The organism is Mycobacterium sp. AMU20-3851 (genome assembly GCF_043974665.1).
In the GTDB taxonomy this organism is placed as follows: Bacteria; Actinomycetota; Actinomycetes; order Mycobacteriales; family Mycobacteriaceae; genus Mycobacterium.
In genome coordinates this window covers 3,414,403-3,525,818 of sequence record NZ_CP146371.1, presented here as the reverse complement: position 1 = coordinate 3,525,818, position 111,416 = coordinate 3,414,403, and the positions used below count along the sequence as shown (strand labels likewise).

The 111,416-nt window shown below is 68.9% G+C and carries 122 protein-coding genes (2 of these 122 only partly in view); 71 read left to right on the top strand and 51 right to left on the bottom strand.

The window, feature by feature from the left end:
• From map to V4U86_RS16875, 15 genes are all read left to right on the top strand, one after another.
• On the top strand, window positions 1-473 hold the 3' portion of the coding sequence (map, locus tag V4U86_RS16945; RefSeq protein ID WP_395307117.1) for a type I methionyl aminopeptidase. Its footprint begins 385 nt before the window's first position; the window shows 473 of its 858 coding nt (coding positions 386-858); the start codon falls outside the window, past its left edge; its stop codon occupies window positions 471-473.
• Between the two features lie 44 nt (window positions 474-517).
• Entirely contained in the window at window positions 518-1,960 is a 1,443-nt protein-coding gene (locus V4U86_RS16940) for a cobyric acid synthase (protein ID WP_395312088.1), read from the top strand.
• Window positions 1,957-2,616 (top strand): hypothetical protein, encoded by a 660-nt coding sequence (locus tag V4U86_RS16935; protein ID WP_395307116.1) that lies wholly within the window; start codon window positions 1,957-1,959, stop codon window positions 2,614-2,616. Before V4U86_RS16940 ends, V4U86_RS16935 begins: the two co-directional genes overlap by 4 nt.
• Before the next feature lie 64 nt (window positions 2,617-2,680).
• A complete protein-coding gene (locus tag V4U86_RS16930) occupies window positions 2,681-3,244 on the top strand; it encodes an alpha/beta hydrolase (protein ID WP_395307115.1) in 564 nt (187 codons plus the stop codon).
• Between the two features lie 81 nt (window positions 3,245-3,325).
• The gene (locus V4U86_RS16925; RefSeq protein ID WP_395307114.1) at window positions 3,326-4,690 is read left to right on the top strand and encodes a glutamine synthetase family protein; all 1,365 of its coding nucleotides are present in this window, start codon (window positions 3,326-3,328) and stop codon (window positions 4,688-4,690) included.
• Window positions 4,677-5,426 carry a gamma-glutamyl-gamma-aminobutyrate hydrolase family protein gene (locus V4U86_RS16920; RefSeq protein WP_395307113.1) on the top strand — a complete coding sequence of 250 codons (750 nt, stop codon included), beginning with the start codon at window positions 4,677-4,679 and terminating at the stop codon, window positions 5,424-5,426. The genes V4U86_RS16925 and V4U86_RS16920 overlap by 14 nt, the downstream gene beginning before the upstream one ends.
• Window positions 5,423-6,790 (top strand): aldehyde dehydrogenase family protein, encoded by a 1,368-nt coding sequence (locus V4U86_RS16915; RefSeq protein WP_395307112.1) that lies wholly within the window; start codon window positions 5,423-5,425, stop codon window positions 6,788-6,790. Before V4U86_RS16920 ends, V4U86_RS16915 begins: the two co-directional genes overlap by 4 nt.
• 12 nt (window positions 6,791-6,802) lie before the next feature.
• Window positions 6,803-7,576 carry a 3-oxoacyl-ACP reductase gene (locus tag V4U86_RS16910; RefSeq protein WP_395307111.1) on the top strand — a complete coding sequence of 258 codons (774 nt, stop codon included), beginning with the start codon at window positions 6,803-6,805 and terminating at the stop codon, window positions 7,574-7,576.
• Window positions 7,577-7,580: 4 nt separating this feature from the next.
• Complete coding sequence (locus V4U86_RS16905) at window positions 7,581-8,306, top strand: FadR/GntR family transcriptional regulator (protein WP_395307110.1); 726 nt, start codon at window positions 7,581-7,583, stop codon at window positions 8,304-8,306.
• Between the two features lie 16 nt (window positions 8,307-8,322).
• Window positions 8,323-8,643, top strand: coding sequence for an ArsR/SmtB family transcription factor (locus V4U86_RS16900; RefSeq protein WP_395307109.1), 321 nt, complete (start codon window positions 8,323-8,325; stop codon window positions 8,641-8,643).
• 56 nt (window positions 8,644-8,699) lie between these two features.
• The gene (locus V4U86_RS16895) at window positions 8,700-9,533 is read left to right on the top strand and encodes a class I SAM-dependent methyltransferase (protein ID WP_395307108.1); all 834 of its coding nucleotides are present in this window, start codon (window positions 8,700-8,702) and stop codon (window positions 9,531-9,533) included.
• 55 nt (window positions 9,534-9,588) lie between these two features.
• Window positions 9,589-10,263, top strand: a complete 675-nt coding sequence (locus tag V4U86_RS16890) for an energy-coupling factor ABC transporter permease (protein WP_395307107.1) — start codon at window positions 9,589-9,591, stop codon at window positions 10,261-10,263.
• Window positions 10,260-10,568 carry a PDGLE domain-containing protein gene (locus V4U86_RS16885; protein WP_395307106.1) on the top strand — a complete coding sequence of 103 codons (309 nt, stop codon included), beginning with the start codon at window positions 10,260-10,262 and terminating at the stop codon, window positions 10,566-10,568. Before V4U86_RS16890 ends, V4U86_RS16885 begins: the two co-directional genes overlap by 4 nt.
• The gene (gene cbiQ / locus V4U86_RS16880; RefSeq protein ID WP_395307105.1) at window positions 10,565-11,335 is read left to right on the top strand and encodes a cobalt ECF transporter T component CbiQ; all 771 of its coding nucleotides are present in this window, start codon (window positions 10,565-10,567) and stop codon (window positions 11,333-11,335) included. Before V4U86_RS16885 ends, cbiQ begins: the two co-directional genes overlap by 4 nt.
• Complete coding sequence (locus tag V4U86_RS16875; RefSeq protein WP_395307104.1) at window positions 11,332-12,069, top strand: energy-coupling factor ABC transporter ATP-binding protein; 738 nt, start codon at window positions 11,332-11,334, stop codon at window positions 12,067-12,069. The genes cbiQ and V4U86_RS16875 overlap by 4 nt, the downstream gene beginning before the upstream one ends.
• Here the strand turns inward: V4U86_RS16875 and mtr are convergent.
• Together mtr and V4U86_RS16865 are read right to left on the bottom strand one after the other, a co-directional pair.
• On the bottom strand, window positions 12,053-13,453 hold the full coding sequence (mtr, locus tag V4U86_RS16870; RefSeq protein ID WP_395307103.1) for a mycothione reductase: 1,401 nt from the start codon (window positions 13,451-13,453) through the stop codon (window positions 12,053-12,055). The two genes, V4U86_RS16875 and mtr, sit on opposite strands and share 17 nt — an antisense overlap.
• A gap of 11 nt (window positions 13,454-13,464) precedes the next feature.
• Entirely contained in the window at window positions 13,465-14,472 is a 1,008-nt protein-coding gene (locus tag V4U86_RS16865) for an alpha/beta hydrolase (RefSeq protein ID WP_395307102.1), read from the bottom strand.
• A 121-nt stretch (window positions 14,473-14,593) separates the two neighbouring features.
• Here V4U86_RS16865 and mqo point away from each other — a divergent pair, with 121 nt between their 5' ends.
• The 7 genes from mqo to V4U86_RS16830 all read left to right on the top strand — a co-directional run bounded on the left by mqo (window position 14,594) and on the right by V4U86_RS16830 (window position 23,391).
• Entirely contained in the window at window positions 14,594-16,033 is a 1,440-nt protein-coding gene (gene mqo / locus V4U86_RS16860; protein WP_395307101.1) for a malate dehydrogenase (quinone), read from the top strand.
• A gap of 13 nt (window positions 16,034-16,046) precedes the next feature.
• Window positions 16,047-16,508: a GNAT family N-acetyltransferase gene (locus tag V4U86_RS16855; protein ID WP_395307100.1), complete on the top strand. Its 462-nt coding sequence runs from the start codon at window positions 16,047-16,049 to the stop codon at window positions 16,506-16,508.
• Between the two features lie 5 nt (window positions 16,509-16,513).
• Window positions 16,514-18,361 carry a magnesium chelatase subunit D family protein gene (locus V4U86_RS16850; protein ID WP_395312087.1) on the top strand — a complete coding sequence of 616 codons (1,848 nt, stop codon included), beginning with the start codon at window positions 16,514-16,516 and terminating at the stop codon, window positions 18,359-18,361.
• 8 nt (window positions 18,362-18,369) lie between these two features.
• Entirely contained in the window at window positions 18,370-18,996 is a 627-nt protein-coding gene (cobO, locus tag V4U86_RS16845) for a cob(I)yrinic acid a,c-diamide adenosyltransferase (RefSeq protein WP_395307099.1), read from the top strand.
• Window positions 18,997-19,207: 211 nt separating this feature from the next.
• Window positions 19,208-20,572 (top strand): cobyrinate a,c-diamide synthase, encoded by a 1,365-nt coding sequence (locus tag V4U86_RS16840; RefSeq protein ID WP_395312086.1) that lies wholly within the window; start codon window positions 19,208-19,210, stop codon window positions 20,570-20,572.
• Window positions 20,569-21,771, top strand: a complete 1,203-nt coding sequence (gene cobA, locus V4U86_RS16835; protein ID WP_395307098.1) for a uroporphyrinogen-III C-methyltransferase — start codon at window positions 20,569-20,571, stop codon at window positions 21,769-21,771. The genes V4U86_RS16840 and cobA overlap by 4 nt, the downstream gene beginning before the upstream one ends.
• Before the next feature lie 129 nt (window positions 21,772-21,900).
• A complete protein-coding gene (locus tag V4U86_RS16830) occupies window positions 21,901-23,391 on the top strand; it encodes an MFS transporter (protein ID WP_395312085.1) in 1,491 nt (496 codons plus the stop codon).
• Here V4U86_RS16830 and V4U86_RS16825 read toward each other — a convergent pair.
• Complete coding sequence (locus V4U86_RS16825) at window positions 23,354-24,256, bottom strand: alpha/beta fold hydrolase (protein ID WP_395307097.1); 903 nt, start codon at window positions 24,254-24,256, stop codon at window positions 23,354-23,356. The genes V4U86_RS16830 and V4U86_RS16825 overlap by 38 nt on opposite strands.
• A gap of 252 nt (window positions 24,257-24,508) precedes the next feature.
• On the opposite strand from V4U86_RS16825, the gene V4U86_RS16820 reads away from it, so the two are divergent.
• Genes V4U86_RS16820 through V4U86_RS16810 form a run of 3 tightly spaced genes read left to right on the top strand, consistent with a single transcriptional unit; the run spans window position 24,509 to window position 27,101 of the window.
• The gene (locus V4U86_RS16820) at window positions 24,509-24,655 is read left to right on the top strand and encodes a hypothetical protein (RefSeq protein WP_395307096.1); all 147 of its coding nucleotides are present in this window, start codon (window positions 24,509-24,511) and stop codon (window positions 24,653-24,655) included.
• 26 nt (window positions 24,656-24,681) lie between these two features.
• A complete protein-coding gene (locus V4U86_RS16815) occupies window positions 24,682-25,332 on the top strand; it encodes a VOC family protein (protein ID WP_395307095.1) in 651 nt (216 codons plus the stop codon).
• An 11-nt stretch (window positions 25,333-25,343) separates the two neighbouring features.
• Entirely contained in the window at window positions 25,344-27,101 is a 1,758-nt protein-coding gene (locus V4U86_RS16810; protein ID WP_395307094.1) for a proline--tRNA ligase, read from the top strand.
• Here the strand turns inward: V4U86_RS16810 and V4U86_RS16805 are convergent.
• Together V4U86_RS16805 and V4U86_RS16800 are read right to left on the bottom strand one after the other, a co-directional pair.
• Complete coding sequence (locus V4U86_RS16805; protein ID WP_395307093.1) at window positions 27,098-27,580, bottom strand: ferritin-like domain-containing protein; 483 nt, start codon at window positions 27,578-27,580, stop codon at window positions 27,098-27,100. The genes V4U86_RS16810 and V4U86_RS16805 overlap by 4 nt on opposite strands.
• The gene (locus tag V4U86_RS16800; protein ID WP_395307092.1) at window positions 27,577-28,110 is read right to left on the bottom strand and encodes a hypothetical protein; all 534 of its coding nucleotides are present in this window, start codon (window positions 28,108-28,110) and stop codon (window positions 27,577-27,579) included. Before V4U86_RS16800 ends, V4U86_RS16805 begins: the two co-directional genes overlap by 4 nt.
• Window positions 28,111-28,265: 155 nt before the next feature.
• Here V4U86_RS16800 and rimP point away from each other — a divergent pair, with 155 nt between their 5' ends.
• From rimP to V4U86_RS16765, 7 genes are all read left to right on the top strand, one after another.
• Window positions 28,266-28,808, top strand: coding sequence for a ribosome maturation factor RimP (rimP, locus tag V4U86_RS16795; RefSeq protein ID WP_395307091.1), 543 nt, complete (start codon window positions 28,266-28,268; stop codon window positions 28,806-28,808).
• Complete coding sequence (nusA, locus tag V4U86_RS16790; protein ID WP_395307090.1) at window positions 28,805-29,809, top strand: transcription termination factor NusA; 1,005 nt, start codon at window positions 28,805-28,807, stop codon at window positions 29,807-29,809. Before rimP ends, nusA begins: the two co-directional genes overlap by 4 nt.
• A gap of 52 nt (window positions 29,810-29,861) precedes the next feature.
• Entirely contained in the window at window positions 29,862-30,239 is a 378-nt protein-coding gene (locus tag V4U86_RS16785) for a YlxR family protein (protein ID WP_395307089.1), read from the top strand.
• Window positions 30,240-30,317: 78 nt separating this feature from the next.
• Window positions 30,318-33,107, top strand: a complete 2,790-nt coding sequence (gene infB, locus V4U86_RS16780; RefSeq protein ID WP_395307088.1) for a translation initiation factor IF-2 — start codon at window positions 30,318-30,320, stop codon at window positions 33,105-33,107.
• Complete coding sequence (gene rbfA, locus V4U86_RS16775) at window positions 33,107-33,601, top strand: 30S ribosome-binding factor RbfA (protein ID WP_395307087.1); 495 nt, start codon at window positions 33,107-33,109, stop codon at window positions 33,599-33,601. Before infB ends, rbfA begins: the two co-directional genes overlap by 1 nt.
• Window positions 33,576-34,586 (top strand): DHH family phosphoesterase, encoded by a 1,011-nt coding sequence (locus V4U86_RS16770; RefSeq protein WP_395307086.1) that lies wholly within the window; start codon window positions 33,576-33,578, stop codon window positions 34,584-34,586. The genes rbfA and V4U86_RS16770 overlap by 26 nt, the downstream gene beginning before the upstream one ends.
• Complete coding sequence (locus V4U86_RS16765) at window positions 34,579-35,892, top strand: MATE family efflux transporter (protein WP_395307085.1); 1,314 nt, start codon at window positions 34,579-34,581, stop codon at window positions 35,890-35,892. The genes V4U86_RS16770 and V4U86_RS16765 overlap by 8 nt, the downstream gene beginning before the upstream one ends.
• 24 nt (window positions 35,893-35,916) lie before the next feature.
• Here the strand turns inward: V4U86_RS16765 and V4U86_RS16760 are convergent, their stop codons facing one another.
• The 6 genes from V4U86_RS16760 to V4U86_RS16735 form a co-directional block, all read right to left on the bottom strand.
• Entirely contained in the window at window positions 35,917-36,888 is a 972-nt protein-coding gene (locus V4U86_RS16760) for an IS481 family transposase (protein ID WP_395307084.1), read from the bottom strand.
• A gap of 100 nt (window positions 36,889-36,988) precedes the next feature.
• Window positions 36,989-37,933, bottom strand: coding sequence for an alpha/beta hydrolase (locus tag V4U86_RS16755; RefSeq protein WP_395307083.1), 945 nt, complete (start codon window positions 37,931-37,933; stop codon window positions 36,989-36,991).
• A 102-nt stretch (window positions 37,934-38,035) separates the two neighbouring features.
• Window positions 38,036-38,848 carry an ABC transporter ATP-binding protein gene (locus V4U86_RS16750; protein WP_395307082.1) on the bottom strand — a complete coding sequence of 271 codons (813 nt, stop codon included), beginning with the start codon at window positions 38,846-38,848 and terminating at the stop codon, window positions 38,036-38,038.
• A 13-nt stretch (window positions 38,849-38,861) separates the two neighbouring features.
• On the bottom strand, window positions 38,862-39,905 hold the full coding sequence (locus V4U86_RS16745) for an ABC transporter substrate-binding protein (RefSeq protein WP_395307081.1): 1,044 nt from the start codon (window positions 39,903-39,905) through the stop codon (window positions 38,862-38,864).
• A gap of 29 nt (window positions 39,906-39,934) precedes the next feature.
• Window positions 39,935-40,822 carry an ABC transporter permease gene (locus tag V4U86_RS16740; protein WP_395307080.1) on the bottom strand — a complete coding sequence of 296 codons (888 nt, stop codon included), beginning with the start codon at window positions 40,820-40,822 and terminating at the stop codon, window positions 39,935-39,937.
• A gap of 133 nt (window positions 40,823-40,955) precedes the next feature.
• Window positions 40,956-41,987: a LacI family DNA-binding transcriptional regulator gene (locus V4U86_RS16735; protein WP_395307079.1), complete on the bottom strand. Its 1,032-nt coding sequence runs from the start codon at window positions 41,985-41,987 to the stop codon at window positions 40,956-40,958.
• A 168-nt stretch (window positions 41,988-42,155) separates the two neighbouring features.
• On the opposite strand from V4U86_RS16735, the gene V4U86_RS16730 reads away from it, so the two are divergent.
• From V4U86_RS16730 to V4U86_RS16715, 4 genes are read left to right on the top strand one after another with little or no spacing between them, the layout of a single operon-like run.
• On the top strand, window positions 42,156-43,322 hold the full coding sequence (locus V4U86_RS16730; protein ID WP_395307078.1) for a Gfo/Idh/MocA family protein: 1,167 nt from the start codon (window positions 42,156-42,158) through the stop codon (window positions 43,320-43,322).
• Window positions 43,323-43,324: 2 nt separating this feature from the next.
• Window positions 43,325-44,506 carry a dihydrodipicolinate synthase family protein gene (locus V4U86_RS16725; protein WP_395312084.1) on the top strand — a complete coding sequence of 394 codons (1,182 nt, stop codon included), beginning with the start codon at window positions 43,325-43,327 and terminating at the stop codon, window positions 44,504-44,506.
• Window positions 44,503-45,333 carry a sugar phosphate isomerase/epimerase family protein gene (locus V4U86_RS16720; RefSeq protein WP_395307077.1) on the top strand — a complete coding sequence of 277 codons (831 nt, stop codon included), beginning with the start codon at window positions 44,503-44,505 and terminating at the stop codon, window positions 45,331-45,333. Before V4U86_RS16725 ends, V4U86_RS16720 begins: the two co-directional genes overlap by 4 nt.
• Window positions 45,330-46,427 carry a glycerate kinase gene (locus tag V4U86_RS16715; protein ID WP_395307076.1) on the top strand — a complete coding sequence of 366 codons (1,098 nt, stop codon included), beginning with the start codon at window positions 45,330-45,332 and terminating at the stop codon, window positions 46,425-46,427. Before V4U86_RS16720 ends, V4U86_RS16715 begins: the two co-directional genes overlap by 4 nt.
• On the opposite strand, the gene deoC is transcribed toward V4U86_RS16715, so the two are convergent.
• From deoC to V4U86_RS16670, 9 genes are all read right to left on the bottom strand, one after another.
• Window positions 46,416-47,108, bottom strand: a complete 693-nt coding sequence (gene deoC, locus V4U86_RS16710) for a deoxyribose-phosphate aldolase (RefSeq protein WP_395307075.1) — start codon at window positions 47,106-47,108, stop codon at window positions 46,416-46,418. The genes V4U86_RS16715 and deoC overlap by 12 nt on opposite strands.
• 27 nt (window positions 47,109-47,135) lie before the next feature.
• Window positions 47,136-48,134 carry an ABC transporter permease gene (locus V4U86_RS16705; protein ID WP_395307074.1) on the bottom strand — a complete coding sequence of 333 codons (999 nt, stop codon included), beginning with the start codon at window positions 48,132-48,134 and terminating at the stop codon, window positions 47,136-47,138.
• Entirely contained in the window at window positions 48,127-49,677 is a 1,551-nt protein-coding gene (locus V4U86_RS16700; RefSeq protein ID WP_395307073.1) for a sugar ABC transporter ATP-binding protein, read from the bottom strand. Before V4U86_RS16700 ends, V4U86_RS16705 begins: the two co-directional genes overlap by 8 nt.
• Window positions 49,674-50,645: a sugar-binding transcriptional regulator gene (locus V4U86_RS16695; RefSeq protein WP_395307072.1), complete on the bottom strand. Its 972-nt coding sequence runs from the start codon at window positions 50,643-50,645 to the stop codon at window positions 49,674-49,676. The genes V4U86_RS16700 and V4U86_RS16695 overlap by 4 nt, the downstream gene beginning before the upstream one ends.
• Entirely contained in the window at window positions 50,645-52,198 is a 1,554-nt protein-coding gene (locus V4U86_RS16690; protein ID WP_395307071.1) for an FGGY-family carbohydrate kinase, read from the bottom strand. The genes V4U86_RS16695 and V4U86_RS16690 overlap by 1 nt, the downstream gene beginning before the upstream one ends.
• Window positions 52,199-52,200: 2 nt before the next feature.
• Entirely contained in the window at window positions 52,201-53,289 is a 1,089-nt protein-coding gene (locus tag V4U86_RS16685; RefSeq protein ID WP_395307070.1) for a galactitol-1-phosphate 5-dehydrogenase, read from the bottom strand.
• 44 nt (window positions 53,290-53,333) lie between these two features.
• Window positions 53,334-54,332: a substrate-binding domain-containing protein gene (locus tag V4U86_RS16680; RefSeq protein ID WP_395307069.1), complete on the bottom strand. Its 999-nt coding sequence runs from the start codon at window positions 54,330-54,332 to the stop codon at window positions 53,334-53,336.
• A 128-nt stretch (window positions 54,333-54,460) separates the two neighbouring features.
• Complete coding sequence (locus tag V4U86_RS16675) at window positions 54,461-55,075, bottom strand: class I SAM-dependent methyltransferase (RefSeq protein ID WP_395307068.1); 615 nt, start codon at window positions 55,073-55,075, stop codon at window positions 54,461-54,463.
• A gap of 30 nt (window positions 55,076-55,105) precedes the next feature.
• Entirely contained in the window at window positions 55,106-55,858 is a 753-nt protein-coding gene (locus V4U86_RS16670) for an enoyl-CoA hydratase (RefSeq protein ID WP_395307067.1), read from the bottom strand.
• Window positions 55,859-55,903: 45 nt separating this feature from the next.
• Here V4U86_RS16670 and V4U86_RS16665 point away from each other — a divergent pair, with 45 nt between their 5' ends.
• A complete protein-coding gene (locus V4U86_RS16665; RefSeq protein WP_395307066.1) occupies window positions 55,904-56,167 on the top strand; it encodes a DUF2277 domain-containing protein in 264 nt (87 codons plus the stop codon).
• On the top strand, window positions 56,164-56,724 hold the full coding sequence (locus tag V4U86_RS16660) for a DUF1802 family protein (RefSeq protein WP_395307065.1): 561 nt from the start codon (window positions 56,164-56,166) through the stop codon (window positions 56,722-56,724). Before V4U86_RS16665 ends, V4U86_RS16660 begins: the two co-directional genes overlap by 4 nt.
• Here the strand turns inward: V4U86_RS16660 and V4U86_RS16655 are convergent.
• Entirely contained in the window at window positions 56,713-58,356 is a 1,644-nt protein-coding gene (locus V4U86_RS16655) for a CocE/NonD family hydrolase (protein WP_395307064.1), read from the bottom strand. The genes V4U86_RS16660 and V4U86_RS16655 overlap by 12 nt on opposite strands.
• 10 nt (window positions 58,357-58,366) lie before the next feature.
• Window positions 58,367-58,939, bottom strand: a complete 573-nt coding sequence (locus V4U86_RS16650) for a DUF3558 domain-containing protein (protein ID WP_395307063.1) — start codon at window positions 58,937-58,939, stop codon at window positions 58,367-58,369.
• 124 nt (window positions 58,940-59,063) lie between these two features.
• Here V4U86_RS16650 and V4U86_RS16645 point away from each other — a divergent pair, with 124 nt between their 5' ends.
• The 4 genes from V4U86_RS16645 (at window position 59,064) to V4U86_RS16630 (ending at window position 62,421) form a co-directional block, all read left to right on the top strand.
• Window positions 59,064-60,023 carry a metallophosphoesterase family protein gene (locus V4U86_RS16645; protein WP_395307062.1) on the top strand — a complete coding sequence of 320 codons (960 nt, stop codon included), beginning with the start codon at window positions 59,064-59,066 and terminating at the stop codon, window positions 60,021-60,023.
• A gap of 34 nt (window positions 60,024-60,057) precedes the next feature.
• On the top strand, window positions 60,058-60,726 hold the full coding sequence (locus V4U86_RS16640) for a 4'-phosphopantetheinyl transferase PptT (protein ID WP_395312083.1): 669 nt from the start codon (window positions 60,058-60,060) through the stop codon (window positions 60,724-60,726).
• 59 nt (window positions 60,727-60,785) lie between these two features.
• A complete protein-coding gene (gene truB, locus V4U86_RS16635; RefSeq protein ID WP_395312082.1) occupies window positions 60,786-61,628 on the top strand; it encodes a tRNA pseudouridine(55) synthase TruB in 843 nt (280 codons plus the stop codon).
• A gap of 166 nt (window positions 61,629-61,794) precedes the next feature.
• Window positions 61,795-62,421, top strand: a complete 627-nt coding sequence (locus V4U86_RS16630; RefSeq protein ID WP_395307061.1) for a type II toxin-antitoxin system Rv0910 family toxin — start codon at window positions 61,795-61,797, stop codon at window positions 62,419-62,421.
• Here V4U86_RS16630 and mntR read toward each other — a convergent pair.
• Window positions 62,418-63,122 (bottom strand): manganese-binding transcriptional regulator MntR, encoded by a 705-nt coding sequence (gene mntR / locus V4U86_RS16625; protein WP_395307060.1) that lies wholly within the window; start codon window positions 63,120-63,122, stop codon window positions 62,418-62,420. The genes V4U86_RS16630 and mntR overlap by 4 nt on opposite strands.
• A gap of 81 nt (window positions 63,123-63,203) precedes the next feature.
• Between mntR and V4U86_RS16620 the strand changes: the two genes are divergently transcribed.
• The 7 genes from V4U86_RS16620 to V4U86_RS16590 all read left to right on the top strand — a co-directional run bounded on the left by V4U86_RS16620 (window position 63,204) and on the right by V4U86_RS16590 (window position 70,652).
• Entirely contained in the window at window positions 63,204-64,175 is a 972-nt protein-coding gene (locus tag V4U86_RS16620) for a bifunctional riboflavin kinase/FAD synthetase (protein WP_395307059.1), read from the top strand.
• Window positions 64,176-64,275: 100 nt separating this feature from the next.
• Entirely contained in the window at window positions 64,276-64,545 is a 270-nt protein-coding gene (rpsO, locus tag V4U86_RS16615; protein WP_011779575.1) for a 30S ribosomal protein S15, read from the top strand.
• Window positions 64,542-65,033, top strand: coding sequence for an LppU family putative lipoprotein (gene lppU / locus V4U86_RS16610; RefSeq protein ID WP_395312081.1), 492 nt, complete (start codon window positions 64,542-64,544; stop codon window positions 65,031-65,033). The genes rpsO and lppU overlap by 4 nt, the downstream gene beginning before the upstream one ends.
• Window positions 65,034-65,287: 254 nt before the next feature.
• On the top strand, window positions 65,288-67,531 hold the full coding sequence (locus V4U86_RS16605; RefSeq protein ID WP_395307058.1) for a polyribonucleotide nucleotidyltransferase: 2,244 nt from the start codon (window positions 65,288-65,290) through the stop codon (window positions 67,529-67,531).
• Entirely contained in the window at window positions 67,509-68,852 is a 1,344-nt protein-coding gene (locus V4U86_RS16600; RefSeq protein WP_395307057.1) for a M16 family metallopeptidase, read from the top strand. The genes V4U86_RS16605 and V4U86_RS16600 overlap by 23 nt, the downstream gene beginning before the upstream one ends.
• 18 nt (window positions 68,853-68,870) lie before the next feature.
• Window positions 68,871-69,770: a class A beta-lactamase gene (gene bla, locus V4U86_RS16595; protein ID WP_395307056.1), complete on the top strand. Its 900-nt coding sequence runs from the start codon at window positions 68,871-68,873 to the stop codon at window positions 69,768-69,770.
• Between the two features lie 72 nt (window positions 69,771-69,842).
• Window positions 69,843-70,652, top strand: a complete 810-nt coding sequence (locus V4U86_RS16590) for a VOC family protein (RefSeq protein WP_395307055.1) — start codon at window positions 69,843-69,845, stop codon at window positions 70,650-70,652.
• Here the strand turns inward: V4U86_RS16590 and ald are convergent.
• Complete coding sequence (gene ald / locus V4U86_RS16585) at window positions 70,641-71,756, bottom strand: alanine dehydrogenase (protein WP_395307054.1); 1,116 nt, start codon at window positions 71,754-71,756, stop codon at window positions 70,641-70,643. The genes V4U86_RS16590 and ald overlap by 12 nt on opposite strands.
• Before the next feature lie 93 nt (window positions 71,757-71,849).
• Here ald and V4U86_RS16580 point away from each other — a divergent pair, with 93 nt between their 5' ends.
• Together V4U86_RS16580 and V4U86_RS16575 are read left to right on the top strand one after the other, a co-directional pair.
• Complete coding sequence (locus tag V4U86_RS16580) at window positions 71,850-72,365, top strand: Lrp/AsnC family transcriptional regulator (protein ID WP_395307053.1); 516 nt, start codon at window positions 71,850-71,852, stop codon at window positions 72,363-72,365.
• Window positions 72,362-73,219, top strand: a complete 858-nt coding sequence (locus V4U86_RS16575) for a hypothetical protein (protein WP_395307052.1) — start codon at window positions 72,362-72,364, stop codon at window positions 73,217-73,219. Before V4U86_RS16580 ends, V4U86_RS16575 begins: the two co-directional genes overlap by 4 nt.
• Here the strand turns inward: V4U86_RS16575 and V4U86_RS16570 are convergent.
• Window positions 73,216-73,995 (bottom strand): META domain-containing protein, encoded by a 780-nt coding sequence (locus V4U86_RS16570; protein WP_395307051.1) that lies wholly within the window; start codon window positions 73,993-73,995, stop codon window positions 73,216-73,218. The genes V4U86_RS16575 and V4U86_RS16570 overlap by 4 nt on opposite strands.
• Window positions 73,996-74,028: 33 nt before the next feature.
• Here V4U86_RS16570 and dapB point away from each other — a divergent pair, with 33 nt between their 5' ends.
• Genes dapB through V4U86_RS16550 form a run of 4 tightly spaced genes read left to right on the top strand, consistent with a single transcriptional unit; the run spans window position 74,029 to window position 76,143 of the window.
• Window positions 74,029-74,766 (top strand): 4-hydroxy-tetrahydrodipicolinate reductase, encoded by a 738-nt coding sequence (dapB, locus tag V4U86_RS16565; protein WP_395307050.1) that lies wholly within the window; start codon window positions 74,029-74,031, stop codon window positions 74,764-74,766.
• Window positions 74,763-75,233, top strand: a complete 471-nt coding sequence (locus tag V4U86_RS16560) for a hypothetical protein (RefSeq protein WP_395307049.1) — start codon at window positions 74,763-74,765, stop codon at window positions 75,231-75,233. The genes dapB and V4U86_RS16560 overlap by 4 nt, the downstream gene beginning before the upstream one ends.
• Window positions 75,230-75,679, top strand: coding sequence for a flavodoxin family protein (locus V4U86_RS16555; protein ID WP_395307048.1), 450 nt, complete (start codon window positions 75,230-75,232; stop codon window positions 75,677-75,679). The genes V4U86_RS16560 and V4U86_RS16555 overlap by 4 nt, the downstream gene beginning before the upstream one ends.
• Window positions 75,680-75,687: 8 nt before the next feature.
• A complete protein-coding gene (locus V4U86_RS16550) occupies window positions 75,688-76,143 on the top strand; it encodes a hypothetical protein (RefSeq protein WP_395307047.1) in 456 nt (151 codons plus the stop codon).
• A 1-nt stretch (window position 76,144) separates the two neighbouring features.
• Here the strand turns inward: V4U86_RS16550 and V4U86_RS16545 are convergent, their stop codons facing one another.
• On the bottom strand, window positions 76,145-76,882 hold the full coding sequence (locus V4U86_RS16545) for a dienelactone hydrolase family protein (protein WP_395307046.1): 738 nt from the start codon (window positions 76,880-76,882) through the stop codon (window positions 76,145-76,147).
• Between the two features lie 70 nt (window positions 76,883-76,952).
• On the opposite strand from V4U86_RS16545, the gene V4U86_RS16540 reads away from it, so the two are divergent.
• The 5 genes from V4U86_RS16540 (at window position 76,953) to V4U86_RS16520 (ending at window position 81,426) form a co-directional block, all read left to right on the top strand.
• A complete protein-coding gene (locus tag V4U86_RS16540) occupies window positions 76,953-77,753 on the top strand; it encodes a thymidylate synthase (protein ID WP_395307045.1) in 801 nt (266 codons plus the stop codon).
• On the top strand, window positions 77,750-78,223 hold the full coding sequence (locus V4U86_RS16535; protein WP_395307044.1) for a dihydrofolate reductase: 474 nt from the start codon (window positions 77,750-77,752) through the stop codon (window positions 78,221-78,223). The genes V4U86_RS16540 and V4U86_RS16535 overlap by 4 nt, the downstream gene beginning before the upstream one ends.
• Window positions 78,224-78,231: 8 nt before the next feature.
• A complete protein-coding gene (locus V4U86_RS16530) occupies window positions 78,232-79,446 on the top strand; it encodes a winged helix-turn-helix domain-containing protein (protein WP_395307043.1) in 1,215 nt (404 codons plus the stop codon).
• Between the two features lie 87 nt (window positions 79,447-79,533).
• A complete protein-coding gene (locus V4U86_RS16525) occupies window positions 79,534-80,634 on the top strand; it encodes a GGDEF domain-containing protein (protein ID WP_395307042.1) in 1,101 nt (366 codons plus the stop codon).
• Between the two features lie 69 nt (window positions 80,635-80,703).
• Entirely contained in the window at window positions 80,704-81,426 is a 723-nt protein-coding gene (locus V4U86_RS16520) for an SDR family oxidoreductase (protein WP_395307041.1), read from the top strand.
• Here the strand turns inward: V4U86_RS16520 and V4U86_RS16515 are convergent.
• Window positions 81,367-82,671, bottom strand: a complete 1,305-nt coding sequence (locus V4U86_RS16515; RefSeq protein ID WP_395307040.1) for an MFS transporter — start codon at window positions 82,669-82,671, stop codon at window positions 81,367-81,369. The genes V4U86_RS16520 and V4U86_RS16515 overlap by 60 nt on opposite strands.
• Window positions 82,672-82,847: 176 nt before the next feature.
• Here V4U86_RS16515 and dapA point away from each other — a divergent pair, with 176 nt between their 5' ends.
• Both dapA and V4U86_RS16505 read left to right on the top strand, forming a co-directional pair.
• Window positions 82,848-83,750 (top strand): 4-hydroxy-tetrahydrodipicolinate synthase, encoded by a 903-nt coding sequence (gene dapA, locus V4U86_RS16510; protein WP_395307039.1) that lies wholly within the window; start codon window positions 82,848-82,850, stop codon window positions 83,748-83,750.
• Window positions 83,747-85,483: a ribonuclease J gene (locus tag V4U86_RS16505; RefSeq protein ID WP_395307038.1), complete on the top strand. Its 1,737-nt coding sequence runs from the start codon at window positions 83,747-83,749 to the stop codon at window positions 85,481-85,483. The genes dapA and V4U86_RS16505 overlap by 4 nt, the downstream gene beginning before the upstream one ends.
• Here V4U86_RS16505 and V4U86_RS16500 read toward each other — a convergent pair.
• The 4 genes from V4U86_RS16500 to V4U86_RS16485 are packed head-to-tail and all read right to left on the bottom strand — an operon-like array spanning window position 85,480 to window position 87,831.
• Window positions 85,480-86,355: an SAM-dependent methyltransferase gene (locus V4U86_RS16500; RefSeq protein WP_395307037.1), complete on the bottom strand. Its 876-nt coding sequence runs from the start codon at window positions 86,353-86,355 to the stop codon at window positions 85,480-85,482. The genes V4U86_RS16505 and V4U86_RS16500 overlap by 4 nt on opposite strands.
• Entirely contained in the window at window positions 86,355-87,173 is an 819-nt protein-coding gene (locus tag V4U86_RS16495) for a mycofactocin-coupled SDR family oxidoreductase (RefSeq protein WP_395307036.1), read from the bottom strand. Before V4U86_RS16495 ends, V4U86_RS16500 begins: the two co-directional genes overlap by 1 nt.
• 8 nt (window positions 87,174-87,181) lie before the next feature.
• Complete coding sequence (locus V4U86_RS16490) at window positions 87,182-87,496, bottom strand: putative quinol monooxygenase (RefSeq protein WP_395307035.1); 315 nt, start codon at window positions 87,494-87,496, stop codon at window positions 87,182-87,184.
• Between the two features lie 56 nt (window positions 87,497-87,552).
• Window positions 87,553-87,831, bottom strand: a complete 279-nt coding sequence (locus V4U86_RS16485) for a DUF2834 domain-containing protein (protein WP_395307034.1) — start codon at window positions 87,829-87,831, stop codon at window positions 87,553-87,555.
• A gap of 96 nt (window positions 87,832-87,927) precedes the next feature.
• Between V4U86_RS16485 and V4U86_RS16480 the strand changes: the two genes are divergently transcribed.
• Window positions 87,928-90,516: an FtsK/SpoIIIE family DNA translocase gene (locus V4U86_RS16480; RefSeq protein ID WP_395307033.1), complete on the top strand. Its 2,589-nt coding sequence runs from the start codon at window positions 87,928-87,930 to the stop codon at window positions 90,514-90,516.
• A gap of 13 nt (window positions 90,517-90,529) precedes the next feature.
• Here V4U86_RS16480 and V4U86_RS16475 read toward each other — a convergent pair whose 3' ends face one another.
• Together V4U86_RS16475 and V4U86_RS16470 are read right to left on the bottom strand one after the other, a co-directional pair.
• Window positions 90,530-91,489, bottom strand: a complete 960-nt coding sequence (locus tag V4U86_RS16475; RefSeq protein ID WP_395307032.1) for an IS481 family transposase — start codon at window positions 91,487-91,489, stop codon at window positions 90,530-90,532.
• Between the two features lie 106 nt (window positions 91,490-91,595).
• Window positions 91,596-92,105: an amino-acid N-acetyltransferase gene (locus V4U86_RS16470; protein WP_395307031.1), complete on the bottom strand. Its 510-nt coding sequence runs from the start codon at window positions 92,103-92,105 to the stop codon at window positions 91,596-91,598.
• Between the two features lie 42 nt (window positions 92,106-92,147).
• On the opposite strand from V4U86_RS16470, the gene pgsA reads away from it, so the two are divergent.
• The 4 genes from pgsA (at window position 92,148) to pspM (ending at window position 94,831) form a co-directional block, all read left to right on the top strand.
• Complete coding sequence (gene pgsA, locus V4U86_RS16465) at window positions 92,148-92,750, top strand: CDP-diacylglycerol--glycerol-3-phosphate 3-phosphatidyltransferase (protein WP_395307030.1); 603 nt, start codon at window positions 92,148-92,150, stop codon at window positions 92,748-92,750.
• A 43-nt stretch (window positions 92,751-92,793) separates the two neighbouring features.
• Window positions 92,794-93,102: a transcriptional regulator ClgR gene (gene clgR / locus V4U86_RS16460; RefSeq protein ID WP_395307029.1), complete on the top strand. Its 309-nt coding sequence runs from the start codon at window positions 92,794-92,796 to the stop codon at window positions 93,100-93,102.
• A gap of 86 nt (window positions 93,103-93,188) precedes the next feature.
• The gene (pspA, locus tag V4U86_RS16455; protein ID WP_395307028.1) at window positions 93,189-93,995 is read left to right on the top strand and encodes a phage shock protein PspA; all 807 of its coding nucleotides are present in this window, start codon (window positions 93,189-93,191) and stop codon (window positions 93,993-93,995) included.
• 11 nt (window positions 93,996-94,006) lie between these two features.
• The gene (gene pspM, locus V4U86_RS16450) at window positions 94,007-94,831 is read left to right on the top strand and encodes a phage shock envelope stress response protein PspM (RefSeq protein WP_395307027.1); all 825 of its coding nucleotides are present in this window, start codon (window positions 94,007-94,009) and stop codon (window positions 94,829-94,831) included.
• On the opposite strand, the gene V4U86_RS16445 is transcribed toward pspM, so the two are convergent.
• Together V4U86_RS16445 and V4U86_RS16440 are read right to left on the bottom strand one after the other, a co-directional pair.
• Window positions 94,828-95,238: a DUF5313 domain-containing protein gene (locus tag V4U86_RS16445; RefSeq protein ID WP_395307026.1), complete on the bottom strand. Its 411-nt coding sequence runs from the start codon at window positions 95,236-95,238 to the stop codon at window positions 94,828-94,830. The two genes, pspM and V4U86_RS16445, sit on opposite strands and share 4 nt — an antisense overlap.
• Before the next feature lie 5 nt (window positions 95,239-95,243).
• A complete protein-coding gene (locus tag V4U86_RS16440; protein ID WP_395307025.1) occupies window positions 95,244-95,687 on the bottom strand; it encodes a limonene-1,2-epoxide hydrolase family protein in 444 nt (147 codons plus the stop codon).
• A 42-nt stretch (window positions 95,688-95,729) separates the two neighbouring features.
• Here V4U86_RS16440 and V4U86_RS16435 point away from each other — a divergent pair, with 42 nt between their 5' ends.
• The 3 genes from V4U86_RS16435 to V4U86_RS16425 all read left to right on the top strand — a co-directional run bounded on the left by V4U86_RS16435 (window position 95,730) and on the right by V4U86_RS16425 (window position 97,356).
• A complete protein-coding gene (locus V4U86_RS16435) occupies window positions 95,730-96,902 on the top strand; it encodes a glycosyltransferase (RefSeq protein ID WP_395307024.1) in 1,173 nt (390 codons plus the stop codon).
• A 9-nt stretch (window positions 96,903-96,911) separates the two neighbouring features.
• Entirely contained in the window at window positions 96,912-97,106 is a 195-nt protein-coding gene (locus V4U86_RS16430) for a DUF3046 domain-containing protein (RefSeq protein ID WP_395307023.1), read from the top strand.
• A 67-nt stretch (window positions 97,107-97,173) separates the two neighbouring features.
• On the top strand, window positions 97,174-97,356 hold the full coding sequence (locus tag V4U86_RS16425) for a hypothetical protein (RefSeq protein ID WP_395307022.1): 183 nt from the start codon (window positions 97,174-97,176) through the stop codon (window positions 97,354-97,356).
• On the opposite strand, the gene V4U86_RS16420 is transcribed toward V4U86_RS16425, so the two are convergent.
• The 16 genes from V4U86_RS16420 to V4U86_RS16345 all read right to left on the bottom strand — a co-directional run bounded on the left by V4U86_RS16420 (window position 97,310) and on the right by V4U86_RS16345 (window position 111,127).
• On the bottom strand, window positions 97,310-98,062 hold the full coding sequence (locus tag V4U86_RS16420; protein WP_395307021.1) for a DUF6390 family protein: 753 nt from the start codon (window positions 98,060-98,062) through the stop codon (window positions 97,310-97,312). The genes V4U86_RS16425 and V4U86_RS16420 overlap by 47 nt on opposite strands.
• On the bottom strand, window positions 98,063-99,121 hold the full coding sequence (hypE, locus tag V4U86_RS16415) for a hydrogenase expression/formation protein HypE (RefSeq protein ID WP_395307020.1): 1,059 nt from the start codon (window positions 99,119-99,121) through the stop codon (window positions 98,063-98,065).
• Window positions 99,114-100,214: a hydrogenase formation protein HypD gene (hypD, locus tag V4U86_RS16410; RefSeq protein WP_395307019.1), complete on the bottom strand. Its 1,101-nt coding sequence runs from the start codon at window positions 100,212-100,214 to the stop codon at window positions 99,114-99,116. The genes hypE and hypD overlap by 8 nt, the downstream gene beginning before the upstream one ends.
• Window positions 100,211-100,477, bottom strand: a complete 267-nt coding sequence (locus tag V4U86_RS16405) for a HypC/HybG/HupF family hydrogenase formation chaperone (RefSeq protein WP_395307018.1) — start codon at window positions 100,475-100,477, stop codon at window positions 100,211-100,213. Before V4U86_RS16405 ends, hypD begins: the two co-directional genes overlap by 4 nt.
• 13 nt (window positions 100,478-100,490) lie before the next feature.
• Window positions 100,491-102,773 (bottom strand): carbamoyltransferase HypF, encoded by a 2,283-nt coding sequence (gene hypF, locus V4U86_RS16400; RefSeq protein WP_395307017.1) that lies wholly within the window; start codon window positions 102,771-102,773, stop codon window positions 100,491-100,493.
• A complete protein-coding gene (locus V4U86_RS16395; protein WP_395307016.1) occupies window positions 102,770-103,006 on the bottom strand; it encodes a HypC/HybG/HupF family hydrogenase formation chaperone in 237 nt (78 codons plus the stop codon). Before V4U86_RS16395 ends, hypF begins: the two co-directional genes overlap by 4 nt.
• Before the next feature lie 4 nt (window positions 103,007-103,010).
• A complete protein-coding gene (locus V4U86_RS16390) occupies window positions 103,011-103,508 on the bottom strand; it encodes a hydrogenase maturation protease (RefSeq protein ID WP_395307015.1) in 498 nt (165 codons plus the stop codon).
• Window positions 103,505-103,624, bottom strand: a complete 120-nt coding sequence (locus V4U86_RS16385) for a DUF6893 family small protein (protein WP_395307014.1) — start codon at window positions 103,622-103,624, stop codon at window positions 103,505-103,507. Before V4U86_RS16385 ends, V4U86_RS16390 begins: the two co-directional genes overlap by 4 nt.
• Window position 103,625: 1 nt before the next feature.
• Window positions 103,626-104,885: a hypothetical protein gene (locus V4U86_RS16380; protein ID WP_395307013.1), complete on the bottom strand. Its 1,260-nt coding sequence runs from the start codon at window positions 104,883-104,885 to the stop codon at window positions 103,626-103,628.
• Complete coding sequence (locus tag V4U86_RS16375; protein ID WP_395307012.1) at window positions 104,882-105,508, bottom strand: DUF6084 family protein; 627 nt, start codon at window positions 105,506-105,508, stop codon at window positions 104,882-104,884. Before V4U86_RS16375 ends, V4U86_RS16380 begins: the two co-directional genes overlap by 4 nt.
• Entirely contained in the window at window positions 105,505-106,131 is a 627-nt protein-coding gene (locus tag V4U86_RS16370) for a DUF5947 family protein (RefSeq protein ID WP_395307011.1), read from the bottom strand. The genes V4U86_RS16375 and V4U86_RS16370 overlap by 4 nt, the downstream gene beginning before the upstream one ends.
• Window positions 106,128-107,054, bottom strand: coding sequence for a NifU family protein (locus V4U86_RS16365; protein WP_395307010.1), 927 nt, complete (start codon window positions 107,052-107,054; stop codon window positions 106,128-106,130). The genes V4U86_RS16370 and V4U86_RS16365 overlap by 4 nt, the downstream gene beginning before the upstream one ends.
• A gap of 3 nt (window positions 107,055-107,057) precedes the next feature.
• The gene (locus tag V4U86_RS16360) at window positions 107,058-108,866 is read right to left on the bottom strand and encodes a nickel-dependent hydrogenase large subunit (protein WP_395307009.1); all 1,809 of its coding nucleotides are present in this window, start codon (window positions 108,864-108,866) and stop codon (window positions 107,058-107,060) included.
• Between the two features lie 63 nt (window positions 108,867-108,929).
• A complete protein-coding gene (locus tag V4U86_RS16355) occupies window positions 108,930-109,985 on the bottom strand; it encodes a hydrogenase expression protein HypE (RefSeq protein WP_395307008.1) in 1,056 nt (351 codons plus the stop codon).
• Window positions 109,986-110,061: 76 nt separating this feature from the next.
• Window positions 110,062-110,796, bottom strand: a complete 735-nt coding sequence (gene hypB, locus V4U86_RS16350) for a hydrogenase nickel incorporation protein HypB (RefSeq protein WP_395307007.1) — start codon at window positions 110,794-110,796, stop codon at window positions 110,062-110,064.
• Between the two features lies 1 nt (window position 110,797).
• Window positions 110,798-111,127: a hydrogenase maturation nickel metallochaperone HypA gene (locus V4U86_RS16345; RefSeq protein WP_395312080.1), complete on the bottom strand. Its 330-nt coding sequence runs from the start codon at window positions 111,125-111,127 to the stop codon at window positions 110,798-110,800.
• Between the two features lie 198 nt (window positions 111,128-111,325).
• Between V4U86_RS16345 and recA the strand changes: the two genes are divergently transcribed.
• On the top strand, window positions 111,326-111,416 hold the 5' end (the start) of the coding sequence (gene recA, locus V4U86_RS16340; RefSeq protein WP_395307006.1) for a recombinase RecA. Its footprint extends 953 nt past the window's final position; the window shows 91 of its 1,044 coding nt (coding positions 1-91); it begins with the start codon at window positions 111,326-111,328; its stop codon lies beyond the right edge, outside the window.

The window sequence follows — 111,416 nt, the reverse complement described above, 5'->3', positions numbered from 1 at the left end:
ATATCGACGTCACCGCCTACAAGGACGGCGTGCACGGCGACACGAATGCCACCTTCCTGGCCGGCGATGTCTCCGAGGAACACCGACTGCTGGTGGAGCGCACCCACGAAGCCACCATGCGGGCCATCAAGGCCGTCAAACCGGGCCGGCAGCTGTCCATCGTCGGGCGGGTCATCGAGGCGTACGCGAACCGCTTCGGCTACAACGTGGTCCGTGACTTCACCGGTCACGGGATCGGTGAGACCTTCCACAACGGCCTGGTGGTGCTGCACTACGACCGGCCGGAGGTGCAGACCGTGCTGGAGCCGGGGATGACGTTCACCATCGAGCCGATGATCAACCTCGGATCGCTGGACTACGAGATCTGGGATGACGGCTGGACGGTGGCCACCAAGGACCTCAAGTGGACCGCGCAGTTCGAGCACACCCTGGTGGTGACCGAGGACGGTGCCGACATCCTGACCCTGGTGTGAGCGCGCTGCTGATCGCCGGCACCACCTCCGATGCCGGCAAGTCCATGGTGGTCGCCGGACTGTGCCGGCTGTTCGCGCGCAAGGGAATTCGGGTCGCGCCGTTCAAGGCGCAGAACATGAGCAACAACTCCGCGGTCACCACCGAGGGTGGCGAGATCGGCCGGGCGCAGGCCATGCAGGCCCGCGCCGCCGGGCTGGCGCCCAGCGTGCGTTTCAACCCGGTACTGCTCAAACCGGGTAGTGACCGGACCTCACAGCTGGTGGTGCGCGGGCAGGTGGCCGGCACCATGGCGGCCAGGGACTACCTGACCCGGCGCACCCAACTGGCCGAGGTCGTCAACGCCGAACTGCAGGCGTTGCGCGCCGACTTCGACGTGGTCATCTGCGAGGGCGCCGGCTCGCCGGCGGAGATCAATCTGCGCGCCACCGACCTGGCCAACATGGGGCTGGCCCGGGCGAGCGGCCTGCCGGTGGTGGTGGTCGGTGACATCGACCGCGGCGGCCTGCTGGCCCACCTGTTCGGCACCGTCGCCGTGCTCGAACCCGAGGACCAGAAACTCATCAGCGGATTCCTGGTCAACAAGTTCCGCGGGGACCCGGCGCTGCTGGAGCCCGGACTGCGCCAACTGCAGGAACTGTCCGGCCGGCCCACCTATGGTGTGATCCCGTACCTGGACGGGCTGTGGCTGGACACCGAGGACTCGCTGTCGGTGCAGGCCGGGCAGACGCTGGGCCGGCCGATCGAACCGCGCGGGACGGACTGGCTGACGGTCGCGGCGGTGCGGTTACCCCGCATCTCGAACTCCACCGACGTCGAGGCGCTGGCCTGCGAACCCGGGGTTGCGGTGCGCTGGGTTGCCGACCCGGCCGAGATCGCCGAGGCCGACGTGGTGGTGCTGCCGGGCAGCAAGGCCACGGTGTCCGACCTCGGCTGGCTGCGCGAGCGCGGACTGGCCGACGCGGTGCGCGCGCACGCGGCCGCGGGCCGCCCGGTACTGGGCGTGTGCGGCGGATTCCAGATGCTGTGCCGCCGCATCGACGATGTCGTCGAGTCGGGCTCCGGCCGGGTTCAGGGCCTCGGTCTGCTCGACGCAGACATCGTCTTCGAGCGCGAGAAGACGTTGCGGCACTGGGAGACTCCGTTGCACGGATACGAGATCCACCACGGTCAGGTGGCCCGCAGCGCCGAGGACGACTGGCTCGGGGTGGGCATTCGCCGGGGTGCGGTCTACGGCACGCACTGGCACGGCCTGCTCGACAATGACCAGGTGCGGCGCGGCTGGCTCGCCGAGGCGGCCGGCGCGGCCGGCCGGACCGGCTTCGAGGTGGCCCCCGACGTCAGCGTCAGCGCCCGCCGGGACGCCCAACTGGACCTGATGGCCGATGCGCTGGCCGAACATGTGGACCTCGACGCGTTGCTCGGCCTGCTCGACGGGGTCCCGGCGCGACCGGTGATCACCAGCGCACTCGGTAACGTGGACCCATGATGCGCGGGCTGCCGGTGCTGTTCGCCGCGGTGGTGCTGCTGACTGGTTGCACGAGCGCGGTGCAGGGCGCCGCGACCTGGCCCGGGGAACGTCTGGAGCGGGTTCTGCTGACCGCCGCGGATTTCCCGGACGGGGTGCAGTTCGACCGGGTCATCGAGAATCCCGGCGAGCCCGACGGCGCCGGTGCGCCGCCGGCCATGCTGTCCGACCCGCCGGGTTGCAGTGAGGGATTCACCAAGGTGATCACCGCGACGGCGGAGCGCGGGCCGGGCAGTGCGGCCAAGTACACCGTCGGCTACGACGGAGCCCGCATGCTGATCACCGTGCTGAGCTGGCCGCTGGACACCGATGCGCTGGAAGCCACCGCCCAGCGGTGCGCGCGCTTCTCGACCTTCTTCGATCGGGGTTCGCCGCCCATCCCGATGACCACCACGCGGCTGGAGACCGCGCGCCCGGACGCCCTGGTGTACGAGCAGACCATGGACCTGTCCGGCGCCCGCAGCAGCGTGTACTTCTCCTTCGAGAACGTGGACTCGATGGCGGTGTTCGCCGTCGCTTTTCCCACCCCGAACCCCGCGATCGGGGTCAAAGCGACGCTGCCGCAGACGTTTCTGGAGGCAACCGGCAAACAGGCGCAGCGTCTGGAGGCGCCGTGACGGCCGGTGGGCAAGAGCAGACAAACCGCTGCGCCGAACCCGAGGATGTCCTAGCGTGACCCAGATGCCCGCCACCACCGTCACCGTGGACGATGCCCCCTTCACGGTCGAGGTCGCAGGCCCGGAGAACGCCGGCGTGGTGGTGTTGCTCGGCTCGGTCAAGCAGGCGCCCGCCGCCTACGACGCGGTGTGCCACCGACTGCACACCGCCACGCTGCGCACCGTCGTCATCCCGCCGTCCCCGCAGCTGACGGCCTCCGCGGTGACCGGCATCATGGATGCCCTCGATGTGCGCTGGGGGACGCTGGTCGGCGACCGGGTCGGGGCCGAACTGGCCTGGGAACTCGCGGCCACCAGGCTCGACCGGTTCACCGGGCTGGTGGTGGTCGACCGCGGGCACCCCCGGGTCCCCGACGAGGCCGGGGCGGTCCGCAACGAGAACTGCCCGCCGGTCGAGGTGGCCACCACCGCACTGGTGAGCACGGTGGCAGCGGCGAAAGTCGTTCGCGCCAGCCAGCAATACGTCTACGGGGACTTCCGGGTGGTGGAGCTGCTCGGCCGGCGCAACGCCGGCGAGTCCACCGCGCAACTGGCCGCCGAGATCGTGATGCGCACCAGCACCTGGTGACTCCATTGGTCTGATGGCCTACCTTTAGAGCTGGCGCCGGTCACCGCCGACCCGCGTCGAACCGACGAGGGGATTCGCCCGATGGTTGGAACCGGAATGCTGTCGCAGGCCGCGCTGGAACAGCTCGTCGCGGCCCACGAGGTCGACACCGTCATCGTCGCGTTCCCGGACATGCAGGGCCGGCTCACCGGCAAACGGGTCTCGGCGCGGCTGTTCGTCGAGGAGGTGGCCGCCCACGGCGCGGAGTGCTGCAACTACCTGCTGGCTGTCGACGTCGACATGAACACCGTCGGCGGATATGCCATGTCGAGCTGGGAGACCGGCTACGGCGACATGGTGATGACCCCGGACTTCAGCACGCTGCGCTGGTTGCCGTGGCTGCCGGGCACCGCGCTGGTGATGGCCGACCTGTCCTTCACCGACCGGCGCCCGGTGGCGGTCGCCCCGCGCAGCATCCTGCGCGCCCAACTGGACCGGCTGGCCGAGCGCGGCCTGCAGGCATTCGTCGGCACCGAGCTGGAATTCATGGTGTTCGACGACACCTACCGCGACGCATGGCATGCCGGATACCGCGACCTGACACCGGCCAGTGACTACAACGTGGACTACGCCATGCTCGCCTCCACCCGGATGGAGCCGCTGCTGCGCGACATCCGCCTCGGGATGGACGGCGCCGGAATGTACTGCGAGGGCGTGAAGGGGGAATGCAACCTCGGCCAGCAGGAGATCGCGTTCCGCTATGACGAGGCGCTGATCACCTGCGACAACCACACCATCTACAAGAACGGAGCCAAGGAGATCGCCGACCAGCACGGGAAATCGATCACCTTCATGGCGAAATTCGACGAGCGCGAAGGCAACAGCTGCCACATCCACATATCCTTCCGCGGCACCGACGGTTCGGCCGTCTTCGCCGACGACACCGACCCGGACGGTATGTCGGCGATGTTCCGCAGTTTCGTGGCCGGCCAACTCGCCACCCTGCGCGAGATGACGCTGTTCTACGCGCCGAACATCAACTCCTACAAGCGGTTCGCCGACGGCAGCTTCGCGCCCACCGCGGTGGCCTGGGGGATGGACAACCGGACCTGCGCGCTGCGGGTTGTCGGCCACGGCGAAGGTCTGCGGATGGAATGCCGGGCGCCCGGCGGTGACGTGAACCAGTACCTGGCCGTCTCGGCGCTGATCGCCGGTGGGCTGCACGGCATCGACGCGGGACTGACGCTGGAGGAGGCCTGCACGGGCAACGCGTACGCCGGCGGTGCGCAGCGACTGCCGCACACCCTGGCCGAGGCCGCCGAGCTGTTCGAGGGCTCGGCGGTCGCCCGGAGCGCGTTCGGCGAGGAGGTCGTCGCGCACTACCTGAACAATGCGCAGGTCGAGCTGGCCGCGTTCAACGCCGCGGTGACCGACTGGGAGAGGGTGCGCGGATTTGAACGCCTCTGACCCGATCAGACCGGTATTGGGCCTGACCACCTATTTGCAGCGCGCCCAGACCGGCGTCTGGGATCTCGACGCCTCCTTCCTGCCCGCCATCTACATCGAGGGCGTCAACCGCGGCGGGGCCACCGCGGTACTGCTCCCGCCGCAGCCCGGCGGGACCGAGGTGGCCGACCGGGTACTGGACGGACTCGACGGACTGATCATCACGGGCGGGCGCGATGTGAACCCGGAAAGCTATGGCCGGCAACGTCACCCGACCACCGACGAGCCGATGGGCGAACGCGACGCCTGGGAGTTCGCCCTGCTGGGCGCGGCGCTGCGGCGCGGCATGCCGGTGCTGGGCATCTGCCGGGGCGCCCAGGTGCTCAACGTGGCCCTCGGCGGCACCCTGCACCAGCACCTGCCCGATGTGCTCGGGCACACCCGGCACCAGCGCGGCAACGCGGTCTTCTCCACCTCCTCGGTGCACACCGTGCCCGGCACCCGGCTGGCCGCGCTGATCGGTGACGCCTCGGACGCACAGTGCTACCACCACCAGGCCATCGACCGGCTCGGCGACGGGTTGATCGTCAGTGCCCGCGACACCGCCGACGGGGTCATCGAAGCGGTCGAACTGGACGGGCCGCAGTTCGTGCTCGCCGTCCAGTGGCACCCCGAAGAGCGGCTCGACGATGTCCGGTTGTTCACCGCGGTCGCCGAGGCCGCCGCCGACTACGCGAAAGGCAGGGTCGCCACATGAGCATCTGCACGGTGATCAACCCCGCCACCGAGGAAGCGTTGTGCGAGGTCGAACTGCTCGACGAAGCCGCGGTCGATGATGCGGTGGCGCGTGCCGGGGCCGCCCAGCGTCGCTGGGCCCGGCTGGCGCCGGCCGACCGCGCCGGCGCGCTGCGGGCCTTCGCCGCGGTCGTGGACACCCACATCGGCGAGCTCGCCGCCCTCGAGGTGGCCAACTCCGGGCACCCCGTCGGACAGGCCGAATGGGAGGCCGGGCACGTCCGTGATGTGCTCACCTACTACGCGGCCAGCCCCGAACGGCTTGTCGGCCAGCAGATCCCGGTGGCCGGTGGTCTCGACGTCACCTTCAACGAACCGCTCGGCGTGGTCGGGGTGATCACCCCGTGGAACTTCCCGATGACCATCGCCTCGTGGGGTTTCGCCCCGGCGCTGGCCGCCGGGAACGCGGTCGTGCTCAAACCCGCCGAGTGGACCCCGTTGACCACGATGCGGCTGGCCGAATTGGCGGTGACCGCGGGCCTGGATCCCGACCTGTTCCAGGTGCTGCCCGGTGCCGGGACGGTGGTCGGCGAACGCTTCGTCAGCCACCCGGGGATACGCAAGATCGTGTTCACCGGGTCGACCGCGGTGGGTACCCGGGTGATGGCCGGCGCCGCCGCACAGGTCAAGCGGGTCACCCTCGAGCTCGGCGGCAAGAGCGCCAACATCGTGTTCGACGACTGCGACCTGGAACGGGCGGCCGCCACCGCGCCGTCCGGTGTCTTCGACAATGCCGGACAGGACTGCTGCGCGCGCAGCCGGATCCTGGTGCAGCGCAGCGTCTACGACCGTTTCATGGAGTTGCTCGAACCGGCCGTCGCCGCCGTGGTGGTCGGCGACCCCGCCGCCCGGGACACCGAGATGGGACCGCTGGTATCCCGACCGCACTGGGAATCGGTGCGCGGTTACGTGCCCGACGACGCGCCGGTGGCGTTCCGGGGCAGCGCCCCCAGCGGACCCGGGTTCTGGTTCCCGCCAACGGTGTTGACCCCGCCGCGCACCGACCGCACCGTCACCGAGGAGATCTTCGGGCCGGTGGTGACGGTGCTGCCGTTCGAGGACGAGGCCGACGCGGTCGCACTGGCCAACGACACCAGCTACGGGCTGTCCGGGTCGATCTGGACCGACAACATATCCCGCGCCCTGCGGGTCAGCCGGGCGATCGAGGCCGGCAACCTGAGCGTCAACTCGCACTCCTCGGTGCGGTACAACACCCCGTTCGGTGGTTTCAAGCAGTCGGGCCTGGGCCGCGAGCTCGGGCCGGCCGCACCGCTGTCGTTCACCGAGACCAAGAACGTCTTCATCGCCGTCCGCGACGAGCAGTAAGGAGTCACGACCATGGACCTGACGCAGCGACTCAAGGACAAGGTCGCCGTCATCACCGGCGGCGCCAGCGGCATCGGATTGGCGGCCGCCAGACGGATGCAGGCCGAAGGCGCGGTCGTCGTCATCGGAGACGTCGACGCGACCACCGGGCGCTCGGTCGCAGACGACCTCAACGTCACCTTCGTGCCCGTCGACGTGTCCGATCAGGTGGCGGTGGACAATCTTTTCGACACGGCCTTCGAGGTGCACGGGGGTGTGGACATCGCGTTCAACAATGCCGGTATCAGCCCACCCGAGGACGATCTGATCGAGAACACCGGCATCGATGCGTGGCAGCGGGTCCAGGACATCAACCTCAAATCCGTGTTCTTCTGCTGCAAGGCGGCGCTGCGGCACATGGTTCCGGCGCAGAAGGGGTCGATCATCAACACCGCATCCTTCGTCGCGGTGATGGGGTCGGCGACCTCGCAGATCTCCTACACCGCCTCCAAGGGTGGCGTGCTGGCCATGTCACGCGAACTCGGGGTCCAGTACGCCCGGCAGGGCATCCGGGTCAACGCGTTGTGCCCGGGCCCGGTGAACACCCCGCTGCTGCGGGAACTGTTCGCCAAGGATCCCGAACGGGCGGCGCGGCGGCTGGTGCACGTCCCGGTCGGCCGATTCGCCGAACCCGAGGAACTCGCCGCCGCCGTCGCGTTCCTGGCCAGCGACGACGCCTCCTTCATCACCGCGTCCAGCTTCCTCGTCGACGGCGGCATCAGCGGCCACTACGTCACGCCGCTGTGAACCGATGACGGATTCCGCACCCGAACCCGCGCCGGCCGCCGGCACCCTGCTGCGGCCGGTCCGGCTCGGCAACGCCTTCGAGGACACCGTGGCCCGGCTGCTGGAGACGATCCGGCTGGGCGTGTTGGCACCGGGGGAGTCGCTGCCCCCGGAACGTGAACTGGCGGCGCGGCTCGGTGTCAGCCGCGACACCGTGCGCGAGGCGATCAAATCGCTGGCCGACGCCGGATACCTGCGGTCCCGCCGCGGGCGCTACGGCGGCACCTTCCTGGCCGAGCAGCTACCCACGCCGCGCGCCGACGGGGTGCGGCCCGACCGCGCCGACATCGACGACGCGCTGCGGCTGCGGGAGATCCTGGAGGTCGGCGCCGCCCGGATGGCCGCCGGCCGCAGCCTAGGGGAGGTGGAGGCCCAGACGCTGCGCAGCCGGCTCGCCGACGTCCGCGGGGCCGCCTCCGAGGATTACCGCCGGCTGGACTCGCGGCTGCACCTGGCCATTGCCGAGGCTGCCGGGTCGCCGTCACTGGTGCCGCTGGTGGCCGAGAACCGGATGCGGGTCAATGCCCTGCTCGACCAGATCCCGTTGCTGCAGCGCAACATCGCGCACTCCGACGAGCAGCACGAGGCCATCGTGGCGGCCATTCTGGCCGGCGAGGAGCAGTCGGCCGCCGAGGCGATGTGCGCGCATCTGGCGGGTTCGGCGGCGCTGCTGCACGGATTCCTGGACTGAGGCTAGATTTGCAGCCATGACCGATCCCTCGGTGGTGCACCGGGCCTCGTCTGCGCTGGCTGACGTCGACACCGCCGGCTGGGCACAGCGGTTCGATCTGCTCTCCGATCCGCACCGCCTCGAGATCCTGCTCAGCCTGCACCGGGCACCGGGCATCTGCGTGGGCGACCTGGCCGCGGCGCTGGGCCGGTCCGAGAACGCGGTGTCCCAGGCCCTGCGCATCCTGCGCCAGCAGGGCTGGGTGAGCAGCGTCCGGGTCGGCCGTTCGGTCAGCTACCGGCTCGACGACGAGGTCGTGCACGACCTGCTGCACTGGATCGGCGCCGGGCACAGCTGAGGCGGCAATTCGGTCAATCCGGCATGTGTGCTGCCGGCGGGGATCACCATCGAGGTATGAGCGCCGAAGCCGAATCCAGCCCCGCCGACGCCGATCGTGCGGTGAAGGCCAAACACCGCGCGCTGTGGGCCTCCGGTGACTACGTCGCGGTGGCCGAGGAACTCATCGGAGAACTCGGTCCCGAACTGGTGCGCGCATGCCGTGTCCGGGCCGGGGACCGGGTGCTCGATGTCGCCGCGGGTGCGGGCAATGCCGCGATTCCGGCAGCCCTGGTCGGGGCGTCGGTGACCGCTGGCGACCTCACCCCGGAACTGTTCGAGGCGGGCCGCGCGCACGCGGCGGCGCGCGGCGCGGAACTGGAGTGGGTGGAGGCCGATGCCGAGTCGATGCCGTTCGCGGACAACGCCTTCGACATCGTGATGTCCTGTGTCGGGGTGATGTTCGCGCCCCGGCATCAGGTCGCCGCCGACGAGCTGCTGCGGGTCTGTCGCCCCGGCGGCACCATCGGCCTGATCAATTGGACACCAACGGGTTTCATCGGGCGACTGTTCGCCACCATGAAGCCGTACGCGCCGCCGCCACCACCCGGAGCCAGTCCGGCACCGCTGTGGGGCGATGAGGCCCATGTGCGCGAGTTGTTCGGCGACCGGGTCACCGATGTCACCTTCCGGCACCAGACCGTGGCGTTCGATCACTGCACCGACCCGTTGGAGTTCCGCGAATACTGGAAGCGCAACTACGGGCCCACCATCGCGGTCTACGGTTTCAACGCCGACAAGCCCGAACAGCTCGCGGCACTGGACGAGGCATTCCTGGACTTTCTGGCCGAGACGCAGCGTGACGGGCATTGGGACGCGGAGTACCTCCTGGTGACCGGGACCAAGCGCTGACAGGTGCTGGTCTGTTCACCTGGACAGATGTCGGTGCGGGTCTTAGGCTCGATGGATGACTCAGCAGCTCGTCGCCATGCACATGAGCGACGGCATCATCAATGCGCCTGTCTCGCTGATGTTCGCCGCGATTGCCGTTGCCGCCCTTGGCTTCTGTGGCAGCCGTGCCCGACGCGAACTCGACGAGCGCACCGTCCCGCTGGCCGGCCTGGTGGCCGCGTTCATCTTCGCGGTGCAGATGGTGAACTTTCCGATCCTGCCCGGCGTCAGCGGTCACCTGCTCGGGGGTGCGCTGGCGGCGATCCTGGTCGGCCCCTACACCGGTGCGCTGTGCGTGGCGATCGTGCTGGTGGTGCAGAGCCTGCTGTTCGCCGACGGCGGCGTCAGCGCGCTGGGCACCAACATCGCCAACATGTCACTGATCGGGGTTGCGGCCGGCTACGGCACCGCAGTGCTGGTCTACCGGCTCACCCACCGGCTGGGACCGTCGGCGTTCATCGCGGCCGTCATCGGGACGGTCTGCGCGGCAATGGGGTTCGTCGTCGAGTACGCGATCGGCGGTGCCGCCCCGGCCTCGCTGGGAACCGTCGCCGGTTACCTGTTCGGCACCCACCTGCTGATCGGGATCGGAGAGGGGGCGATCACCGCGCTGACGGTGGTGGCGGTGGCCCGCGCGCGCCCCGATCTGGTGTATCTGCTGCGCCGCGCCCGGCACGAGGTGCCGGCATGAGGTTCTGGGCTGCAGCGTTGATCCTCACCCTGCTGATCGCCGGCGGCGTCTCCTATCTGGCCAGTGCCAACCCGGACGGGCTGGATTCGGCGACGCTGCGCGGCTGCGAGGTGACCGAGATCGACGGCGCCGAGGAACTCACCGGCAACTGCATCGCCCAGCATGCCGACGAGCACGCCCTGGCCGGCTCGCCGCTGGCCGACTACGCGGTGGACGGACGCGAACACACCGGCGGCCTGGCCGGGGTGATCGGCGTGCTCGTCACCCTCGCGGCCGCCGGCGGGTTGTTCCGGATCCTGACTTGAGCGCCGGGCACTCGCACCCGCTGTACCGGGACGGGGATTCGCCGGTGCACCGGGCTCCGGCCGAGGTGAAGATCGTCTGCCTGGTGCTGGTGGTGCTGGCCGTGGTCGCCACACCACGGGACATGTTCTGGCCGTACGCGATCTACGCGCTGCTGATCCTGGCGGTCTGGCGGTGGGCGGGCATCCCGCTGGGCTGGGTGTTGCCGCGGATGGTGATCGAGGCACCGTTCGTGGTGCTGGCGGTGCTGTTGCCGTTCGCCGAGGGCGGTGAACGGATCAGCGTCGCCGGAGCCCAGCTGTCGGTCAGCGGCCTGTGGGCGGCGTGGGGGATCGTGGTGAAGGGAACCCTGGGTGTGGCCGCCTCGCTGACGGTGGCGGCCACCACCTCGGCCCGCGAGCTCCCGGTCGCCCTGAGCCGACTCGGGGTGCCCGCGCTGGTGACCTCGATGCTGGTGCTGATGATCCGCTACGTCGATGTGCTCGGCGCCGAAGCCGCCCGGATGCGGATGGCGCGACTGTCCCGTGGTGACTCCCCGCGGCTGCTGCACCAGGCCGGCGCCCTCGCCCGCGGTATCGGTGTGCTGTTCCTGCGGTCCTACGAGCGCGGTGAACGGGTGTATCTGGCCATGTTGTCGCGTGGATTCGACGGTCGGGTACCCGAACTCGCCATCGGTACCGCCCCGGCTCGCGCCGTCGACTGGTCGCTGGCGCTGCTTCCCGCCGCGTGCGCCGTCGCGGTGTCCGCGTCGGCCTGGGTGCTGCGATGAGTGCCCCGGCCATCCGGGTGAGCGGGCTCGAGCATGTCTACCCGGACGGGCACCGGGCGCTGGACGGCGTCGATCTGGCTGTGGCCGAAGGGGAACGGGTCGCCGTCCTGGGGCCGAACGGGGCCGGCAAGACCACGCTCATGCTCGCGCTCAACGGTGTGCTGACCGCGACCCGGGGCAGCGTCGTGATCGGCGCGACCATCTTGTCGCGCAAGACTGTCCGGGAGATCCGCCGCCGGGTCGGGCTGGTCTTCCAGGACCCCGACGACCAGTTGTTCATGCCGACCGTCGCGCAGGACGTCGCGTTCGGGCCGGCCAACTTCGGGGTCGTCGGCGCGGAATTGACCCGCCGGGTCGCCGAGGCACTGGCCGCGGTCTCGATGACCGAGCACGCCGACCGCAGTCCCGCCCATCTGTCCCTGGGCCAGCGCCGCCGCGCCGCCCTGGCGACCGTGCTGGCCTGTCACCCCGACATCCTGGTGCTCGATGAACCGTCGGCCAACCTCGACCCGCAGGCCCGCCGGGAACTCGCCGAGACGCTGTCCGGGTTGGCGGCCACCATGCTCGTGGTCACCCACGATCTGCCGTACGCGGCCCAATTGTGCACCCGCGCAGTGATCCTGGACGGCGGCCGGGTGGTCGCCGACGGTGCGATGGCCGATATTCTCGGCGACGCCGAGCTGCTTGCCGCGCACCGCCTCGAATTGCCGTGGGGCTTCACCGTGGGTCGGTGAGGCCCAGCAATGCGTTCTCGACCACCTCGGGCAGCGCCGGGTGGATCCAATATTGGCCGGTGGCAACCTCTTTGGCGGTCTGGCCGAAGCTCATCGCCTGGATCAGCGGCTGGATGATCGACGAGGCCTGATAGCCCATGATGTGGGCGCCGAGCAGCTTGCCGGTGGCACGGTCGGCGATCAGCTTGGCGATGCTGGTCTCGTCCTCCATCGCCCACCCGTAGGCGGTGGCGCTGTAGTCCTGCACCTTCACCACCACGTCGTGACCGGCCTCGCGGGCCTCCGCCTCGGTGAGCCCGACGGTCGCCAGCTGCGGATCGGTGAACACCGCCGAGGGTACGAACCGGTGATCGGCGGCCACCATCGCCGCGGTGTCGTCCCAGTCGCGCAACAGGTTGTGCCGAACCACCCGCATCTCGTGATTGGCCACGTGTTTGAGCTGATATGCCGAGGAGACATCGCCCAGCGCGAACACCCCGCGGGCAGTGGTGCGCTGGAACTCGTCGACCACCACCCGGCCGTCCTGTACCCGTACCCCGGCGAGGTCGGCGTCCAGCAGGTCGCCGTTGGGTCGGCGCCCGGTGGCCACCAGCAGCGTGTCGGCGGCCAGCGCGGTGCCGTCGTCGAGCCGCAACAGCACCCCGTCGCCTTCACACGGGCTCGACCCGATCACGTTGACGTGGGTGCGCAGATCCCATTTGGCCGCGGCCAGTTCGGTGAACCGGTGGCAGAGCGTCTCATCGCAGTGCGTCAACAGGCCGGGGCCGCGCACCACGATGGTCACCTTCACCCCCAGGGAGGAGAACACGTGCGCGAACTCGGCGGCCACGAAACCGCCGCCGACGATCACCAGGTGATCGGGCAGCGCGCCGATGCGCATGATGTTGTCGCTGGTGTAGTACGTGACCCCGCACTCGGTGATGGCCGGCGGCACCACCGCGCGGGCGCCGGCGGCGATGACCACCCGGTCGGTGCTGAACTCTGCGCCGTCCTCGGTACGCAGCGTGTACCGGCCGTCGGCGGCGCCGGTGAACCGGGTGTGACTGCCGTACACGTCGATGTTGGGCAGGCTGCGCTTATAGGCCTCGCCACCCTCGGCAATCGGGTCGATCCGACCGAACACCCGGGAGACGATGTCGGGCCAGCGCACCTTGTCGATGTGCGCGTCGATGCCGTAGCGGGAACTCTCCCGCACATTCTGGGCCACCTCGGCCGCGTAGACGAACATCTTGGTCGGGATGCAGCCGACGTTCAGGCAGGTGCCGCCGAAGGTGCCCTGCTCGCAGATCGCGATCCGCATATCGCCATAGCGCGGATCGAAACCCGGGTCCGGGATGCTGTTGCCCGAACCGGTTCCGATGATCGTCAGGTCGTAATGCTCCACGCGGGCCGTCCTTATCCGGTTTGGGGTCTCGTCATTGTGCCGGTCGGCAACCGGCCGTCCAACCAGGCGTCGAGTTCGCGGTAGGCCGCCGCCCGCGGCCCCGCGAGCGACAGGAAGACATCGTGTTTGGCATCGGGGATCGGCACCACGGTGAGCCGGTTGCCGACACACCCGGCCCAGCGGGCGATCTGGGTGACGTCGAGCACTGCGTCACCGCGCTGGATCAGATCGGGGTCCCCGTTCTCGGTGACGCTGTGATCCGAGCGCAGGATCAGGCTGGGCACCCCGACATCCAGGCCGCGGTGCAGCCGCTTCTGGGCGCGCCGGATCGCGTTGATCCAGCCGAAGGTGACCGGGAACCCGCCGACCGGCTTCCACTCCAGGTTGTACTCGAATTCCCCGTGGTAGTCGCGGTGCAGGCTGGTGCCGTACCCGCCCGGGGTCGGCTTGCGCACCACCTGGGTACGTCGCACCCGGGCCAGTGCCATCAACGCGGCCGAGGTCGGCGGTGTGCGCAGGATGGCCGGCCCGTGCAGATCGAAGAACGGGCTGTTGAGCACCAGGCCGCTGATCGGTCCGGTGGCGTTGCGCCGGCGCAGCCGGTCCAGCCACAGCGTCACGATCAGCCCACCTGCCGAATGCCCGTAGACCAGTGTGTCGGGGGAGTCGATCACCTCGAGTGCGGCCTGCAGTGCCGCGTCGTAGTGCGCCAGATCGGAGGTGAAGTGCGGGGTCTGGCCGTCGCGCCGGGACCGGCCGCATTTGGGCAGGTCCAGTGCGTAGACGACGAATCCCCGGCCGGCCAGGTGATCGGCCAGTTCGGTATGGAAGAAGTAGTCGGTGTAGCCGTGCACCAGAAGGACGCTTCGCTCGCCCTGCCTGGACGGCTCGCCCCGGGCGGGGGGCTCGCCCCGGCACACCAGGGTGGCGACCAGCTCGCCCTCCCCGTCGGGATCGGTGCCCAGGGCCAGCGACCGCTGTCGATAGCCAGGTAAGACGTCGGGGTCCCAGCCGGTCACGTCAGCCACTCTAGTGACCCGCACAGCCCGGCCGCTTGCCAAGTCAGCGGCGGGATAACCTTAGTGCGTGTCTGACACGAAAGTAGCTAAGACAGACGTGGTGCTCGTCGGCGCGGGGATCATGAGCGCCACCCTGGGCGCCCTGCTGCGTCTGGTGGAACCCACCTGGTCGATCACGTTGATCGAGCGCCTCGACGGTGCCGCCGCCGAGAGCAGCGATCCGTGGAACAACGCCGGTACCGGGCACTCCGCGCTGTGCGAACTGAACTACACGCCGCAGAAGTCCGACGGCACGATCGACACCGCCAAGGCCATCACCGTCAACGAGCAGTTCCAGGTCTCCCGGCAATTCTGGGCCTATGCCGTGGAAAACGGTGTGCTGCCCGACGTGCGCAACTTCCTCAACCCGATCCCGCACGTGAGCTTCGTGCAGGGCGCGGCCAACGTGGAGTACCTGCGGGCGCGTTACGACGCGCTGGTGAGCAACCCGCTGTTCGCGACGATGGAGTTCATCGACGACCGTGACGAGTTCAGCCGCCGGCTGCCGTTCATGGCGGCCAAGCGGGACTTCAGCGAGCCGGTCGGCTTGAACTGGACCCAGGCCGGCACCGACGTGGATTTCGGCTCGCTGTCGCGCCAGCTGCTCGGCTACTCCGCCAACAACGGGATGACCACGCTTTTCGGCCACGACGTACGCGATCTGCGTCAGGGATCCGACGGCAGCTGGACGGTCAAGATCACCAACCGGCGCACCCGGGCCAAGAGCACCATCAACGCCAAGTTCGTCTTCGTCGGCGCCGGCGGTGGCGCGCTGCCGCTGCTGCAGAAGGCGGGCATCAAGGAGGCCAAGGGCTTCGGCGGCTTCCCGGTCGGCGGTGCGTTCCTGCGCACCGGCAACCAGGAACTGACCGCCGGCCACCAGGCCAAGGTGTACGGCCTGCCGCCGCTGGGCGCCCCGCCGATGTCGGTGCCGCACCTGGACACCCGGGTGATCAACGGGAAGTCCTGGCTGCTGTTCGGCCCGTTCGCCGGCTGGTCGCCGAAGTTCCTCAAGCAGGGCAAGGTCACCGACCTGCCGCTGTCGGTCAAACCCGACAACCTGGCCTCGATGCTGGGCGTGGGCCTCACCGAAACCGGCCTGCTGAAGTACCTGATCGGGCAGCTGCTGCTCAGCGAGGGCGCACGGGTCGACACCCTGCGCGAATTCGCGCCCAGCGCAGTCGATTCCGACTGGGAGCTGGATGTGGCCGGGCAGCGGGTGCAGGTCATCCGGCGCAAGGGCGCCGGCGGGGTGCTGGAGTTCGGCACCACCGTGCTGTCCGCCGCCGACGGCAGCATCGCCGGTCTGCTGGGCGCCTCCCCGGGTGCCTCGACCGCGGTGCCGGCCATGCTCGAGGTGATGGAGCGCTGCTTCGCCGACCAGTACCAGGGCTGGGTGCCCAAGCTCAAGGAGATGATCCCGTCGCTGGGCACCAAGCTGTCCGGCGAACCCGCCCTGTTCCGCGAGGTCTGGGACTGGGGCACCAAGGTGCTCAAGCTGGACGAACCCGCGTCCGTGTGACGGGGGCCGCGCCATGACGGTCGCGTTGCGCCGCAGCTGGGCCAAGGACCTGGACGCCGCCACCCTCTACCAGCTGCTCAGGCTGCGGGTCGAGGTGTTCGTGGTCGAGCAGGCCTGCCCATACCCCGAGCTCGACGGTCGTGACCTGCTGGCCGAAACCCGGCACTTCTGGTTGGAAGGTGATGACGGCCAAGTGATCTCGACCCTGCGGTTGATGGAGGAACACCCCGGCGGGGAGAAGGTCTTCCGGATCGGCCGGGTGTGCACCAAACGCGCCGACCGTGGCCACGGGCACACCACCCGGCTCATGCAGGCCGCCGTCGCCGAGGTGGGCAACCACCCGTGCCGGATCGATGCGCAGACCTATCTGCAGGACATGTACGCCGCGCACGGCTTCATCGCCGACGGCGACGAATACACCGAGGACGGCATCCCGCACGTCCCGATGATCAGGCCGGGAGCGGTGAACCTGTGACCGTGGTGCACTATCCGTTCAGCGCGCTGGTCGGGCACGAGCGGCTGCGGCTGGCGCTGGTGCTGTGCGCGATACGCCCCGATATCGGCGGCGTGCTGATCCGCGGCGAGAAGGGGACCGCCAAGTCCACCGCGGTCCGGGCGCTGGCCGCGGTGCTGGCCCAGGTCGACGACGATGCGCGGCTGGTCGAGTTGCCCATCGGTGCGACCGAGGACCGGGTGGTCGGCTCGCTGGATCTGCAGAAGGTGTTGCGCGACGGCGAGCACGCGTTCTCCCCGGGGTTGCTGGCCCGCGCGCACGGCGGGGTGCTCTACGTCGACGAGGTCAACCTGCTGCACGACCACCTGGTCGACGTGCTGCTCGACGCGGCGGCGATGGGCCGGGTGCACATCGAACGTGACGGCGTATCGCATTCCCACGACGCCCGTTTCGTGCTGATCGGCACCATGAATCCCGAGGAGGGCGAACTGCGCCCGCAGTTGCTCGACCGGTTCGGGCTGACCGTGGACGTGGCCGCCTCCCGCGACGTGGACGTCCGCGTCGAGGTGATCCGGTCCCGGATGGCGTTCGAGGCCGACCCGGCGGGATTCGCCGCCCGCTACGCCGACAGTGACGCCGAGCTTGCAGGCCGCATCACCGCGGCCCGCGCCGCTGTCGGCGATGTGGTGTTGGGCGACAACGAGTTACGCCGCATCGCTGCGCTGTGCGCGGCCTTCGACGTGGACGGGATGCGGGCCGACCTGGTGGTGGCGCGCACCGCGGTCGCGCACGCGGCCTGGCGGGGCGGGCCGGTCGTCGAGGAACAGGACATCCGGGTGGCCGCCGAACTGGCGCTGCCACACCGGCGCCGGCGCGACCCGTTCGACGACCCCGGCCTGGATCCCGAGCGTCTCGACGAGGCGCTGGCCCAGACCGAAGACGGGCCCGAGGATCCCGACCCCGATCCGGAACCGCCCGGCGGGGGATCCGACGCTCCCGGCGAGCTGCAGACCGACGGTCAACCCGGGGAATCGGCACCCAGCAAGAAACCGGCCGGCGCGCCGCAGACCCGTTCCAGCGCACCGCCGTCGGCGACCTTCCGGACCAGGGCGCTGGTGGTGCCCGGTGTCGGCGAGGGCGCGCCCGGGCGGCGCTCCCGGGCCCGCAACCGCACCGGCAGCACCGTCGGATCCACCGATGTGCCCGGCGAGGGTCACGGCACCCACTTGTTCGCGACCGTGCTCGCGGCGGTCCACAACCAACGCCAGGCCGGCCGGCCACAGGTACGGCCCGACGACGTCCGGCGCGCCGTGCGGGAAGGGCGGGAAGGCAACTTGGTGATCTTCGTGGTCGACGCCTCCGGGTCGATGGCCGCGCGGGACCGGATGGCCGCGGTCGGCGGTGCCGCACTGTCGCTGCTGCGGGATGCCTATCAGCGTCGCGACAAGGTCGCGGTGATCACCTTCCGCGGTCAGCGCGCCGATCTGCTGCTGCCACCGACCTCCTCGGTGTACATCGCCGGGCGGCGGCTGGCCCGCTTCGACACCGGCGGCAAAACCCCACTGGCCCAAGGTCTGCTGGCCGCACGCGATGTGGTGTTGCGGGAGAAGGCGCGCGACCGGGCGCGGCGACCGCTGGTGGTGGTGCTGACCGACGGCCGCGCCACCGGCGGGCCGGACCCGCTCGGCCGGACCCGCGCCGCGGCCCGGCTGCTGGTCGCCGAGGGGGCCGCCGCCGTGGTGGTGGACTGCGAAACCTCTTTTGTGCGTTTGGGTTTGGCCGATGAACTGGCCCGGCAGCTGCACGCTCCCGCGGTGCGGCTGGCCCATCTGCAGGCCGGCGAGCTGACCTCGCTGGTTAAGACCGCTGCGTAGGAGGCACCATGCCACAGGGACAACCACTGACCGTGCCGGACGACGGGCTGACCACCAAGGCCCGCCGCAACGCGCCGCTGCTGGCGGTGCACACCGGGCCAGGCAAGGGGAAATCGACCGCCGCGTTCGGGATGGCGCTGCGCGCCTGGAACCAAGGTTTCGACGTCGCGGTGTTCCAGTTCGTCAAGAGCGCGAAGTGGAAGGTCGGCGAGGAGAGCGCCTTTCGCGAACTCGGCAAGCTGCACGAGGAACACGGTGTCGGCGGCCCGGTGCAGTGGCACAAGATGGGCTCGGGCTGGTCGTGGACTAGGCCGAATAAGGCGCCAGATGGCTCAGCGGTCGACCACGCCGAGACCGCGCGCGACGGGTGGGCCGAGATCAGCCGCCGGATCGCCGAGCAGCGCCACGACTTCTACGTGCTCGATGAGTTCACCTATCCGCTCAAGTGGGGCTGGATCTCCACCGAGGAAGTCATCGCCACCCTGGCCGACCGGCCGGGTTCCCAGCACGTGGTGATCACCGGCCGCGATGCCCCGCAGGCGCTCATCGACGCCGCCGATCTGGTGACCGAGATGACCAAGGTCAAGCATCCGATGGACGCCGGTCGCAAGGGCCAGCGCGGCATCGAATGGTGAGCACACACCCCCCGCGAGCGTGCGTGTCTGGGCACGACACGCGGGGGATCAGCCGGAGCTTGCGCACACTCGCGCCGACCCGGGTGGCCGGGGCCCATCCCGGTGGGGTGACGTGCCTGGCCGACGAGACCCGGCCGAGCGTGCGTGAACTCGCTTTCTCGGGCGGCGTGTCGTCTGCAGACACGCACGCTCGCGGGGAGTGGGCATGGGTGTGAGCACGCCGGCGGTCGTCATCGCCGCGCCCGCGTCGGGCAGCGGGAAGACCACGGTCGCAACGGGTTTGATGGGCGCCCTGCGCCGTGCAGGGCACCGGGTCGCGCCGTTCAAGGTCGGTCCCGACTTCATCGACCCCGGTTACCACGCACTGGCCTCCGGTCGGCCGGGCCGCAACCTGGACCCGGTGCTGGTCGGCGAACCGCTGATCGGGCCGCTGTACCGGCACGGCGCCGCGCACGCCGACATCGCCGTCGTGGAAGGGGTGATGGGCCTGTTCGACGGCCGGATCTCCCCGGACGGGGTCGGGCCGGCGCAGGGGTCGACCGCGCACGTCGCCGGCCTGCTCGGTGCCCCGGTGCTGCTGGTGGTCGACGCGCGTGGCCAAAGTCACAGCATCGCCGCTCTGCTGCACGGGTTTTCGACGTTCGACACCTCGACCCGGATGGCCGGGGTGATCCTGAACCGGGTCGGGACCCCGCGTCACGAGGCGGTGCTGCGGCAGGCCTGTGAACAGGTCGGTGTCCCGGTGCTCGGCGCCATCCCGCGGGCCGCCGAGTTGGAGGTGCCGTCCCGGCACCTGGGCTTGGTGACCGCCGTCGAGTACGGAGCGCTCGCCGAACGCGCGGTGGCCGCCATGACCGATCTGGTGGCCGCTCACGTCGATGTCGCAGCCGTCGCGGCAGTGGCCGCCGCCTCGGTGTCCGCGCCGCCCTGGTCCCCGCCGACGGGTACCGCCGACTCGAAGGTGACCGTCGCGCTGGCCGCGGGCCGGGCCTTCAGCTTCGGTTACGCCGAACACCGGGAACTGCTGGCCGCCGCCGGGGCGGACGTCGTGGACTTCGACCCGCTGATCGACCCGCTGCCCGAGGACACCGCAGCGCTGGTCATTCCGGGCGGATTCCCCGAACAGTTCACCGCCGAACTGTCGGCGAACGAGACGGTGCGCACCCAGATCCGGGCACTGGCCGCGGCGGGCGCCCCGGTGCACGCCGAATGCGCCGGGCTCACCTACCTGGTCGACGACCTCGACGGGGTGCCGATGTGTGGGGTGCTGTCGGGCTCGGCGCGGTTCACCGAACGACTCACCCTCGGCTACCGGGACGCGGTGGCGGTCACCGACTCGGCACTGCACACCACCGGCGAGCGGGTCAGCGGGCACGAGTTCCACCGCACCGCAGTGGCTTTCGGACAGGACTATCCGAGCGCCTGGGTGTTCGGCTCGGCCGCCGGGCACCGCGTCGGCGACGGTGCCGTGCACCGCGGCGTGCACGCCGGCTACCTGCATACACATCCGGCGGCGCACCCACAGGCCAGCTCCCGCTTCGTCGCCGCGGGCGCAACCTTTAAGCTCGGCGGGTGACAGAGAACGCCTACCTGGTCGGCCTGCGTCTGGAGGGCCGCAAGGTCGTCGTGGTGGGCGGCGGCACCGTGGCCCAACGACGGTTGCCCCTGCTGATCGCCGCCGGCGCCGACGTGCACGTCATCGCCCGCGCAGCGACCCCCGCGGTGGAGGCGTTCGCGCCGATCACCTTGGCTCTGCGTGATTTCCGCGACGAGGATCTCGACGGCGCCTGGTATGTGCTGGCCGCCACCGACGATCCGGACGTCAACGCCGCGATCGTGGCGGGCGCCGAGCGGCGGCGCATCTTCTGTGTGCGCGCCGATGTGGCCCGCGAGGGCACCGCCGTCACCCCGGCCACCTTCGACTACGAGGGGCTATCGGTCGGCGTGCTGGCCGGCGGGGAGCACCGCCGCTCGGCCGCCATCCGGTCGGCCATCCACGAGGCCCTGCAGCGCGGCGTGATCACCGACCGGGGCGGCGACGGCGATGTGGTGCGCGAGGGCGTGGCACTGGTCGGTGGGGGACCCGGGGACCCCGAGCTGATCACGGTGCGTGGCCGACGCCTGCTGGCGCACGCCGACGTGGTTGTCGCCGACCGGCTCGCCCCGCCGGAACTGCTGGCCGAGCTGCCGCCGCACGTCGAGGTGATCGACGCGGCGAAGATCCCGTACGGACGGGCGATGGCGCAGGAGGCGATCAACGAAGTCCTGATCGACCGGGCCAGGCAGGGCAAGTTCGTGGTGCGGCTCAAGGGCGGGGACCCGTTCGTGTTCGCCCGCGGCTACGAGGAGGTGATCGCGTGTGCCGAGGCCGGCGTGCCGGTGACCGTCGTGCCGGGTGTGACCAGCGCCATAGCGGTACCCGCGCTGGCCGGCATCCCGGTCACGCATCGCCACGTCACGCACGAGTTCGTGGTGGTCAGCGGGCATGTTGCGCCCGACCATCCCGAATCGTTAGTGAATTGGGATGCACTGGCCGCGATGTCGGGCACGATCGTGTTGCTAATGGCCGTCGAACGGATCGAGCTGTTCGCCCAGGCGCTGCTGGCGGGCGGTAGACCAGCGGATACGCCGGTGATGGTGGTGCAGCACGGCACCACGGCCGCGCAACGGACGTTGCGCGCGACGCTCTCCGACGTCGGTGAGCGGGTCCGTGCGGAGGGCATCCGACCGCCCGCGATCATCGTGATCGGGCCCGTGGCAGGCTTCGGTAACTAAAGGATTTCTAAGATTACTGTAAAGTAGCCCGGTATGACTGCTCTCAACGACGCCGGACGCAAATCCGGCCGCCGGGACGACGCAGACGGCAGCAACCGGGCTCTACCGGTACCAGTCGGCCGGGGGGATATGCGACAAAACAGCAGGTTACCCGCGTGGTTGCCGCCCTGGAACTTCATCGCCGCCGTCATCGCCATCGGTGGTATGCAGTTGCTCGCGACCATGGACAGCACGGTCGCGATCGTCGCGCTTCCTAAGATTCAGGATGAGCTGGGGCTTTCCGACGCCGGCCGCAGTTGGGTGATCACCGCCTATGTGCTGACCTTCGGTGGCCTGATGCTGCTGGGCGGTCGCCTCGGCGACACCATCGGCCGCAAGCGCACCTTCATCGTCGGCGTCGCGCTGTTCACCATCGCCTCGGTGCTGTGCGGTGTGGCCTGGGACGAGGCCACCCTCGTCATCGCCCGCCTGCTGCAGGGCGTCGGCGCGGCCATCGCGTCGCCGACCGGCCTGGCATTGATCGCCACCACCTTCCCCAAGGGTCCCGCCCGCAACTCGGCCACCGCCGTGTTCGCCGCCATGACCGGCATCGGTTCGGTGATGGGGCTGGTCGTCGGCGGCGCGCTCACCGAGGTCTCCTGGCGTTGGGCGTTCCTGGTCAACGTGCCGATCGGCCTGCTCATGCTGTACCTGGCCCGCACCCACCTCACCGAGACCAGCAAGGCCCGGATGAAGCTGGATGCCGCGGGCGCGATCCTGGCCACCCTGACCTGCACCGCCGCGGTGTTCGGCTTCTCGATGGGCCCGGAGAAGGGCTGGATCTCCCCGCTGACGCTCGGCTCGCTGGCCGCGGCCGGAATCTTCGGGCTGGCGTTCCTCTACGCCGAACGCGCCGCGGAGAACCCGGTGGTGCCGTTCTCGCTGTTCCGCGACCGCAACCGGGTGGCCACCTTCGCGGCGGTCTTCCTGGCCGGTGGCGTGATGTTCACCCTGACCGTGCTGATCGGCCTGTACGTGCAGGACATCATGGGCTACAGCGCCCTGCGCGCCGGTATCGGCTTCATCCCGTTCGTGATCGCGCTCGGCATCGGCCTGGGCGTGTCCTCACAATTGGTGTCCCGGTTCGCGCCACGCTGGCTGGTGATCGCCGGCGGTGTCCTGGTGCTGTCCGCGATGATCTACGGCTCGACACTGCACGGCGACATCCCGTACTTCCCGAACCTGGTGCTGCCCATCACCGTCGGCGGCTTCGGCATCGGCATGATCGTGGTGCCGCTGACCGTCTCGGCGATCGCCGGGGTGGGCTTCGACGAGATCGGCCCGGTGTCCGCGATCGCGTTGATGCTGCAGAACCTGGGCGGCCCGGTGGTGCTGGCGGTCATCCAGGCCGTCATCACCTCGCGCACGCTCTACCTCGGTGGCACCACCGGCCCGGTGAAGAACATGAACCCGGACCAGTTGCACGCCCTGGACCAGGGTTACACCTACGGCCTGCTGTGGGTGGCTGCGGTCGCCGTCGTGGTCGGTGCGGTGGCGCTGTTCATCCGGTACACGGCCGAGGAGGTCGCGCACGCCCAAGAGGTCAAGGATGCGATCGACGCGGGAGAGCTCGAGCACTGAGGAAGTCCCGCACCAGCGGCACCACCTCACCCAGATGCGTCTCCAGCAGCCAGTGGCCCCCGTCGAAGGTGTGCAGCGCGGCGTCGGGCAGGTCCCGAAGATAGGCCCGCGCTGACGCCTCGGGCATGTACCCGTCGTTGACGCCCCACACGATCAGGGCGGGCGGCGTGTGCTCCCGCAGGTAGGCCTGCTCGGCCGGGAAGTTCCGCAGCGTGCGGGGCTGGTCCTCCAGCAACCGGATCAGATTCGCGATGCGCTCCGGCGTGTTCATCAGGTCCCAGTGCAGCCGCCACAGATCCGGGCTGATCCGATCGGCGAGATGGTCGGGCAGTTCCCCGACGAACTCGCTGCGGAACCCGGACTCGGTCACGTGCTCGGCGATGCTGCGCCGGGCGTCGGGCCCGGGGTTGTCCCAGGCCTTCTTGAGAAAGTCGTACTTCGGCCCGAAGGCTTCCGGGTAGATGTCCCCGTTCTGGATGATCAGCCCGGTGACCCGTTCCGGCGCGGACATGGCCAGCTGCAGCCCGAACTGCGAGCCGTAGTCGTGCAGCCAGAGGGCGTACCTCTGCAGGCCCATTTCGTCGGCGAAGCTGCGGAGGAAGCGCCCGTAGGCGTCGAAGGTGTACCCGAATTCGTGCACCGGCGGCGTCGCGCTGTAGCCGAAGCCGGGCAGATCGGGCGCCAGCAGGCGCCAGCGGTCACCCAGGGCGGGTAGCAGGTTGCGGAAGGCGTAGGACGAACACGGATAGCCGTGGGGGAGCAGCAGCACCTCGGCCCCGGGCGGACCGGCTTCCCGGTAGAACGTGTCGACGCCGTCGATGACGGCGCGTCGGTGTCGGACTGGGGCGGATACCGGTGCGCTCACCTCCTCGGGCTTGCCCGTCCGAGCTCCGGCCAAACAAAAGTGTGGAATGCAGGTTTGGAATCCGATGTTGGTGGGTAAAGGCTGGTCAATGCGATTTAGGCTCGGCGCGCGCCCACGTTTGTGCGCCCCTGACCGCCGTGCCCGAAAAATCACAACGATGTAATTTCTCCACACCTGTGGATGAATCCTGTGGATGAATCCGGTGCTCTGCACGGCTCCGGCCGCCCGCTGTCCTCGGTAGGGTGGTAAGCCATGTCCGGATCCGAGCTGGCGGGTACGCGACTGTCCGACAGTGTGCTCGGGCCGGTGTCGGCGGTGACGCCGATGGTCTACAACCTGGCCGGCCAGATCGCCACCGCCACGCACACCAGGGAAGCCGTCGAAGCGGGACAGCTGTGAGTCCCTCTCGGCAACGGTGTTCCGAGGTGGTCGACCCGATCGGCTGGCGGCTGGTGCTGGGCACGCTGATCACGCACGTGGCGGTCGGCTCGCTCGGTGAGGCGGTGCGCGCCGCAGCCGCCGCCGTCGATGCCGCGGGTGCCGACGGCGCCGGGCACCTGAGCATCGACCTGGCCGACCAGCGCGCGGTGCTGCGCCTGCACGACCGCGCCACCGGCACCGTGACGGAACTGGACCTGGCGCTGGCCCGGCGGATCAGCGCGGCGCTGGCCACCGCGGATCTGGTCACCGAGCCCGGCGACGCCACCGCGACCCCGCAGGCGGTGGAGATCGCGATCGACGCGCTGGACATCACCGCGGTGCGGCCGTTCTGGCGGGCGGTCACCGGGTACGTCGACGGCCCACATCCACCGGATCTACCGCCCGGCGCCCTCGTCGACCCGCTCGGCCGCGGGCCGGTGATCTGGTTCCAGCAGATGGACCGGCCGCGCCATGCGCACCGGAACCGGATCCACCTCGACGTCGACGTGCCGCCCGAATACGCCCAGGCCCGCATCGACGCGGCGCTCGCCGCGGGTGGACGGCTGGTGTCCGCGGATGCGGCGCCGGCGTTCTGGGTTCTCGCCGACGTCGAAGGCAACGAGGTGTGCGTCTGCACCTGGCAGGGGCGCGACTAGGCTGATCGCTCGTGATCACCCGTATGTCCGAGCTGTTCCTGCGAACCCTGCGTGACGACCCCGCAGACGCCGAAGTCCCCAGCCACAAGCTGCTGATCCGCGCGGGCTACGTGCGCGCCGTCGGCCCGGGGATCTACAGCTGGTTGCCGCTCGGCCTGCGGGTGCTGCGCAAGATCGAGAACATCGTCCGCCAGGAGATGAACGCCATCGGTGGCCAGGAGATCCTGCTGCCCGCGCTGCTGCCGCGCGCCCCGTACGAGACCACCAACCGCTGGACGGAGTACGGCGACACCCTGTTCCGGCTGCAGGACCGGCGCAACAACGACTACCTGCTGGGGCCCACCCACGAGGAACTGTTCACCCTGACCGTGAAGGGCGAGTACTCCTCCTACAAGGATCTGCCGGTCCTGCTGTACCAGATCCAGACCAAGTACCGCGATGAGGCGCGGCCGCGCGCCGGCATCCTGCGCGGCCGCGAATTCGTCATGAAGGACTCCTACTCCTTCGACGTCGACGATGACGGCCTCAAGACCGCCTACCACAACCATCGCGAGGCCTACCAGCGGATCTTCGACCGGCTCGGCGTCCGGTACGTCATCGTCTCGGCGGTGTCCGGGGCGATGGGCGGCAGCGCGTCCGAGGAGTTCCTGGCCGAAAGCGAGATCGGCGAGGACACCTTCGTGCGCTGCCTGGAGTCCGGGTATGCCGCCAACGTCGAGGCCGTGATCACCCGGGCGCCCGCGGATCTGCCGATCGAGGGTCAGCCGGCCGCTGAGGTGCACGACACCCCGGACACCCCGACCATCGCGACCCTGGTGGACTGGGCCAACTCCGCGGGCCTGGCCCGGTTCGAGGGCCGCGCGGTCACCGCCGCCGACACGCTGAAGAACGTGCTGCTCAAGACCCGCGAGCCGGGCGGCGACTGGGAACTGCTCGGGGTCGGTGTGCCCGGCGACCGCGAGGTGGACGAGAAGCGGCTCGGCGCGGCGCTGGAGCCGGCCGAGTTCGCGCTGCTCGACGACGCCGATTTCGCGGCGAACCCGTTCCTGGTGAAGGGTTATGTCGGTCCGAAGGGATTGCAGGACAACGGAGTTCGATACCTCGTCGATCCGCGGGTGGTGTCCGGCACGTCCTGGATCACCGGCGCGGATGCGCCCAACAGGCACGTCGTGGGTCTGGTCGCCGGCCGCGACTTCACCCCGGACGGCACCATCGAGGCCGCCGAGGTGCGCGACGGTGACCCGTCCCCGGACGGCGCCGGCGCGCTCACCTCGGCGCGCGGTATCGAGATCGGTCACATCTTCCAGCTCGGCCGCAAGTACGCCGACGCGTTCAGCGCCGACGTGCTCGGCGAGAACGGCAAACCGTTGCGCCTGACCATGGGCTCCTACGGCATCGGGGTGTCCCGGCTGGTCGCCGTGATCGCCGAACAGCAGCACGACGAGATCGGGTTGCGCTGGCCCGGGGCCGTGGCGCCCTTCGATGTGCACGTCGTCATCGCCAACAAGGACGCCGGGGCCCGGCAAGGCGCGACCGAGCTGGCCCACGAGCTGTCCCGGCTGGGGTTCGAGGTGCTGTTCGACGACCGCACCGCCTCGCCGGGGGTGAAGTTCAAGGACGCCGAACTGCTCGGCATGCCCTGGATCGTGGTGGTCGGGCGTGGCTGGGCCGACGGGGTGGTCGAACTGCGCAACCGGTTCACCGGTGAGGCCCGCGAACTCGCGGTCGACGGCGCGGCCGCCGAGGTGGCAGCTAGTTTGCGCGGCTAACCTGCGGTTTCCGGGCCGCCCGGGAAGGCGACGGTGATCGGGTTCGCCCCGAGCACCTGGTTCCACCGGGCGGCCAGCACCGCGGCCTGCGTCATCGCGGTGACCGCGTAGGCGCGGTCGGCTTCCGTGCTGGCCTGCTCCAGCACCGCCCGCCAGGCGGTGGCCGTGTCGGACTCCATCCGCACCGCCAGTTCGGCGGCATCGCCGGGGTCGGCCACCTCCATCGGCAACTGGTAGCCGGCTGCCGGCAGCGGCGCGGTCACCGAGCGGGCGGCGAGCATCTCCAGGGCCTCCTCGCGGCGGCCCCGGTGCTGCGCCATCGCCTCGGCGACCAGCGCGTTGTCCTCGGGGGTGGAGTGTGCGGACACCACGCCGTAGCCGTAGATGGCGCCGTGCTCGGTGGCGACCGCGTCGAACAGGGCGGCGTCCGCCGCGTCGCCGGGACGGTTCGGGTCCGGGCTGGGCTCGGCCGAGGTCATGACTTGTTCTCCGGATCGCCGAGGGCCACCTGATAGGACGCCGTGCAGGACGCGGCGATGGAACCCAGCAGGCCGGCCCGGTAGCCGCTCATCCGCGCGGCGAGCCGGGACGCCTCGTCGGCGGATTCGCGCAGCGCCCGGGCCACCGCGGTGACGCTCGGCTTGGCGTCCGGCGCCGCGGGACCGCCGGTGCCGGTGGTCGGGGTCGTGCTGGTCGCGGCGCTGTCCCCGCCGGTCAGCCGGGTGATCTCATCGGCCAGCGCACGGGCGTGCGCGGTCCGTTCGGCGGCGATGGCGGTCAACGTGGCCACCGTGGGGACCCGTGCTGCCAACGCCGCCTCGCCGGCGAGTCGGCTGTCGGCTTCGGCCCGGTCGAACTGCCCGCGCAGGTCATCGAGATCGGCCGGGGGAGCCGGCGGTGCGCACGCCGTGGTGCCGGCGAGCAGTCCCAGGGCCAGGGTCGCCGGGATCGCGGAGATCAACAGGCTGCGCCGGTTCAGGGTGGGTGGGGCGCTCGGCACGTCGAACATCCTGCCATGTTGGCCTGGGCCGATGGTTCGGCTGCGGTCGGTTTGGCCAAAGCAGTGTCTCGGCTGGCGTATCGTTTGGTAGTCGATTCCCCGGTCCGGCGGGCCGGGAGAAGTGTCCGCACAACGTCCGCACAACTCAAGATGAGGAGCTCGCCGTGGCATCGGATGACCCGCTGCGGTCTGCGCGACTCCCGACCCGGGAGCAGGTGATCGAACTCCTCGACGGTGAGTTCGCGCGCGCGGGTTACGAAGTCGAAGACGTGACGATCACGCCGACTCGGCCGCCGAGGATCACCGTCATCGCAGATTCCGAAGAGGGTCTCGACCTCGACGCGGTGGCCACGCTGTCCCGGTTGGCGTCCGCGGCCCTCGATGTCGTCGATACCGACTTCGCGCCCTACGTCCTGGAAGTCACCTCCCGCGGGGTGGACCGCCCGTTGACCTCGGAGAAGCATTTCCGCCGCGCCCGTGGCCGCAAGGTCGAGGTGGCGCTGGCCGGCGGCGCGAGCGTGACCGGCCGGCTCGGGCAGACGACCGACGGGGTGGTGGACCTCGTCGCCCCGGTGGGCAAGGACTTCGAGGTCCGCCGACTGCGCGTCGACGAGATCACCAAAGCGACTGTGCAAGTTGAATTTTCACCGCCGAACAGGCGTGAGTTGGAACTGTCCGAGCAGACTGGAAAGGGGGACGGCGAGTGAACATCGACATGGCGGCATTGCATGCCATCGAGGCGGATAAGGGAATCTCGGTCGATATCGTCGTGGAGACCATCAAATCCGCGTTGCTGACCGCCTACCGGCACACCGAGGGGCACGAGGCCGACGCGCGTATCGACGTCGACCGCAAGACCGGCGTGGTCAAGGTGATGGCCCGCGAGACCGATGCCGACGGCAACCTCATCAACGAATGGGACGACACCCCAGAGGGATTCGGCCGTATCGCGGCGACCACCGCGCGCCAGGTGATCCTGCAGCGGCTGCGCGACGCCGAGAACGAGAAGATGTACGGGGAGTTCTCGGCCCGCGAGGGCGACATCGTCGCCGGCGTCGTGCAGCGTGACGCCCGGGAGAACACCCGCGGCAACGTGGTGGTCCGGGTGGGTACCGAGGCCAAGGGTTCCGACGGCATGATCCGGCCGGCCGAGCAGGTGCCCGGTGAGGCGTACGAGCACGGCGACCGGCTGCGCTGCTATGTCATCGGGGTGTCCCGCGGGGTGCGCGAGCCCAAGATCGAGCTGTCCCGGACGCACCCGAACCTGGTCCGCAAACTGTTCGCCCTGGAGGTACCCGAGATCGCCGACGGGTCGGTCGACATCGTCGCGGTCGCGCGTGAGGCCGGTCACCGGTCCAAGATCGCCGTCGTCTCCCGGGTCCCGGGGCTGAACGCGAAGGGCGCCTGCATCGGCCCGATGGGGCAGCGGGTCCGCAATGTGATGAGCGAACTGTCCGGCGAGAAGATCGACATCATCGACTTCGACGACGACCCGGCCCGATTCGTCGCCAACGCGCTGTCCCCGGCCAAGGTCGTGTCGGTCACCGTCATCGACGAGAACACCCGGGCGGCCCGCGTGGTGGTGCCGGACTTCCAGCTGTCGCTGGCGATCGGCAAGGAGGGGCAGAACGCCAGGCTGGCGGCCCGGCTCACCGGCTGGCGCATCGATATCCGCAGTGACGCGGCCCCCGAACCCGGCGCCGGGTGAGCCGTCCCGACACGCGATTCTGTCTGCGGGAACGGTGACGGTAGACTGAGTCGTGATCCAGCGCGAGACTCCGGTCATCCCGTCTCGTGCGCACCGGAGCCCCGACGGTCCGGTGCGGACGTGTGTGGGGTGCCGGAAGCGAGAACTGGCCGTCGAACTGCTTCGAGTGGCCGCTGTACCCGACAGGCCCGGCAATTGCGCCGTGATTGTCGATACAGCGGGTAACCTGCCGGGGCGGGGTGCATGGTTGCATCCTGCCCAGCAATGTCTGGAAGCAGCACTCCGTCGGCGAGCGTTCGTTCGAGCGTTGCGCATCGCCGGTTCACCGGACACATCCGCGGTGGTCGAGTACGTCAACGCCTGGCATGGCGCTGAGGAATGCGGCCCACCGGTTAGAGAACAGGTAGCGAAGAACATGAGCACACCGTGAAGTCCCGATGACCATGCGTCATAGCTAAACCCGAGGCGCGGCCCAACCACCGCTGACGCCTCCAGACGAGGAGAAGTAGTGGCAGGTAAGGCCCGCGTGCACGAGTTGGCTAAGGAACTCGGTGTCACAAGTAAGGAAGTTCTCGCCCGGCTGAGCGATCAGGGCGAATTCGTGAAATCCGCGTCGTCGACGGTGGAGGCCCCGGTGGCCCGCCGTCTGCGCGAGTCGTTCGGTGGCGGCAAGTCCGCCGCACCCGCCGATGCGCCCGCCGCGAAGGCGCCCGGCAAGCCGGCCGCCCCGTCCGGCGGCCCCAAGCCCGGCCCGAAGCCGGCACCTCAAGCCCCTCCGGCCCCGCCGGCCCCACCGGCACCGGCGCCCACGCCGGCGGCACCCGCCGCTCCGGCCGCCCAGGCTCCGGTCCAGACCCCGGGTCCGAAGCCGGCCCAGACCCCCGGCCCGGCGCCGACTCCGGCCCCGGCGGCTCCCGCCGCATCGGCCGGTACCCAGACCCCCGGTCCGCGTCCCGGCCCGACTCCGGGTCCCAAGCCCGCGCCGCGTGCGCCGCGGGTCGGCAACAACCCGTTCTCCTCGCAGCAGCCGGCCGAACGCCCGGCGCCGCGTCCGGCGGCCGGTCCCGGCGGTCCCCGCCCGGGCGCCCCGCGCCCCGGTGGCGGTCCGCGTCCCGGCCCGACGCCCGGCAACATGCCGCCGCGTCCGCCCGGCGCCCGTCCCGGCGCGGTCGGCCGTCCCGGCGGCCCGCGGCCCGGTCCCGGTGGTCGTCCGGCACCCGGCGGTCGCCCCGGCGGCGCCGGTGGCGGCGGCAGCAACTACCGCGGTGGTGGTGCCGGCGGCGGCGCCGGTGCCGGTGCCGGTGGTGGCGCGGCAGCCGGTGGCTTCCGTGGCCGTCCCGGCGGTGGTGGCGGCGGTGGCCGTCCCGGCCAGCGTGGCGGTGCCGCGGGTGCCTTCGGTCGTCCCGGCGGCGCACCGCGTCGCGGCCGTAAGAGCAAGCGCGCGAAAAGGGCCGAATACGAGAACATGCAGGCCCCGGTCGTCGGTGGCGTGCGGTTGCCGCACGGCAACGGCGAGACGATCAGGCTGGCGCGCGGTGCCTCGTTGAGCGACTTCGCCGACAAGATCAACGCCAACCCGGCCGCACTGGTGCAGGCGCTGTTCAACCTCGGCGAGATGGTCACCGCGACCCAGTCCGTGGGTGACGAGACCCTGGAACTGCTCGGCAGCGAGATGAACTACGTCGTGCAGGTCGTGTCCCCGGAGGACGAGGACCGCGAGCTGCTGGAGTCGTTCGACCTCACCTACGGCGAGGACGAGGGCGGCGAAGAGGACCTGGAGTCCCGGCCGCCGGTGGTCACCGTCATGGGTCACGTCGACCACGGCAAGACCCGACTGCTGGACACCATCCGCAAGGCCAACGTCCGCGAGGGCGAGGCCGGTGGCATCACCCAGCACATCGGTGCCTACCAGGTCGCCGTCGAGCATGAGGGCACCGAGCGTCTGATCACCTTCATCGACACCCCCGGTCACGAGGCGTTCACCGCCATGCGTGCCCGCGGTGCCAAGGCCACCGATATCGCGATCCTGGTGGTCGCCGCCGACGACGGCGTGATGCCGCAGACGGTGGAGGCGATCAACCACGCCCAGGCGGCCGACGTGCCGATCGTGGTCGCGGTCAACAAGATCGACAAGGAGGGCGCGGACCCGCAGAAGATCCGGGCCCAGCTCACCGAGTACAACCTGGTGGCCGAGGACTACGGCGGCGACACCATGTTCGTCGACATCTCGGCGAAGAACGGTGTGAACATCCAGGCGCTGGAGGAAGCGGTCCTGCTGACCGCCGACGCGGCGCTGGATCTGCGGGCCAACCCGGACATGGAGGCCCAGGGTGTGGCCATCGAGGCACACCTGGATCGCGGCCGCGGCCCGGTGGCGACCGTGCTGATCCAGCGCGGCACGCTGCGGGTCGGCGACTCGATCGTCGCCGGCGACGCCTACGGTCGGGTCCGTCGCATGGTCGACGAGCACGGCGAGGACGTCGAGGAGGCGCTGCCGTCGCGTCCGGTGCAGGTCATCGGTTTCACCTCGGTGCCCGGTGCCGGCGACAACCTGCTGGTCGTCGACGAGGACCGGATCGCCCGCCAGATCGCCGACCGGCGCAGCGCGCGCAAGCGCAACGCCCTGGCCGCACGCAGCCGCAAGCGGATCAGCCTGGAAGACCTGGATTCGGCGCTGAAGGAAACCAGCCAGCTGAACCTGATCCTCAAGGGCGACAACGCCGGTACCGTCGAGGCGCTGGAAGAGGCCTTGATGAACATCGAGATCGACGACGAGGTGCAGCTGCGCGTCATCGACCGCGGTGTCGGTGGCGTCACCGAGACCAACGTCAACCTGGCGTCGGCCTCGGACGCGATCATCATCGGCTTCAACGTCCGCGCCGAGGGCAAGGCCACCGAGCTGGCCAACCGCGACGGGGTGGAGATCCGCTACTACTCGATCATCTACCAGGCGATCGACGAGATCGAGGCCGCGCTCAAGGGCATGCTCAAGCCGGTCTACGAGGAGAAGGAACTCGGCCGCGCCGAGATCCGGGCCATCTTCCGCTCGTCCAAGGTGGGCAATATCGCCGGTTGCCTCGTGCAGTCGGGCATCATGCGGCGTAACGCCAAGGCCCGCCTGCTGCGTGACAACGTGGTGGTCGCCGAGAACCTCACGGTCTCCTCGCTCAAGCGTGAGAAGGACGACGCCACCGAGGTGCGCGAGGGTTACGAGTGTGGTCTGACCTTGACGTACAACGACATCAAGGAAGGCGACGTCATCGAGACCTACGAGCTGGTCGAGAAGGCGCGCACCTGATGGCTGATCCGGCACGGGCACGCCGGCTGGCGAAGCGGATCTCCACGATCGTGGCCTCGGCCATCGAGTACGAGATCAAGGATCCGCGGCTGGCCGGTGTGACCATCACCGATGCGAAGGTGACCGCCGACCTGCACGACGCCACCCTGTACTACACGGTGCTGGGCGCGACGCTGGAGGACGAGCCGGACTATCCCGGCGCGGCGGCGGCACTGGAGAGTGCCAAGGGTGTGCTGCGCTCCAAGGTGGGCGCGGGCACCGGGGTGCGGTTCACCCCCACGCTGGCCTTCGTCCGGGACACCGTTCCGGACGCGGCCAACCGCATGGAGGAATTGCTGTCCCAGGTGCGGGCGGCGGACGCCGATCTGGCGCGGGTTCGAGAGGGTGCGGTACCGGCGGGCGACGCCGACCCGTACCGTGTGAGCGGGGGAGACGCTCGCGGGGACGAACTCGACGCTGAGGAAACCGGTGACGACGACCGATACGACCGCTGAGACCGCACACCGAGCACAGCTGCCCGGACCGCGGGTCGACGCGCAGGGGGCGGCCCGGTTGCTCGATGCCGCGGCCGCCATCGTCGTGGTCTGTCACGTCTACCCGGATGCCGACACCATCGGCGCCGGCCTGGCGTTGGCGCAGGTCGCCACCGCCGCCGGCAAGGACGTCCAGGTCAGCTTCGCCACTCCGGCCGAGCTCCCGGAGTCGCTGCGCAGCCTGCCCGGCGGGCACCTGCTGGTGTCCCCGGACCGCTGCCGACGTGACGCCGACCTGGTAGTCACGGTGGACATCCCGACGGTCAACCGGCTGGGTGACCTGGCCGAGTTGATCGCCGGCGGACGTGAGGTTCTGGTCATCGACCACCACGCGTCCAACAGCCTGTTCGGCACCGCCAACTTCGTCGACCCGAAGGCCGATTCGACCACCATGCTGGTGGCCGATCTGCTGGACGCCTGGGACAAGCCGATCGAGCTGGCGGTCGCGCACTGCCTGTACGCCGGCCTGACCACCGACACCGGCTCCTTCCGGTGGGCCAGCGCCCGGGCACACCGGCTGGCCGCCCGGCTGCTGGACATCGGGGTGGACAACGCCGAGATCAGCCGCACGCTGATGGACACCCACCCGTTCGCGTGGCTGCCGATGCTGTCGCGTGTGCTGGGATCGGCCGGGCTGGACGACCGGGCCGCCGACGGCCGTGGACTGGTGTATGCCGTTGTGGCGCACGAGGAGTGGTCCAAGGCGCGCGCGGAAGAAGTCGAAAGCATCGTCGACATCGTGCGGACCACGGCGCAGGCCGAGGTCGCCGCGGTGTTCAAGGAGACCGCGCCGCAACGCTGGTCGGTGTCCATGCGATCCAAGTCGCTGGACATCTCGGCGGTGGCCGCCCGGTTCGGTGGCGGCGGGCACCGCAAGGCGGCCGGTTACACCACATCCGGTCCGGCTGCCGAGGTGGTCGCCGCGCTGCAGGACGCTCTTGGCTGACGAAGCCGTCACCGCTCGACGCATCGCGGCGCTGGCGCTGCCCGCCCTGGGTGTGCTCGCCGCCGAACCGCTCTACCTGCTCTTCGATCTCGCGGTGGTGGGACGGCTCGGTGCGCTGAGTCTGGCGGGGTTGGCGATCGGCGGTCTGGTGCTGGCGCTGGTCAGCTCGCAACTGACCTTCCTGTCCTACGGGACCACGGCCCGCTCCGCGCGGTTCTACGGCGCCGGGAACCGGGACGCGGCGGTCGCCGAGGGCGTGCAGGCCACCTGGCTGGCGTTGGGACTCGGGCTGACGGTGGTGGTCGCCGTGCAGGCACTGGCGGTCCCGGTGCTGAACCTGATCGCCGGCGGAGCCCAGATTGCCGATGCGGCGCTGCCCTGGTTGCGGGTGGCCATCTTGGGTGCCCCGGCGATCATGATCTCGATGGCGGGCAACGGCTGGATGCGCGGTGTACAGGACACCGTCCGTCCGCTGCGCTACGTCCTTGTCGGCTTCGGCGTCTCGGCGATCCTGTGTCCGACACTGGTGTTCGGCTGGCTGGGGGCACCGCACCTGGGGCTGACGGGTTCCGCGGTGGCCAACGTCGTCGGCCAGTGGCTGGCGGCGGTGCTGTTCTGCCGGGCGCTGCTCGTCGAACAGGTGGGGCTGCGGGTGCAGCCCGCGGTGCTGCGCGCCCAGCTGGTGATGGGGCGTGACCTCGCCTTGCGGACACTGGCCTTCCAGGCCTGCTTCGTGTCGGCGGGGGCGGTCGCGGCCCGGTTCGGCGCCGCGGCCGTCGCCGCCCACCAGGTGGTGCTGCAACTCTGGAACTTCCTGGCCCTGGTGCTGGACTCGCTGGCCATCGCCGCGCAGTCGCTGGTCGGGGCGGCGCTGGGGGCGGGACATCTCCGGCACGCCAAATCGGTGGCCGTCCGCATCACCGTCTTCTCCACCGCGGCCGCCGCGGTGTTCGCGCTGCTGTTCGCGCTCGGCGCGCCGGTGCTGCCCGGCCTGTTCACCTCCGACGCCGCGGTGCTCGACGAGATCGCGGTGCCGTGGTGGTTCCTGACCGGGCAGCTGACGGTCGCCGGGATCGTCTTCGCCCTCGACGGCGTGCTGCTCGGCGCCGGGGACGCCACCTTCATGCGCAACGCCACCCTGGCCAGCGCGCTGATCGGTTTCCTGCCGTTGATCTGGCTGTCGCTGGCCTACGGCTGGGGGCTGATCGGCATCTGGTCGGGCCTGTCGCTGTTCATGGTGCTGCGACTGGCATTCGTCGGCTGGCGGGCCTTCTCCGGGCGCTGGCTGGTGGCCGGTGCCGGCTAGGTGTTGTGACCTGACACGTTGTTGTCAGGCGGCGAGTCTGGTGATGGGTGGTTTCCCGCCGAGGGCGGAGTGGCCTCGTTGAGTGTTGTATCGGCGCAGGAATCGGTCAAGTGCTCGTTTGCGGACGCTGCTGGAGGTCCAGGGTCGGGCGTAGGCCCATTCATTGAGCAGGGTCCGGTTGAAACGCTCGGCTTTCCCGTTGGTCCAGGGGCAGCCGGGCTTGATGAACCTGCGTCGCAGTCCCCAGGCCGTGCACACCCAGCCCCAATTGGTGCCGCGCCGGTAGACCAAAGCGTTGTCCGTCAGCAGCCGCCGCACCCGCACACCGTGGCCGGCGAACCACACCATCGCTCGGTGCAAGAATCCTGCGCACGTGAGGTCTTTCTCGTCGGGCAGTACTTCGCTGTATGCCAGCCTGGTGCGGTCATCGATCGCGGTGTGCACATAGTCATAGCCGATCTTGGTCTTCTTGTGCCGGTTGGCAACTGACACCTTCGCGTCGCGGCCGTGCAGGCGCCACCCGCCACCTTTGGGGATGCGTCCCAACTTTTTGACATCGACGTGGACCATTGCTCCTGGGGTGCGGTACTCATAGCGGTTGGGGCTGCGCCGCGACGAGCGCACCGGCTGCCCCGTGATCGGGTCGATCGCACTCAAGTGCGGCACCTGATGGCGCGCCAAGACACGGCCTACCGTCGAGGCGTGCATCCCGAGCTCGGCGGCCAGCACGACCGCGCCGCGCTTGCGGCGCTGCCGAGCTCTGAGCACTTTGCGCTCGACGTGTTCACTGGTGCGCGTCGGCATCCGGTGCGGACGCGAGGACCGGTCGGCCAACGCCTCCTCACCGCCCTCTCGATGGCGGCGCAGCCACTTATAGACCGTGGCCCGCGAAATGCCCAGTTGTTCAGCGACATGAGCTGGCGGCCAGCCCGCGGCGACACGCTCCACGATCAAGCGACGTGCGAACAGGTTGGTGCGAGCGTTAACGTGAGACACGAGGACCTCCTACGGATAGATGCCAGACACATCCACTCCGTCAGGAGGTCCTCCCCATTTCAAGCCGCCACGCCGTCAACAACCTCCAAGGTCACAACAGCTAGGCGCCCAGCGTGGCCTGGATGTCGCCCTTCATGGCGTTGAGCTGACTGCCCCAGTAACCCCAGCCGTGCGTGCCGTTGGACGGGAAGTTGAACGTGGCGTTGCTGCCGCCCGCGCTCTGGTACTGGCGGGCGAAGTTCTTGTTGCTGTCCAGGGTGATGGTCTCCAGCACCTGACCGGCGACGTCTCCGCCGCCGCCCAGCTCACCCGGACGCCCGGTGCCGCAGTACACCCAGATGCGGGTGCCGTTGGCGACCAGCTTGCCGACGTTGACGGTGGGATCGTTGCGCCGCCAGGCCGGGCCGCCGCCCAGACCCCACATGGCGACCGAGTTGAAGCCCCCGGCATCGAGCATCGCGAAGGTGACCAGCGTCGGCCACAGTCCCTGGGACAGGTTCAGATAGCCCGACAGTGAGGCCGCGTAGCGGAACTGGCCGGGGTAGTAGGCGGCCAGCGTCAGCGCCGCACTGCCCGACATCGACAACCCGACCACCGCATTGCCGGTGGGGGAGATGCCCTTGTTGGCGGCCAGGTAGCCGGGCAACTCCGAGGTCAGGAAGGTCTCCCACTGGTAGTTGTAGGTCTGGCCGTTGCCGACGGCGGGGCCCTGCCAGTTGGTGTAGAAGCTGGACATGCCGCCCACCGGCATCACCACCGAGACACCGGACTCGAAGAACGTCTCGAAGGCCGCGGTCTCGATGTCCCAGCCGTTGTTGTCGTCGCGGGCCCGCAGGCCGTCCAGCAGGTACACGGCCCGCGGGCCACCGCCCTGGAAACGCACCGGGATGTCGCGGCCCATCGCCGCCGAGGGCACCATCAACGTCTCGACCGGCAGACCGGGCCGCGAGTAGGCCGAGGCGGTGGTGGGCTGTATCAGGCCGCCGAGCAGGAGCGCGGCCATCAGGGCCAGCACCAGTCGGCGGGCGGACACGGTTTTCGTCATGGCAATCCCGTCCTGTGTCGGCGCGAGACCCCCCGGAGGCGCGCAACGTTCGTTGCCCGATACGTCGCCGTGCGGGCCGCTTTCGTTACGGCGATGCGGCCGTCAGTCCGCGGCGCCCGAACTTCCCAGCAGATCGCGGACCCGGTTGGCCACCTTGATGAATTCGGGGCGTTCCATCGTCTCGGCGTACTGGCGCTCGGCGGGCAGGTCGACATCGAGGGTCTCGATGATGCGGCCCGGCCGCGGGCTCATCACCACGACCCGGTTGGCGAGGTACACCGCCTCGGCCACCGAGTGCGTCACCAGCACGACGGTGGTGCCCGTCTCGCGCCAGATCCGGTGCAGTTCGACGTTCATCTTCTCCCGGGTCAGTGCGTCCAGGGCGCCGAACGGCTCGTCCATCAACAGCACACCCGGCTGGTGCAGCAGCGCCCGGCACAGCGAAACACGTTGCTGCATACCGCCGGAGAGCTCGTGAGGCAGGGCATTCTCGAATCCGCTGAGTCCGGTCATCTCGATCAGGAAGTCGCAGCGGGACTGCGCCTCCTTACGGGGCATGCCGCGCATCTCGGCCTGTAGCAGGATGTTGCGGCGGACCGAACGCCATTCCAGCAGGGCGGCCCGCTGGAAGACGTACCCGATCTCGCGCTGGGGTCCCTTGACCTGCTTGCCACGCAGCCGGACATCCCCGGAGGTGGCGTTGGTCAGGCCGGCCACCACCTTCAGCAGGGTCGACTTGCCGCACCCCGAGGGGCCGGCGATGGAGACGAACTCCCCTTGGGCGACCCGCAGGTCGACGTTGTCCACGGCGGTCACGGTGGACCGTTTCGAGCTGAACGTGACGGTCAGGCTGTCGATGGAGATGGCGTCAGAGGTCACGGTGGTCCTCGGTGCGGTGATCGTTGCGGAGGTCATGATCGGGCTCTCCCTATTCTCCCGCGGCGGCGGGCACGAACGACGATGCCCAGTAGTCGGCCGGTGCCTTGTCGGTCTTGAGCAGACCGGCCTCGTTGAGCGTGGCGATGGTCGAGGTCCAGTCCTGCTCGGCGTTGGTGCCGGGAACCTTGCCGGTGGTGGCCGGGGTGTTCAGCAACGGGATCGTCTCCTGCCACTGCTGCAGCAGCACGTTCTCCGGCGGGGTCTGCGGATCGACACCGACCATGGCCTTGGCCGCGGCCTCGGGATCCTGCTTGGCCGCCTCGTAGGACTCGCTGACCGCGTCGAGCATCGACTGCACCAGTTCCGGATTGTCACCGATGGTCGAGTTGTGGGTGATCAGGCCGTTGCTGAAGAAGTTCAGCCCGGCGTCGGAGTAGCGGAAGTAGCGCATCTCCCGGCCGCTCTTGTTGGCGATGGTGGGGCCCTGGTCGTGGGCGAAGCCGATCAGTCCGTCCACCCGGCCGGCCATCAGTGCGGCCATCTTGCCCGCCGAATCCAGGTTCTGTTCCTTCACGGCTCCCGGCTCCAGGCCGACATCGGCCAGGAACATCGGGAAGGTGGTGGTGGGGGCGTCCCCGGCCGACACCGCGATGGTGCGCCCGGCCAGGTCGGCGGGCTCCTCGATACCGGAGTCGGCGAAGACCTGCACGGCCGACGGCGTGGTCTGTAGGAACACCCCGACGCTCTTGATGTCGACGCCCTGGTCGATGTTGCTCAGTACCGCGGCGGTGTCGGACCAGCCGAAGTCGACCTGCTGGCCGCCGACCGCCTGGGCGGTGCGGGTGGAGCCCTGGCCGGGATCGATGGTCAGGTCGATGCCATGCTCGGCGAAGATGCCCTCCTGCACGCCGTAGTACAGCGGGGCGTGCTCACCGTAGGGGTACCAGTTGAGCATCAGCGTCACCGGGGTGGTGCCTTCCCCGCCGGCGGCCGAATTGTTCTCGCCTGCACCGCCACCCCCGCAGGCGGTGAGCGTCAGCATCGCGGTGGTCGCGGCGATCGCGCCGATGGCGCGAGGGTTCAGAGAAAACATCGATGGTCTCCTGTTTTTCGGGGTGGGGGTCAGACGGCCGCGGTCGACGCGGAGTTGGAGGTACGGCGGGAGGCGTGCCAGGGGATGAGCAGCTTTTCGGCGATCTCGATGATCGCGAAGAGCACGATCCCGAGAATCGACATGATGATCAGGGCGGCGAAAAGCATTGCGGTGTCCAGGCTTCCGTTGGCCTGCAGGATCACGTAGCCCAAACCTTCGTTGGCGCCGACGAACTCGCCGACCACCGCGCCGGTGACCGCGAGGGTGGCGGCCACCTTGAGACCCGACATCAGCTGCGGCAGGGAGGCCGGGAAGCGGACCTTCATGAAGGTCTTGAACCGGCTGGCGCCCATTGTGGAGGTCAGCTCCAGGATTTCGGGATCCACCGAGCGCAGGCCGGCCAGTCCGGAGATCACGATGGGGAAAAAGGCCATCAGCACAGCCACCAGGATCTTGGGGGTGGGGCCGAATCCCAGCCACACGATGAACAGCGGCGCGATCGCGATCTTCGGGATCACCTGCGCGAACAAAATCAGCGGGTAGACGGTCTTCTCGAAGCTGGACGAGTAGATCATCATGACCGCGACGAACACGCCGATGACGGCGGCGATGATGAAACCGATGACGGTCTCCCAGGTGGTCACCCAGGTGTTCTGCGCCAGGTACCCGGCATTCTGCTGAGTTGCTGCCCAGGTGTCGGCCGGGGAGGGGAGGATGTAGGGCGCGACGAGCTCGGCCTCGGTGACTGCCCACCAGCCGGCCAGCAGCGCGAACACCAGCACGATCGGCCGCCAGGTGTTGGCGAGGGTGCGTCGCGGTGAGAATGAGAATGACCGGCCGCGTGCGGGCCCGTTGGTGGATCCTGCCCGCGTGCCGGAGTCCGATGACTGGACGCGGGCCGATGCGGTTACCGCCATGGAATGTCCTCTAGTTCGCAGTGAACGGGGAGTGACCCCGTTGGGAATGCGCTTTCCGAAGCGATTCCGACACTAACGTGACGTGGCGCACACTGTCAACCGCGACGTGGCGCGCGTCGCCCCCAACTGAGAATCAACTCAGCTTGGTGCTGTCGCGCAATACGATCCGCCCCGGGATCCGCTCCCGCAGGTCGTCGGCGCAGTCGTGGTCCCGCAAAGCCAAATCGACTGCACGGGAACCGATTTCCTCTAGCGGAAGAATCACGGTGGTGAGGCTGGGGGTATGGTCGCGCAGGGTGGGGATATCGTCGAAACCGGCGATGCAGACATCGCGCGGCACCTGCAGACCCAGTTCACGCCAGGCGGCGATGGCCCCGATGGCCATCACGTCGGTGACCGCGAACACGCAGACCGGCGGCTCGGCACCCCCGGGAACCAGATCCAGTGCGGCGGCCAGTCGGCGGGCGGCCGAATGGCCGCCGTCGCGGTCGAAGTTACCGGACACCTCGACCAGCGGGGTCAGTCCGTGCCTGCCGAGCGCCTCGACGAATCCGTTGCGCCGGTCCACCGAGGTTCGGATATTGCCCGGGCCCCCGATCAGCGCGAACTGCCGGTGCCCGGAGGCCACCAGGGCATCAGCCAATTCCGCTGAGGCAAAATGGTTTTCCGGTTCGACGGCGCCACCGAACGCGAGCGGCTGGCCGATCACCACGACCCGGCCGCCGTTGGCGCGGTAACGGCCGAATTCGGCTTCCAGTTCCCGGTCGAGGTCACCGCTCTGACGCGAGCCCGCCAGCACGATGGCGTCGGCGCGGTGGGCGATGAAGGTGCTCACCGCCTCGCGTTCGATGTCGAAGTCGCGATCGGTGCCGGCCAGTAGTACCTGCTTGCGGGCGGCCCGGGCGGCGGCCTGCACGCCGCGCGCGATCGAGGAGAAGTACGGGTCGGCGATATCGTGCACGATCAAGCCGAGCAACCCGGTGGACGCCCTGGCCAGCGCTTGTGCCTGCGCGTTCGGTACGTAACCCAATTCCCGTGCGGCCGTGCGTACCCGGTCGGCCACCCCTTCGCCGGGGATCCGGTTGGAGCCGTTGAGCACCCGGGATGCCGTCGCCTGCGAGACGCCCGCGCGCATCGCCACATCCTGCAGGGTCACCGCCGCCATGCCGTTCCGCCTTTGCCGCCGGGCTCCGGGGGTTGACCGGAGCGTGGCGACAGCTTACCTTGGAAAGCGCATTCCGAAGTGCAGGCGCCGCCGTTCACCCGATCAGGGTCCGGCCGCGGCGTCGGGTCCGCACACATTTCACAGTCTCCTCAGACAAGGAATCTGCACATGTCTTCAGCTGAATCTTCCGGTCGTCGGACCGTGCGCATCGCCATGAACGGCGTCACCGGGCGGATGGGTTACCGGCAGCACCTGGTGCGCTCGATCCTGCCGCTGCGCGACTCCGGGCTGCTGCTCGAGGACGGCAGCCGGGTCGCGGTCGAGCCGATCCTGGTGGGCCGCAACGCCGACAAGCTCGCCGACCTGGCCGCCGAGCACGGAATCGAGTCCTGGACCACCGACGTCGCCGCGGTGATCGCCGATCCGACGGTGGACGTCTACTTCGACGCGCAGGTGACCTCGCGGCGGATGGAGGCCCTCTCCACCGCGATCAAGGCGGGCAAGCACATCTACACCGAGAAGCCGACCGCCGAAACCCTGACCGAGGCCGTCGAGCTGGCCCGGATGGCGGAGAACGCCGGCGTGGTCGCCGGGGTGGTGCACGACAAGCTCTATCTGCCGGGCCTGGTCAAGCTGCGCCGGCTGATCGACGAGGGCTTCTTCGGTCGGATCCTGTCGATGCGCGGCGAGTTCGGCTACTGGGTGTTCGAGGGCGACCACCAGCCCGCCCAGCGGCCCAGCTGGAACTACCGGTCCGAGGACGGCGGCGGGATCACCGTCGACATGTTCTGCCACTGGAACTACGTGATGGAGGGTCTGCTCGGCACCGTGGAAGCGGTCACCGCCCGCACCGTCACCCACATCCCCACCCGCTGGGACGAACAGGGCAAGGCCTACACCGCGACCGCCGACGACGCCGCCTACGGCATCTTCGAGATCGAGGGCGGCATCATCGCCCAGATCAACTCGTCCTGGGCCGTCCGGGTACACCGCGACGAGCTGGTCGAGTTCCAGATCGACGGCACCCACGGATCCGCGGTGGCGGGTCTGCGGCAATGTGTGGCCCAGCAGCGCGCGCACACCCCGAAGCCGGTGTGGAACCCCGACCTTCCGGTCACCGAGAAGTTCCGCGACCAGTGGCTGGAGGTCCCCGCCAACGCCGACCTGGACAACGGTTTCAAGCTGCAGTGGGAGGAATATCTGCGTGACGTGCTGGCCGGCCGGCCGCACCGTTTCGGTCTGCTGTCCGCGGCCCGCGGGGTACAGCTGGCGGAGCTCGGTCTGCAGAGCTCGGCCGAGGGCCGCCGCCTGAGCGTGCCGGAGATCGTGCTGTGACCCTGACGAGCGCAGGCACCGGGATCGTGCTGAACCTGCCCGCACATGGAAAGTACGAGCTCACCGGTCCTGCGGCGTGGCGAAAGCCAAGTGCGCCCATCACCTCCCGGATCGCGTATGCCGCAGCCCATGTGATTCCCGAGGTCACGGCCGACTGCACCCCCGGTGCGCCGGCGCAGCTGGACTGGGACGTCACCATGGCCTACCGGCACGAGCTGTGGTCCTACGGTCTGGGTGTCGCCGAGGCGATGGACACCGCCCAGCGGGGGATGGGTCTGGACTGGGCCGCCACCCAGGAACTGATCGCGCGCAGCGGCCGGGAAGCCGCCGCGGTGGGCGGACGGTTGGCCTGCGGCGCGGGAACCGATCAGCTCGACCTGGCCGATGTTCCGCGCGGCGCAGCCGGTTTGGCCGTCGTCACCGACGCCTACCGCAGGCAGATCGAGGTGGTCCGGGAGGCCGGCGCCGGGGTCATCCTGATGGCCTCGCGGGCGCTTGCGCAGGTCGCCGAATCGCCCGCCGATTACCTGGCGGTCTACGGCACCCTGTTGGAGGAGGTCGACCGGCCGGTCATCCTGCACTGGCTGGGGGAGATGTTCGACCCGGCGCTGCGCGGCTACTGGGGCGACACCGACATCGACGCGGCCACCGCCACATTCCGTGAACTGCTGGCAGCGCACGCCGACAAGATCGACGGCGTGAAGGTCTCGCTGCTCGACGCGACGCACGAAGTGACGCTGCGCCGGGCCCTGCCCGACCGCGTCCGGCTCTACACCGGTGACGATTTCAACTACCCGGAACTCATCATCGGCGACGGTGTCGGCCATTCCGATGCGCTGCTGGGCATCTTCGCCGCCATCTACCCGGCCGCCTCGACCGCGCTGCAGGAACTCGACGCCGGCAATTCCACGGCGGCCCACGACATCCTGGAATCCACCCGGGCGCTGGGCAGGCATATCTTCGCCGCGCCCACCTACTACTACAAGACCGGTATCGCGTTCCTGTCCTGGCTCAACGGCCACCAACCCGGCTTCACCATGGTCAACGGGCTGACCGCCGGCCGCTCGCTGCGCCACCTGTGCGAACTGTTCGTGCTCGCCGACCGGGCGGGTCTGCTGACCGATCCGGAACTGGCCGCCGATCGGATGCGTACCTACCTGCGGCTGAACGGAGTCCGGCGATGACCGACCCCTATGCCCGGTTGTCGCTGAACACCATGACCACCAGGTCGTGGACCCTGCGCGAGGCGGTCGAGGCGACCGCGGCGGCGGGATTGCCCGCCATCGGCCTGTGGCGCGACCGGGTCGCCGAGGCGGGTGTGGACGACGCGGCGAAGCTGGTGCGTGACAACGGCCTTCGGGTGTCCAGTCTGTGCCGAGGCGGCTTCCTGACCGGTCTCGACGACGGCGACACGGCCTTGGACGACAACCGCCGCGCCATCGACGAGGCAGCGACCCTGGGCGCCCCCGAGCTGGTCATGGTGGCCGGCGGCGTGCCGGACCGTGATCTCCCGGGTGCCCGCTCCCGGCTTGCCGACCGGATCGCCGCACTGGTGCCGTACGCCGCCGAACGCGAGGTCCGGCTGGCCCTGGAACCGCTGCATCCGATGTTCTGCGCCGACCGTGCGGTCATCTCCACGCTCGGACAGGCACTGGCCCTGGCCGCACCGCATCCCGCCGAGGTGGTCGGCGTCGTCGTCGACACCTTCCATGTCTGGTGGGATCCCGAACTGGCAGAGCGGATCGCCGAAGCCGGTGCCGGGGGCCGGATCAGCTCGTACCAGATCTGTGACTGGCTGGTCCCGATGACACCGGACCCGCTGGTGTCCCGCGGCATGATGGGCGACGGGGTCATCGACTTCGCGGCGATCACCGCAATGGTGGCCGCCGCCGGGTACACCGGGGACATCGAGGTCGAGATCTTCAACGAGGCGGTGTGGGCCACCGACGGCCACACGGTGTGCGAGACCATGAAGAGCCGGTATCGCGATCTGGTGTTGCCCGCGCTGTGAAGGTTCTGATCGCACCGGATTCGTTCAAGGGCACAGCAACGGCGGCAGAGGTCGCCGAGGCATTGGCCGCGGGCTGGAATGCGGTGCGCGGCAGCGACGAAACCGTCACCCTGCCGCAGGCCGACGGCGGCGAGGGCACCCTGGCCGCCGTCGCAGCCTCGGGCGCCTGGAACCGGCGGCAGATCACGGTGGACGGCCCCGACGGGCGACCGGTGACCGCCACCTGGCTGCACGGAACCGACGGCCGGGCCGTCGTCGAGCTCGCCGAGTCGTCCGGGATCGCACTGATGGCGCAGCTGGATCCCTGGCGGGCCGGCACCCGGGGCCTCGGTCAGGTGATCGGGGCCGCGTTGCGCGCCGGTGCCCGGTCCATCCAGGTCGGTCTCGGCGGATCGGCCGGCACCGACGGCGGCGCCGGCGTGCTGATCGCCCTGGGAATCAAGGCTTTCGACAGCCGCGGCATCCCGATCGCCGACGGCGCGTACGGACTGTGCGATGTGGACCGGGTCGAGGTGGACGGCCTCGCGCCGTTGCCGCCCGGCGGGGTGGAGATCCTGGTCGACACCACCGCCCCGCTGGCCGGCCCGCAGGGTGCGGCGGCGGTGTTCGGTCCGCAGAAAGGTGCCCGGCCCGCCGATATCGCGCGGTTGGACGACGGACTGCAGCGCTGGTGCCGAGCATTGCACGCGGCCGGTCTACCCGCCGACCCGGACAGCGCCGGCGCCGGCGCCGCCGGCGGTGTGGGTTTCGGGTTGATGGCCTGGGGCGCCCGCGCGGCCTCGGGATCGGAGCGCATCGCGTCGATCACCGGTCTGAAAGACCAACTGGCCCAGGCGGATCTGCTGCTCACCGGGGAGGGCCGCTTCGACGGCACCTCCTGGACCGGAAAGCTGGTCGGCCACCTACTCGGCGCCGCCGAGTCGGCCGGTGTGCCCGCGGTGGTGGTGGCCGGGCAGGTCAGTGCCGGGGCGGGCGTGCCCACGGTGTCGCTGACCGAGCTCGCGGGCTCGCCGGATGCGGCGATGGCCGATCCGCGGCGCTGGCTGTACGCCGCGGGATCGGCCGCCGCACGGAATGTCTCGTCAGTAACCTGACCCCGACGAAGGCCCGCCCGCATCCAGCAGCGCCCGCGACCCGGACACCCCCAGACGGGTCGCGCCCGCGGCGATCATCTCCCGGGCCTGCTCCAGGGTGCGCACCCCGCCGGAGGCCTTCACCTGCAGACCCGCGCCGGCCACGGTGCGGTGCATCAGTTCGACGGCGTGCGCGCTGGCCCCGCCGGCCGGATGGAAGCCGGTGGACGTCTTGACGAAGTCGGCGCCGGCATCGACCGCGGCGCGGCACACTCCGACGATCTCGTCGTCGGTCAGTGCCGCGGACTCGATGATGACCTTCAGCACCGCCGGGGCCGGTGCGGCGGATCGCACCGCGGCGATATCGGTGTGTACCGCCGCGAAGTCGCCCGCCTTGGCGGCGCCGACGTCGATCACCATGTCGATCTCGTCGGCGCCGTTGCGGATCGCCTCGGCGGCCTCGGCCGCTTTCACCGCCGAGGTGTGTTTACCGCTCGGGAATCCGCACACCACTGCCACTTTGAGCGTGTCGGGGACGGTGATCGGCAGCATCGAGGGGGACACGCAGACCGAGTAGGTGCCCAGTTCGGCGGCCTCGGCGACCACGGCGGCCACATCGGCGGCGGTGGCTTCCGGTTTGAGCAGTGTGTGGTCGATCATCGCCGCGACGTCGGCGACGGTGGGTGTGGTGCGGGTACTCATGTTTCCTCATTCTTGTCGTTGCGGTATTCAGGCGGCGCTGCGGGACTGGCGGTCCAAAAGGTAGTTCATGATCAGTGCCGCGATCAGGATCAGGCCGGTGACCAGCATCTGGAAGAACGAGCTGAGACCCAGCAGGTTGAACAGGTTGCGCAGCACCGACAGCAGCAGTACGGCGATGAACGTGCCGAGCACGCCGCCCTTTCCGCCGAACAGGCTGGTGCCGCCGAGCACCACCGCGGCGATCGCGTCGAGTTCCAGACCGGTGTTCGCGGTCGGTTGCCCGATGGTCAGTCGTGCGGTGAGCAACACCCCGGTCAGGGCGGCCAGACCGCCGCTGATGACGTAGGCCATGGTGGTGATCCGCTGTACGGGCAGACCCGACAGTCGGGCGGCCTGTGCATTGCTGCCGACAGCGTAGATGTGCTCACCGAAGGTGGTGCGGCGCAACACGAGTCCGACGATGATCGTGGTCGCCACGAAGATGATGCCGACGACCGGGATACCGGCAACCGACCCGGCGCCCAGGAAACGCAGGCCCATCGGGATCTCCGCGGTGGTCGGCGTGCCGTTGGTGGTCAGGTAGGTCAGACCGCGGATGCTCTGCATGCCGGCCAGTGTGACCATGAACGCCGGCAACACCAGATAGGCACTCAGCCCGCCCATCACACCGCCGAGCACCAGGCCGGAGGCGATGGCTAGCACCATCGCGATCGGCCACGGCAGGCCGATCCCGATGAAGATGGCGACCAGCATTCCGGACAGTGCCGCCACACTGCCGACCGACAGGTCGATGCCGGAGGTCAGGATCACCACCGTCATCCCGATGGCCACGATGCCGGTCAGACTGGACTGCTGCAGCAGGTTCGCCATGTTCTGGGTGGTCAGGAACTGCGGTGCGGACACCGAGGCCACCACGAACAGCGCGATGAAGATGAACAGCAGGTTGAACCGCATGAAGATGGCGCGGCGGCTGGATCTGGTTGTCGTAACGGCCGATTCGGCGGGACGGTCCATCAGGTCAGTCATTGTCAATCTTCGTTCTTCCGGTGACGATACAGCGGGCGATCTCCGCTGCTGGGGTGGTGGCGGGCTCGAACTGCGCGATGTTGCGGCCCTCGTGAAGGACCCAGACCCGGTGGCAGTTCTCGGTGAGCTCGCTCAGTTCGCTGGATGCCATCAGGACACCGACGCCGGCATCGGCCAGCGCCTGCACCTGTTCGAAGAGATCGGCCTTGGCGCCGATATCCAGCCCGCGGGTGGGCTCGTCGAGCAGCAACAGATCGATCCCGCGCGCCATCCACTTGGCCAGCACCACTTTCTGCTGATTGCCGCCGGACAACTGCCCGACGGGCTGTTCCACGCTGGCGAACTTCACGCCCAGGCGGTTCAGCGGCGGACCACACACCTGACGGGCCCGGGCCATCGGATTGATCCGCAGCGGTTCGAGCGCGGCGATGGCCGCATTGCGCAGGATCGACTGCTCCAGGAACAGCCCCTGGCGCTTTCGGTCCTCCGGGACCAGCCCGATGCCGAGACCCACCGCCGAGCGCGGCGTCAGCGAGGTGATCTGACCGTCCTTGAGCGTCATGTCGAGGGTGGCCTTGCGATCGCCGAAGATGGTGGCCAACAAGGTGGATCGACCCGCTCCGCCGAGACCGGCCAGACCGACGATCTCGCCGCGGCCGACGGTGATGTCGCGGATGTCGATGACGCCGGGGATGACCGCCTTTCGCACGTGCAGTAGCCCAGCGGTCTGGCCTGTCTGGGGCTGCCGGGGCGGGCGTGCCTGCACAGCACGACCGATCATCGCCTCCACCAGTTCCTCCTTGGACACCGACGCGACATCGAAGACGCCGACGGTGGCGCCGTCGCGCATGACGGTGGCGCGGTCACCGATGGCCTTGATCTCGTCGAGCCGATGCGAGATGTAGATGACCGACCTGCCCTCGGCGGTGAGCTCGCGGATCACCGTGAACACGGCGGCCAGGTCGTGGTCGGTCAGGGTGGCGCTGGGCTCGTCCATGATGATGATGCGCGCATCGGTGGTCAGCGCCTTCGCGATCGCGGTGAGCTGCTGATCCGATACCGACAACTCACCGACCACTGCGGTCGGCGCGAAGGTGCCGCCGACCCGGGCGATCGCTGCCGCGGCCCGGCGGTCGCGGTCCTTGCGTGCGACGAACGGCCCGCGCCGCGGTTCATGGCCGAGAAACAGGTTCTGTGACACCGTCATATCGGGTACCAGGTCGAGCTCCTGGTAGATGGTGTTGATGCCGGCCCGCACCCCGTCGATGGGTGAGTTGAACGACACGGTCTGCCCGCCCAGGGTGATCGTCCCCGAATCCGGTGTGTAGGAACCGGACAGGATCTTCATCATCGTGCTCTTGCCTGCGCCGTTCTCGCCGAGCAGGCAGTGCACCTCGCCCTCGGCGACCTCCAGGCCGGCGCTGTCGCACGCCCTGGTGCCGGGGAACGACTTGACGATGCCGGTCATGGTGAGCGCTGTCGGACGGTCCGTGGACCGGCGGGGATCCGCCGGAGCCGGAGGGGTGCTGTCGAGATAGGTCATGTCATGCCTCCAGCCTTGGCTGCCTGCGCCAGAACTGCTGTCGCGGTGGGTTCGTCGGTGATCAGCACCGAACACAGGCCGCTTCGCAGCGCGGCCCGCACGACCGGTACCTTCGCAGGGCCGGCGGCCACGGCGATCGCGCATTTGGCGTTGCGGACATCGTCGAGACCCAGTCCGACCGTCCTGCGGTCGATACCGGGATGGGCGATCTCGCCGGTTACGGTGAGGTAGTGCGCCAGCACGTCGCCGCAGGCGCCGGCGGCATCGAGCTCGCGGAGTTCCTCGGGAGTGACGGCACCGGATTCCACCAGTACCGACGTCGGCCCGGATGCGCCGAGGGAGAACAACAGGGCGTCGGCCTGCCGGGCGCCGCTCAGTACGTCGACGACGAATCCCTCGGCGTAGAGCGCATCCCGGGTCTCGATACGTTCGACGATGGCCGGGACCGGCAGCAGAGTGGCCCGCCCGTTACCGCTGTGCGCGATGCTGGTGGCGATGTTGGCAGCGGTGGTGGGCCGCACCGACCGGCTCACCCCGCCATTGGCCTGGATGACCTCGATGCCGCTGGTCCATCCGGCCGGCAGCACGGCGGCCACATGCTGCAGCGTATTGCCCCACGAGACGGCCAGAGTGGTGATCCACTGCGCGTTCGCCTTCAGGTAGCCGGCCGCGGCGGCGGCGACGTTACTGTCCGATCCGGGGATCTCCGGTCCGGGCACCACGATGCACTCGCGCAGGCCGAACTCACTACGCATGTTCACCTCGAGGTGGGTGCGCCGGGCCTGCGGGTGCACGATCTTGATCTGGACGATGCCGACCTCGCGGGCCTCGTCCAACAACCGGCCGACCTTCCACCGGGTGAGGTGCAGTTCCCGGCCGATGTCCTCCTGGGTGCGGCCCTGTTCGTAGTAGCTCTGCGCGACCTGCAGCATCAGCTGGGTGTGGGTGGGCTCGGCAGATCCCGCCATCAGGACCTCACCTCCACCGGTGCAGCGGTGGCGCGGCCGGAGACGGCATCGGCATTGTCCTGCATGAACGGCCGCAGGATCTCGCCGAGGCGCTGATACTCGGCGAAAGTTCGCTCGTACACGGGGATTCGTGTGGTATCGGGTTCCAATACCCGCACCGTCGGGGCGAACAGCGCCGATCCCTCGTCCAGCGAGGTGGTGACGCCCGCGGCGTGCGCGGCGATCACCGCGCACGCTCGCAGCGTCAGGTTCTCACCGATCACCAGCTCAGCGGGCCGGCCGAGCACGTCAACGGTGACCTGTTGCCACAGCGGGTTGCGTTCGATACCGCCGGAGAACACCAGCCGGTCACAGGAAACCCCGGCGCGTTCGAACGATTCGATGACGCTGCGGGTTCCGCAGGCCACCGCCTCGACCATCGCCCGGTACAACTCGGCCCTGGTGGTGCCCAACGACAGTCCCACCACGGTCCCGCGCAGGCGGGGTTCCCGGTGCGGGGTGCGGTTGCCCATGAAGTAGTCCAGCGCATGCAGGCCGTGGCTTGCCGGATCCACCGCGGCCGCCTCGTCGATGAGTGCCGAAAGATCGTCGCGGGCAACACCCATGATCGTTTCGCCGGCCCATTTCAGTACCGAACCGCTGGCGACCTGCCCGCCTTCGACGAGCCACTTGTCCTGGTGCAGGGCCCGCGGGTACGGGCCCCAGACCTCGTGGGTGTCGGTGGGATCGTCGACCTCGGCGATGATCGCCGAGGAGGTACCCGACACCAGCGACACCAATCCGGTCAGGTCGGCACCGCAGGCCAACAGCGACACGTGGGCGTCGATGCCGCCGACGGCGACCACCGGACTGCCGGTGATCCCGAGATCGGCGGCCGCCGCGGGGTGCAGGGGACCGGCGGTGCCGCCCACCTCGACGATGCGGTCGGGCAGTTTGGCGGTCAGGTCCGGCACGCCCAGGTCCCCGTACAACTCGTCGGGAAAGCGCCCGGCGATGGTGTCGTAGTTGTACTTGCAGACCGCGTTCATCTGCGAGCCCACCCACTGGCCGGTCAGCCGGAAGGTGACGTAGTCGACGGCCTCGACGATGCGTGCCGCGGACCGGTAGATGTGGGGTTCGTGGGTGTTCAACCACATCGCCTTGGGCACCAGCCATTCGGCGGCATCCGAGCCGCCGGACCATTTCAGGATCGGGTGGCGGTCGGCCAGTCCGGCGGTGAACGCGGACTCGGCGCCGCTGCGGCAATCCATCCACAGGATCGCCGGGCGCAACGGTTCGCCGGCGGCGTCGAGCACCGCGACGGTCGAGGCGGTGGTGGACGCGGCGATGGCCACCACGTCACCGGCGCGGCGACATTGCTCACCGCTCAACAACTCTCGGCTGGCGGCGCTCAGCGCCGACCACCAGTCGCGCGGGTCCTGTTCGGCCCAGCCCGGCCGCAGGAACCGGGTCGGGTAGGGCCGGTGTGCGGTGCCCAGCCCCCGACCGTCCTCGGTGAATGCACCGACCCGGGCACCCTCGGTGCCCAGATCGATCGACAACAGAATCCCCATGATCAGTCCTCGTTGGGCAGGAACAGAACCTTCGAGGAGAAGATCGAGCGCTCACCGAGTTGGTGCATCGTCTGCGGCAGTGCCGACAAAGGCAGCTCGTGCGTGATCATGAACTCCCACTCGAGTTGGCCGGTCGACATCATCTTCGCCGATGTGCGCCACTCGTCGCCGGGGAAGGGCGCGGAGAACGAGTTCCACGAACCGTGCAGGGTGGCCTCCAGGCGCATGAACTGGTTGAACGTCTCCTTGCCCAGCGGCACGGGAGCATGCGGGATACCGATGAACACCGCATGGCCGTGCGGGCCGGTCAGGTTGGCGGCCATGTCGGCAGTCGCCGGCACACCGGCCGATTCCAGCACGATGTCGAACCCGCGACCGCCGAGTGCGCGGGCCTCCTCGACGCCCTGCACGGCGTGGTCGGCGCCCGCCTGCCTGGCCATCGCCGCCTTCTCCTCGCTGAGATCCACGGCCACCACCTCGGTGGCCCCGTGCAGGCGTGCCCACTGGACCCCGAAGAGTCCGATCGGTCCGGCGCCGATGACCAGCACCCGGTGTCCGGCACGCAGGCCGGTCTTCCACAGTCCGTGTAGGGCAATGGCGGCCGGGTCGAGCATGGCGGCGGCCCGTGGATCGATGCCGGCAGGCAACTTGAGCAGGTTGCCCACCGGTGACACCGCGTACTGTGCGTAGGCGCCGTCGCAGCGGCTGCCGAAATAGTCGTAGTTCTCGCACAACCCGAATGCGCCCTTCAAGCAGAAATCGCATTCCCGGCACGGGATCAGCGGCGGTACCGAGACCAGTTCGCCGAGTTCGAACCCGGTGACACCTTCGCCGAGTTCGACCACCCAGCCGGAGAATTCGTGTCCGCAGATGATGGGCATGATGTAGCCGCCGTTGCGCAGCATCCGGGGGATGTCGGAACCGCAGACACCGCACGCGGCGATCTTCAGCAGCACCTGCCCGGCGCCGGGCCGCGGAGTGGCGACCTCCTCGACCCTGATATCGCCGGGAGCGTGCATGACGGCGGCCGTCATCGTCTGCGGGATGTTCTGCTGCGGCGACAGATCGCGCGTCGGTGCTTCGGTTGTCATGATTTCTCTCTCTTGGTAATTCGCGGTTTCAAGGCGTGCTGATGTCAGGCCGGCGGCTGCGGGGCCGCAGCGAAGGTGGTGTCGCCGACCAGCGATGCGGCATTGGCCTTGTCCACCAGACCCGTTCCGGCATCGATGAATTCATCGACCGTCTCGCCGCGGGCCACCTTGACGGCCGTCTGGACGGCGAGCGCGCCTTCGGCGTTCGGGTCGTTGAGTGCGGTGGCGGTGTAGGAATTGCCGTCGGCGATCGCGCGGACGGCCTCCATCAGGCCGTCGACGCCGAACACCAGGACGTCGGGGCGGTTGTTCTCGGCCAGCACCTGCAGTGCGCCCAGGGCCATATCGTCGTTATGCGCGTAGACGGCCTTCAGATCGGGATGGGCCTGCAGCAGATCCTGCATCGCGGTCACGGCGTTGGAGCGGATGTAGTCGCTGTACGGGCCGGCGACCACGTCGATGTTGGGCTGTTTGGCGACGGCCGTCGCGAAGCCGTCGTGACGGTCGCGGGCGACGGCACCCCCGGCGTCACCCTGGATCTCGATGATCTTGCCGCCCGCGGGGCCCAGCGCGGCCACCGCGGCGTCGCCGACGATTTCGCCCATCGCCTTGTTGTCGCGCCCCACGAAGGCCGCCGCGCCGGATTCCACCGGACGGTCCACGGTGACCACCTTGATCCCGGCGGCATCGGCGGCCGCCAGCGACGGCGCGATGCCCTTCGGGTCGACCGGATTGATGACCAGCACGTTGATGCCCCGGGTGATGAGATCCTGAACGTCGTTGTTCTGCTTGGTCACATCGCCGTTGGCGTCGGCGAAGTAGAACTCGTTGCCGTCGGCCTCGGCGGTCTGCCGGGCGGCGTCGGAGAGCGCCACATAGAAGGGGCTCTGTTGGGTGGCCTGGCTGAAACCGATGACCACGGCGCCGTCGGTCGGGGCGGTGTTGTTGGCGGAACCGTTCTCGCCGGGCATCGAGCACCCGACGGTGCTGATCGCCAGTGCGGTCGAGATCACGACTCCGGTGACGACCTTTGCGAACCTCATTGCTACTCCTTACGTGCGCTTCGGCGTCGAAGCGGGTGACGCCCATCACCGTAAGAAGCCGCGTGACGGAGCGTCAACGGATGAGCAGATCTTTGCTCATATGAGCAAGGGGGGCGTCCGAGGCTCCGCTACCGCAAGGCCGGGCCCGGGTCGGCGCCGCGCCGCGCGGTGACTGTCCACAGCGAATCCCGGTCACGGACCTCGACCGCGTTCAGCCCGGCCGTGCGGCACATGTCGGCGAACTGCTCGGCTTGCCGAACCGTCCAGCCGTGGCCGGCGAGCCCGCGGGCGTTCGGCGGTGACTTTCGCTCCACGGCCAGCAGTCGGCCCCCGGCCGCCAGGACGCGGTGCACTTCGGCGAGCCCGGCGCTCACGTCACGCCAGTGATGCACGGTGGCCAGCGCCCACACCGCCGTGGCGGATCCATCGGGTAACGGGAGGGACTCGGCGCCACCGTCGGCCCAGGTGATGTCCGCGCCGCGGCGGGTAGCGGCCCGAGCGATCCGCAGCATGACCGGCGCCGGGTCGACGCCGGTGACCCGGGCGCCACAGCGGGCCGCGGCCCGCGCCGCATTGCCCGGGCCGCACCCGATGTCGACCAGGTGGTCGCCGATGCCGGGGCGGATGACCTCGACGGCCAGTTCGGCGTGCCGGCGGCCGACGAGCAGGAAGGCGATGCCGCACAGCGCACCGGTGATACCGCTGAAGCCGGGATGGTCAGCGTGGTGGTTCACCATGTCCATGGATCCCTGCCCATGGCTTCACGGTAGACCTCAGCGCACCTGCGTCCGGCCCCGTTCCATCACCGACGCCCGGCTCTCGGCAATGTCGTCCCCGGATGTGTCGGCCATCCAGGCCCGCGCCGATTCCGCCTCGATCCACAGCCCGGCCTGGGTCTGTTCGGCGTCGATGCGGTGGTAGGAGTCCAGCAGGGCACCGACGGCCTTCTGGTTGTTGCCGACGATCGAGGCCGCGATCCGGCGGGCGGCCGGCAGCAGTTCGTCGTGCGGGACGACCTCCGTGACCAGTCCGGCGCGAAGAGCGTCGGCGGCCGACAGGTAGTCACCGGTGAGGCTCATCCGCCGGGCCATCCCGACCCCGACCTTCTGGGGCAGCCGCACCGACAACCCCCAGGTCGGCAGCAACCCGACCCGGGCGTGGGTGTCGGCGAACCGGGCCTGCTCGGAGGCGATCAGCACATCGCAGTACAGGGCGATTTCCAGACCGCCGGTCACCGCGGCCCCGTTGATCGCGCCGATCACCGGCTTGCGCATGGCCGGCCACTTCGGCGAGATGTCGGGCAGGTCGGTGGTGTCGCCGAGTTCCTTGAGATCGAGCCCCGCGCAGAACACCGGGTCGGCGCCGGTCAGGATCACCACGTCCACGTCCGCGTCGGCCTCGGCGGCGCGCAGGGCGGCGAACAGCTCGGTGCGCAACTGCGCGGACAGCGCGTTGCGGGCCTGCGGACGGTTCAGCGTCAGGGTACGAACCCGGTCGGTGGTCTCGACGTTCAGCACGGATGTCATTCGCACACCGTATCCGCCATCGCGATCAGGCCTATCGTGGGTCTCATGTGCCGGAACATCACCGAATTGCGGGGTCTGGAACCCGCGGCCACCCCGGAGGAGATCGAGGCCGCCGCGCGTCAGTACATCCGCAAGATCAGCGGCGTCACCCGCCCCACCGCCGCCAATGTGGACGCCTTCGAGGCCGCCGTCGCCGAGGTCACCGAGACCACCCGGCGGCTGCTGGCTCAGCTGCCGCCGCGTCGGCAACCACCGAAGACGGTGCCCCCACTGCGTCGCCCCGAGGTCCGGGCCCGGCTCGGCCTGTGAGCGCACCGGCGCTCAAGGAGTGGAGTGCGGCGGTCGGGGCCCTGCTCGACGGCCGCCAGACGGTGCTGCTGCGCAAGGGCGGTATCCACGAGAAGCGCTTCGCCATCGAGCCGGCGGCAGGGCGAGCTCCCTTCCTGTTGTTCCCGACGGTCGCGCACAGCCACGCCGAGCGGCTGCGTCCCGAACACCGGGACCTGCTCGAGCACGCCGCCGACAGCACCGAGGACGCGGTTGTGCTGCGCGCGGCGGCGGCCGTGATCGACGCGATCGAGGTCGATCGCCCCGAACACATCGACGCGCTCGCCGATCTGCATATCTGGACCGCGGAATCGGTGCGCGCGGACCGGCTGGACTTCCGCCCCAAGCACCGGTTGACCGTGCTGGTGGTGCAGGCCCGGCCACTGATGCAACCGCAGCGGCTGCCGCGCCGGCCCGAGTACGCCGGGTGCAACAGCTGGGTGCAGCTCGCGGTGTCCGAAACCCGTTGCGGCGCTCCGGTGTACAGTGCCGACGACCTCGCCGAGGTGGCCCGGCGGGTCCGCGACTCAGTGGGCTGACGGCGGACCGTCGGCGGCGGGCAGGATCAGTCGGGAACCGTCGTCATGGGTGACGGTGTGGGTGGCGGTGCGCAGCGTCTGCCCGGAGAGCGCGGGCTCGCCGGTGCCGAGATTGCGGGCGTAGCGCGGGTGCGAGCCGCCGGCCACCAGCACCCGGATCCGGGACCCTGCCGCGAACCGGTGGGCGACCGCGTCGAGTTCGATGCGGACCGGGCCGGAGCCGGCGACGTCGTGCGGGTACCGGCGGTAGCCGTCGGTGACGTTGACCGAACGGCCGCGCGTGTCGACCTCGCTGATCCGGACGAACAGGTCGTGGTGCGGATTGTCGGCGCGATGGGTCAGCTCGAGCACCGGCGTGCCGACGGTATAGATGTCGGCGGGCAGCGGTTCACCGGTGAAGGCCAGCACATCGGCGCGGCGGGCCAGCGCCGAATCCTCGCGGTACCCACCCTTGCTGGACAGGAGCCGGCCGCCGATGGTCGGGGTGGGGTGCGCCGGGTCGTAGGTGAAGCGGGAGACGGCCGCGTCCCCGGGCGTGTCGCCGAGCCGGCCGCCGGCCTGCAGGTACAGATTCCGGTGCTCGCCGGTCGGCGGCCAATCGGGCAGTTCCACCCAGCCGTCGTTGTGGATGTGCACGCGCACCGGGTTGCGCCGGGTGTCGCGCTCATCTGCCAGATGGGTGCCCAACCAGTCCAGCGTCTCCCGGATCACGGTCGGGCCGCCCTTGGTCATCATCTGGGTGTGTGTCCAGGACCCGACGGTCAGCGCGGTCGGGACACCGCGGGCGCGCAGATGCCGGTACTGGTCCAGGGTCTGATCCAGGAAGAGGTCCTGCCAGCCGGTCAGCAGCAGCACCGGGACCTCGACGCGGTCGAGTGCCTCGGCGGCCCCGAGGCGGCGCCAGTGTTCGGGGTCGTCCTGCGGAGGACGCAGCCAGGATTCGTACCACCGCGCCCCGTCGCCGAGCAGGGCCCGCCCGCCCTCGCCGAGCGGGAGATCCAGCGCCGCCGCCTGCACCCGCCGCCCCGCCCTGGCCTGACGCACCACCGCCTGCGCCAAGCCGGGATCTTCCTGGTGGGAGACCATATCGCTCCAGCCCAGGAAGTCGTTGAGCGAGAACGCCCCGGTGCCCCACGTGGATTGGGCGAAGTCGTGCGGCCCGACGGTGATCACCGCGGCCGCCAGCTCCGGCGGCGGATCGGTGAGCAGCGCCCACTGGGTGAACCCCAGATAGGACAGCCCGATGGTGGCGAAGGTACCGGTGAACCACGGCTGCTCGCGCAGCCACACCACCGTGTCGGCGCCGTCCTCGACCTCGTTGACCATCGGGGTGAATTCACCCCCGGAGCCGAAAGTGCCGCGCACACTCTGGAACACGACGTGGTAGCCGCGCGTGGCATAGATGCTGCCGAACAGCACGGTGAACGGGAACCGCCGGCCGTACGGGGCGCGGACCAGGATGGTGCCCGCCGGGTGGGCGGTGCGTGGCTGGTAGTGGTCGGCGAGCAGCTCGACGCCGTCGCGCATCGGAATCCGCACCCGCCGGTGCACGACGTGGTCGTTGGTCGGTGCGGGCAGCCGCAGCGCCCGGCTCAGCGCGTGCCGGGCGAGATGCGAGGTTCGTGGGCTCACCCGGCCCACCCTAGAACTTGTAGTACGGCACCAGCTCGTGCGCGCGCTGCAAATTGATCTGCAGGCAGTCCGGGCGGTCCGGCGAGTGGATCGGGGAGTAGAACAGCGACTGCTGCAGCACCCCGTAACTCGTCTTGAAGGCGATCATGCAGGTGACCCACCAGCGGTCGTTCCAGTCGGTGGGCTTCATGATCCAGAACTGCGCGGCGCGGTGGCCGGCGATGTCGAGTTCGACAGCATCGGCCGGCAGGGTGGCCTCATAGGTGCGCCACACGAAGGCCTCGACCGCCATCTGGTAGTTGCCGGCGTCGTACTTGCAGCGCAAACTGTCCTCCGCGGTCGGCGGCGTGAACGCCAGCCCGATGCGCTGCACCACGTCGAGCGGGATCTCCTCGCACGGCACGAAGGGGCGCGGGTCGGTGGTCTCGATGACCGGCCACTTGATCGTGGTCGACACGTTGGTCATCGGCAGGTCGCTGGCCCGGACCTGGGTCGGAGTCCCGGTCGGATTGCTCTGCCACACCACGATCACCGCGGCGACGAGCGCACACAGCGCCGACAGCAGCCGCAGTTTGGCAGCCATCACACCCCCATCACATATCGACGAACTCTTTCCAGCCTTGCCGGGAGTGTACAAGCCGTAAACAGGAACAGGTTCTAGTTGCTCGGATCAACGCGGCGCCCCCGCGCAAGTAGGCTGATCTGTTGTGTCCCTGCCGCCAAGAGATCAACGACGGCCGGTGCTGTGGGCGATCAGCGACCTGCACACCGGTCATACCGGCAACAAGCCGGTCACCGAATCGCTGTACCCGTCGAGTCCCGACGACTGGTTGATCGTCGCCGGGGACGTCGGCGAGCGCACCGATGAGATCCGTTGGGCACTGGATTTGCTGCGGAAACGCTTCGCCAAGGTGATCTGGGTGCCCGGCAACCACGAGTTGTGGACGACCAACAAGGACCCGATGCAGATCTTCGGGCGGTCGCGTTACGACTACCTGGTCGACATGTGCGATCAGATGGGCGTCGTGACACCCGAGCATCCCTTCCCGGTGTGGAACGAGGAGGGCGGCCCGGCCACCATCGTGCCGATGTTCCTGCTCTACGACTATTCGTTTCTGCCGGCCGGAACTGCGACGAAGGCCGAGGGGCTGGCCCTGGCCAAGGAGCGCAACATCGTCGGCACCGACGAGTACCTGCTCTCGGCCGAGCCGTACGCAACCCGCGACGCCTGGTGCCGGGACCGGGTGGCGCAGACCCGCAAGCGCCTCGAGGACCTGGACTGGATGACGCCGACGGTGCTGGTCAACCATTTCCCGCTGGTGCGCGAGCCCTGCGACGCGATGTTCTACCCGGAGTTCGCGCTCTGGTGCGGCACGACGGCCACCGCGGACTGGCACACCCGCTACAACGCCGTCTGCTCGGTGTACGGGCACCTGCACATTCCGCGCACCACCTGGTATGACGGTGTGCGGTTCGAGGAGGTGTCGGTCGGTTATCCGCGAGAATGGCGGCGCCGCAAGCCGTATCGATGGCTGCGCCAGATCCTGCCCGACCCCAAGTACGCGCCGGGTTATCTGAACGATTTCGGTGGTCACTTCGAGATCACCGAGGAGATGCGGGAGAACGCACAGAAGATGCAGAGCCGGATCCAAGCGCGGCGGCGATGAGCGCTTGCGCGAAGAGCAGAAGGCGGCGTGTGTGATGCCGCTGTTGCCCTCGGTTGTTCCCGACCCGGTGGTCTCCGCCGAACTCTACGACGATCCGCCCGGGTTGGCCCCGCTCCCGGAGGAGGAGCCGCTGGTGGCAAGGTCGGTGGCCAAGCGCCGCAACGAGTTCGTCACCGTCCGCCATTGCGCCCGGATCGCACTCGGCGGGATCGGGGTGGCGCCGGTACCGATCCTCAAGGGCGACAAGGGCGAACCGTGCTGGCCCGACGGCGTGGTCGGCAGCCTCACGCACTGCGAGGGGTTCCGGGGCGCCGTCGTCGGGCGCCGGGGCGAGATCCGGTCGTTGGGCATCGACGCCGAACCGCACGACGTACTGCCCAAGGGTGTGTTGGAGGCGATCAGCCTGCCCGTCGAGCGCGCCGAGCTCGCTGAGTTATCCGAGCTGCCGGGCTCCCTGCACTGGGATCGGATCCTGTTCTGCGCCAAGGAAGCAACGTACAAGGCCTGGTTCCCGCTGACGCACCGTTGGCTCGGTTTCGAGGATGCGCACATCACCTTCACCCTCGACGAATCCGGTAGTGCGGGGACTTTTCGGTCCCGCATCTTGATCGACCCCGCCGCCGAACACGGCCCCCCGCTGACCGCGCTGGACGGTCGCTGGTCGGTGGCCGGCGGCATCGCCCTGACGGCGATCACGCTGTGAGCGGGGTACCCAGGGCCGCGGTCGAGCCCGGTCTGGTCATCGTCGACAAACCGGCCGGCATGACCAGCCATGACGTGGTCGGAAAGTGCCGGCGGCTGTTCGGCACCCGCAAGGTCGGCCACGCCGGCACCCTGGATCCGATGGCCACCGGAGTGCTGGTGATCGGCATCGAACGTGCCACCAAGATCCTCGGGCTCATCACCGGGACCGACAAGTCGTACGCCGCCACCATCCGGCTCGGGCAGACCACCACCACCGAGGACGCCGAAGGTGAGGTGCTGCAGACAGTTCCGGCCGAGCACGTGACCGACGACCAGATCGAACAGGCGGTCGCCGGACTGCGCGGGGACATCGAGCAGGTGCCCTCGGCGGTCAGCGCGATCAAGGTGGCCGGGGAGCGGTCCTACAAGCTGGCCCGCGAGGGCCGGGCGGTGGAACTGGCGGCCCGGCCCGTGCGCATCGCCCGGTTCGAGGTGCTGGCGGTGCGCAGGTCGGACGGGTTCACCGATGTCGACGTCGAGGTCGACTGTTCGTCGGGCACCTACATCCGGGCACTGGCCCGGGACGTCGGCGCGACGCTCGGGGTGGGCGGGCATCTGACCGCGCTGCGGCGCACCGCGGTGGGGCGGTACGGGCTGGACGAGGCCCGCACCCTCGACGATCTCCGGGACGCAGCCCGGCTGTCCTACAGCCTGGACGAGGCCTGCCTGCTGGGGTTCGGTCGCCGGGACCTGAGCGAGTCCGAGGTGGTGGATGCCGGTCACGGGCGGGCGCTGAAACCCGCGGGCATCGCCGGTGTGTACGCCGCCACCGGCCCGGACGGCCGGGTGATCGCCCTCTTGGAGGACGGCCCGTCGCGCACCAGATCGGTGGTCGTCATCCGTCCCGCGACATTGTCGTGAGGTCGGCGTGGTGCGGTCTACGCAAAACCGGACGCATGTCCTATATGCCCGCGGGTCATGCGAGCTAACCCCCTTTATCAGGTAAACGTCAGATACGTGGGGTTTTTATTAGCGAAATCCCAGGTTTTCGGCGAACTTTTGCCGATCCGGGGTCGTTGTAACAGGCATGAGCGAACACGCACCGGTCTGCGACCATCCGCTGTTCAACTACCAGCCCGCGTGGGCCAGTAGCCGGGCGGCGGCCGTCGGGCACGTGACCCGGCACGCCAACCTGCCGCTGTCCCCGGCCGCGCTGTGGTCGGTGCTGGCCGACCCGCGCACCTGGAGCGACTGGCTGACGGTGCACCGGCGCTGGACGGCCGAACCGCGGGCACAGTTCGTCCCGGGCGCCCGGATGACCGCCGAGACGGTGATGCTCGGCGTCACCAACACCGTCGAGTGGACCGTCGAGTCGGCGATCGGCCCCGGCACGCTGGTGCTCATCGGAACCGGCGAGTCCGGCATGCGCACCCGGCTCACCTTCTGGATCGGACCGACCGAAGAGGGCTCCCGGCTGACCGTGACCTGTGAGGTCGCCGGGGACCGTCTCAACGAGGTCATCATCGGCGCCATCGAACAGGACGGCGCCGAGCAGCTCGACCGCAGCATCGCGTTGCTGGAGGAGTTCGCCGCCACCGCACCCGAGAAGCCCGCCCGCGCCGAACTGCGCCTGGTGCATTCGGCGCCGCAGCCCGCCAAGCGGGCACCCCGCTGGAGTGGCGACGCGCACGCGCACCTGAAGATGGTGCGCTAGACCACCCAGATCGCTTCCGCGGCAGGGCTTCCCAAATCCACCGTGGTGACCGAACCGTCGTCGCCGGTCTCGGCCGGGCCCTGCACGGCAACCGAGATCATGCCGGCGAAATCCCGCCGGGCCACCACGCGCAGGTGCGAGTCCAATGCGATTCCCACGCTGTCGAAATAGCGCAGCATCTCCGGATCGGCATCGGAGATGCGGGCCACCGTGCCGTCCTCACCGTCGGCACACACCGACAACTGCCGGGCCGGGGGTGTGGGCACCCGGCCGTCGGGGGCCGGGATCGGGTCGCCGTGCGGATCACGGGTCGGGAAACCGAGTTTCGCGTCGATCCGGTCCAGCATCCGGTCCGATACCGCGTGCTCCAGGATCTCGGCCTCGTCGTGCACCTCGTCCCACCCGTAGCCGAGTTCGCGCACCAGGAACGTCTCCATCAGCCGGTGCCGGCGCACCATCGCCAGCGCGGCCTGCCGGCCCGCCTCGGTGAGCGTCACCGCCCCGTACTTGGCGTGGTCGACCAGGCCCTGATCGGCCAGCTTGCGGATGGACTCCGAGGCGGTGCTCGCCGACACCCCGATGCGTTCGGCCAGGAGTTTGGTGCTCACCTTGTCCGGCGACCATTCCTGGGCCGTCCAGATCACCTTCAGATAGTCCTGTGCAACCGTCGTCAAGTCCTGCGGGTTGCTGTTGGAATCCACGACTACCGAGTTTAGGCAATCGTTGCCTGATCCGGGTATCCAAGGCAGACGGCCGCGAGTCCGCGCCGTACGCTTGCCGATGTGCAACGGTGGCGGGGCCGGGAGGACATCCCCACAGACTGGGGTCGGTGTGTTCTGACGATCGGCGTGTTCGACGGTGTTCACCGTGGGCACGCCGAGTTGATCAGTCATGCGGTGAAGTCGGGTCGTTCGCGCGGTGTTCCCACCGTGCTGATGACGTTCGACCCGCACCCCATGGAAGTGGTGTTCCCGGGTAATCACCCGGCGCAGCTGACGACCCTGACCCGGCGCGCGGAACTCGTCGAGGAGACCGGCATCGACGTGTTCCTGGTGATGCCGTTCACCGCCGACTTCATGAAACTCACCCCGGAGCGCTACATCCACGAACTGCTGGTGGAGAGCCTGCACGTGGTCGAGGTGGTGGTGGGGGAGAACTTCACCTTCGGGAAGAAGGCCGCCGGCAACGTGGATCTGCTGCGCAAGGCCGGTGAACGATTCGGATTCGCAGTGGAGGGCATGTCTCTGGTCACCGAGCACCACCGGGACGAGACGGTCACCTTCTCGTCCACCTACATCCGGTCCTGCGTGGACGCCGGCGACGTGGTGACGGCGGCCGAGGCGCTGGGGCGCCCGCACCGGGTCGAGGGCGTGGTGGTGCGCGGTGACGGCCGCGGCAAGGGGCTGGGGTTCCCGACCGCCAACGTGGCCCCGCCGATGCATTCGGCGATCCCGGCCGACGGGGTCTATGCGGCTTGGTTCACCGTGCTCGGACACGGCCCGGTGGTCGGCACCGTCAGCCCCGGTGAGCGCTACCTGGCGGCCGTCTCGGTGGGCACCAATCCGACGTTCTCCGGCCGCACCCGCACCGTCGAGGCGTTCGTGCTGGACGCCGAGGCCGACCTGTACGGCCAGCACGTGGCCGTGGACTTCGTGGCGCGGATCCGCGGCCAGGAGAGGTTCGACTCGGTCGACGATCTGGTGGTGGCGATGCACCGTGACACCGAGAAGGCCCGCACGATTCTGTCCTCGTAGGGCAGCGCTGCTACACTTCCCGGCGACCCAGCGCGTGCTGCAGTTCGCGGCGGCCGCGCCGAAAGTTTTCCTTCGCGGACCTATTTGATGGAGTTGTTTCGTGGCGCTCACTGCCGAACAGAAAAAAGAAATCCTCGGCCAGTACGGCCTGCATGACACCGACACCGGTTCGCCGGAAGCTCAGGTGGCCCTGCTGACCAAGCGGATCGTCGATCTGACCGAACACCTCAAGCAGCACAAGCACGATCACCACTCGCGGCGGGGGCTGCTGCTGCTGGTCGGTCGCCGGCGCCGGTTGCTCAAGTACGTCGCCCAGGTTGACGTCGAGCGCTACCGGTCGCTGATCGAGCGCCTCGGTCTGCGCCGCTGACCCACCGATCCGCGGCGGTCATCGTCGCGATCGTTCTCACGGGGGGACTCACCGGTTGTTCGTCGGCCGCTGCCGCCGCCTTTCAGGTCGGAGATTGCCTGAAGGTGGTCGGCACGCCGGACCGGCCGGACGCGGTCAAGGCGGTCTGCGGCAGCCCTGACTCGACGTTCAAGGTCGTCGCAACCGTCGCCGACAGCGAGGACTGCCCGTCCGACGTGGACTCCTACTACGCCACGCACAATGCCTTCAGCGACACCAGCACCACGGTGTGCATGGATGTCGACTGGGTGTTGGGGCAGTGCATGAGCGTCGACCCCGACAACGGCCGGGACCCGGTGCGGGTGGACTGCGGCGATGTCGCGCAGCCCAACCGGCAGCGGGCCACCCAGATCCTGCGGGGCATCGCCGACGCCGACCGGTGTCGCAGTGGAACGGGCTACCCCTACGACGAACGCGGGTTCACCGTGTGCGTCGACGGCGTCGCTTGAGGGTCGCCTACCTGCTCCGGTGTAACATGAAGACGTTTTGGGCCACATGAACGATCGGCCGAAACACGGGTGCGGTTCGCGCAGTACCGCGCGCACCGTTCCCGCGCGTCACGGCAGTACCCGCCTGATCGGGCGGTCTTCGGTAGTGGCTGCCGGGGGTTTACCCCGGCCGCTTCGATCGACGGCCGTAGCCGAATTCAGGGAATCGCTGACGCGTGACGACGCAAAACAGCTGAATACCCAGAAAGGCTGCTATGTCTGCAGTTGAAACCGACGAGGGCGTGTTCGAATCGACCGCCGTCATCGACAACGGGAGCTTCGGCACCCGCACCATCCGTTTCGAAACCGGCCGGCTGGCCCAGCAGGCCGCGGGTTCGGTCGTCGCCTACCTCGATGACGAGACCATGCTGCTGAGCGCCACCACCGCCAGCAAGAGCCCGAAGGACCACTTCGACTTCTTCCCGCTCACCATCGACGTCGAGGAGCGGATGTACGCCGCGGGCCGCATCCCGGGCTCGTTCTTCCGCCGTGAGGGCCGTCCCTCCACCGACGCGATCCTGACCTGCCGCCTGATCGACCGCCCGCTGCGCCCGACCTTCGTGTCCGGACTGCGCAACGAGATCCAGGTCGTGGTCACCGTGCTGAGCCTGGATCCGAAAGATCTCTACGACGTGCTGGCCATCAACGCCGCGTCGGCCTCCACCCAGATCTCCGGCCTGCCGTTCTCCGGCCCGGTCGGCGGCGTCCGCGTCGCCCTGATCAACGGCCAGTGGGTCGCGTTCCCCACCGTCGAGCAGCTCGAAGACGCCGTGTTCGACATGGTGGTCGCGGGTCGTAAGGCCGGCGACGATGTCGCGATCATGATGGTCGAGGCCGAGGCCACCGAGAAGGTCATCGAACTCGTCGCCGGTGGCGCGGGCGCCCCCACCGAGACCGTGGTGGCCGAGGGCCTGGAGGCGGCCAAGCCGTTCATCGCCGCGCTGTGCACCGCGCAGGAGGAACTGCACGCCGCCGCCGGTAAGGCGACCGTGGAGTACCCGCTGTTCCCGGACTACCAGGACGACGTGTACACCCAGGTGGCCGCGGTGGCCACCGACGCGCTGTCGCAGGCGCTGACCATCGCAGGCAAGGCCGAGCGTGACGACCGCACCGACGAGATCAAGGGCGAGGTGCTCGAGCGTCTGGCCGGGCAGTTCGAGGGCCGCGAGAAGGAGATCGGCGCCGCCTACCGGTCGCTGACCAAAAAGCTTGTGCGCCAGCGCATCCTGACCGATCACTTCCGCATCGACGGCCGTGGCGTCACCGACATCCGGGCGCTGTCGGCCGAGGTTGCGGTCATCCCGCGGGCGCACGGCAGCGCGCTGTTCGAGCGTGGCGAGACCCAGATCATGGGCGTCACCACCCTGGACATGGTCAAGATGGCCCAGCAGATCGACTCGCTCGGGCCCGAGACCTCCAAGCGCTACATGCACCACTACAACTTCCCGCCGTTCTCCACCGGTGAGACCGGCCGGGTCGGTTCGCCCAAGCGCCGCGAGATCGGCCACGGGGCGCTCGCCGAGCGTGCCCTGGTGCCGGTGCTGCCCAGCGTCGAGGAGTTCCCGTACGCCATCCGCCAGGTGTCGGAAGCGTTGGGCTCCAACGGTTCCACCTCGATGGGTTCGGTGTGCGCCTCCACCCTGTCGCTGCTGAACGCCGGTGTGCCGCTCAAGGCCCCGGTCGCCGGCATCGCCATGGGTCTGGTCTCCGACGTGGTCGACGGCGAAACCCGTTACGTCACCCTCACCGACATCCTCGGCGCCGAGGATGCCTTCGGCGACATGGACTTCAAGTGCGCGGGCACCAAGGATTTCGTCACCGCCCTGCAGTTGGACACCAAGCTCGACGGCATCCCGTCCAAGGTGCTGGCCGGTGCTCTGGCCCAGGCCAAGGACGCCCGGATCACCATCCTCGAGGTGATGGCCGAGGCCATCGACGCGCCGGATGAGATGAGCCCGTACGCCCCGCGGATCACCACCATCAAGGTGCCGGTCGACAAGATCGGCGAGGTGATCGGGCCCAAGGGCAAGATGATCAACTCGATCACCGAGGAGACCGGCGCGTCGATCTCCATCGAGGACGACGGCACCGTGTTCGTCGGCGCCAGCAATGGTGAGGCCGCCCAGGCCGCGATCGACAAGATCAATGCGATCGCCAACCCGCAGCTGCCCAAGGTCGGCGAGCGGTTCCTCGGAACGGTGGTCAAGACCACCGACTTCGGTGCCTTCGTGTCGCTGCTCCCGGGCCGCGACGGCCTGGTGCACATCTCGAAGTTGGGTCGCGGCAAGCGGATCAACAAGGTCGAGGATGTGGCCAAGGTCGGCGACAAGTTGCGCGTCGAGATCGCCGACATCGACAACCGCGGCAAGATCTCGCTGGTCCTCGTCGAAGAAGAGGCCGCCACCGAGGCACCTGCGGAAGGCACTGCACCGGCCGATGCCGCGCCCGCCAGCCAGTAAACCCGCTTTGCGCCGCGGATCCCGCGGCGAAGACACCTCCGAGGCAGTGCGGGTGACCGCACTGCCCGGAGGGTTGCGGGTGGTGACCGAGTTCATCCCCGCCGTGCATTCGGCATCGGTCGGTGTCTGGGTGGGTGTGGGATCCCGCGACGAGGGAACCTCGGTCGCCGGCGCCGCACACTTCCTGGAACACCTGCTGTTCAAGTCGACCCCGACCCGCAGCGCCTTCGACATCGCCCAGGCCGTCGACGCGGTGGGTGGGGAGCTGAACGCCTTCACCGCCCGCGAACACACCTGCTACTACGCCCATGTGCTGGATTCCGACCTGGAGATGGCCGTGGATCTGGTCGCCGATGTGGTGCTGAACGGGCGCTGCGCGGCCGACGACGTCGAGGTCGAGCGGGACGTGGTGCTCGAAGAGATCGCGATGCGCGACGACGATCCCGAGGACACCCTCGGTGACGTGTTCCTGTCCGCGATGTTCGGTTCGCATCCGGTCGGTCGGCCGGTCATCGGCTCGGTGGAGTCGATCTCGGAGATGACCCGCACCCAACTGCACTCATTCCACGTCCGGCGCTACACCCCGGAGCGGATGGTCCTCGCGGTGGCGGGCAATGTGGATCACAAGCAGGTCGTGGCCCTGGCCCGGGAATACTTCGGTCCCCATCTGGTGCGCGGTCGCAAGGCGCTGCCGCACCGCAAGGGCAGCGGCCGGGTGGCGGGCAAGCCCGGCCTGGAGTTGATCAACCGGGACTCCGAGCAGAGCCACCTGTTGGCCGGGGTCCGCACCCCGGGTCGCTACTGGGAGCATCGCTGGGCGTTGTCGGTGCTCAACTCCGCGCTCGGCGGCGGCTTGAGTTCGCGGCTGTTCCAACAGATCCGGGAAACCCGCGGCCTGGCCTACTCGGTGTACTCCAGCGTGGACACCTTCTCCGATGCCGGTGCGTTCTCGGTGTATGCGGCCTGCCTGCCCGAGCGATTCGATGAAGTGGTCCGGGTGGCGACCGACGTGCTGGCCGACGTGGCGCGCGACGGCATCACCGAATCCGAATGCCGGATCGCCAAGGGCTCGCTGCGCGGCGGGCTGGTACTCGGCCTGGAGGATTCCGGGTCACGGATGCACCGGATCGGGCGCAGTGAGCTCAACTACGGGGCGCACAAGACCATTGCGCAAACCCTGAAGCAGATCGACGCGGTGACCTTGGAGGAGGTCAACAGCGTGGCCAAACGTCTGCTGACCAAGCCGATGGGCGCCGCGGTGCTGGGGCCGCACAAGTCGAAAAGGTCATTGCCGCACAGGCTTCGGACGCTGACGGGCTGAGTCGGTACAGTCGGGGTCATGCTCCTGTCTCGACGAAGAGTTCTGTTCGGCGGCCTGACACTGGCGGCAGCGGGGGCGGTGATCAGCTGTGCGGACGAGTCCGCGCTGGCCTCTCCGGCGCTGACCTTCGAAGAGCAGGTCCGTGAACTCGAAGCGCGGTACAACGCTTTCATCGGCCTGTACGCGGTGAATCTGCAGTCCGGCGCCACCGTGGAGAACCGGGCCGACGAGGCCTTCGCCCTGTGTTCGACCTTCAAGACCTACGCCGCCGCCGCGGTGTTGCGGCGCGTCGCGTCGGGTGACTTGTCGCTGGAACAGCGGCTTTTCGTCGATCCCGCGGCGCTGCTGCCCAACTCGCCGGTGACCGGGGAGCATGCCGGTCGTGAGATGACGCTGGCCGAGCTGTCCCAGGCGGCGCTGCAGCGCAGCGACAACCTGGCCGCCAATCTGCTGCTGGAGACACTCGGCGGGCCGTCGGCCATCACCGCGTTCGCGCGCAGCATCGGTGACGACCGCACCCGACTGGACCGCTGGGAGATCGAGTTGAACTCGGCGATCCCGGGGGACCCGCGCGACACCAGCACCCCGCGAGCCTTGGCCACCGGCTACCGCAACCTGTTGGCGGGCGAGGCTTTACCGGCGGCCCAGCGGGAACTGCTCGACGACTGGATGCGGGCGAATCAGACCTCGAGTATGCGGGCCGGTCTGCCCGCGGGTTGGACCACCGCCGACAAGACCGGCAGCGGGGACTATGCGACCACCAACGATTCCGGCATCGCCTACGGGCCCGACGGCGCCCGGCTGCTGCTGACCATCATGACCAGAACGCAGTCGGCCGATTCGGATGCCGAGGGCCTGCGTCCACTGATCGGGGAGATAGCCGCGCTGGCGGTGCCGCAGCTGCACGGCCGGCGATGAGTTTTCGTCGGCCGCGGCGTCTTACTTGAGGACGACGGACTACCTGACGACGATGCCGACGAAAGGAACATGATGAGCGAGTACCAGGCCCCGGTGGGAGCGCCGATCTGGTTCGACCTGATGAGCAGCGATCCCGCCAGGGCCGCCGAGTTCTATCAGGCGATCTTCGGTTGGGAACTGGAGGGACCCGCGCACCCGGAGTTCGGTGGCTACCAGAACTTCACCCGCGACGGGAAACGCGTGGCCGGGCTGATGCCGCAGATGGGCGATACCGGCGGGCCGTCCAACATCTGGTCGGTGTACCTGCACACCGATGATTCCGCGGCAACCGTCAAGGCCATCGATGCGGCCGGCGGTTCGGTGATAGTGCCGCCGATGCCGGTCGGAGACCTGGGTTCGATGATGGTGGCCACCGACAGCGCGGGGGCGGTCATCGGATTCTGGCAGCCCGGTACCCATGTCGGTTTCACCGCGTGGGGTGAGCACGGTGCGCCGTACTGGTTCGAGTGCCAGAGCAAGGACTACGAGAAATCGCTGGCGTTCTACCCGGAGGTCGTCGGGGCCCGGGTGGAGGAGATCGGGACCGGCGGGGATCCGGCGGCAGTCGGCCCGGACCGGTATGCCCAGGTGTTCATCGGGGAGAGCGCGTACTCGGGAATCATGGACTCCTCGAAGCTGTTTCCCGTCGAGGTGCCCTCGTTCTGGCAGATCTACATCATGGTCGACGATGTCGCGGCGACCGTCGAGTTGGCCGGCTCGTTGGGTGCCCAGATCCTGATGCCCGGTGAGGACACCCCGTACGGCACGCTCGCGGCGATCAAGGATCCGCTCGGTGCCCTGATCTGCCTGGGTCACCCGCCCGCGGGAGAGTCAGGCCAATAGCGACGCCGGATCGGTGAACGGCAGATCCAGGTCGGCGGCCACCTGCTCGGACAACAGGGCGCCCTCATGGGTGGACAGGCCCTTCGCCAGAGCGCTGTCCAGCCGGCACGCCTGCCGCCAGCCCTGCTCGGCGAGCTTGAGCACGTAGGGCATGGTGGCGTTGGTCAGCGCGAAGGTGGAGGTGCGCGGCACCGCACCCGGCATGTTCGCGACACAGTAGAAGACGGTGTCGTGCACGGCGTAGGTCGGATCGTCGTGCGTGGTCGGCCGGGAGTCCTCGAAACAGCCGCCCTGATCGATGGCGATGTCGACCAGGACTGCGCCCGGTTTCATGTGTGCGACAAGCGCATTGGTAACCAGCTTGGGTGCCTTGGCGCCGGGAACCAGCACCGCGCCGATCACCAGGTCGGCCAACTTGGCGGCCTCTTCCAGGTCCAGCATGGACGAGTAGCGGGTCTCGATGCCGCCGCCGAACTCGCCGTCGATCTTGCGCAACGTGTTGATGTTGACGTCGAACACGGTGACGTGGGCGCCCATGCCCTTGGCGACCCGGGCGGCGTTGTAGCCGGCCACGCCGCCGCCGATGACGACGACCTCGGCCGGCGCCACACCCGGGACGCCACCCATCAGCACACCGCGGCCGCCGTGCGCCTTCATCAGGTGGTAGGCACCGACCTGCGCGGACAGTCGGCCGGCGACCTCGCTCATCGGGGCGAGAAGGGGGAGCGCCCCGTCTGCGGTCTGCACGGTCTCGTAGGCGATCGAAGTGGTTCCCGAGGCCAGCAGCGCATCGGTGCACGGCTTGGACGCGGCCAGGTGCAGGTAGGTGAACAGGGTCTGGCCCGCGCGCATCAGCGGGTACTCGGATTCGATGGGTTCCTTCACCTTGAGCAGCAGGTCGGCCTCGGCCCACACCTGTTCGGCGGTCGCGACGATCTCCGCACCGGCAGCCTTGAAGTCGTTGTCCGCGATGGCCGAACCGTCGCCGGCGCCGGCCTGGATGATGACGTCATGCCCGCGGCGGGTGAGTTCGGCAACGCCGGCCGGGGTGATGGCGACGCGGAATTCGTTGTTCTTGATCTCGGTCGGGATGCCGACGAGCATGGTTGCTCCTTGATGTTCGTTTAGGTTCCTCAAGTGTGAAGAAGCTTCGGTTATCTGACAATATTTATGTCGATATTTCGTTAGGATCTGGATGTGAACGAACAATCACCGACCGTGAAGCCCCGTGGCGTCGCTGCGCCGAAGGATGTTCGGCCATCGGACCTCGATGACATCGATCGGCGGATGCTGCTCGCACTGCACGCGGATGCCCGCATCTCCAACAGCGCCCTGGCGGAGGTAGTCGGCATCGCGCCGTCGACGTGCCACGGCCGGCTCCGGCGGCTCCAGGAACTCGGGGTGATTCGCGGTTTCTACACCGATATCGATCCGGCCGCGGTCGGACTGACCTTGCAGGCGATGATCTCGGTGAGCCTGAACTCGAATGCGCGCGGCCGGATCCGCGACTTCATCCAGCAGATCCGCCGGCGGCCGCAGGTGATGGACGTGTACTTCCTGGCCGGCGGGGACGACTTCATCCTGCACGTCGCGGCGCGGGACACCGAGGACCTGCGAGCCTTCGTGGTGGAGAACCTCAATGCCGACGCCGATGTGGCCGGCACCCAGACCTCGCTGATCTTCGAGCATCTGCGCGGAGCGTCCCCGTTGTGAGCACCGAGGATGATCTGGAGACCCTGTACGGCGTGGCGCCGGAGGAGTTCACCGCGCTGCGCAAGGAGTTGGTGGCCGCGGCCAAGAAACGTGGTGAGGACGAGACGGCCCGAACCATCGCGGCGGCGCGCCGCCCGACGACGGCGGCCTGGGTGCTCAACCGGCTGGTGCGGGCCGACACCGCCGTGCGCCCACGGCTCGGCGAGCTCACCGCGGACCTGCGGGCGGCACATGCCGCGATGGACGGACCGCGTATCCGCGAGCTGACCCGCGCCCAGCGCACCCTGATCGCAGAGCTGGTGCGGGGCGCGTTCGAGGCGGCCGAATTGCCCGACCCGTCCGCGGCGCTGCGCGAGGACGTCACCGGCACCCTGCAGGCGGCGATCGCCGACCCCGAGGTGGCCGGCCGTCTCGGGCGGTTGGAGAAGGCCGAACAGTTCTCCGGTTTCGGCGACTTCGGCGAGGTGACCGGGACGGCTCCGCCGCGCGCGTCATCGGCTGAGCCGAAGCCCCGCGCCCAGAAGACCGCCTCCCGGCCGAAGGCGTCGGGCAAGGAACTGCGGGCGGCCCGCGCCCGGCGGGATGCGGCGGCCAAGGCGGACGCGGCGGCGCGCCGGGCCGCCGAGACGGCGACTGCGGAGGCTGAGGAGCTACGGACACGGGCTGCGACCGCGCTGCGGCGTTACCAGAAGATCCTGGACACCCTCAGCGCCGCTGAAGGCGAGATGAACACCGCATCAGAAGAACTCGACGCTGCCGAGCGTGCCGCGGCGAAGGCCGCAGCGGCCGCGGCCCGGGCGGCCGCCGACCTCGAGCAGGCCGAGCGCGCTCTGGGTGATCTCGACGGCGGTTAAACCGCGCGCAGCACCAGTCCGTTGCCGTCGGCCCGGGTCAGGGTCAACCGGTCGGCGTCGATGGAGGTCTGCACCGGGCCGTCGAGCACCCGCAGTACGGCCTTCTCGATTTCGTCGAGGTCGGCTTCACAGGCTCGCCGTGTCGTCGCCAAAGGGCCGAAGTTCACGACGGTGGCCTGCCCGGCGGTCTCGGAAACCTCTGCGGGGCCGTTGAACTGATTGCAGCCGGTGAAACCGGTTGCGGAGCCGTCGGCGGCCCGCGTAAGCGTCGGGCGGCTGCGCTCCAGCGCGGCCGAGGTGGTCGCGGCGTCGCCTGAGACCAGGGTGTCCACCTGCCAGGTGGTGCCGATCAGTGGCCGATCCGGGTTGACGACCTTCTTGTCGCGCAGTGTCACGGTGGTGGTGTCGGTGCTCAAGGTGAGGTCATCCCCGGTGAGTGTCCAGGCCGGTCCGGCCGCCAAGAACCGTGACAGCCAACCGTCGGCCTGGTCCCGCGGTGGTGGGCAGCCCATCATCGTCATCGCGAGCTCACCCGCACTCAGCCGGCCGTCGGTCAGATCCACCGCGGCCGATCCGCGGTTACACCCGGCGAACGCCGAGATCTGCCCGTCGGCGAAACCCAGTGTCATCGGCCCGCCGCCCGGGATCGGTTCGCCAGTGACATTCACCGAGACGAATTCGCGGCCTTCGGGAGTGGGGTCCTGCGCGCCGGTGGTGCCCGCACAGCCGACGGCGACGAGCCCGGTGAGGGTGAGCAGGAGCAGGAGCAGGCGCACGCACCCAAGGTACGCCGCAGTAGGCTGCCAGCCATGCGAGTTGCAGTTCTGGGTGCCAAGGGCAAGGTCGGTGCGACGATGGTCGACGCCGTGCGGAACGCCGCCGATCTGGAGCTGTCGGCGCAGGTCGACGCGGGCGATCCGCTGACCGTGCTGACCGACGGCGGCACCGAGGTGGTCATCGACTTCACCCATCCCGATGTGGTGATGGACAACCTGAAGTTCCTGATCGACAACGGCATTCACGCCGTTGTCGGGACCACCGGGTTCACCGACGAACGCATCGCACAGGTACAAAAGTGGCTGGCCGCCAAACCCGAGTCGGCGGTGCTGATCGCCCCCAACTTCGCCATCGGGGCCGTGCTGAGCATGCACTTCGCCAAACAGGCCGCCCGGCACTTCGAGTCGGTCGAGGTGATCGAACTGCATCACCCGCACAAGGCCGACGCGCCGTCGGGCACCGCCACCCGCACCGCCAAGCTGATCGCCGAAGCGCGAAAAGACCTGCCGCCCAACCCCGACGCCACCAGCACCGGGCTCGAGGGTGCCCGGGGTGCCGACGTGGACGGGATCCCGGTGCATTCGATCCGACTGGCCGGCCTCGTGGCGCACCAGGAAGTGCTGTTCGGCACGCTGGGCGAGACGCTGACCATCCGGCACGACAGCCTGGACCGCACCTCTTTCGTCCCGGGGGTGCTGCTCGGCGTGCGCAAGGTGGCCCAGCGGCCCGGTCTGACCATCGGGATTGAGCCTCTGCTCGACCTGTCATGAACGAGGGCAGGCGCACGCTGCGTATCCAGCTGCTGATCGGTTTCATGTGCGTCGCGCTGCTGGTCTACTTCGTGATGCTCGGCCGGACGGCGGTGGCCTTCATCGCCTCCGGCGAGCCCGCCGCGATCGGGCTGGGGGTGGCGCTGCTCGCGCTGCCGATCGTCGGGCTGTGGGCGATGCTGGCCACCCTGCGGGCCGGGTTGGCCCACCAACGGTTGGTCCGGCTGGCCCGCGAGGCGGGGATGGACCTCGACGTCGGCGACCTGCCGCGCCGGGCCTCCGGTCGGATCGAGCGCGACGCGGCCGATGCGCTGTTCGAGCGGACCCGCGACGAGCTGGAGGCCGACCGGGACAACTGGGTGCGCTGGTACCGGCTGGCGCGGGCCTACGACTACGCGGGTGACCGCAGCCGGGCCCGCGAGACCATGCGCACCGCCGTCGAGATGGAACGCGCGGGACGCACATGAAGCTGCTGCTGATCCACCACACGCCGTCCCCGCACTGCCAGGAGATGTTCGAGGCGGTGCTGGCCGGGGCGACCGATCCCGCGATCGAGGGCGTGGACGTGGTGCGCCGCGCCGCGCTGACCGTCTCTCCGGCCGACTTCCTCGACGCCGACGGCTACCTGCTCGGTACCCCGGCCAACCTCGGCTACATCTCCGGGGCACTCAAGCATGCCTTCGACGGGGCCTACTACCAGATCCTGGACTCGACGCGGGGCCGACCGTTCGGCCTGTACCTGCACGGCAACGAGGGCACCGAGGGGGCCGAGCGGGCGGTGGAGGGCATCACCACCGGACTCGGGTGGGTGAAAGCCGCTGACACCGTGGTGGTATCGGGTAAACCTGGCAAGGACGATCTTGAAGCGTGCTGGAATCTCGGCGCGACGGTAGCTGCACAACTGATGGAATGAGGTAGGCGATGCCCGGATTGGCAGAATTCGCGCTCGCGGGCGCACCGATCGCCGGCGGGGCGCTGCTGGGGCTGGCGGCGGGCAATTTCAAGGGGCCCGACGTCCGCGGATCGATCAAGGCGGACATGGAACTGCTGGCCGCCCTGCCGCCCGAGCAGGTGGAACGCCGCGCCGCGCTGCAACGGTCCATCGACATACGCATCGACGACATCGTCGCCGTCGTCGAGAAGAACCGGGAGATCCGCCAGCTCGCGGCCTCCTACAGCGGCAACTGGCGCGACATCGTGGTGTTCATCTGCGCGGTGCTGTTCACCGTCGTGTGGTGGAACGTCAGCCACGACCGCACCAACTGGCTGGTCGTGTTCATCGTGCTCATCGCGCTGTCGATCGTCGTCGGCATCTACGCGGCCCGCGGCATCTTCCGCGCTCTGGCCTCCTTCCGGCACGCGCGGCACCGCAAGTAGGTCAGCCCAGCTTGTCGCCGAACACCCGAGCCATCGCCTCCCAGTGCCGTGTCGCGGCCGCCTCGTCGTACGGGGCGTTGTCCGGCACGGCGAAACCGTGGCCGGCCGGGTAGATCTCGACGGTGTGCTCGACGCCGGCGGCGGTGAGCGCCTTGTCCAGCGTCTCGGCGTTCTCCACGGTGAACGACGCGTCCGCCTCGGCGCCGGCCACGTACACCGCGGCCTGGATCTTCTCCGCCAGCAGATGCGGGCTGCCCGGATCGTCGGTCACCAGACCGCCGCCGTGGAACGACATCGCCGCCGCCACCCGATCGGGTACCCGGCCCGCGACGATCAGCGAAGTGCGCCCACCCATGCAGTAGCCGGTGGTGCCGAAGGTGGACCCGCGGACGTCGGGGCGGGCCTGCAGGTAGTCGAAGAAGGCTGCCGCGTCGGCGGCCATGATCTCCGGGGTGACCGTGCCGATCATGCCGAACAGGCGGGCGCGCTCCTTGGCGTCACCGAACACGTTGGCCATGTCGAACGGGGCCCAATCCGGGTTGCGGTAGTACACGTCGGGAACCAGCACGACGTATCCGTGGCCGGCGAGCCGGGCGGCCATCTCGTCGAAGGTGTCGCGGGCGCCGCCCGCGTCGGGGTACATCACCACCGCGGGCCACGGCCCGTCTCCGTCCGGCGTGGCGACGCTGACCCGGCAGGTGCCGTCGGCAGTGGTGATGGTGTCGGTGGTGATCGGCATGATGAGAAATCTCCCGTCGCTTCGCTCGCCCCTACGTTCTACCGCAGACATCGGGCCGTAAGCTGGCGACGTGCCCATCGCGACCCCGTATGAGGATCTGCTGCGCCTGGTGATGGAGCAGGGGACACCGAAGTCAGACCGGACCGGTACCGGCACCCGTAGCCTGTTCGGGCACCAGATGCGCTACGACCTGGCCGCCGGGTTCCCGCTGATCACCACCAAGAAGGTGCACACCAAGTCCATCGTCTACGAGTTGCTGTGGTTCCTGCGGGGTGACTCCAACGTGCGCTGGCTGCAAGAGCACGGCGTCACCATCTGGGATGAATGGGCCTCGGACACAGGGGATCTGGGTCCGGTCTACGGCGTGCAGTGGCGGTCCTGGCCGACCCCGTCGGGTGAGCACATCGACCAGATCTCGAGCGCCCTGGAACTGCTGAAGAGCGACCCGGATTCGCGCCGCAACATCGTCTCGGCCTGGAACGTGGGGGAGATCCCGCAGATGGCGCTGCCGCCATGCCACGCGTTCTTCCAGTTCTACGTCGCCGACGGCAAGCTGTCCTGCCAGCTGTACCAGCGCAGCGCGGACCTGTTCCTCGGGGTGCCGTTCAACATCGCCAGCTATGCGTTGCTGACCCACATGATGGCCGCCCAGGCCGGGCTCGGCGTGGGGGAGTTCATCTGGACCGGCGGGGACTGCCACATCTACGACAACCACGTGGAGCAGGTGGCCTTGCAGCTGTCCCGCGAACCCCGGTCGTACCCCGAACTGGTCCTGGCGCAGCGTGATTCGATCTTCGACTACACCTACGAGGACATCAGCGTGCGCAACTACGACCCGCACCCGGGCATCAAGGCCCCGGTCGCGGTATGACCTTCCGGCTGGTCTGGGCGCAGTCCTCCTCCGGGGTGATCGGGCGCGACAACACGATCCCGTGGCGGGTGCCCGAGGACATGGCCCGCTTCAAAGAGCTGACCATGGGCCACACCGTGCTCATGGGGCGGCTCACCTGGAAGTCGCTGCCGGCGAAGTTCCGCCCGTTGCCGGGCCGGCGCAATCTCGTGCTCAGCCGCGACCCGGACTACCAGGCCGAAGGGGCCGAGGTGGTCACCGCGGTGCCCGCCGATTTCGACGGCTGGATCATCGGCGGAGCCCAGATCTACGCGGCCACCGTGGCGCTGGCACAACGGTGCGAGGTCACCGAGATCGACGTCGACCTGCGCCGCGACGACCACGATGCGGTGGCGCCCCTGCTCGACGAATCCTGGACCGGCACCGAGGGGGAGTGGCTGACCAGCCGCTCGGGTCTGCGGTACCGCTTCAACAGTTATGTGAGGACCTGAGGCGAGGCGTGCCCACTCTGACCGCCGCGCAGGCCCGCCGGGTCGCCGTCGCCGCCCAAGGATTCCACGAGCCGAAGCCGTCCGGTGCGCTCACCCGCGCGCACCTGAAGCGGCTGATCTCCAGAATCCAGGTCCTGCAACTGGATTCGGTGTCGGTCGCGGTGCGGGCCCACTACGCGCCGGTTTTCAGCCGGCTGGGTCCGTATGAGCGTGACGTGCTGGACCGGGCGGCATGGGCGCACACCGCGCGCTCGCCCCGGCTGCTGGTGGAGTACTGGGCGCACGAGGCGGCGCTGATGTCAGTGGAGGATTGGCCGCTGCTGCGGTGGCGGATGGCCGAATACGAACACGGTCGCTGGGGCCGGGAGATCGTCAGGAAGAACGGCCGACTGGCCGAGGACATCGTCGAGGCGGTCGCCGAACTGGGACCGTGCACCGCCGGGCAGATCGAGGCACATCTGGAAGCCGAACCGCGTGGCCGCAAGGGGCCCTGGTGGGATCGCAGTGACACCAAGTGGGTGGCCGAAGCGCTGTGGTCCTCCGGTGTGCTGACCACCGCGACACGGGTCGGGTTCGCACGGCACTATGACCTGACCGAACGCGTGTTGCCCCCGGAGGTGCTGGCCCGCGAGGTCTCCGACGAGGAAGCGGTGCGGGAGCTCATCCTGCGGGCGGCCGGCGCGTTGGGGGTGGCCACCGAGCCGGACCTTCGTGACTATTTCCGGCTCAACCCCCGGCAGAGCAAGCCGGCGGTCGCCGCACTGGTCGCCGCGGGCGAGTTGGAACCGGTGGACGTCGAGGGCTGGAACGCGCCGGCCTACCTGCGGGCCGGGCAGCGGGTGCCCCGCCGAGACCGGGGTACTGCGCTGCTGTGCCCGTTCGACCCCCTGATCTTCTTCCGGCCGCGGATGGAGCGGCTGTTCGATTTCCATTACCGCCTGGAGATCTACACCCCAGCCGAGAAGCGCCGGTTCGGCTACTACGTGTGGCCGTTCCTGCTCGACGGGGAACTCGTGGGCCGGGTCGACCTCAAAGCCGACCGCGGCTCCGGCGCCCTGCAGGTCGTCGGCGCCTTCACCGAGGACGGTCGCAACCCCACGCAGGTGGCCGCCGCGATGGCCGGCGAGCTGCGCTCGATGGCCGGTTGGCTCGGCCTCGACGATGTCGCGGTCGGCGAGCGCGGAGATCTGGTCCGGCCGTTGCGGACCGCGCTACGGGCCTGAGCCCGGGTCGTCCTCTCGGGTGGCTGGGCGAGCGCGTCCCCCGACGAAGAGATGACGGATGCGTAAATTAGGTGCACACTGTTCGAGATGTCTGGGGGGTGGTTGGGCCGTCTGCTGCGGAACGCCGACCAGTTCCATTGGTTCAGCGCCTACCTGCATGACCGCCGACTGGATCAGCAGTGGCGGTTGGCCACCTTCGGATTCACCGTCTTCTTCACCGCGATTCCGGTGCTGATGTTGGTGAGCCACTACGGACCGAGCAGTGCACCGACGCGTGCGGTGGCCATCGGGGCCGCGGTGCTGGGCTCGGCCGCCGGATCGCTCTGGCTGGTCGGGTGGCCGACCCGCGCGCAGTCGCTGCTGTTCTATTCGGTGTGCTCGACGTCGATCGCTGGGAGTTGCCTGGTGATATCGACCTCCTACGGCGCCCTGATGGGCTGCACGATGTTCGCCGCCGTGGGCGGCTTGCTTGCCTTCTTCCACGCCCTGGTCCATGTGCTGGCGAACTTTTCGGTGGGCTTGTGCTGCGCGCTGGTCGCCTCCTTCCGGTTGTTCGCCGACACCGGGGACCACGCGCTGGTGCTGGCCTCGCTGTTGTTGGTGATCGGCCTGAACATCGGCGTCCCGCTCGGCGTTCACGCCCTGGTGTACTCGCTGCGCCGCGAGTTGCGGTCCTCGGACCGCGATCCGCTCACCGGGCTGCGTAACCGGCGGTCGTTCTACAGTTCGGTGCACGAGATGATGCTGGAGCGCCGCGGGGGGCGGGCTGTGGTGAACGTGACGATGATCGACGTCGATGACTTCAAGAGGCTGAACGACACGCGCGGGCACGCCGCCGGAGATGAGGCGCTGGTCCGGATCGCCGCGGTACTGCGCCACAACTGTGGGGCGGGCGTCATCGCGGCGCGCCTGGGCGGGGAGGAGTTCGTCGTCGCCGATCTGTCCGGTCCGGAGCGACACGCCCAGATGATCGAGCGGATTCGGGCCGGTATCGCCGAGTTGCCGGTGCGGATCACCGCAAGCCTGGGTACCTGCGCCGCCGAGATCGACGGGGACGTCGAGGCCGCGCATCCGAAGTTCCTGGACCAGGTCATCGGGGCGGCGGACGCGGCGATGTACCGGTCCAAGCGGGCCGGCGGGAACCGCGTGCAGCACCGCACACTCCACCCGACCTCAACCTCACCGTGACCTTAAATATCTCTTATTTTTCTTAAATTGGGTGTACCGTGGCCGAATACGCGGCGAAAGGACCCCGACATGCACGAACCCCATATCGCCCTGGTGACCAGTGCTTCCCGCGGCATCGGAGCGGAGGTCGCCCACCAGCTCGCCCACCCCGGAACCCACGTGATCGTGAACTACCGGGAGAAGGCCGGTCGCGCGCACGCGGTCGCCGACGCCATCCGCGATGCCGGCGGGCACGCGTCGGCCGTCGCCGCCGACATCTCCGACGAGTCCGCGGCCGAGACCATGCTCTCCGGTATCCGGCAGCGCTTCGGCCGACTGGACACCTTGGTGCTCAACGCCTCCGGTGGGCTGGAGAGCGGCGCGGACCCCTCCTACGCCATGCGGCTGAACCGTGACGCGCAGCGCCGGTTGGTCACCCTGGCGCTACCGCTGATGCCCGCCGGTTCGCGCGTCGTGTTCGTCACCAGCCATCAGGCGCACTTCTACCCGCACAAAGCGGTGCCGCTGGGCTATGCGCCGATCGCGGCCAGCATGCGGGCCGGGGAAACCGCGATGTACGGCATGCGCTACGAATTCGGCAGGCGGGGAATCCATTTCACCGTGGTCTCCGGTGACATGATCGACGGCACGAACGTTCTCACCCGACTGCACGGCCCGGCGCTGGAACCGCGCCGTCGCGCGCCGCTACCGTCGGCCGACGAGTTCGCCGCGGCCATCGCCGGTGCGGCGCAGTCACAGTTCCACCCCGGCATCGTCTACGTCGGCGGGTCGGAGTACCTGCGTACCGCCTGACGACGGCTGCGGCCATACCGGTGCCGGCCGCAGACTGGCCAGCGCGGCGCTGCTGATCGCCATCAGAACCATTGTCAGCACGAGGAATTCGGAGTATCCGCCGAACCGGTCGAAGCTGAGTCCCGCGGCCAGCGGGCCGAACGCTGTGCCCAGCGACAGCGCTGCGACCAGTCCGCCGAACAGGCCGCCGAAGTTGCGCAGTCCGAAATAGCGTGCCGCCAGGTAAGCGATGACGTCCACCTCGGCGCCCAACGTCAATCCGAACAGGGCTGCGGCAATCGTCTGGCTCACCGGATCGGTGCCGTCGACGAGCAGCAGGGCGGCACCCGCGATCGGAACCAGATAGGCACAGGCGCCGACGACGCGACCGGAGAACCGGTCCAACAGCAGACCCACGCCCAACCGTCCGACGATCGAGAACACGCCGACCAGGGCGGCGGTACCCGCGGCGGCCAGCGGTTCGGCGCCGGCATCCCGCAGGATCGGCACCAGGTGCACCACCACCCCCAGCGTGGTGAAGGCGAACAGCCCGGCGGCCAACAACAGCCTGTAGAACGTGGCCGAGCACAGTCCTTCACGCAAGGTCACTCCCGGCAGCGCGGCCACCGGGGCGGGCCCGGTCGTGGGCACCGCCGGTTCGGTCTTGCGGTCCTGCGCGCCCCGGAAGAACAGGGCGACGGCCAGCACCACGAGGGCGCCCCAAGCCGCGCCCAGGCCGAGGAACGCGCCACGCCACCCCCACTGGCCGATGAAGGCAGTGGCCAGCGCCGGGAACAGCGCGGCTCCCAGCGACCCGCCCGACAGCGTCACGGCGAACGCCAGGCCGCGCGAGCTCTCGAACCGGCTGGCGACGGCGCTGGTCCAGACCGTGGTCTGCACCCAGAAACTGGCGAACGCGAGCACGGACCACAGCAGAATCCAGTTGGCCATCGTCCCGGAGGCCGTGCTGAACAGCCCGAACGCGGCCGCCATCAGCAGCGTCCCGATCAGCCCGACCCGACGCGGACCCATCCGGTCGACCATCAACCCGATCGGCAGGGCGGCGACGGCCGCCGCGCCGCCGACGATGGTCAGCCCGACCGAGGCCTGCGCCCGGGTCCAGCCGAACTCGTCCTGCAGCGGCGCCATGAACGCGCCCAGGGAATAGACGTGAATCACGCCGAGCGAATAGCCGAGTGCGGCGGCGACGGGAACGGTGCCGTAGCGCCGCCATTCCAGGAGAGCGGAGCGCTCGGTTCCGGGCATGCCGGAAGGTTACAAGACCGAACTCATTTGTAACTTACCTACGGAGGGGTCGATCGGCCAACGACCCCCCAGGTCCGCCGCTTTTCCACCGCCCGACGCGCACATGACGCAGAGCCCATCCCGGTTACCCCACGGCGATGCATAATTCGCTCGTACCTACGGGTAATCTGACCCGCGTGAGCACCAGTGGAATCGATGTCGGCGCACGTTTGGGCACCGTGCTGACTGCGATGGTGACGCCGTTCGGCCCGGACGGCTCGCTTGATCTGGCTGCCGCCAAGAAGGTGGCGACCCACCTCGTCGACTCCGGCTGTGACGGTCTGGTGGTGTCCGGCACCACCGGGGAGTCGCCGACCACGACCGACGACGAGAAGATCGCGCTGCTGGAGACGGTGCTCGAGGCTGTCGGTGACCGCGCCCGCATCATCGCCGGTGCCGGCAGCTATGACACCGCGCACAGTGTGCACCTGGCCAAGGCCAGTGCTGCCGCCGGTGCGCACGGCCTGCTGGTCGTCACTCCGTACTATTCGCGTCCGTCGCAGCGTGGCCTGGTCGCGCACTTCACCGCGGTCGCCGACGCCACCGATCTGCCGGTGGTGCTCTACGACATCCCGCCGCGCTCGGTGGTGCCGATCGATTGGGACACCCTGCGCACGCTGGCCGCGCATCCCAACATCGTCGCGGTCAAGGACGCCAAGGGCGACCTGCACGGCGCCGGCCAGATCATGGCCGAGACCGGCATCGCGTACTACTCCGGCGACGACGCGCTGAACCTGCCGTGGCTGGCAATGGGCGCCATCGGATTCATCAGCGTCTGGGGACACGTCGCGGCCGGCGAGCTACGAGAGATGCTGTCGGCGTTCAACTCCGGTGACGTCTCCACCGCACGCAAGATCAACACCACGTTGGGATCGCTGTTCTACGCGCAGTGCCGCCTGGGTGGGGTGACGATGTCCAAGGAGGGGCTGCGCCTGCTCGGCGTCGACGCCGGAGATCCCCGGCTGCCGCAGTTGCCGGCGACCCCGTCGGAAATCGAAGACCTCGCTGCCGATATGCGGTCGGCCGGCGTTCTGCGATGAGCAGGGGTGCCGGCGGACCGGCTACAGCGGGCAAGGGCGCCGTCGAGCCGGCTCCGGCTAGCACCGATCTGGCGCCTCCCGGACCGCTGGCTCCCGGCGGACTGCGCGTGACCGCGCTGGGCGGAATCAGCGAAATCGGCCGCAACATGACCGTTTTCGAGCACCTGGGCCGCCTGCTGATCATCGACTGCGGGGTGTTGTTCCCCGGTCACGACGAACCCGGCGTCGACCTGATCCTGCCGGACCTGCGCCACATCGAGAGCCGGCTCGACGACATCGAGGCGCTGGTGCTCACCCATGCCCACGAGGACCACATCGGTGCCATCCCGCACCTGCTCAAGCTGCGCGGCGACATCCCGGTCGTCGGATCCCGGTTCACGTTGGCGCTGGTGGCCGAGAAGTGCCGGGAGCACCGCATCAAACCCAAGCTCACCATCGTCTCCGAAGGGGAGCGCAGCACCCACGGGGTGTTCGAATGCCAGTACTTCGCGGTGAACCACTCGATACCGGATGCGCTGGCGATCGCCGTGCACACCGGCGCCGGGACGGTCCTGCACACCGGCGACATCAAGCTCGACCAGTTGCCGCCCGACGGTCGTCCCACCGACCTGCCGGGGATGTCGCGGCTCGGCGACGCCGGCGTGGATCTGTTCCTGTGCGATTCGACCAACGCCGAGCATCCCGGGGTGAGCCCGTCCGAAAGCGAGGTCGGCCCGACGCTGCACCGGCTGATCCGCGGCGCCGACGGCCGGGTGATCGTCGCCTGCTTCGCCTCCAATGTCGATCGGGTGCAACAGATCATCGACGCCGCGGTGGCACTCGGACGGAAGGTGTCCTTCGTCGGACGTTCGATGGTCCGCAACATGGGCATCGCGCGTGAACTCGGCTTCTTGACGGTGGCCGACGAGGACATCCTCGATATCGCCGCCGCGGAGATGATGCCCGCCGACCGGGTCGTGTTGATCACCACCGGCACGCAGGGCGAGCCGATGGCCGCGCTGTCGCGGATGTCGCGGGGCGAGCATCGCAGCATCACGCTGACCGCCGGTGATCTGATCATCCTGTCCTCCTCGCTCATCCCCGGCAACGAGGAGGCGGTTTTCGGTGTCATCGACGCGCTGTCCAAGGTCGGCGCCCGGGTGGTCACCAATGCCCAGGCGCGCGTGCATGTTTCGGGGCACGCGTACGCCGGCGAGTTGCTGTTCCTCTACAACGGGGTGCGTCCTCGTAACGTGATGCCGGTGCACGGCACCTGGCGGCACCTGCGCGCCAACGCGGCGCTGGCGGTGCGTACCGGTGTGCCACCGGAGAACGTGGTGCTGGCCGAGAACGGTGTCAGCGTCGACCTGGTGAACGGGGTGGCCTCGATCGCGGGTGCCGTGCCGGTCGGCAAGATGTTCGTCGACGGGCTGGTCACCGGTGATGTCGGAGAGTCGACTCTCGGTGAGAGGCTCACGCTGTCATCGGGTTTCGTCGCGGTCACGGTGGTGGTGCACCGCGGTACCGGTCGCGCGGCGGGCCCGGCGCACCTGCACTCGCGGGGCTTCTCCGAGGATCCCAAGGCACTGGAGCCGGTGGCGGCCAAGGTGGCCGCCGAGCTCGAGCGCCTCGCCGGCGACCAGGTGGTCGACCCGGGGCGCATCGCGCAGGCGGTGCGCCGCACGGTCGGCAAGTGGGTGGGGGAGACCTACCGCCGTCAGCCGATGATCGTTCCGACGGTCATCGAGATCTAGTCTCTGCGCACGGCCAGAGCGGTCCATTCGATCGGCGATGCGGTGATGTGGCGTTTCGTCTGCCGGATGTACATGTCGCGGTAGTAGCTGGGACCCGCCTGTTCGATCACGCGCCACCCGTACCCGCGCAGGATGTCTTCCAGGTGTTCGGGGGCGAACCCGGACTTCCAGACCTGGCGGCGCCGTCTGAACTTCCGGTAGACCGACTGCGCGCCATACAGATCCGTGCCATCGATGAAGTCCTGCCGGACGTAACTGAAGATCAGGCGGCTGCCCGGATGCACTGCCCGCAACTGCTCGAACATCCCGTGCACGGCGTCGGGGGTGAGGTACTGAGTGACGCCCTCCCAGACGAACAGCGTCCGTCCGGTGTCCCGTAAGCCCATCTCGGTCAACCGGCCCAGTACGTTGTCGTGCTCGAAGTCGGCGACGCCCAGGCGTACCGAGGCGGGCACGCTGCCCAGTACGCGCTGGACCGTCACCATCTTGCGGTCGATGTTTACCTGTTGGTCGAGCTCGAAGACCGGAAGGTCGCTGTAGCGGGCGATCCGGTAGGGCCGGGTGTCCAGTCCCGAGCCCAGGATCACCACGGCATCGATCTCGTTGGCCGGGTCGGATATCCGCTCGTCGATGAAGCGTTTGCGGCAGGCGATGCTGGCCCATAGACCCGGCCCGGCCCGCTCCGAGGCGGCGATCAGGGTGGCCCGCAACAGCCTGGACCGGGTCAACCGCACCAGTGCGCGCAAGCCGACAGGCAGGAAGGACGCCGCCAGGTCGTCGTCGACCAGGCGGCGGCCAGCGGCTTCGTTGTGTTCGACGGCTGCCAGCACCATCGGTCCGAAGGCCGTCTGTGCGGCGGGGTTTCGCGGCACTAGCGCTTGTTCACGTAGCCTGCGTCCAGCGGCAGCGTCACCCCGGTGACGTAGCGGGCCGCGTCGGAGACCAGCCAGAGCACCGCGTTGGCGATGTCGTCGACGTCGAGGGTCTGCACCGGCAGGGCGTTGGACATGTCCGGTCCGTGCTGGGACTCCTGCGCCAGCCCGGCCAGCCAGCTGCGGGTGAAGTCGTTGTCGATCATCGGCGTGTCGACACCGGCCGGGTGGATGGAGTTCACCCGGATATTGAACTGGGCGAGCACATTTGCATACACCCGCATCAGGCCGACGATGCCATGCTTGGCGGCCGCGTAGCCGACCGACCCGGCGATGGGGGAGCCCAGCCCGACCAGTCCGGCCACCGAACTGGTCAGCACGATCGATCCGCCGTTGCCGAACTTGACCATCGGTTTCATCGCCACGTCGACGGTGTTGTAGACACCGGTGAGGTTCACGTCGATGACGTCCTGCCAGGCATCGTCACCGGCCATCGGCGCGATCCCGGCGTTGGCGATGACGATGTCGAGACGCTCCCCGAGTGCCTCGGTGCCCGCGCGCAGGGCGGTCTTCAGCGAATCACGGTCGCGGACATCGGCTTCGGCGGCGAAGATCCGGGCACCGGTCTCCTCGACCAGTTTGACCGTGGCGGCCAGGTCATCAGGTGTGGCCAACGGGTAGGGCACCGATGCGATCTGCTCGCACAGGTCGACGGCAATGATGTCGGCGCCCTCGGCGGCCAGCTTCACCGCGTGCGCGCGACCCTGGCCACGCGCCGCGCCGGTGATGAAGGCGACCTTCCCGGACAGCGATCCCATCTCGGCCGCTAACCGCGCAGCCGGCCCTTGGCGGGGTCCCCGCCCACGACCGGGGTGAGCATCTTGATGTCGGGAGCGCCGTCGAGATGCTCACCGACCGCACCGAACATCTTGCCGATCGCGGGCGCGGTGCTGTGCGTCTTGAGCGCATCGGCGTCGGCCCACTGCTCGATGAATACGAAGGTGTTGCCGGTCTCGTGCAGCGCGTAGAGCTCACAGCCGGGCTCGGCGTGGACCTCGGCGAGAGCCTCGGTGCAGGCGGCGCGGACGATGTCCACCGACTCGGGCTTGGCGGTCATGGTGGCTACGACGACAACGGGCATGCAACGCTCCTCGCTGAGGGTGACAAGAGTGGAGAGTGACCGGACAGGTGTCCAGCTTACTCAGGCGGTCGCGGAAGTCTGCACGGGACACGTCCGTGCGGGACACCGTGTTTGCGGGCCTCGGTCACCATCAGCACGACCACCGCCGCGGTGAGCAGGAGCAGGTCGAAGGTGAACGAGCGAGTCGCCGCGTTCACCATCAGGTCGGTCACGAAATCGGGCAGAAACGACCGGCCGGAGCCCAGATAGGCGATGTTCTGCGTCCAGGTCGCGACCAGCGCGATCACGGCGATTGCGGCGCAGAGGGCGCAGCGGACCCTGTTCGAGGTGGTCATGCCGGAACCGTAGGGCGGTTTCGGCATTTCGATACCACTTTTGTGACAGGTGTGGCAGATGGTGAAAATGGGACGGGAGCGACTAGGCTGACGTTCATGGCCAACAAGACCGCCGCCCGGTCCGGAGCCCGTTCGAGCAGCTCAAAGGGCAGTTCCAGCTCGCGGACCGGATCGAAACCGGCGCGCCCGGCAGCCCCGCGCAAGCCGGCTCCCCGTAAGCCGGCGGCCCGCCGCAAGCCGGCCCCCCGCCGCAGTCCGTCCCGCTTTGCCGCCGCCGGAGCCGCCGTAGGGCGGGGCACCCGGGCCGGGTGGCTGATGGTCGCCAAGGGTGCGGGATCCACCGCCCGCTCGGTCGGCCGGGCCCGGGACCTCGAACCCGGCCACCGTCGCGACGGCATCGCGCTCGCGCTGCTCGGTGTCGCCGTCGTCGTCGCCGCCAGTTCCTGGTTCGACGCGGCCCGGCCGGTCGGCGGCTGGATCGACACAGTGGTGCGCAGCGTCATCGGTGGTGCCGTGGTGCTGGTGCCGATCATCCTCGCCGTCATCGCCGTGGTGCTGATGCGCACCGAACCGGATCCCGACGCCCGGCCCCGGTTGATCCTGGGCTCGGCGATGATCGCGCTGCCGGTGCTGGGGCTGTGGCACATCTGGGCGGGCGCACCGCTGGACCCCGCGGATCGTCGCCAGGCCGCCGGGTTCGCCGGCTTCGTGCTGGGCGGCCCGCTCTCGGACGGGCTCACCGTGTGGATCGCCACGCCGCTGCTCGTCATCGGCGTGATGTTCGGCCTGCTGCTGCTGACCGGGACCACCATCCGTGAGCTGCCCGACACGCTGCGCTCCATGTTCGGCACCCGGGAGTTCGACGACTACGACGACGAGTACTACGACGAGGACGCCGAATACGACGACGCCGATTACGACGACGCGGTCACCGAGGACTTCTCCGACGGGTACTACGACGACGATTACGGCGACGCGCAGAAGTGGCCGGCTCCGGCCGCGGCCCTGCCCGCCGGGTCGCCGATGGACAATTACCCGCTGCCCGGAGAGGTCGCCGAAGTCGAGCCCCCGACGGCGCCGGAACCCGTTGTGGCCAAACCACGTAAGCCCAAGGCCGAACCGAAGAAGCCGAAGCCCGAAGAGACGCTGGTGATGGACCGGGTGGTCGAGGGCCCGTACAACCTCCCGTCGTTGGACCTGTTGATCGCCGGTGACCCGCCCAAGCTGCGCACCGCGGCCAACGATCAGATGGAAGCCGCCATCACCTCGGTGCTGCAGCAGTTCAAGGTCGACGCCGCGGTCACCGGGTGCACCCGCGGCCCGACCGTCACCCGCTACGAGGTCGAACTCGGCCCGGGCGTGAAGGTCGAGAAGATCACTGCGCTGCACCGCAATATCGCCTACGCGGTCGCCACCGAGAGTGTGCGCATGCTCGCGCCCATCCCGGGTAAGTCCGCCGTCGGCATCGAGGTGCCCAACACCGACCGCGAGATGGTCCGGCTGGCCGACGTGCTGACCGCGCCCAGTACGCGGCGCGACCACCACCCGTTGGTCATCGGTCTCGGCAAGGACATCGAGGGCGACTTCGTCTCGGCGAACCTCGCCAAGATGCCGCACCTGCTGGTCGCCGGTTCCACCGGCTCCGGTAAGTCCAGCTTCGTCAACTCGATGCTGGTCTCGCTGCTGGCGCGGGCCACCCCGGAGGAGGTCAGGATGATCCTGATCGACCCGAAGATGGTGGAACTCACGCCGTATGAAGGCATTCCGCACCTGATCACGCCGATCATCACCGAGCCCAAGAAGGCCGCGGCCGCGCTGGCCTGGTTGGTCGAGGAGATGGAACAGCGCTACCAGGACATGAAGGCCTCCCGGGTGCGTCACATCGACGTGTTCAACGAAAAGGTGCGCTCAGGAGAGATCTCCACACCGCTGGGCAGCGAGCGGGTCTACAAGCCCTACCCGTACATCCTGGCCATCGTCGACGAGCTCGCCGACCTGATGATGACCGCGCCGCGCGACGTCGAAGAGGCGATCGTGCGTATCACGCAAAAGGCCCGCGCTGCCGGTATCCACCTGGTGCTGGCCACGCAGCGGCCGTCGGTGGACGTCGTGACCGGTCTGATCAAGACCAACGTGCCGTCCCGGCTGGCGTTCGCGACCTCCTCGCTGACCGACAGCCGCGTCATCCTGGACCAGCCGGGTGCGGAGAAGCTGATCGGTATGGGCGACGGCCTGTTCCTGCCGATGGGGGCGAACAAGCCGCTGCGCATGCAGGGCGCGTTCATCACCGACGAGGAGATCCACGCCGTCGTCGAGGCGTCCAAGGCACAGGCCGAACCGGAGTTCGTCGAAGGCGTCACCGCGGTCAAGGCCGGCGAGCGCAAGGACGTCGACCCCGACATCGGCGACGATATGGACGTCTTCCTGCAGGCCGTCGAACTGGTGGTGTCCAGTCAGTTCGGCTCCACCTCGATGCTGCAGCGCAAGCTTCGCGTCGGGTTCGCCAAGGCTGGCCGCCTGATGGACCTGATGGAGAACCGCGGCATCGTCGGCCCGTCGGAGGGCTCCAAGGCCCGTGAGGTGCTGGTCAAGCCCGACGAGCTGGCCGGCACGCTGATGCTGATCCGCGGCGGGGCCGACGCCAACGGCGCCGACACCGGTGACGACGAGGACGACGAGTTCTAGATGTATTCGGCCATCAGGTTGGTCGCAGTCGGCTGATGGGTGGTAGTCCGTCGAGTGCGCTGTGGCGGCGTTGAGTGTTGTAGAACTCGACCCAGGGTGCAAGGGCTTGGGCGCGGTCGGCGTTGGAGGCGAACACTCGCCGGTAAGACCATTCGCTTTGCAGGGTGCGGTTATAGCGTTCTACCTTGCCGTTCTGCCATGGGCAATGCGGCTTGATGAACAGGTGTTTGGCGTGAAGTTGGCGCAGGACTGCGGCGACGTCGGTGGAGCGCCGGTAACTCCAGTGGTTGTCGGTGATGACGCCTTCGATGGCCGTAATGCCGTGGGATTGAAAGTAAATAGCCGCCCTGGCGATGAAAGCAGCGCACGTCGCTCCTTTCTCGTCGGCATGAATTTCTGAGTAGGCCAGCCGGCTGTGGTCATCGACCATCGAGTGCACGTAGTCATAGCCGATCCCGCGGCCGCGGACCTTCTCGCTGCGGCCATGCGCACGCCACCCGCCACCGTCCGGGATGCGTCCGAGCTTCTTGACATCGACATGCACCAATTCGCCAGGGCGGTCTCGCTCATAGCGTCGGGTGGTGGCTTTGGATGCTTTGATCACCGCGCCGGTCATCGGATCGCAGTCCCGCAGATAGGGGACACCGCGGCGACGCAGAATCCGAGCCACCGTGCGGGCCGGGATTCCGAGCTCAGGGCCCAGACAGTCCTGGCCGCGGCGGTGTTTACGCCGCGCGGCGACTACTTGGCGTTCCACGCGTGCTGGGGTCTTGGTTGGGCTGTGGTGCGGTCGTGAGGACCGGTCATGAAGTCCGGCTTCGCCTTCAGCGGCGAAACGGCTGATCCAGGTGTGTACGCATTTGCGGGAGATGCCCATCGCGTCGGCGATATGGGCCTGTTTCCAGCCCTGCTGGTGGCGTTGCACGATCAGCAATCGGCCATGCAGGGTGGTGCGGGCATTACGGTGGGACACGAGAACCTCCGGGTTGGTGATGGGCCTTCGACAAGCCACACCTCACCCGGAGGTTCTCCTCACATCAAGCCAACACGCCCGCTACCAACGTCATGGCTGAATACATCTAGAGCGTGAGCAGCATCCGGGTGTTGCCGAGGGTATTGGGCTTGACGTAGGACAGGTCCAGGAACTCGGCAACACCGGTGTCGTAGGAGCGGCACATCTCCTCGTAGACCTCGGCGGTCACCGGGGTGCCCTCGATCTCGGTGAAACCGTGCCTGCTGAAGAACTCGGTCTCGAAGGTGAGCACGAAGATGCGGTGCAGATGCAGATCGCGCGCGACATCGAGCAGTTGAGCGACCACCCGGTGCCCGACGCCGTGACCACGGACCTTGGGGTGCACGGCGACGGTGCGCACCTCACCGAGATCGGCCCACAGCACGTGCAGGGCGCCGCAGGCGACGACCTCACCGGCCAGCTCGGCGACCCAGAACTCCTGCACGGCCTCGTACAGCGTGACCAGGTTCTTCTCCAGCAGGATCTTGCCGGCGTAGATGTCGACGAGCGCCTTGATGGCGGGCACATCGGAGGTGTTGGCCCGACGCACGGCCAGTTCATCGAGGTCCTCGCTCACAGCAGGGAGAGTATCGGTTTGGGCAACCGATATTCTGTTGCGGTGCCGGGCCAATCAGACATCGATCCAGTTGTGCCCCGTGCATCCGTCGCGAACGTCGCCAACCTGCTCACCGGTCTGCGGCTGGTCCTCGTCCCGGTGTTCCTGGCGGCGCTGTTCGTCGGCGACGGCCATGAGACGTTCTGGCGAACAGTCGCTTTCACCGTCTTCGCGGTGGCGGTGATCACAGACCACTTCGACGGGGCGCTGGCCCGCGCCTACGGCATGGTCACCGAGTTCGGGAAGCTGCTCGACCCGATCGCGGACAAGCTGCTGATCGGCTCTGCATTGATCGGGCTGTCGATGCTGGGCGACCTGCCGTGGTGGATCACCATCGTCATCATGGTCCGCGAGATCGGCGTCACCCTGCTGCGATTCGCGGTGCTGCGGCACGGGGTGATCCCGGCCAGCCGCGGCGGGAAGCTGAAAACCCTGGTCCAGGCGGTGGCGATCGGTCTGTTCATCCTGCCGATCGCGGTCTGGCCACCCATTTGGTTGACGACGGCGACCTGGCTGATGTGGCTGGCGGTGCTGCTGACGGTGCTGACCGGCTTCGATTATGTGCTCTCGGCGGTCCGTGATTCCCGGACCCGACCGGCAACCTGAGCGCCCCGGGAACCACCGGCCACTCGGTGGCGTTGACCGTTGTATGACGGCACTGATGCGCGAAGTGATCGGCGAGGTTCTGCGCGAGGCCCGGACCGGGCAGGGACGCACCCTGCGTGAGGTGTCCGACGCGGCGCGGGTCAGCCTGGGCTATCTCTCGGAAGTCGAGCGTGGACGGAAAGAGGCTTCCAGCGAGCTGCTGAACGCGATCTGCGACGCGCTCGACATCCCCATGTCGCGGGTGCTGTTCGACGCGGGGGAGCAGATGGCCCGCGAGGAGGGTGCCGTCACCGGGATCGACGCCGCGACCAAGGTCGTCATCCCGCAGGTCGTGTCCATGGCGGTGGCCTGACCGGGTGCCGAAACGATAGGTTGGCACCCAAGAAGTTCCCACCCGGCAGTGCGCACACTCGAAGATACGAAGGCGGAAATGTTCCCATGGCCAATCCGTTCGTAAAGGCGTGGAAGTACCTCATGGCCCTGTTCAGCTCCAAGGTCGACGAATACGCCGATCCGAAGGTGCAGATCCAGCAGGCCATCGAGGATGCCCAGCGTCAGCACCAGGCGCTGACCCAGCAGGCCGCCCAGGTGATCGGTAACCAGCGTCAGCTCGAGATGCGGCTGAACCGCCAGCTGGCCGACATCGAGAAGCTGCAGGCCAATGTGCGCCAGGCGCTCACCCTCGCCGATCAGGCGACGGCGGCCGGCGATGCGGCCAAGGCCACCGAATACACCAACGCCGCCGAGGCTTTCGCCGCCCAGCTGGTGACCGCCGAGCAGAGCGTCGAGGACCTCAAGTCCCTGCACGACCAGTCGCTGCAGGCGGCCGGCCAGGCCAAGAAGGCCGTCGAGCAGAACGCGATGGTGCTGCAGACCAAGATCGCCGAACGCACCAAGCTGCTGTCCCAGCTCGAGCAGGCCAAGATGCAGGAGCAGGTCAGCAAGTCGCTGCAGTCGATGAGCGAGATCGCCGCGCCCGGTACGACGCCCAACCTCGATGAGGTCCGCGAGAAGATCGAGCGGCGCTACGCCAATGCGATGGGCGCCACCGAGCTCGCCCAGAACTCGGTGCAGGGCCGCATGATGGAGGTCCAGCAGGCCAGCGTGCAGATGGCCGGACATTCCCGCCTCGAGCAGATCCGCGCCTCGATGCGTGGTGAGGCGTTGCCGTCCGGTGGCGCGACCCCGGCGACTCCCGCAGCCAACCCGCCCGCAGCTACCCCGGAAAACCCACTGCCCCAATAGGATTGGTTGATATGGCGAGCGGCTACAAGACGACGCAGCAACGCGGCTGGCGGGCGGTGCTCGCGCGCGGGGTGCAGGGCGGCATCGACACCGCCGCCGAGTACTCCGGTCTGCTGGCCGAAAAGCTCGCCATGATGTCCGATCCGCGGGCCAAACTGCTGCGCAAACGGCGCTGGGCGCTGCGACTGGCGGTGTTCTTCGGTCTCAGCAGCCTGTTCTGGGTGCTGGTGACCGCGGTCCTGGCGTCCTGGAGTACCCCGGTGTGGGCACTGATCGTGACCGGGGTGATCGCCGCGGGTGCGGCGTTCCCGGCCACCCTGCTCTTCCTGCGCTACCGCTGGTTGCGGGCCGAACCCCTGCCCGCCGGTCCGACCGCGCGCCGGATGCCGCCCTACGGGTCGGCCGCGCGTAAGCCGATGGCCGCGCTGGCGTCCTCCGAGCGTGGGCTCTACTCGCTGCTGGGGGTGCTGCAGCGGGGGCGGATGCTGCCGGCCGAGGATCTCGCCGACATTGCCGACGCGGCCGGCCAGACCGCGGCCACCATGGCGGCCACCGCCGACGAAGTGGTCGCCATGGAGCGGGCGGGGGCGTCCTCGCCGCGCTCGCGGGCACACCTGGCGGCGAGCATCGACGCCTATACCGCCCAGCTGCACCAGGGCGCCCGCCAGTACGACGAGATGGTGACCGCGGCGGCCCAGTTGGTGTCTTCGCTGAATGCCGGGCCGCACCCGGTGCCCGGCGCGCGGCGCTACCGCGACGAGCTGGTCAACGCCACCGACCGGCTGCAGGGCTGGGCCCAGGCCTACAGCGAATTGGGGCAGCTGCGCGGGGCCTAGATGTCGTGGGTGCCCAGTTCCGCCGACTCCGGCCGGGCGCCGTAGCGATCGATGTAGGACTGGTGCTTGGCGGCGTCGCGCTGCCGGGCCAGGGCATCGACCAGCGACGGGTCCAGGCCGTGCGCGCGCAGCATGTGCCGGCGCCAGATCTTGTTCAGCGCATGCGAGAAGTAGATGAACGGAATCAGGATCGGCACCGTCATCGACAGGTGCACGTACAGCGTCGTCGGGATCAGCCAGAACGGCGCGAGGATCAGCACCGCGGGGACCAGCACCCGCAGCATCACCCGGCGGGTGGCGCCGGGACCGGCCAGATCGTTGCGCACCCAGTCGAGCATGGACGGCGGCAGCGGCTTGCCCAGGCAGTACCTGATCAGCTGGAACAGGTTGGGTTTGGTCTTGCTCATCGAGTTCAAAGTCTAGGACGCAGCGCGGGAACCACCGCTCCGACCACACCGCGCACCAGTGCCTTGGCCATATCGAACTGGTCGAAGTAGTCCCGCCACAGCGTGATGCGGCCATCGTGCACCTCGAAGACCCCGCACACCCAGAACTTCAGCACCACCGGGCCGATCCGGATCACGTCGGTGCGCTCGTTGAGCACGCTGACGCCCTCGGCGGCACTGCGGTGGATCTTCACGTCGAAACCCAGGCTGCGCCGCTCCATACCCTTGAACAGCTTCAGGGCGCGGGCCCTGCCGTGAATCGTCGGCAACCCGACGTTCTGGTAGACGAGGTTCTCGTCGAGCAGTTCGGCCGCGGTGTCCAGGTCGGGTCCGCGCAGGGAGAACAAGAAGCGTTCCACCGTCGCGATGTTGTCGGTGCCTGTGCCGGTCGGTGCCACCTGGTCGGTCATGCCCCTCAGGGTAGAGGTTCACGGCTGTGACAGGGTGCTCTTGTGAAGGTAGCCGTGGTCGCCGGACCCGATCCCGGGCATGCGTTCCCGGCCATGGCGCTGTGCCTGCGCTTCCTGGCCGCGGGCGATTCCCCGACGCTGTTCACCGGGCAGCAGTGGCTCGACACCGCCCGTGCTGCGGGCGTGGACGCGGTGCTGCTCGCGGGCCTGGACCCCGACGGCGATGACGACGACCAGGACGCCGGGGCCAAGATCCATCACCGGGCGGCCCGGATGGCGGTCCTCAATGCGCCCGCACTGCGCACGCTGGCACCGGATCTGGTGTGCTCGGATGTCATCACCGCCTGCGGCGGGATGGCCGCCGAACTGCTCGGGCTGCCGTGGGTCGAAGTGGACCCGCACCCGCTGTATCTGCCGTCGAAGGGGCTGCCCCCGGTGGGCAGCGGCCTGGCGCCCGGCGCCGGTCTGCGGGGGCGGGCCCGGGACACCGTGCTGCGGGCGCTGACCGCACGCTCGATCCGGGCCGGGAACCGGGACCGGGCGGCGGCCCGGGTCGGCATCGGCCTGCCCGGGCCCGATCCGGGCCCGGCGCGACGGCTGATCGCGACGTTGCCGGCGCTGGAGGTCGCGCGCCCGGACTGGCCCGATGAGGCCGTCGTGGTGGGGCCACTGCATTTCGAGCCGACCGAGGCGGTTCTGGCGCCACCGCCGGGGCCGGGCCCGCTGGTGATGGTCGCACCGTCGACGGCGACCACCGGCACGACCGGCCTGGCCGAACTCGCGCTGAGCGCGCTGGCCCCCGGACGTGGGCTGCCACAGGGCCTGCGGGTGGCGGTATCCCGGCTGGGCGGTGCGGAGTTGACGGTTCCGGACTGGGCGGTGGTCGGCCTCGGACGCCAGGACGAACTGCTCGCCCACGCCGATGTGCTGGTGTGCGGGGGAGGCCACGGCATCGTCGCCAAATCACTGCTGCACGGCGTGCCGTTGGTGACGGTACCCGGTGGCGGTGACCAGTGGGAGATCGCCAATCGTGTTGTCCGGCAAGGAAGTGGCCGGCTGATCCGGCCGCTGACGGCCGAGGCGCTGACCGCCGCCGTCGCCGAGGTGCTCGGCGACCCGAAGTACCGGGCCGCCGCCGAACGGTCCCGGGCCGGCGCGGGCGCGGTGTCCGATCCGGTACGGGTGTGCCATGACGTGCTCGCGGCGACTCGGTAGGTTGGCCGGGTGCGTCTCACCGAATTCAACGAACGTGTCAGCGGTCTGTTCGGTGCCGCCTACGGCACGTCGGTGCTCGTCGACCACGTGTTGAGCGCGCTGGGTGGGCGTACCGCAGCCCAGGCCATCGAAGCCGGCGTGGAACCGCGCGAGGTGTGGCGGGCGCTGTGCGCGGATTTCGACGTCCCGCGCGAGGACTGGTGAAATTCCGGCTCTTTTGCCGCGGGTCGTTTCGGCGTATACCGGAGCTATGGGTCTGGGTGAGCACCCCATGCGGACACCCTTCTACGGCGTGCTGATGGTGATCGCCGCGCTGCTGCTGTGCTGGCTGGCGGCCTCCGTGCTGACCGGCTGGCCGGTGGGCGTGGGGTACGCCGCGGCCGTCGTCGTGGGGGTGATCGGTTTCGTCATGACGCTGCGGGACCTCGACAACTTCCCGAACTGGCGGCGTTGAGCCGCGCGCGAGTCGCGTTCACCAGTTCCAGCGTGGTCGTCGTCGCCGCGGCCAGCGCCGCGCATTCGGTTGTGGTCAGCGGCCCGCACACCCAGTCCCAGTGCGCGGACACCGTGTCCCCGGGCCGCGGCAATGCCGACAGCGAGGCGCCGTCCCGGCTCCAGCGCACCCGATCTGCTGCCGGCGGCCCGAGTGCGAGCACACCGTCCGCGTAGACCAACGGTCGCGACGTGATCATCGCGTACTCGTCGGCGACGGATTCCACGACACCCCAGCGGATGCGGCAGCTCTGCATGATGCGCACCGGCGTCACCGGGTCGCGATCCAGGAACCGCACCCAGGGGTAGACCACGAAGACGTGGAAGCTGTGGTGTGCCAACACCCCGCCGGGGTCGGTGAGATCCGCCAGCAGACCGGTGGCCTGGCCGCCGAATGCGGTGCGCAGCCGGTGCAGCAGCGCGCCGGCATCGATTTGGTACAGCAGATCGCCGCCGATCCAGTAGGAGCGCACCACCTCATCGTCGAGCGGGTCTCCTCCGTCGACGGTATCGGCGAGCGCCTCGAGATACGGCCATGCGCCGTCGAACTCCCGCGCGTGGGCACCGAGGGTGCCGGCACGCAACGACACCGACGGATCCCGCGGCCCGCAGTAGCCGAGTTCGTTCGGCGGGTAGGCGTACCGGGCGAACAACGCATGGCCGGTCATTCAGCAGATCCGCGGGAGCTGTTCACCGAGGGGAAGGTCCACCACCCGGGTACCGCCCAGAGCGGTGCGAGCGACCACCATCCCCGGATGGTCGGCGACGCAGCGCCCGATCACCGCGGCCCGCACCCCGAGCGGATGGTCCAGCATGGCGGCCAGCACCCGCTCGGCATCGCCCGGCGGGACGAACGCCAGCAGCTTGCCCTCGTTGGCGACCTGCAACGGATCCAGCCCGAGCAACCCACACGCGTCGCGCACCTCGGGAGGAATCGGGAAAGCCCGCTCGTCGAGGGCCACGCCCACGTGCGCGGCCCGGGCGATCTCGTTCAGCGTCGCGGCCACTCCGCCCCGCGTCGGATCGCGCAAGACGTGCAGGTCCGCGCCGGTGTCCAGGAGGGCGGCCACCAGCCCGTGCAACGGAGCGGTGTCGCTGGCGACGGTGGTCGCGAACTCGAGTCCGTCGCGACAGCTCATCACCGCGATCCCATGCACACCGATGTCGCCGCTGACGATGACCGCGTCCCCCGGGGCCGCCCGCTGCGGCCGGATATCGGCGCGTGGGTCGACGATGCCGATGCCGGTGGTGTTGATGAACACCCCGTCCCCGTGCCCGGCGTCGACCACTTTCGTGTCGCCGGTGACCAGCTTCACGCCCGACGCCAGCGCGGCGGTGCCCACCGCCTGCGCGACGTGCGCGATGTCCTGCAGTGCGGTGCCCTCCTCAAGGATGAACGCCGTCGACAACACCAGCGGGCAGGCGCCCGCCATCGCGAGATCGTTCACGGTGCCGTTCACCGCAAGATCACCGATGGTGCCGCCGGGGAATGTCAACGGTTTGACCACGAACGAGTCGGTGGAGAACGCCAGCCGGGCATCGCCGACCTCGATGACCGCCGCGTCACCCAGCCCGGCCTCGGCCGCCGGGCCGAACGCCGGCAGAAACAGGTGCTCGATCAGCTCGGCAGACATCGCCCCGCCCCCGCCGTGGCCCATCACGATGTTCGGGGCGTCCCGCAGCGGCACCGGGCACACCCACGACTGGATATCGACGGTCTCAGGCATGGCTCACCTCCAGTCGCCGGTAGAGGTAGTAGGCGGCGCACGCGCCTTCGGAGGACACCATCGTCGCGCCCAGCGGATTGCGCGGGGTGCACTCGCGGCCGAAGGCAGCACACTCGTGCGGCTTGATCAGCCCCTGCAGCACCTCCCCGGACCGACAGATCGCCGACTCCGGGGTACGGATACCGGTCACCGAGAAGCGTCGTTCGGCATCGAACTCCCGGTAGGCCGGGGACAGCCGCCAGCCGCTGCGCGGAATCATCCCGATGCCACGCCAGACACGGTCGGTCACCTCGAACACGTCGGCCAGCATGGCCTTGGCGGCGACGTTGCCCGCTGCCTGCACCGCGCGTGGATAGGCGTTCTCCAGCTCGTGGCGTCCCGATTCCAGTTGGAGCACCGTGCGCCGGATCCCCTCCAGGATGTCGAGTGGTTCGAATCCGGTGACCACGATCGGGACCCGGTACTTCTCGGTGAGTGGGGGGTACTCGCCGGTGCCCATCACGCAGCAGACGTGGCCGGCCGCGAGGAACGCCTGGACCCGGCAGGTCGGCGATTCCATGATGGCGGCGATCGCCGGCGGGACCAGTACGTGCGAGACCAGCAGCGAGAAGTTCTCGATACCCAGTCGTTTGGCCTGGTACACCGTCATCGCGTTGGCCGGTGCGGTGGTCTCGAATCCGATCCCGAAGAACACCACCTGCCGGTGCGGGTTCTCCCGGGCGATGGTCAGTGCATCCAGCGGCGAATAGACCACCCGCACGTCGCCGCCCTCGCTCTTGATCCGGAGCAGATCCTTCGAACTGCCCGGAACCCGCAGCATGTCACCGAACGAGCAGAAGATCACCTCCGGCCGGGCGGCGATCTCCAGGGCCTTGTCGATCATCTCCAGCGGCGTCACGCACACCGGGCAGCCGGGTCCGTGGATCATCTCGATCCGGTCGGGAAGTAACTGGTCGATGCCGTGCCGGATGATCGAATGTGTCTGCCCACCACACACTTCCATGATCGACCAGCGCCGGCTGGTGGCCGCGCGGATCTGGTCGACCAGCTTGCCCGCCAGTTCGGGATCGCTGAACTCGTCCAAGTACTTCATGGTGTCACCCCGGTTGCCGTGTCTCCGAATTCCTGCTCGAGCACCCCGAGGTGCGCGAACTCGGCCAGCGTGCGCCGCGCCGATTCCTCGTCGAGGCGCTGAATGGCGAATCCCACATGCACGATCACATAGTCGCCGACCGCCGCATCCGGGATGTACTGCAGGCAGACGTCCTTCTGGATGCCGCCGAAGTCGACGAGCGACATCAGGGTGCCATCCCGGTCTGCCAGACTCAGGATCTTTCCTGGAACCGCCAAACACATGGAAGTGCTCCTCTCACATCGAATTACCGGCCAGCAGTTGGCCGAGCGCGATACCGCCGTCGTTCGGCGGAACCCGGCGGTGTGTGATGACCTGGAAACCTGCGGCGTTCAGGGTGTCGAGAGTCATTCGCAGCAGCAGCGCGTTCTGGAAAACCCCACCGGACAACGCGATGGTGGGTGTGCCCTGGTCGGTGATCTCGGCGAGCCGGGTTATCAGGTTTGCGACCGCCCGGTGGAACCGGGCCCCGATCAGTCCGGGCCCGGCGCCGGACCGCGCATCGGAGACGACGGCGGCCAGTACCGGTCCGGGATCGGCGACGGCCACCTCGCCGATGTCGATGCCGAAGGCATAAACAGTTGCACCGCAGTCGATACCGCGCGAACACGACTCCAGTTCGATGGCGGCCTGCGCCTCGTAGTCCACCTGCTGGCGCACCCCGGCCAGCGCGGACACCGCGTCGAACAGCCGGCCCATGCTGGAGGTACGGACGCAGCCGAGCCCGGACTGCAGCTGATGGGCCAGCACACCGCGTTCGTCGTCGGGACAGGCCCGCACCGGGTCCAGGTCCTCATCCCAGGGCAGGCCCGCGGCCCACAGGTGCGCGAGTGCCATCCGGTACGGGCGCAGCACGCTGACGTCGCCGCCGGCCAGCGGCACGTATTTCAGCTGGGCGATCCGCCGGTAACCCTTGTAATCGGCGAGCAGCACCTCGCCACCCCAGATCGCGCCGTCGGGCCCGTAACCGGTGCCGTCGAAGGCGAATCCCAGCACCGGTGCGGCGCCGTCCAGGCCGTGCTCGGCCATCACCGCCGCGATGTGGGCGTGGTGATGCTGAACCGAGCGCAGCGGCCGCCCCGCCGCGTGGCTACGGGCCCACGCCGTGGACCGGTAGCCGGGATGTGCGTCGGCGACCAGGGTTTCGGGCTGCACGCCGGTCAGCGACCGGAGGTGCTGCTGCGCCGCGTCGAAGGCGGACAGCGTGGCCAGATCGTCCATATCGCCGATGTGTTGGCTGAGCCAGGCGTATTTCCCGTCGGCGACCCCCAGGGTGTTCTTCAGGTCGGCGCCGACCGCGAGGGTGGGTGGCACCGGTCGGGGCAGCGCGACCGGCAGGGGCGCGTAACCCCGGGAGCGGCGGAGCGGAATGGGGTCGTCACCGAACGCCCGGACCACCGAGTCGTCGCAGGGGACCAGGATCGCCCGGTCGTGTGTCAGCCAGCCGTCGGCGAGCCCGGCGAGCCTGTCCAGGGCGTCGGCGTCGGTGAAGCAGATCGGCTCGCCGCCCAGATTGCCCGAGGTCATCACCAGCACGGCCGGGCCCGGTTCATCCCCGGGCAGCCCGAACAACAGGGTGTGCACCGGCGTGTAGGCGGGCAGCACCCCGAGGTCGGGCAGGTGCGGTGCCACCGCATCGGCCACCGCAGCCCCGGTCCGACGGGGCAGCAGCACGATCGGACGCTGCGGCCCGGTCAGTAGCCGTTGCGCGGCGGCGTCCACCTCGACGATCGTGCGCGCGGCCGCCAGGTCGGCGACCATCACCGCGAACGGCTTGTCGCCACGGCGTTTCCGGGTGCGCAGCGTGCGCACCGCCTGCTCGTTCGCGCCGTCGCAGGCCAGGTGATAGCCGCCGATTCCCTTGACGGCGAGGATCCCGCCGTCCCGCAACAGGCTTCGGGCGCGGCCCAGGCCGTGCTCACCGTCGGCGCGGGTACCGGCCCGGTCCAGAAAGGTCAGCATCGGCCCGCAGACCGGGCAGCAGACCGGTTGGGCGTGGAAGCGGCGGTCGGCCGGGTCGGCATACTCGCGCGCACATGCGGCGCACATCGGGAAGGGGGCCATGGTGGTCGAGGCCCGGTCGTAGGGCAGCGAAGCGATGATGGTGAAACGTGGTCCGCAGTTGGTGCAGTTGATGAACGCGTGCCGGTACCGCCGGTCGGTGGGATCGCGTTGTTCGGCGGCGCAGTCGGCGCACATGGCGACATCGGGGGAGGTCAGGGTGCGCCCGCCGTCCGAGCGGGAGGTGTCGGCGATGACGAACCCGGTGCCGCCGCGTAGCGGAAGGTCCTGCGTCCGAACCGTGTCGATGACCGCCAGTGGCGGCGGCCGGTCGTGCAGCCGGTCCAGGAAGTCCGTGATGGCGACCGGCTCGCCTTCCACCTCGATGACCGCGCCGGCGCTGTCGTTGCGCACCGATCCGGACAGGCCCAGCGCGGCCGCGCATGCGTAGGTGAACGGGCGGAAGCCCACACCCTGGACCACCCCGTGCACGTAGATCCGCACCCGGCGGCGGGTCATGGCCCGCTGCCCATCATCTTCAGTCCCGCCAAGGCGGCCTCGGCCCCGGCGGTGTCGGTCTTCTCGACGGCGAACCCCATGTGGATGAGCACCCAGTCGCCGGCGCCGAACGTCTCCTCGGGCAGCATGCCGACGTTCACCTTGCGCGGCTCACCCGCCACGTCGACGAGCGCGAGTTGGTCGCCGTATCCGTCGAGCATCCGGATGACCTGCCCCGGGATTCCCAGACACATCGCCTCAAACCTCCCTGCTCGGTACTCGGGACAACAGGTCGGCGATGACGCGTCGGACGGCATCGACCGCGCCCGGGACGGCGGCCGCCACCGGCGCGGACAAGCCGATACCGTCGGCGGTGCTGCCGACCTGACATCCGACGACCACGGTGTGCGGGGCGGTGCCGCCGAGCGCGGTCAGACTGGCGAACACCGTGCCGGGGTCCATCGCGTGGGCGTCCAATCCCGCCGCGGTCGAACGTGATTCGTGGTCGGGCTCGAAAATGTGCACGGTGCCGGGTGCGCCCCGATCGGGCAGCGCGTCGACCAGTACCAGCGCATCCCACTCGTCGAGCAGGTCATAGGCCAGATGCATACCGGCGATGCCGTAGTCGACGACGTGCACCTGCGGCCACTCCGGGCGCACATGGCGCAGCACCTCGGGGCCGAACCCGTCGTCACCGAGGAAGATGTTGCCGATCCCGGCTACCAGAATCTTTTGCGTGATGGCTCCTGGAGTCACATCCGGCGCATGCGCATGTAGCGCCGCGCGTCCGGGATGGAACGGACTGCGAGGACAGCTCCGGCGATCATCACCGTCGCGGCGGCCACCACGGCCGCCCAGCCGACTGCTTCCATATCAGGTTCCCTTCTCGACCAGCGGTTCGACTTCGTCGGGTGCGAAGTACAGGTAGCGGCCGTACCAGTCGTGCAGGTCGGCGGCCGGGTCGTCGTCGAGGACGACCCCGATATGCCGGTCACCGTCCACCGTCTCGTGCACCGAGGTGACCCGCGCGGTCCGGCCGGCGAAAAAGATGTCCTGGGCGTCGGCGCGCCGCGACGGCCGTAACCGGACCCGGCTGTCGCGACCGACCGGTACGCCGTCGACCAGAACGACATCGATGCCGGGGTCGACGGCGCTGTCCCAGAACGGATCACGCATCACCCCGTGCAGATTCAGCAGGGCTTCGGGAGACATCGTGTCGCAACGGTCGATGAGTTGCGCCGCGCGCGGATCGGTGGCGCGGGCCTGGTCCTTCTCCTCGTCGGTGAGCGTCATCACCCGCAGCGTGAGGATCTCGTCGATCTCGGTCGAGTCATAGAGCATCGCATCGCTCTGCGCGGCGATCTCGGGGTGGTCGTAGAGGATGATCGGCGACACCAGCACCACCGAACTGTCCCCGGGCGGGCCGGCCAGCACCGGGAAGCAGCGCCGCCGGCGACACCGCCCGACCGCGTCGACCGCCTCTGCGGGTGGGTCCAGCAGTGATATGAAGCTTCCGGCCGAAACCTGCGCGATCAGGTGGGCGCCGATCAGCGACGTGGCGATGGCGTGCCGCGCGTCGGCCGGCGGGACGCCGGTATTGCGGACCGACGACCAGATTCGCTGCAGCCCGTCCTCGGCCTCGATGTGTACCGTCAGTTCGGCATGCAACTCCGCGCGGGTGCGCACCAGCCTGCCGCCGTCGACGGGCTCGATGTCCCTGCCCCCGGCGACGGTGAACGGATAACTGTGCGATCCGGGCTGGGCGGGAAGCGGGCCGAATGCCAACTCGCATTCCACGGCCTCGTCCCAGGTGAGGTAGGTCGCATCGGACACGGTCAGTGCGTCGACCGGTTCGAAGGTATCGCCCGCCCGACGCTCGACCGCGCGGTTTTGCAGATGCAGGAACCGCACCAGGATGTGCAACTCCGCATCGGGTGCGGCCCGCAGCACCAGGTCGGCGCCGAGCGTGTCGTCCTCGCCGAGACCGCGGTCGGCGGCGCCGGGTGGCCCCAGCACCCCGAACTGCCAACGGCACCGGTTCTTTCCCGACGTGGCCCGGTACGGGTAGAGCAGGTATCCCTCGTAGAGGACCGCGTCCGCGACGGCCCTGACCCGATCCGTGACCCTGCTCATCGGGCATCCAGGAGCGAGGCGACCGTGGCGTCGATACCGAGCATGCCGTGCGCGGCCTTGTGGGCGATCAACGCATCGATGGTGTCGTGGCTCAGGCGCACCCAGCCGGTGTTCGGGAAGTGCATATCGATGAGGTCCCGCCACACCGAGACCGGCATATCGTAGTGGTCCTCACGGTCCCAGGGGATCTGCTGCACCGTGAAACCGTTGTGCCCCTTGGTGAATACGGTCCCGCTGAACAGGAACTGCAGCGGGACGACACCGTCTGCCAGCGCGTGCAGGTACTTGGCCGCGGTGACCTCGACGTCGTAGGTGCACACCAGTGGCAGATCGACCTGGGTGGCGTCGGTGAACCCGGGGACCACGGCGCTGGTGTGCTGCCACAGGAAGGTGTGCTGGGTGGCGGACCACCGGTCGCGGGTACCGAACAGGTCCAGCAGGGCGGCCGCCTCCTCGTCGGTGTAGCCCCTGTGCAGCGGCGCGATGCGCACCTGGCAGCGCAGCGCGATCGCATGCACCGGTTCGTCACCGACCGCCGCGATCCCGACCCGCGCGGTCAGTATCGGTGTCAGCGCATACGGTTCGGGCGTCACCGCCAGGACCGCGAACGTCACGTCGTTCATCGCTGTACCGCCCTGCTGCGTACGCCCAGGCGCCCGAAGAAGTCGTCGACGAACCGGTGTACCTGCCCACCGCCGTCGAAACCGTGCCACAGCAGCCGTAGCCGGCCGACGAACTCGTAGCAGGTGTCGATGGGCACCAGGAAGCACTCGGGCTCTCGGCCATCCGGCATCCGGATGATCAGTGCCTCGGTGTCGTCGGCGAGCAGATCGACCCGCGGGTCGGTGGTGCGGATCTGTTCCCAGGCCGACAGATCGAGTTCCGATTCGGTGGCGCCGGCCGGGCCGGGATAGAACGCGGCCACCCGGCCGAGAGCGGAATTACGGAAGAAGAACGCCAAACCCACCGGGATCTGCAGAAGATCCCATTCCCGGCGCCCGAGTGCGAAGCCCGCGAATTCCAGGTATCGGTCCGGCACCGCGCGGTAGTGCAGCACCGCGTCGGTGTCGGTGAACAGCAGATAACATCCCCGGCAGACGCACATCAGTTGGCGGCCTTCGACATCCACCACGTGCTGGTGTTCGTCGGCGATGTGTTCGGCGCACATCTCGCAGCGCTCGCCGACCGGGGCGGGTGCCGCCCGGTTGGCGCGCACCCGCGCCAACACGTCGAAGGTACCGGTCATGGCACACCGGCCGGCGTCGGTTCGGCGGGCACCGCCAGCGAGAGCACACCGTCGCGCATCAGCAGCGGTACCGGGTCCAGATGCGCGGGCGGGTCGGCGTCGTCGACGCAGGTACCGGCATGCACCACGTCGAAATGGGCACGGCAGCGCGGGCAGCGCAACACCGGATGCGCGTCGGCCGTCCGACGGTGCAGCGCGGCACCGGCCAGGGACCCGCCGCAGCGCCCGCAGCGATCCCGGTAGGCGAACAAGTCCTCACCGACCCGGCAGGCCAACAGGATTGCGCCGGCGACGCGGAATCCGCCGACTTCGCCCGGGCGCAGTTCGGTGAGCTCCGGTGCCGGATGCCAGGTGGGGGAGTTGTGGCCGTCGCGGTGCACCCGGCTCAGCAGGGACTCTGCCGGGATCATCCCCGGCGTGGTGTCGGCCGCCGCCACCTCGATCGCGCTGACCTCCGGGGCCGCGGCCCGGATCGCCTCCTCGACGGCGAGTTCCAGGGTGACCGCCGAGGACGGGCAACTCTTGCAGCTGCCGGCGAACCGCAACCGGACCCGGGTGTCCTCGACGGCGATCAGGGTGATATCCCCACCGTGCGAACCGAGATAGGGCCGCACCGTGGTCAGGGCGTCCTCGATCCGCCGTCGGGTGTCGTGTGGGTGCAGACCGTGGACCAGCAGCAGGCTGGCGATCAGGTCGTCGGCGGCGAAGTCCTCGGTGAGGGAGTCGTCGGCCATCCGGATGATCCGTTGCAGCGCAGCCCCGTACAGGTCGGTGATCTCGCCGACGAGCAGTTCGGCGCGCTCACGTGCGGCGGCACCGCCGGCCGTGCTGGCATCGAGCAGGGCCTGGATCCGCTCGCCGGCCGCGCGCCAGTGTGCGTCGTCCTGGGACGCTGCGGGAGGTGACGGTCCCGGCGCGTCCACGGCTTATTCTCCGGCGGCGGACTGGGTGGGTGTGTGCAACCGCTCCAACGTCTTTCCGTTGCCGAGGTACATGTGTACCCCGCACGGCAGGCAGGGGTCGAAGCTGCGGACCGTCCGCATGATGTCGATGCCCTTGAAGTGTTCCCGGTCGTTCTCCTCGAAGATGGGCTGGCCCTGCACGGCGTCCTCGTAGGGGCCGGGCGTGCCATAGCTGTCCCGGGGGTTGGCGTTCCACGGGGTCGGCGGATACGGGTGGTAGTTGGCGATCTTGCCGTCCCGGATCACCATGTGGTGGCTCAGCACGCCACGGACGGCCTCGGTGAACCCGCAGCCGATGCCCTCGTCGGGCACCTCGAACGATTCCCAGGTCTTGGTGCGGCCCGCCCGGATCTCGTCCAGCGCCTTTTCGGCGAAGTGCAGGGCGCATGCCGCCGCGTAGGCCTGGAAGTAGGTGCGGGCCCGGTCGCGTTCGATGGTGTTGCTGCCGTACTCTGGGATCTTCCATTCCAGTTCGACCGGTCCCTTGAGGATGGTCTTGGGCAGGTTGATCTGGACGCTGTGTCCGGTGGACTTGACGTAGCCGATGTCGACCAGCCCGGCCAGCGCGGTGGACCACAGCCGGGCCAGTGGGCCACCGCCGGTGTCCAGAGCGAGGTGGTCCTTGCCGTCGAACCAGCGCGGCGACATCACCCAGCTGTACTTGTCATCCATGTCCCGTTTCTGCGGATGCGGGTTGGTGTGTTGATTCCACGGGTGGCGGCGATCGACCGGATTGCCGAGCGGGTCGGTCGTCACGAACATCTCCTGGTCCGTCCAGTCGTCGTAATACGAACTGCCCAGCAGGATCCGGATGCCCAGGTTGATGTCGACGAGCGAGTGGGTGACCAGTTTCCCGTCCACCACCACACCGGGGGTCACGAACATCGCGTCGCCCCAGCGTTGCATGTCCTTGTACGAGAAGTTGCACACCTCGGGGTCCTGGAAGGAACCCCAGCAGCCGAGCAATGTGCGGCGCAGCCCGACCTTCTCGTAGCCGGGCATGGCGGTGTAGAAGAAGTCGAACAGGTCGTCGTGCATGGGTACGACCTTCTTCATGAACTCGACGTAGCGCATGAGTCTGGTCAGGTAGTCGGTCATCAGCTGGACGGTGGCGACAGTGCCCACTCCGCCCGGGTACAGCGTGGATGGATGCACATGCCGGCCTTCCATCAGACAGAACATCTCCCGCGTCCAACGGCTGACCTGTAGTGCCTCCCGGTAGAACTCGCCGGTGAACGGATTGAGGCTGCGCATGATGTCGGCGATCGTGCGGTAACCGTGTGCGTCCGAGCGCGGAGCCGAGGTGTTCTCGGCCTTGGCGAGCACGCTCGGATTGGTCTCGCCGACCATCTTCTCGCAGAAGTCGACGCCGACCAGGTTCTCCTGAAAGATGTTGTGGTCGAACATGTACTCGGCGGCCTCGCCGAGGTTGACGATCCACTCACCGAGATGCGGTGGCTGCACCCCGTAGGCCATGTTCTGGCAGTAGCAGGAGCAGGTGGCGTGATTGTCGCCGCAGATGCCGCAGATACGGCTGGTGATGAAGTGCGCGTCGCGTGGGTCCTTGCCCTTCATGAAGATCGAGTAGCCGCGGAAGATCGACGACGTACTGTGGCATTCCACCACTTCGCGGTTCTCGAAGTCGATCTTGGTGTAGATGCCGAGGCTACCGACGATGCGGGTGATCGGGTCCCAGGCCATCTCCACCAGTTGGCCCGGATCGCGCTTGACGTGTGACGGCTCACCGATGGTCGTCGTGGGCTTGGGTGTCATGGACGTCGCTCCCTTGCTGAGCCGTTCTGCCGGAACGGCATTCGAATGGCAACAGCCTGCGCCCTACCAGGTGCGGGTCGCTCCGGTTTCCAGTTTGGCGCCTCGGTGCCGCCACTGCGGTTCGCGGTCGACGGTGTGCGCGGTGATGCCGCGCAGGCTGCGGACGACCGAGCCGTACAGCCCGGACGCCGCCGTGGAGACCTTGCCGCCCGGCGGCTCGTCCATGAACGGCATGAACTTGTCCGGGAATCCCGGCATGGTGCACCCGATGCAGATGCCGCCGACGTTCGGGCAGCCGCCGATCCCGTTGATCCAGCCTCGCTTGGGTACGTTGCATTTCACCACCGGGCCCCAACATCCCAGTTTGACAATGCATTTGGGTGAGCCGTATTCGTGGGCGAAATCGCCCTGCTCGTAGTACCCGGCGCGGTCGCAACCCTCGTGCACGGTGGCGCCGAACAGCCAGGTGGGCCGCAAAGCGTCGTCGAGGGGGATCATCGGGGCCTGGTCGGTGGCCATGTACAGCAGGTAGGTGAGCGTCTCCGCGAGGTTGTCCGGTTGGATGGGGCAACCCGGAACGCAGACGATGGGGATGCCCGCCTTGCTCTTCCATTTCCAGCCGAGATAGTCGGGCACTCCCATCGCGCCGGTGGGATTGCCGGCCATCGCATGGATGCCGCCGTAGGTGGCGCAGGTGCCGACGGCAACCACCGCAGTCGCCTTGGGCACCAACCGATCCAGCCATTCGCTGGTGGTCATCGGCTGCCCGGTGGCGGGGTCGTTGCCGAAGCCGCACCAGTAGCCTTCGTCGTGCAGTTGCTCATTGGGGATGGACCCCTCGACGACGAGCACGAACGGGTCGAGTTCGCCACGGTCGGCGCGGAAGAACCATTCCAGGAAGTCGTCGGCACCCCCGTTCGGTCCGCACTCGAAGTCGATCAGGGGCCAGTGCACGGCGATCTTGGGCAGACCGGGGAGCGCTCCGAGTGCGATCTCCTCGATGCTGGGCTGGGTGGCGGCAGTCAGCGCCACGGAATCGCCGTCACAACTCAGTCCGGCGTTGATCCAGAGCACGTGGATCAGCGTCTCTTCTGCTTTGACTGCTGCCGATGTGGGCATAGCGCAGTTCTTTCCGGGACGGGCTGGGTCCCTGGATGGGTATATGTACTGGGTCTACTCCCGGTGTTCTGACTTGTCAACGGGTGGTCGCAGGGACCGGTGAACGGTCGGTGATCCAGGCCTGCCACGCCGCCGTGCCGGCACCGGTGACCGCCGACAGCGGCAGGATCTCGGCACTGTGATTGACCGAGCGCACGGCTCGCCGAAAGGCATCGAGATCGAAGTCCACATAGGGCAGGAGATCGATCTTGTTGACGACCACCAGATCCGCCGCGGCGAACATGTGCGGGTATTTCAGCGGTTTGTCGGCACCCTCGGTGACGGAGATGACCACCACCATGGCGTGCTCGCCGAGGTCGAAGAGGGCCGGGCAGACCAGATTGCCGACGTTCTCGATGAACAGCACCGACTCCGGTTCGGGGTCCAGGGTGTGCAGGGCCTGATGGACCATCCGTGCATCGAGATGACAACCCGTTCCGGTGTTGATCTGCACCGCGCGGGCGCCGGTGGCGCGGATGCGCTCGGCATCGAGCAGGGTCTCCTGATCGCCCTCGATGACCGTCACCGCACGGTCGGCGATCAGCGCACCGATGGTGTGTTCCAACAGGGTCGTCTTGCCGGCACCCGGTGAACTGGTGATGTTGAGCGCCACGATGTGGCGTGCGGCCAGGAAGGCCCGGTTCTGTTCGGCCTGCCGGTCGTTCTTGGCCAGCACCTTCTCTTCGAGGGAGACGGTCTCGGTGTGGGGGTGCACGTGCTCGTGGGGGGTGTGGGTGGCCGCGTCCTCGCCGCAGCCGCAGGTAGCGCACATGTCAACTCACTTCCATCGACAGGATTTTGAGTTCGCGTCCGGTCAGCACCTCGACGTCGGCGCTGCCGCAGCGACACAACAGGATGGGGTCGGCCACCGCGAAATGCAGGCCACAGTCGCGGCATCGGGCGGACCCGGGCGGGATGTCGAGGTCCAGGCGGGCGCCGTCGGCGACGGTGCCCTCGGTCGCCAGGTCGAAGCAGAACCGCACCGAGTCGGGGACCACCGCGCACAGCGCGCCGATCTCGATCCGGACGCTGAGCACCCGGCGCCCGGCGGCGTGTTCGCATACCGCCTCGACGACACTCTGGGTGATGGCCATCTCGTGCATATCGTCCCGATTCGGACCGGTGACCTCACGATATGTCCACATCTGCCGATACACAACGGCGTGTCTTTCTTGCCTTCGAACACCTGTTCGCTAGTCTGGTGAGCGTTCGACCGAGTTACTTGTCGGTGCTGCCGCCTAGGGTCACAGCCAACCGACCGGAACCCCGGTCAACCGCACGACTACCGGAGAGGTACTCCCATGGCGCCACAGGCTCCCGATCGCGAAAAAGCACTCGAACTGGCGATGGCCCAGATCGAGAAGAACTACGGCAAGGGTTCGGTGATGCGCC

Excerpts from the sequence above, each read along its gene's own strand:
- mqo (WP_395307101.1), top strand. The coding sequence starts at position 14,594 with ATGAGCGCCACCCTGGGCGCCCTGCTGCGTCTGGTGGAACCCACCTGG.
- hypB (WP_395307007.1), bottom strand. The coding sequence starts at position 110,796 with ATGTGCGCTACCTGCGGCTGCGGCGAGGACGCGGCCACCCACACCCCC.
- cobO (WP_395307099.1), top strand. The coding sequence starts at position 18,370 with ATGCCACAGGGACAACCACTGACCGTGCCGGACGACGGGCTGACCACC.
- V4U86_RS16375 (WP_395307012.1), bottom strand. The coding sequence starts at position 105,508 with ATGAACGACGTGACGTTCGCGGTCCTGGCGGTGACGCCCGAACCGTAT.
- V4U86_RS16605 (WP_395307058.1), top strand. The coding sequence starts at position 65,288 with ATGTCTGCAGTTGAAACCGACGAGGGCGTGTTCGAATCGACCGCCGTC.
- V4U86_RS16650 (WP_395307063.1), bottom strand. The coding sequence starts at position 58,939 with ATGGCTGCCAAACTGCGGCTGCTGTCGGCGCTGTGTGCGCTCGTCGCC.
- V4U86_RS16935 (WP_395307116.1), top strand. The coding sequence starts at position 1,957 with ATGATGCGCGGGCTGCCGGTGCTGTTCGCCGCGGTGGTGCTGCTGACT.
- V4U86_RS16380 (WP_395307013.1), bottom strand. The coding sequence starts at position 104,885 with ATGAGCAGGGTCACGGATCGGGTCAGGGCCGTCGCGGACGCGGTCCTC.
- truB (WP_395312082.1), top strand. The coding sequence starts at position 60,786 with ATGACCAGCCATGACGTGGTCGGAAAGTGCCGGCGGCTGTTCGGCACC.
- V4U86_RS16915 (WP_395307112.1), top strand. The coding sequence starts at position 5,423 with ATGAGCATCTGCACGGTGATCAACCCCGCCACCGAGGAAGCGTTGTGC.
- V4U86_RS16490 (WP_395307035.1), bottom strand. The coding sequence starts at position 87,496 with ATGCCCGTTGTCGTCGTAGCCACCATGACCGCCAAGCCCGAGTCGGTG.
- V4U86_RS16875 (WP_395307104.1), top strand. The coding sequence starts at position 11,332 with ATGAGTGCCCCGGCCATCCGGGTGAGCGGGCTCGAGCATGTCTACCCG.
- bla (WP_395307056.1), top strand. The coding sequence starts at position 68,871 with ATGCTCCTGTCTCGACGAAGAGTTCTGTTCGGCGGCCTGACACTGGCG.
- V4U86_RS16665 (WP_395307066.1), top strand. The coding sequence starts at position 55,904 with ATGTGCCGGAACATCACCGAATTGCGGGGTCTGGAACCCGCGGCCACC.
- V4U86_RS16590 (WP_395307055.1), top strand. The coding sequence starts at position 69,843 with ATGAGCGAGTACCAGGCCCCGGTGGGAGCGCCGATCTGGTTCGACCTG.
- V4U86_RS16745 (WP_395307081.1), bottom strand. The coding sequence starts at position 39,905 with ATGTTTTCTCTGAACCCTCGCGCCATCGGCGCGATCGCCGCGACCACC.
- V4U86_RS16420 (WP_395307021.1), bottom strand. The coding sequence starts at position 98,062 with ATGACCGGCCATGCGTTGTTCGCCCGGTACGCCTACCCGCCGAACGAA.
- V4U86_RS16535 (WP_395307044.1), top strand. The coding sequence starts at position 77,750 with ATGACCTTCCGGCTGGTCTGGGCGCAGTCCTCCTCCGGGGTGATCGGG.
- V4U86_RS16680 (WP_395307069.1), bottom strand. The coding sequence starts at position 54,332 with ATGAGGTTCGCAAAGGTCGTCACCGGAGTCGTGATCTCGACCGCACTG.
- V4U86_RS16480 (WP_395307033.1), top strand. The coding sequence starts at position 87,928 with ATGGCCAACAAGACCGCCGCCCGGTCCGGAGCCCGTTCGAGCAGCTCA.
- hypF (WP_395307017.1), bottom strand. The coding sequence starts at position 102,773 with ATGACCCGCCGCCGGGTGCGGATCTACGTGCACGGGGTGGTCCAGGGT.
- V4U86_RS16930 (WP_395307115.1), top strand. The coding sequence starts at position 2,681 with ATGCCCGCCACCACCGTCACCGTGGACGATGCCCCCTTCACGGTCGAG.
- V4U86_RS16505 (WP_395307038.1), top strand. The coding sequence starts at position 83,747 with ATGAGCAGGGGTGCCGGCGGACCGGCTACAGCGGGCAAGGGCGCCGTC.
- V4U86_RS16670 (WP_395307067.1), bottom strand. The coding sequence starts at position 55,858 with ATGACATCCGTGCTGAACGTCGAGACCACCGACCGGGTTCGTACCCTG.
- V4U86_RS16720 (WP_395307077.1), top strand. The coding sequence starts at position 44,503 with ATGACCGACCCCTATGCCCGGTTGTCGCTGAACACCATGACCACCAGG.
- V4U86_RS16600 (WP_395307057.1), top strand. The coding sequence starts at position 67,509 with ATGCCGCGCCCGCCAGCCAGTAAACCCGCTTTGCGCCGCGGATCCCGC.
- V4U86_RS16370 (WP_395307011.1), bottom strand. The coding sequence starts at position 106,131 with ATGACCGGTACCTTCGACGTGTTGGCGCGGGTGCGCGCCAACCGGGCG.
- V4U86_RS16630 (WP_395307061.1), top strand. The coding sequence starts at position 61,795 with ATGAGCGAACACGCACCGGTCTGCGACCATCCGCTGTTCAACTACCAG.
- ald (WP_395307054.1), bottom strand. The coding sequence starts at position 71,756 with ATGCTCGTCGGCATCCCGACCGAGATCAAGAACAACGAATTCCGCGTC.
- pspM (WP_395307027.1), top strand. The coding sequence starts at position 94,007 with ATGGCGAGCGGCTACAAGACGACGCAGCAACGCGGCTGGCGGGCGGTG.
- V4U86_RS16385 (WP_395307014.1), bottom strand. The coding sequence starts at position 103,624 with ATGGAAGCAGTCGGCTGGGCGGCCGTGGTGGCCGCCGCGACGGTGATG.
- V4U86_RS16730 (WP_395307078.1), top strand. The coding sequence starts at position 42,156 with ATGTCTTCAGCTGAATCTTCCGGTCGTCGGACCGTGCGCATCGCCATG.
- V4U86_RS16640 (WP_395312083.1), top strand. The coding sequence starts at position 60,058 with ATGCCGCTGTTGCCCTCGGTTGTTCCCGACCCGGTGGTCTCCGCCGAA.
- V4U86_RS16485 (WP_395307034.1), bottom strand. The coding sequence starts at position 87,831 with ATGACCACCTCGAACAGGGTCCGCTGCGCCCTCTGCGCCGCAATCGCC.
- V4U86_RS16805 (WP_395307093.1), bottom strand. The coding sequence starts at position 27,580 with ATGACCTCGGCCGAGCCCAGCCCGGACCCGAACCGTCCCGGCGACGCG.
- V4U86_RS16675 (WP_395307068.1), bottom strand. The coding sequence starts at position 55,075 with ATGGACATGGTGAACCACCACGCTGACCATCCCGGCTTCAGCGGTATC.
- V4U86_RS16700 (WP_395307073.1), bottom strand. The coding sequence starts at position 49,677 with ATGACCTATCTCGACAGCACCCCTCCGGCTCCGGCGGATCCCCGCCGG.
- V4U86_RS16740 (WP_395307080.1), bottom strand. The coding sequence starts at position 40,822 with ATGGCGGTAACCGCATCGGCCCGCGTCCAGTCATCGGACTCCGGCACG.
- V4U86_RS16695 (WP_395307072.1), bottom strand. The coding sequence starts at position 50,645 with ATGGCGGGATCTGCCGAGCCCACCCACACCCAGCTGATGCTGCAGGTC.
- V4U86_RS16735 (WP_395307079.1), bottom strand. The coding sequence starts at position 41,987 with ATGGCGGCGGTGACCCTGCAGGATGTGGCGATGCGCGCGGGCGTCTCG.
- V4U86_RS16425 (WP_395307022.1), top strand. The coding sequence starts at position 97,174 with ATGCGGACACCCTTCTACGGCGTGCTGATGGTGATCGCCGCGCTGCTG.
- V4U86_RS16440 (WP_395307025.1), bottom strand. The coding sequence starts at position 95,687 with ATGACCGACCAGGTGGCACCGACCGGCACAGGCACCGACAACATCGCG.
- V4U86_RS16685 (WP_395307070.1), bottom strand. The coding sequence starts at position 53,289 with ATGACAACCGAAGCACCGACGCGCGATCTGTCGCCGCAGCAGAACATC.
- V4U86_RS16555 (WP_395307048.1), top strand. The coding sequence starts at position 75,230 with ATGAAGCTGCTGCTGATCCACCACACGCCGTCCCCGCACTGCCAGGAG.
- V4U86_RS16885 (WP_395307106.1), top strand. The coding sequence starts at position 10,260 with ATGAGGTTCTGGGCTGCAGCGTTGATCCTCACCCTGCTGATCGCCGGC.
- V4U86_RS16910 (WP_395307111.1), top strand. The coding sequence starts at position 6,803 with ATGGACCTGACGCAGCGACTCAAGGACAAGGTCGCCGTCATCACCGGC.
- rbfA (WP_395307087.1), top strand. The coding sequence starts at position 33,107 with ATGGCTGATCCGGCACGGGCACGCCGGCTGGCGAAGCGGATCTCCACG.
- V4U86_RS16355 (WP_395307008.1), bottom strand. The coding sequence starts at position 109,985 with ATGCCCACATCGGCAGCAGTCAAAGCAGAAGAGACGCTGATCCACGTG.
- V4U86_RS16495 (WP_395307036.1), bottom strand. The coding sequence starts at position 87,173 with ATGGGATCGCTGTCCGGGAAGGTCGCCTTCATCACCGGCGCGGCGCGT.
- V4U86_RS16755 (WP_395307083.1), bottom strand. The coding sequence starts at position 37,933 with ATGACGAAAACCGTGTCCGCCCGCCGACTGGTGCTGGCCCTGATGGCC.
- V4U86_RS16445 (WP_395307026.1), bottom strand. The coding sequence starts at position 95,238 with ATGAGCAAGACCAAACCCAACCTGTTCCAGCTGATCAGGTACTGCCTG.
- V4U86_RS16705 (WP_395307074.1), bottom strand. The coding sequence starts at position 48,134 with ATGACTGACCTGATGGACCGTCCCGCCGAATCGGCCGTTACGACAACC.
- V4U86_RS16360 (WP_395307009.1), bottom strand. The coding sequence starts at position 108,866 with ATGACACCCAAGCCCACGACGACCATCGGTGAGCCGTCACACGTCAAG.
- V4U86_RS16525 (WP_395307042.1), top strand. The coding sequence starts at position 79,534 with ATGTCTGGGGGGTGGTTGGGCCGTCTGCTGCGGAACGCCGACCAGTTC.
- V4U86_RS16690 (WP_395307071.1), bottom strand. The coding sequence starts at position 52,198 with ATGGGGATTCTGTTGTCGATCGATCTGGGCACCGAGGGTGCCCGGGTC.
- dapB (WP_395307050.1), top strand. The coding sequence starts at position 74,029 with ATGCGAGTTGCAGTTCTGGGTGCCAAGGGCAAGGTCGGTGCGACGATG.
- V4U86_RS16405 (WP_395307018.1), bottom strand. The coding sequence starts at position 100,477 with ATGTGTTTGGCGGTTCCAGGAAAGATCCTGAGTCTGGCAGACCGGGAT.
- V4U86_RS16550 (WP_395307047.1), top strand. The coding sequence starts at position 75,688 with ATGCCCGGATTGGCAGAATTCGCGCTCGCGGGCGCACCGATCGCCGGC.
- V4U86_RS16900 (WP_395307109.1), top strand. The coding sequence starts at position 8,323 with ATGACCGATCCCTCGGTGGTGCACCGGGCCTCGTCTGCGCTGGCTGAC.
- V4U86_RS16820 (WP_395307096.1), top strand. The coding sequence starts at position 24,509 with ATGTCCGGATCCGAGCTGGCGGGTACGCGACTGTCCGACAGTGTGCTC.
- V4U86_RS16905 (WP_395307110.1), top strand. The coding sequence starts at position 7,581 with ATGACGGATTCCGCACCCGAACCCGCGCCGGCCGCCGGCACCCTGCTG.
- V4U86_RS16520 (WP_395307041.1), top strand. The coding sequence starts at position 80,704 with ATGCACGAACCCCATATCGCCCTGGTGACCAGTGCTTCCCGCGGCATC.
- hypD (WP_395307019.1), bottom strand. The coding sequence starts at position 100,214 with ATGAAGTACTTGGACGAGTTCAGCGATCCCGAACTGGCGGGCAAGCTG.
- V4U86_RS16515 (WP_395307040.1), bottom strand. The coding sequence starts at position 82,671 with ATGCCCGGAACCGAGCGCTCCGCTCTCCTGGAATGGCGGCGCTACGGC.
- clgR (WP_395307029.1), top strand. The coding sequence starts at position 92,794 with ATGACGGCACTGATGCGCGAAGTGATCGGCGAGGTTCTGCGCGAGGCC.
- deoC (WP_395307075.1), bottom strand. The coding sequence starts at position 47,108 with ATGAGTACCCGCACCACACCCACCGTCGCCGACGTCGCGGCGATGATC.
- V4U86_RS16395 (WP_395307016.1), bottom strand. The coding sequence starts at position 103,006 with ATGTGTCTGGGAATCCCGGGGCAGGTCATCCGGATGCTCGACGGATAC.
- V4U86_RS16940 (WP_395312088.1), top strand. The coding sequence starts at position 518 with ATGGTGGTCGCCGGACTGTGCCGGCTGTTCGCGCGCAAGGGAATTCGG.
- V4U86_RS16345 (WP_395312080.1), bottom strand. The coding sequence starts at position 111,127 with ATGCACGAGATGGCCATCACCCAGAGTGTCGTCGAGGCGGTATGCGAA.
- V4U86_RS16800 (WP_395307092.1), bottom strand. The coding sequence starts at position 28,110 with ATGTTCGACGTGCCGAGCGCCCCACCCACCCTGAACCGGCGCAGCCTG.
- V4U86_RS16890 (WP_395307107.1), top strand. The coding sequence starts at position 9,589 with ATGACTCAGCAGCTCGTCGCCATGCACATGAGCGACGGCATCATCAAT.
- V4U86_RS16560 (WP_395307049.1), top strand. The coding sequence starts at position 74,763 with ATGAACGAGGGCAGGCGCACGCTGCGTATCCAGCTGCTGATCGGTTTC.
- V4U86_RS16895 (WP_395307108.1), top strand. The coding sequence starts at position 8,700 with ATGAGCGCCGAAGCCGAATCCAGCCCCGCCGACGCCGATCGTGCGGTG.
- V4U86_RS16925 (WP_395307114.1), top strand. The coding sequence starts at position 3,326 with ATGGTTGGAACCGGAATGCTGTCGCAGGCCGCGCTGGAACAGCTCGTC.
- V4U86_RS16855 (WP_395307100.1), top strand. The coding sequence starts at position 16,047 with ATGACGGTCGCGTTGCGCCGCAGCTGGGCCAAGGACCTGGACGCCGCC.
- V4U86_RS16750 (WP_395307082.1), bottom strand. The coding sequence starts at position 38,848 with ATGACCTCCGCAACGATCACCGCACCGAGGACCACCGTGACCTCTGAC.
- V4U86_RS16545 (WP_395307046.1), bottom strand. The coding sequence starts at position 76,882 with ATGCCGATCACCACCGACACCATCACCACTGCCGACGGCACCTGCCGG.
- pspA (WP_395307028.1), top strand. The coding sequence starts at position 93,189 with ATGGCCAATCCGTTCGTAAAGGCGTGGAAGTACCTCATGGCCCTGTTC.
- hypE (WP_395307020.1), bottom strand. The coding sequence starts at position 99,121 with ATGCCTGAGACCGTCGATATCCAGTCGTGGGTGTGCCCGGTGCCGCTG.
- V4U86_RS16830 (WP_395312085.1), top strand. The coding sequence starts at position 21,901 with ATGCGACAAAACAGCAGGTTACCCGCGTGGTTGCCGCCCTGGAACTTC.